Here is a 111,611-nt window from a genome sequence, read left to right on the forward strand (position 1 = left end):
GTAGCTCAAGGCAATAACGAGAAGGTTTTCCCTGGCGGGGTATTTTCGTCAGGCTATGATTGGCAATTTGAAAGGCGGCAATATGCAAATGAATTTGGTGATGGGTGCGGCGGTAAACGGGGACCGCGCATCGCAGGCATGTGATGACGTTTGCTCTGAACCGGTAGGGGACAAATCGAAGATGACTCAAGATGCACTGTTTGAACGCTTCAGTGCACGCTTGAAGGCGCAGGTTGGTCCTGAAGTTTACGCAAGCTGGTTTGCGCGGCTTAAACTTCATTCGGTTTCCAAGAGTGTCGTTCGTTTCACAGTTCCAACGACGTTTTTGAAGTCCTGGATCAACAACCGTTATATTGATCTGATCACCAGCCTTGTGCAGAGTGAGGATCCTGAGGTTCTGAAGGTCGAGATTCTCGTCCGTTCGGCAACCCGTACAAATGTTCGCGTTCCGCAGACTGCTGAACGCGCCGAACCGGCAACAGAGACCATGGCACCGGTCGCTGCCCGCAGCAAAACTGCAGCAGCCCAGCCGATTGGTATGTCTGTACCAGCAGCCGCAAGCCAGGCTCAGCCTGCACGCCAGACATCGGGTGGACCGCTGTTCGGTTCGCCGCTCGACAGCCGTTTTACCTTTGATACCTTCGTTGAAGGTTCTTCCAACCGTGTTGCGCTGGCGGCGGCCAAGACGATTGCTGAAGCTGGTGCAGGTGCTGTGCGCTTCAACCCGCTGTTTATCCATGCAGGTGTTGGTTTGGGCAAAACCCACCTTCTTCAGGCCATTGCCAATGCTGCAATCGATAGCCCGCGCAATTCGCGCGTGGTCTACCTGACAGCTGAATATTTCATGTGGCGTTTCGCGACCGCGATCCGCGACAACGATGCCCTGACCCTTAAGGATACACTGCGTAACATCGACCTTCTGGTCATCGATGACATGCAGTTCCTGCAGGGCAAGATGATCCAACACGAGTTCTGCCATCTGCTGAATATGTTGCTTGATAGTGCAAAGCAGGTTGTTGTGGCCGCTGACCGTGCTCCATGGGAACTGGAATCGCTCGATCCGCGTGTTCGTTCGCGTCTTCAGGGCGGTATGGCCGTCGAAATCGAAGGCCCCGACTACGACATGCGTTATGAAATGCTGAACCGTCGTCTCGGCACTGCCAGACAGGATGATCCGGCTCTGGAAATTCCCGAGGAAATTCTCACCCATGTTGCGCGCAGCGTAACGGCAAGTGGTCGTGAACTGGAAGGTGCTTTCAACCAGCTCATTTTCCGTCGTTCATTCGAGCCATTATTGTCGGTTGAACGCGTCGACGAGCTTCTGTCGCATCTGGTAGGGGCCGGGGAAGCAAAGCGGGTTCGTATCGAAGACATCCAGCGTATTGTGGCCCGTCATTATAACGTGTCTCGACAGGAGCTTGTCTCGAACCGTCGCACACGCGTTATCGTCAAACCACGTCAGGTCGCCATGTACCTGTCAAAAATGCTGACCCCGCGTTCCTTTCCGGAAATCGGACGTCGTTTTGGTGGCCGCGATCACACCACTGTTCTGCATGCCGTGCGCAAGATCGAGGAACTGATTGGCGCAGATACCAAGCTCGGCCATGAGGTTGAACTTCTAAAGCGTTTGATCAACGAGAATAACGCCTGATTTTTCCAGTCCATATTTTCAAGAGAAGCGGTCTTCGGGCCGCTTTTCTTTTTTCTGATGAAGGGATGTGTTAAGGCCCTTCATTTTGTGAGTGCTGCTCACAGTTCGGTGTACAGGACAACACCGTCCGTTCAGTTTGACGGAACACGCGCACCGTGTTGCCTTCGTCAATCGACACCAGAATGCGTTCATCGACAATGGCGTTGCCGTCGGCATCCAGAAGCACAAGATTGGTTGTCCCATAGCTGCGGCCAGTCAGCACAATTGTATGCGCGTCTGAAACCGTCGCGTCCGCCACCTTGGCGTTTCCGACAATCACTTTGCTGACGGGACGATCCAGCCGCAGAACCCGCGCATGGTTCATGGACACCCGCAGCATGTCGTCGTCAGACGTGGCAATGCCAGCCATTGGCAACAGGATTGCCATGGCAGCAATTGTGATTTTTGCCAGCGAACGGAGTGCCATTGCCATCAAATGCCTTTTTTACGCCGGAACAATGTTTCGTATTCGAGAGATAATGCTCAGGTTTGGTTAATGGAGCGTTAAGGCGAAAGTCGGTTTAACCATTTCAATATGGGTCACGTTAAACAATGCTGTCGGCATTCTGGACGCCTGCGTTTCATTGTGGTGCGAGGGCGAATCTCGAAATGAAGCATATCCGAGGTTGATTGCCGGTACGAATACTGATGAAATTGTGTAATTTTCAGAATAGAGTCGGTTTTTCAACGTATTGAGTAAGTTATTTACCATCCCAAAATTAGAAGTGCGTTCACACTTTGTTAAGGCGATTTCTTAAGGGGATGGCAATCGCTTCTGTGTAGGTTTTGTCCAACCGAACAACGGAAACAGTTGTCGGTGTGCTGAACAACAAACAACAGACCAGGAGAGTTTCCATGACCAAGATTTTCGCACGTTTCGTCAAGGACGAATCCGGCGCAACCGCTATCGAATACGGCCTGATTGCAGCGCTGATTTCCGTCGCGCTCATCACCGGTGCAACTACCCTCGGCAACAAGTTGAACACAACGTTCCAGGCTATCTCCACAAAGATGGATGCTGCCGTTACTAGCTCTAAGTAATTAGGCTTTTGCTCTTGTGCAAACCGTCCCGCTTTATGTTGGGACGGTTTTATCATTCATACGTGTTCTATCTGGATTGAATGATCAAACTCTAAAAACAAATGGGAGTGCGGCATGATTATCGCGGCGATTTTTTTGATCTTGCCTCTGTGTCTCACTCTTGCGGCAATCACTGATCTTTTCACCATGACCATTCCCAACCGGGTCTCCATGATCCTGCTTGGTGCCTTCCTGGTAATTGCGCCCTTTACAGGCATGGCATGGTCGACCATTGGCATGAGCCTGCTGGCCGGGTTTGCCGTTTTTTCAGTGTGCTTCTGCCTGTTTGCGATGAATGTTATGGGTGGAGGCGATGCGAAACTCTTGACGGCTGCTGCAGTGTGGTTTGGATTTGATCAATCACTTTTTCTGTTTCTAACAGCTGTCGGTTATGCAGGTGGTGTTTTGACACTGCTGATCCTGCTGATGCGTTCGCAGGCGGTGACATTGCTTGCAACTGGGTTACCAATTCCCAATTCCCTTCTAACAGCTAAAAAGGTGCCATATGGCATCGCTATCGGTGCCGCTGGCCTGATCACCTATGCGGAAGCCCCGATCGTGAAAGCTGCAATCGCCAGCCTTTCCTGAGACTATCCGCCGGTAAAAAGACCGTTTATGGTAATATTTATCGGAAATCTTTTATTAACCACAAATGTAAGTGGTGCGTTAACCATAATTATACGAATTGCGGGTCATCCTAAAAGGCGAATTTAAAGCCTCAGGATTGGTCATGAAACCTGCACGCATCATCATTCTGTCCGTCGCAGTCATTGCTGCCGGTCTCGCCGGGATGATTGCAATGAACCTCGCCGGCACTCCACAGGTCGTGGAGAAGGCGGAAGCAATCATACAGAAAGAGCCGACAGTCAATGTGCTCGTTTCGTCGGTCAACTTGCCGGTTGGAAGCCGCTTGAATCCTGATTCCGTGCGTTGGGTGCCCTGGCCGCAAGGCAGCGTCGTTGAAGGATATGTGACGCAGGACAATCGCCCGGAAGCTCTGACCGAGTTGACCGGCGCTATAGTGCGTTTGCCGATGTTTGAAGGCGAACCAGTCCGCCCGGAAAAAGTCGTCGATTCCAGCAGCCGTATTATGTCGGCTTTGCTGCCCTCTGGAAAGCGCGCTGTTGCAACCGAAATATCCGTTGCCACCGGCGCCGGCGGCTTTGTCCTGCCCAATGACCGGGTGGATGTCATCATGGTTCGCAAGGGCGATGAAGGCTCTTTCCAGACGGAAAATGTTCTCAACAACGTGCGGGTTCTGGCAATCGACCAGCAAATCCGTGAGGGCGAAGATGGTGTGTCATCCGTTGTCGGTGCAACCGCGACGCTGGAACTGACACCGGATCAGGCCCGCATCATTACTGTTGCGCAGCAGATGGCTGATCGGCTGACCCTGTCGCTGCGTTCCGTATCAGACGCCCAAGAAAGTGACACTGTTTCCGCGGATTACCTGCTGAGCGGCGGCACTGGCCAACCTGAAATTCAGGTCATTAAATCCGGCTCGATCGTCAAGAACGGCCAACAGCAAGGTGCATCACAATGAGCGGGAGAGGTAACGTGAGAAACATCAAACGGACACTCCGTTCCTCCGTCACGGCAAGCCTGGCATTCTGCCTGGCTTTTTCCGGTATTCCGGGTGACTTTACACCTCGCGGCTTCCAGCAAGCTGAAGCGCAAGCCGCGTCTGAAAGCATCATTCGTATTACCGAAAGTGGCAAGGGCACACGTAAGCGTCTGAAACTTGGCCTGAACAAGGCGCTGGTTGTCGACCTGCCACAGGATGCGCATGATATTCTCGTTGCAGATCCAAGCATGGCAGACGCTGTCACACGCACATCCCGGCGCATCTACCTGTTTGGCAAATCTGTCGGCCAGACAAACATCTTCATTTTCGGTGCCCATGGTGAGGAAATCGTCAGCCTCGATCTCGAGGTCGAGCGTGACATCAATGGTCTTGAAGCGAATCTGCGTCGCTTCATCACCGATTCCGATATCAAGGTTGAGATCGTTTCGGACAACATTGTTCTGACGGGCACAGTGCGGACACCACAGGATTCAGCACGTGCGGTTCAACTCGCTGAAGCCTTCCTCAAAGGCGGTGAAGCTACCACCCGCAACGTAACATTGACAGGCGGCGATAATGGTGGCGACGCGGCAATTTTCGCCGAGCAGCGCCAGACATCACAGATCGTTAATATGCTGACGATTGAAGGTGAGGATCAGGTCACGCTGAAGGTTACGGTGGCCGAGGTCAGCAGGCAGGTCCTCAAGCAACTTGGTTTCAGTGGTTCTATTGGCAGCACGAGCAGTGGCAATGGCTTCTCATTTGCAAATCCGGCCAATCTGGGCGCTGCCGTCAATCCATCCTCCGGTTTGATCACCGGCTCGATCGGATCCGGCTCAATGCGTTTTTCCTCCTACATCAATGCCATGGAGCAGGCTGGTGTCATGCGGACATTGGCAGAACCGAGCCTGACCGCTATTTCGGGAGAACAGGCAAAGTTCTATGTTGGCGGTGAATTCCGCATGCAGGGTACTCAGGAAATTACCACTGAGGAAAATGGAGTAACCGGCGCTGAACGTCCAGTTCTGACCCGCCAGACAAACACGGTTGATTACGGCATCGAACTGAACTTCCGCCCGGTTGTTCTGTCGCCTGGTCGTATCAGCCTCAAGATTGAGACCAACGTTTCCGAACCGACCTATGAAGGTAGCGTCGTCACCGGCAGCACTATGCGCAGCACGCCAGGCGCGACCTATATGTCCATTCGCAAACGTGAGGCGTCAACCACTGTAGAGCTACCGTCAGGTGGTTCGATTGTGATTGCCGGTCTGGTGCAGGATAACATTCGCCAGGCCATGTCCGGTCTGCCTGGTATCTCCAAGGTGCCGATTTTCGGCACGCTTTTCCGGAGCAAGGACTTCATCCGCAACGAAACGGAACTGGTCATCATTGCCACGCCGTATCTCGTTCGCCCGGTGGCGCGTAATCAGATTGCTCGCCCGGATGATAACTTTAACCCGGAAAACGATGCCGCCATGTATTTCATGAACCGCGTCAACAAGGTGTACGGCCGCAAGGAGAAGGCTCCTGCCGCACCGTACCAGGGCACTGTTGGGTTTATCTATAAATGACGATGGAGCTTCAGATGAAACCGTATGCCGCTGCTCCCGGCACGAGGGGGGCCACCATGCTGGCAACACAGACAACAGTTTACGCTTCGCCGCTTCGCAGGGTATCCTTTGCGCTTGCTGTGACTGCGATGGCCGGCTTGCTGCAGGCCTGTGGCACGCGGGATGGCATGAACACTGGCGCTATCCCGGACGATTACCGTACACGCCACCCAATCACGCTGAATGAAGCAGAACACACGATCGATATTCCGGTCTCTTCAGGGGACAGCCGTTTGACCACGCCGGCGGCCGATAATATCAGGGGGTTCGTTTCTAGCTACAAGGGAACGTCGACCGGTATCGTGCAGATACAATTGCCATCTGGCTCGCCCAATGCGGCAGCCGCGTCACGCATGGGCAAGCAGATCCGCACGATCTTGACGGGTTCTGGTGTCCCTGCCGGCAAGATCGTTGAAACAGTGTACGCTGCTGGCCCACAGGGTGATGCAGCGCCAATTCGTCTCAGCTATGTCGCGGTGACGGCCATGACAGGGCAGTGCGGCGAGTGGCCCGAAGATCTGACCAGTAACACCTCCAAAAATCGCAACTGGCATAATTTCGGTTGCGCGACGCAAAATAACCTCGCGGCCCAGATCGCCAATCCGATGGACCTTGTAGCCCCCCGTGGCATGACGCCAATTGATGCTGAACGCCGGTCTGTTGTCATTGATGGGTACCGCAACGGAGATAATACCGCCTCCGCTGACTAATGCAGGCCGGTACTCCATTTCCTGACAGGTGAAACATGAGCGCGATAGAATACGAGATCAAAGGCAGTGGTGACGACGAAGTGAACTTCGACGACCTGCACAAGCCTTCCGACATGGATAATCTGCGGCCCTTGCCGCGGATTTCCATCCATAGCTTTTGCGAAAGCGAAGTTATGCTGCGCGTCATGGAGCGTCTGGGCAGTGACCGGCGTATGGGTAAAGTCAGCCTGCGTATTACCAATGGTGATATTGCAGCCGCTGCAGGCATGTTTTCATCGTCACCGACACCCAACCTGATCATTCTCGAAACGAAATGTGATCCATCAAAGCTGATGGATGAGTTGTCCCCGCTGGCCGAAGTCTGTGATCCCTCCACGCGTGTCGTCATTGTTGGTCATTACAATGACATCTCACTCTACCGGGACCTTATCCGCAACGGCATTTCCGAATATCTCGTTGCTCCGGTCAAGATGTCGGATCTCCTCTCGTCTATTTCAGCCATCTTTGTCGATCCAGAGGCTGAACCTTTGGGACGCAATATCGCCTTCATCGGAGCGAAGGGTGGGGTTGGATCGTCGACCATTGCGCATAACTGCGCCTTTGGCATCTCAAACCTGTTTTCGACAGAAACCATTCTTGCTGATTTTGACCTTCCATTCGGGACTGCCAATATCGACTTCGATCAGGATCCTGCGCAAGGCATTGCCGAAGCCGTGTTTTCGCCGGAACGTTTGGATGAGATGTTTCTCGATCGCCTTCTGACGAAATGTTCCGAACATCTTTCGCTGCTGGCAGCGCCGTCAATGCTTGATCGTGCCTATGATTTTGATCGCGCTGCATTCCAGCCGGTGATGGAACTGCTGCAGCGAACCGCGCCTGTCGCGGTATTGGATATTCCACATGGCTGGTGTGAGTGGACACGCAGCGTTCTAGCAGAGGCAGACGAGGTGGTGATCACCGCCGTTCCTGACCTTGCCAACCTGCGCAACACCAAGAACATGCTGGATTCCCTGAAAAAAATGCGCCCGAACGACAAGCCGCCACATCTGGTCCTCAACCAGGTCGGCATGGCGAAACGCCCGGAGATTGCGCCCGCCGATTTCTTCGAGCCGCTGGAAATCTCTCCGATTGCCATCATTCCATTTGATGTCCAGTTGTTTGGCAATGCGGCCAATAGCGGTCGTATGATCAGCGAGATTGATGCGAAATCACCTGTTGCGGAGACATTTTCGCAGATTGCCCACCTCGTGACCGGGCGTGCGAGCGCCAAGAAGGCCAAGAAACCGGGGCTGGGTAAGATTATGGAATTGCTGAAGCGGAAATAAACCGCTGCTCGATGAAACTGGAAAACTGGCATGTTTGGAAAACGCGGAAACGAAGACGCTGGAAGGGGTATTGGCATCGGGCAGGTGAGTGCGCCTGCGCCAATTCTTGCGCCTGTCATGCCGAAACCCGAAAAAATCGAAACGCTCGAGCCGGTAATCTCCCGTCAGCAGGTTCCGACGCCACCACTCCAGGCGAATTCTCAACCGCCTCAGCGCAAAAAAATGGCGCGCACCGAAGAGTACTATAAGACCAAAGGGCAGGTGTTCTCCGCCCTTATCGACACGATCGATCTTTCGCAGCTTTCCAAGCTGGATAATGAAAGCGCCCGCGACGAAATTCGCGATATCGTCAACGATATCATCACCATCAAAAATTTCGCCATGTCGATTTCCGAGCAGGAAGAATTGCTTGAGGATATCTGCAACGACGTTCTCGGTTATGGTCCACTGGAGCCCCTTCTGGCACGTGATGATATCGCCGATATCATGGTCAACGGTTCCGGTCAGACATTTATCGAAGTGGATGGTAAAACCATTGAATCGGAAGTGCGCTTCCGCGATAACACGCAGCTTCTCTCCATTTGCCAGCGTATCGTGAGCCAGGTTGGCCGTCGCGTCGATGAAGCAAGCCCGATATGCGATGCCCGTCTGCCTGACGGTTCGCGTGTCAACGTTATTGCTCCGCCTCTGGCGATTGATGGACCCGCGCTCACCATCCGTAAGTTCAAGAAGGACAAGCTGACGCTTGACCAACTGGTGCGGTTTGGTGCGATCACCCCAGAAGGTGCCGCAGTTTTGCAGATCATCGGTCGGGTGCGCTGTAACGTGGTTATATCAGGTGGTACGGGTTCGGGTAAAACGACACTGCTCAACTGCCTGACCAGCTACATCGACAAACATGAGCGGGTGATCACTTGCGAGGATACCGCGGAACTGCAATTGCAGCAGCCGCATGTGGTGCGATTGGAAACCCGTCCACCAAACATTGAAGGCGAAGGCGAGATCACCATGCGTGACCTGGTCAAGAACTGCCTTCGTATGCGCCCAGAACGTATCATCGTCGGCGAAGTGCGCGGACCAGAGGTTTTCGACCTGTTGCAGGCGATGAACACCGGTCATGACGGTTCCATGGGAACGATCCACTCCAACTCACCACGAGAGTGCCTCAGCCGTATGGAATCGATGATTGCCATGGGCGGATTTACTTTACCTGCCAAAACAGTGCGTGAAATCATCGCTGGCTCCGTTGATATTGTCATTCAGGCGACCCGCCTCCGGGATGGTTCGCGCCGTATCACCCACATCACCGAAGTGATTGGCATGGAAGGCGATGTGATCATCACCCAGGATCTCGTGCGCTACGAAATCGAAGGCGAAGATGCGCAAGGCAAGCTGATTGGTCGCCATGTCTCGACCGGCATCGGCAAGCCGCATTTCTGGGATCGTGCGCGCTACTATAACGAGGAACGCCGTTTGGCGGCGGCCCTTGATGAGATGGAAAAGAAATCGCAATAGGATTTGAGCGATAAATGGCTGGAAATGGGCTAACGATATTTATGCTTGTTGCGCTGGTCGGCATCTCTGCCGCCGCCCTTGCCTATGCGTTTCTTTTCCAGCGCATCGAGGTTGAAAACAAGACCGCAACCCGTGTTAACCGCGTCAAATCGGCCGAAACGGACCGCGTTAAAATCAAGGCTGCCCGTGATAGGGTTCAGGAACTGAGCAAACGGAGAAAATCCGTTCAGGACAACCTGAAGGACCTCGAAAAGCGACAGCAGGAAAAAACCAAAAAGAACCGTGATGTCACCCTGAAGGGCAAGATCACGCAGGCCGGCTTAACCATCACCATTGGCAAATTTTACATGCTGAGCGCTGTGCTGGGTCTGGTTATCTTTTTGCTGACTCTTATCTCGGGCTTGCCGTTTTTGATTGTTCTGGCCATTTCTTTCGTCGGCGGCCTAGGGTTGCCGCGCTGGATATTGGGTTTTCTTGTCGGACGCCGGCAACGCAAGTTTCTGGATGAATTTCCAAACTCGCTTGATGTGATGTGCCGATCCATCAAATCCGGTCTGCCGCTGAATGACGCTGTTCGTTTGATTGCTGCCGATGGACAGGAACCGGTGAAAACCGAGTTCCAGCGCATCCTTGATGCGCAGCAAGTTGGGCTGAGTATTCCCGAAGCGGCGACCCGCATGATGCTGACCATGCCACTTTCCGAAGTGAATTTTTTTTCCACGGTCATCACCATTCAGGCGCAGGCCGGTGGTAACCTCTCAGAGGCGCTGTCCAACCTTGCAAAGGTGCTGCGTGAGCGTAAAAAAATGAAAGCTAAGGTCAGTGCGTTGTCGATGGAAGCAAAAGCCTCCGCTGTCATCATTGGCGCTTTGCCGTTCATTGTGGCCTTTCTCGTCTACATGACCTCGCCCGACTACATCATGCACCTGTTTACCGATCCTCGAGGTCACATCATCCTCGGGGTGTCTGGTGTTTGGATGTCAATTGGCATCCTTGTGATGCGCAACATGATCAATTTCGATATTTGAGGGTGGCAGCGCATGTCTGAGGAACTCGCAAAAAGCCTGACCAATCCGACGATGATCATCGCGCTGCTTGTTGCGCTGGCCGTATTTGCAACGCTCTACACGCTTGTCATTCCCTATTTTGAAAAGGGTGATCTCAACAAGCGCATGAAGGCTGTGTCCACGGAACGCGATCAGATCCGCAGCCGTGAACGTGAGCGCATGCAAGCGGAGCTAAGCAACAAGGGCTCACTACGCACCTCCAACAACAAGTCAGCGCGCAAGATCGTGGAACGCTTCAACCTTCGCGAAGCCCTTGTTGATGAAAACACCATGAACAAGCTGCGGGCGGCAGGTTATCGCTCACAGAATGCGCTCAACACGTTCCTTGCTGCCCGTTTTATTCTGCCATTCGTATTTCTGGTCCTTGCTATCCTCTGGGTTTTTGGACTTGGGAACTTGGCCGAGAAGGCCATGCCGATACGTATTCTGGTGGTGATCGTTGTGGCGTATATCGGTTTCTATGCGCCAAACATCTACATCTCCAACCAAATGAAAAAGCGTCAGCATTCCATCAAACGTGCTTGGCCAGACGCACTCGATCTGATGTTGATCTGCGTTGAATCTGGTATTTCTATGGAAGCAGCCATGCGGCGCGTGGCGGAAGAAATGGCAGACCAGTCACCGGAACTTGCGGAAGAAATGGTGCTGACAACGGCTGAATTGTCGTTTCTTCAGGATCGCCGCACTGCGCTTGAAAACCTTGGCATCCGTACACAGCTCGATATCGTCAAGAGCGTTACGCAAGCCCTAATTCAGGCAGAACGCTATGGTACGCCGCTGGCGCAGGCACTGCGTGTCTTGGCACAGGAAGGTCGAGACGAGCGTATGAACGAGGCAGAAAAAAAGGCTGCCGCCTTGCCGCCAAAGCTCACCGTGCCGATGATCTTGTTTTTTCTGCCAGTGCTTATCGCGGTTATTCTCGGGCCTGCAGGCATTCAGGTCGCCGATCGCTTCTAATTGGTTTTACCGATCAGGCACTGCAATTCAATTGCGTGAGAGTGGCGGTTCGTTTGCGTGTTCCATAGTGCGCTATAGTATTTTTCCATTGTTATTGTTTGATTTTTTGCGTCGTCTTATGCAGCTGTCGGCGCCTTCCAGCCATTTTCCAAAACCTTAAAAACAGAACAAAGTCGCTCAACCTCGGCCTTGACAGATTGCCAATGCGGCATAATGCTAAGATGTCAGACCAATTAATAGGTCGTCGGGAAGAAAGAGTGAAGCTGAAACAGGAGAGGCCGCCAATCGCGCCACTGCCACCGATCGATCGTGTGGCACAGGTTACCAGTGCATTGTCGGACTATATTGATAGAGCCAGCCTCAAGACAGGTGACCGTTTACCTGCCGAACGCGAGCTGATGGCAGCTCTCGCGGTTGGCCGCTCGACCATCCGCGAAATGATCCGGCATTTTCAGGCGCTCGGCGTGATGGAGACCCGTAAAGGCAGCGGTACCTATCTGTTAAAGCCCGTCACCACCGCGACGATTCATATGCCGCTATCCCTTGAGACGGTAAATCTGCGCGACATCCTGCTGCAGACGCTCGAAGTGCGGCGCGGCATAGAGGTCGAAGCCAGCATGGTAGCAGCCCGCCGTCGTACCGCTGAAGATGTCGTCAATATCGAACAAAAACTTAATGAAATGGAGCGGGTGCATATCGAAAAAGGCACCTCCGGTCGCCAGGACCTCGAGTTTCATCTTGCCATCTATGATGCCACCCACAACCCGCTTTTCCGCCAGTTGCTGGAACAGATGCGAGAGGCTTTCGAGCAGTTTTGGGATCAGCCATTTGACCGCCCGGACTTTGCAAGGCGCTCATTCCCATTCCATCGCACGCTATTTAACGCCATCGCCGCCCAGGATACCGAGGCGGCACGGCGCGAAACACTCAAGATTCTCGACATCGTCGAGGAAGATATCAAGGAAATGTCCAAATGAATGATGTAGCCGGCACGTTCGATCTTGCATCACAGATCGTGGCCCATGACGAAACAAATGCTTTTGAAGCCGTTGTGCCGCCGATCGTGCAGACGTCGCTGTTCACCTTCTCCAGCTATGACGAGATGGTCTCGACCTATCGCGGTGAAAAATCCCGTCCGGTCTATACCCGTGGTCTGAACCCGACGGTCCGGGCCTTTGAGGAAATGCTGGCCAAGCTGGAAGGTGCGGAAGACGCTATCGGGTTCGCCAGCGGCATGTCGGCCATTTCATCGACGGTCCTGTCATTCGTAGAGCCAGGCGACCGCATTGTTGCTGTGCGTCACGTCTACCCGGACGCATTCCGTCTGTTTGGCACGTTGCTGAAGCGCATGAAGGTTGAGGTCACCTATGTGGATGGCCGCGACGAAGAGGCCGTTGCCAAGGCTCTCCCCGGTGCAAAGCTGTTCTACATGGAAAGCCCGACAAGCTGGGTCATGGAAGCACATGATGTTGGCGCACTGGCAGCAATCGCCCGCAAACACGGCATCATCAGCGTCATCGACAACAGCTGGGCCAGCCCGATCTTCCAGCAGCCATTGAAGTTGGGTGTCGATATCGTCTTGCATTCGGCCTCCAAATATCTGGGTGGTCACAGCGACGTGGTTGCCGGCGTTGTTGCCGGTTCGAAGGAGCTGATTGGCCGCATTCGTGGAGAAGCCTACCCTTATCTCGGCGGCAAGCTGTCGCCATTTGATGCATGGTTGTTGATCCGCGGTATGCGCACGCTGCCAATTCGTATGAAGGCGCATGAGCAATCGGCTTTGGCGATTGCCCGTAAGCTTCAGGAACTCGATGTTGTGGAAACCGTCTGCCATCCGGCATTGGCCAATCGCCTGCCTACCGGTCTTAACGGCACGTCGGGCCTGTTTTCATTCATTTTCCGGGAAGGCGTGAATGTGCGCGCTTTTGCGGATCAGCTTAAATTTTTCAAGCTCGGCGTCAGCTGGGGCGGTCACGAAAGCCTGATCGTTCCCGGTGAGGTGGTGCTGGAACAAAAAGCGCAGCCAAATTCGGCTCAGACCTTCGGCATCAGCGCGCGTTCGGTGCGTCTGCATGTCGGTCTTGAGGGGACGGATGCGCTTTGGGGAGATCTGGAAGCGGCCATCGCTGCTGCTACCTGATGGAGTAACGACAACCAACGAAACCCAACAATAGGGGGAACTGGAATGATGAAGAAGCTGCTGACCGCTGCGGTTTTTGCCTCGATGATGGCAGGCACGGCACTTGCGGACACGACATTGAAGCTGGTGGAGGTTATTACCAGCCCAGAACGTACCGAAACCTTGAAGTCTATCGTTGCCAAGTTTGAGGCAGCGAACCCTGGCACCAAGGTTGAGATCATTTCGCTTCCTTGGGGGGAGGCATTCCAGAAATTCGCGACCATGGTATCGGCCGGTGAAGTCCCTGACGTCATCGAAATGCCGGATACATGGCTGTCGCTTTATGCCAACAATGGCATGCTCGAAAGCCTTGAGCCTTATCTCGCTAAGTGGGAGCACACACCGGGTCTGACTGCACGCGCGCTGGAACTTGGCCGCGATGTGAAGGACACGGCTTACATGTTGCCATACGGCTTCTATCTGCGCGCCATGTTCTACAACAAAAAGCTTCTGTCGGAAGCTGGCGTGACCGAGCCGCCAAAGACCATGGACGAGTTTACAGAGGCCTCGAAAAAGATTTCAGCTCTGCCCGGTAAATACGGTTATTGCCTTCGTGGTGGTCCCGGTGGCCTGAACGGCTGGATCATGTTCGGCGCCTCCATGGCCGGCTCCAACAAGTTCTTCGATGAAGACGGCACCTCGACCATGAACAGCGAAGGCTGGGTCAAGGGTCTGACTTGGCTGATCGATCTCTACAAGAACGGTTATGCACCGAAGGACAGCGTCAATTGGGGCTTCAACGAAATCGTTGCCGGCTTCTATACCGGCACTTGCGCTTTTCTTGACCAGGACCCGGATGCCCTCATTGCGATCGCTGAGCGCATGAAGTCGGAAGACTACGGCATCATGACCATGCCAAAGGGTCCTAACGGCAAGACCTTCCCGACAATCGGTTTTGCCGGTTGGTCGATGATGGCGTCGTCCAAGGACAAGGATCTTTCCTGGAAGCTGATTGAGACGCTCGAAGGCCCAGAAGGCAACATCGAGTGGAACAAGAAGACAGGCGCTCTTCCGGTTCACAAGTCGGCTGAAAAAGATCCGTTCTACGAAAGCGAGCAGTTCAAGGGCTGGTTTGCTGAGCTGGAAGACAAGAACGCCGTTCCGACAACCATGCCGACCTACCTCGAAGAATTTGCGTTCTTCAAGGATTCGCTGGTTATCAAGACCTCGCAGGAAGCTCTCTTGGGTGACATCACCCCGGAAGATCTGGCCAACCAGTGGGCCGACTACCTGACGAAGGCGCAGCAGAAGCACCTCGCCAAGAAGTAATACAAAGTGCGGTGTGGGACTTCATGTCCTGCACCGCAACTCGCTGGCCGGAATGTTCTGCGCCAGCCCAAGAAAATAGCGGCAGTGCAGTGCGCCTGCCAAAAGGCCAGAACAGGATTGCCTTCATGAATAACACTGCCCTTCCGCACACGCGGCGCCAGGACAGACGACCGTTTCTGCAGCGGCTGGCGCATAAGAGTGAGCCCTGGCTCTACAGCGCGCCATCGCTCATCCTGATTGCCGCCGTCATGCTGGTGCCGCTGGCGCTCGGCCTGTCCTATGCGTTTCGGGACGTGCAGCTTCTCAACCCGTTTTCCGGTGGCTTTATCGGTATTGAACACTTCAAAACGCTGTCGCAGGATCAGGCCTTTTACCGAGCGTTGAAAAACACGCTGTGGTGGACTGGCGCCTCGGTGTTTCTGCAGTTCTTGTTCGGCCTTATTCTGGCTTTGCTGTTGGACAAACCCTTTTATGGCCGTGGTCTTGTACAGGCGCTGGTGTTTTTGCCTTGGGCGGTACCGACATTTTTGGCCGGCCTCAACTGGGCATGGCTGTTCAATCCTTTGATTGGTCCATTGCCGCACTGGCTATATGCTCTCGGCATTCTGGATGCGCCAAACAACATCCTCTCCGATCCTCAACTTGCCATGTGGGGACCGATCGTTGCCAATATCTGGTGGGGAATACCATTTTTTGCCATCACGCTTCTGGCGGCCTTACAGGCTATCCCGCGTGATATTTATGAAGCCGCCGAAATTGATGGCGCAGGTCCTGTACAGCGCTTCATGTCGATTACCCTGCCGTTTCTGGCACCGACCATTGCCATCACAGTGCTGCTCAGAACCGTGTGGATTTCCAACTTCGCAGATCTCATCATTGTCATGACCAATGGTGGCCCGGCAGACCGCACGCAGATCGTTGCCAGCTATATCTTCACGCAAGCCTTCAAGCGGCTGGATTTTGGTTACGCCTCGGCGATTGCGCTGGTGTTGTTGGTGCTGCTCCTGGCCTATTCGATGCTGATTATCCTGTTGCGCCAATCACTGCTGAAGAAGGATTGACCCCATGAGAGCCAGTAAAGTTATCTCCATCGGCGCTCATCGTATTGCGATCCTGCTTTATGTCATCGTTGCGCTGTTCCCGTTGTTCTGGTTGTTGAAGGTGTCGGTCACGCCAAATGACCTGCTCTACAGCGAAGGCGTGCGCATGTGGCCATCGCGCATGACATTCGACCATTTCAGCTTCGTTATCGCCCACAGCGCTTTTCCGGTGTTTTTCAAAAACAGCCTGATTGTCGCCGGTTCCACCGCCGTTGTCGTGACAATTCTGGCATCGCTGTCCGGTTACGCGCTGTCGCGTTTCGACTTCAAGGCCAAATACTGGATCGTCGGCCTGATGTTGCTGACGCAGATGTTTCCACTCGTCATGCTGGTTGCGCCGATCTTCAAGATGTTGTCGCCAATTGGTCTGACCAACAGTCTGACCGGACTTGTTGTGGTCTACACCGCCTTCAACGTGCCGTTTGCAACTTTCCTGATGCAGTCCTTCTTCGACGGAATTCCGAAGGATCTGGAAGAGGCGGCGACGATTGATGGCGCCAGCCGTTTTGTTGCTTTCCGGCAGATCATTCTGCCCCTGACGCTTCCCGGCGTGGCGGCAACGCTTGGCTTCGTGTTTACCGCAGCGTGGAGTGAACTTCTGTTCGCCCTGATGCTGATCTCCGGCAATGACGCGGCGACATTCCCGGTCGGCCTTCTAACCTTCGTTTCAAAATTTTCGGTGGACTTCGGACAGATGATGGCAGCGGGCGTTCTTGCGCTTATTCCTGCCTGCGTCTTCTTCCTGCTGATCCAGCGTTACCTTGTTCAAGGCCTCACCGCCGGTGCGGTGAAAGGCTAGGAGCTCTATTATGGCATCTATTGATATTCAAAATGTTCGCAAAACCTATGGCAACTATCCGGTGCTGCATGGGGTCGATCTGGAAATTCAGGACGGGGAATTTATCGTTCTCGTCGGTCCGTCCGGCTGCGGCAAGTCCACTCTGCTGCGCATGATTGCTGGCCTGGAAGACATTTCGTCCGGCGATATCCGCATTGAGGGAAACCGGGTCAACGACGTCGCGCCGAAGAACCGGGACATCGCCATGGTGTTTCAGTCCTACGCGCTTTATCCACATATGTCGGTTGCCGACAATATGAGCTACAGCCTGCGGCTTCGCAAAACGGCCAAGGAAAAGATTGCCTCTGCCGTAAGCGGTGCGGCGTCTAAGCTTGGGCTTGAACCTTTCCTGGAACGACGGCCAAAAGCCCTGTCCGGTGGCCAGCGCCAGCGCGTTGCCATGGGACGTGCCATTGTGCGGCAGCCCAAGGCGTTTCTGTTTGACGAGCCGCTTTCCAACCTCGATGCTCGCCTTCGTGAGCAGATGCGCGCTGAAATCAAGAAAATGCATGCCGACCTCAAGGCCACATCGATCTATGTGACCCACGATCAGATCGAGGCGATGACACTGGCCGATCGTATCGTTGCCATGAATGTCGGCGTGGTGCAGCAGGTTGGTACGCCGCTTGAACTTTACGATACTCCGGCCAACCTGTTCGTTGCCGGCTTTATCGGTTCTCCCGGCATGAACTTCCTGACAGGAACCTATGTCGCCAAGGATGGCACCCATGGTGTGCGCCTTGCCGATGACATGGTGATGAAACTGGCAAAGTCGGTGAAGCTGGAAGAGGGGACATCCGTGACCCTTGGCATTCGGCCCGAACACGTCACAATGGTCGAAACCGGTGGCATTGAGGCCAATGTGGATCTGATCGAACCAACTGGCTTTGGCATCATCATCCATCTATCGCTGCACGGTCTGCCGTTCAAAATCTTTACGCTGGATCGCGCTGCCCTGTCGGCTGGTCCAAAAGTCCGGGTCGATTTCCCGGGCCAGCATCTGCATGTATTCGACAAGGATGGTGTTCGCGCCATCAGCCTCGACGCTTGAAACAAAAAGGGCTTCCCGTTCATTGATCGGGAAGCCCTTGATCTCGGCGATTGATGGATTTCTTATCAGCCGGGAACACGCTCCATTGCCGCATGCCAGTGGCGTTTGTAATCACCAACTTCCAGCCTTCCTGCAACAATTTCTCGACTGTCTTGTGCGATGGGTGATGGTCCCGTTAGCAGGGCTGCGCCAGCGCTGGTGCCCGTAGAGCCCCCAATAGCAATAACATCCGTATTGGCAAAACTGGAGAGCGCCTTGAGGTAAAGGGTGTTTTTCGCAAAAGGTCCTTCAACAAGGATTGGTCCCTTGCGACCAATCAGGCTCAGGCTGACGTCTGTCATTAGCGCGAGATAAAGCGCTGCCGCTGCATGCCGCTCAGCATTGGTCGCATCGTCATCGGCAATCCACCGGGCATCCTCATTCGGAAACGGACCAGACCCTTTGACCACACTTGGCAACAACATCATGCCACGTGTCAGGACTGCGGGTAACGCGGATTCAATCTCTACGGCCGATACGGTGCCGAACTGCTGGCTCAGCATTTCATATTCACGGCCGCCCATGAAACGTGATGACGGAACGGGGCGGGCATAGGCATCGACATTGGTCAAAGTATCGCGTGTTGGGTCCAGTTGATCGAGTGTCCCGCCAATTGCAAAATTCACGACCCATGTGCCGGTGGAAACGACAGAGAAATTGCCCTGCCGTTTTAAAAGATGCGGTAGCAATGAAGCGTTGGAATCGTGAATGCCGCAATAAACCGGTATGTCTGACGACAGGCCAATCTCAGAAGCAATCTTTGGTTTGACCGGTCCCAGAACATCAAAAGCGGAACGGACCGGCGCCATCAGCGAGCGAATGTCCAGCGTATCGACGAGGGATGAAAAGGTGTTGGCACCCGGGTTCCACAAGTCCGTATGGCAACCAAGCGAGGTCACTTCAGTGGCCAAAACGCCGGTCAGACGTGCCGCCCAATATTGTGCGTAGGTGACAATGCTGCGAACCGGTGCAAACGCCTCGGGAAAAGCGGTTTTCTGATAGTGGATCTGCGCACCGAGATTAAGCCCGATGGACTGCGGTGGAGAACCGGTCTCCGAGAAGGCTGGGCGCAGGCGGGCATAATCCTGCCGGATCTCCGCCGGATATTCATGTTCATAATCCAGAACAGGCATCTCCAGATCGCCCTTGTCGTCCAGCAAAGCAGCCGAAGCACCATGGGTGGTAATCGATATGGCATCGAAGCCAGGTTTAATGGCGAATGTCTTGAGGCTTGCTAGGATGAATTGCCAGAGCGCATCAATGTCGTAATGCGGATAAAGTCCGCTTTTGATGACCGTATTGGGCCGGCGTTCAACCGTAATTTCGGCACCACTCGCCGTATCAAGGACAACCACTTTGGCGTTGGTCTTGCCGATATCGATAACGGCGACGTGGCGGAATGGAGTAGCATTGGTCATTTCAGATGAAACACCGTCACAAGATCGGTCGCGATGGGTGAATTATCAGGATTGCTTTCCATGAGATCGGCCATATGGGCCCACCACTTCTTCATCACAGGATGATCGGGCAGCGCCGCCATGCCGTGATTTTTCGGGCGGGTCAGCACACCAAACAAGATATTGGTCTCGTGATCGAGATGGATGGAATAGTCGCTTACCCCCGCCTCCCGAAGAAGCGTCACCAGTTCGGGCCAAATCTCGTCATGGCGTTTTTTGTATTCCGCTTCCATTCCGGGAAACAGCTTCATTTTGAAAGCGTGTTTTTCAAGCTCTGACATTGGTTACCTCATGGTCCGAAAGCGGCGAACGATGATCGGAAGGGCAATGGTGCTGATCAAAAGCAAACCAACGAAGATCGACATGACAATGCCAGGCACGTTCAAAAGCCCAAGCCCGAATGTCACAAGGCCCATCACGAAGGCCGCAATAACGACGCCGCCGATCGTGCCGGAGCCGCCGAGAATGGAAACACCGCCAAGCACCACCATTGTGACCACTTCCAGCTCCCAACCTTGCGCGATCGAAGGGCGGGTGGAGCCGAGGCGGGATGTCAGACATACGGCAGCAATGCCACTCATCGATCCGGTCAACAGAAACAGGATGAATTTCACGCGCTCGACCGGGATGCCGGAAAAGCGGGCGGCGAAGGGGTTGGTGCCGATGACGAAGACCTGGCGACCGAAATTCGTGGCGTGCAGAAGGATGGCGAAAATGACAGCCATCACGATGAACAAAACGAATTCGAAGGAAATCACCCAGAACACGTAACCCTGTCCGAAATAGGCGAAATCTGCCGGGTATTTGCCATAGGCCTGGTCACCCAACACCATGTAGGAAATACCACGAAACAGGCTCATCGTGCCGATGGTGACAACGATGGAAGGCAGTTTCAGTCCGGCTACCAGAAAGCCGTTGAAGGCGCCACAGAGAAAGCCCGTGCCAATGCCAATGGCAACCAGGCCCGGCGTGCCGACGCCCATTTGCACTGCATAACCCATGGCTGTGGAGGCGAGTGCAATGATGGCGGCAACCGAAAGATCGATCTCACCTGCAATGATCAATAACGCCATCGCAAAGGCAATCATCGCCTTTTCGGTGAAGTTGAAGGTGGCGTCCGACAGGTTCCAGGCATCAAGGAAATAGGGCGATGCAAAGGAGTTGGCGATGAAGATCAGGATCGCCACACCCAGCAGCAGTACTTCCCAGCTGGCCATGATGCGCTTGAAAGGTGTGCCGAGCTTGTCCGGGATAACGCGAGCAGGTGTGTTTTCTGTTTGCGAGACACTCATGCCGCAGCCTCCTTAGCTGTATCTTTTGCGGCCTGGTCCCGCAGGATAATGCGGCCCTTCTTGGCTTCGGCGCGGGCATTGAAAACAACCGCAAGGACAATAACGATGCCGGAAATCGCCATTTGGGCGAAAGGAGAAATGCCAATCACCGGCAGGGCATTTTTGATGACGCCAAGAAACAAGGCACCAAGGACCGCGCCGGCCACCGACCCAATACCCCCGGCAATCGAAATGCCGCCAATCACGTTCGCGGCGACGCTGTCGAGTTCAAAACCGGCGGCGATATCGACATAAGCGACGGCATAACGCGAAACCCAGAGATAACCGGCGAGGCCAGCCAGCGCGCCGGATAACACGAAGGCCAGGAACCGCGTCCGCCCGACATCGATACCGGCGTAGATTGCGGCGTTGGGGTTGCCGCCCGATGCATAGGCAGAGCGGCCAAATGACGTGCGTGTCAGAACCAGCCAGGCTCCGGCGATAATAAACACCGCAATCCAGGACAGGACCGGAACACCAAGGATCGGCAGGCGCGGAATATTGAGGAAACTCGGTGACATCTGGTGCGCATTGACCCAGCCACCACCCGACAGCACAAAGGCCATGCCGCGATAGATGGTGAGTGTACCCAGTGTCACAACGATCGGTGGAATGCGCAGCGCCCAGACGAGAAAGCCGTTGATACCGCCAAGACACGCGCCAATACCAACAGCCATGGCAATGAGCAGCGGCAATGGTACACCGGGAAAGGCGGCATTGGTCATCGCCACGGCCATGCCGGTAAAGGCAAGGTTTGCGGCGACGGACAGATCGATCGATTTCGTCAGGATCACGCCCATCTGGCCAAGCGCCAGAATGATGAGAATGGACGTGTCGTTAAAGATATTGACGAGATTGGCCGGTTTTTCAAAACCGGGAGCGCGCATCGAAAAGCCAATGATCATCAGGATGATGATCCCGGCCAGCAAGATTTCGCGGTTTTTAAGAAGTCGCTGCATCGTCAATTTCCTAGATATTGCCAGTTGCGGCGCGCACCAGCGCTTCCGGCGAAAATTCGGCACGCTCGAACATGCCGGCCATCAGACCTTCACGCATCACCAGCGCACGATCGGACATGCCAAGAATTTCCGGCAGTTCCGATGAGATCATGATGATGGACAGACCTTCTGCGGCCAGTTCGCTGATGAAGCCGTGCACGGCGGCCTTGGAGCCGATATCGATACCCTTGGTCGGTTCATCGAGAATGATCACCTTGGGCTGTGTTGCCAGCCATTTGCCGATAACAACCTTCTGCTGGTTGCCGCCGGACAGCGTGCCAACCGGAACTGAAAGCGCCGCGGCACGCAGATCAAGTCGCGTGGCATATTTGCGCGCCAGCGCGAACTCGTTGGCAGCTGCCAGAAAACCCTTGCGGGACGTGCGCGCCAAAGAAGGCAGTGACATGTTCTGGTAGATCGGCATGTCAAGCGCCAAGCCGTGACGCCCACGTTCCTCTGGAACATAAACGATGCCAGCACCAATCGCGTCGCCGGGAGAATGGATCTGGATATCCTGGCCGTTGAGCGACAAGGTGCCGGCCGCTGGTCTGGTGATACCAAACAGCGATTGACAGAGTTCAGAACGTCCTGCACCGATCAAACCGTAAAGGCCGAGAATTTCACCCATGCGCAGATCGAAGGAAATGTCGCGAAACTCGGTCGCGTGGCAGTAGTTTGTGACCGACAGCACAGTGGCGCCAATATTGACGGCCTGTTTCGGGAACGCATCCTTGACGTCACGACCTACCATCAGGCGAACGATGTTTTCCTGTGGTGTGTCGGCAAGCTGGCCAGCACCTACCATTTTACCGTCGCGGAACACCGCATAATTTTCCGCAATTTCATACACTTCATCAAACTTGTGGCTGATGAACAGGATGGCTTTGCCTTGCCTTTTCAGGTTTTCAACGATGCGAAACAGATCGTCAATTTCCTTACGCGAAAGCGCGGCGGTCGGCTCATCCATGATGACGATGCGTGCTTCGACCGAAAGTGCGCGGGCAATCGCCACCAGATGGCGCTGGGCAATGGACAGGTCTTTCAACCGGATCGAAGGGTCGATGGTGCTCTCAAGCTTTTCGAGCAAAACACGCGCACGGTTGTTGATGGTTTTCCAGTCGATCAGGCCAAAACGGCCTTTCGGTGCGTGCCCGAGAAAGATGTTTTCGCCAACGGAAAGTTCGTCAAACAGCACGGTTTCCTGATGGATGGCTGTGACGCCCATATCGATGGCATCCTGCGCACTTTGAAATTGCACGGGCTGACCGTCGAGCAGGATTTCGCCTTCATTAGGCCGGTAAATGCCGGTCAGAATTTTCACCAGCGTCGATTTTCCAGCGCCGTTCTCACCGATCAAGGCGGTGACCTTGCCGGGATAAAGTGCGATATTGACGCCATCCAGCGCTTTTACGCCGGGAAATATCTGGCTGATGCCGCGCATCTCCAGAATGGGCGATTGGCTGGCGGAAGCCAACATGTCTGGTGCAGTGGGTTCAGCCATATTTTCAATTGCCATGGTCATTGTCACGAATCCGGGTGCTCATGATTGAGCAGAAAGCGCACCTCACACCCGACGTCACTCTTCAGGCTGGATCCGGGGATCCAACCGCGTTGACGAAGTCGATCCATCTCAGATGGCGATGACGTTGAGTATGCAGTTGCGGTCTAAGATCCCGACGGCTTTCGCCGCCGGGATATGCTGTCGCAGATTAGAAAATCTTCGAGAACTCATCGATGTTTGAAGAGTTGTAAATGAACGGTTCCGACATTGCGGCTTCGCTATTTTCGCCAACCTTGATCTTACCCATGCGGCCGGCTTCGATTTCCGAGCCCGGCTTGCCGTCTGCGTCACCCTTGACGAGGTGATAGGCAATCTGTGTTGCGGAGTAACCGAGGTCGATCGGGTTCCAGATCGCAAATTCCTTGGTGGCGCCAGACTTGATCGCGCCGGCCATTTCGGACGGAAGGCCAAGGCCGGTCACGTAAACCTGGCCGATCTTGCCGGCATCCTTGACAGCCTGCGAGGCTGCGAGAACGCCAACGGTGGTTGGTGCCACGATAACCTTCACATTTGGCTGCGAGGTCAACAGGCCCTGTGCTTCACGGTAGCTCTTGTCGGCAAGGTCATCGCCATAAACCGTTGTGACGAGGTTGAGGCCCGGGAAGTCACCCAGCTGCTTCTTCATTTCCTCGATCCAGATATTCTGGTTCGTGGATGTGGTGGTGGCGGACAGAATGGCGAAGTCGCCCTTGCCACCTTCAAGGTGGGCTGCTGCCAGCTGCAGGCACATCTTGCCAATCAGCGAGTTAGACGATGGGTTGAGCTGAAGGATACGACCTTCCGGTGCGACGCCACTGTCCCAGGAGATAACCTTGATACCGCGCTGTGCAGCTTTCTTCAGGGCTGGAACGACAGCGTCCGGGTCGTTTGCAGAGATCGCGATGGCGTCAACGCCCTGTGCGATCAGTGAATTGATCACTTCGATCTGGCCTTCTGCCGTGGTCGAGGTTGGGCCGGTATAGATGATTTCAACGCCGCCAAGTTCCTTGGCCGCTTCCTGTGCACCCTTGTTGGCAGCTTCAAAGAAGCCGTTGCCGAGCGATTTAACGACCAGCGCGATCTTCATGTCGGCAGCCTGTGCCGTCGTGCTCAAACCGGCTCCGATGCCGGCGACGCCCATGGCGACACCCAGCATCAAAGCGCGGGACAATGTTCTACGTGTAAGTTTCATGCCTTTTCCTCCCAGTTGAAAACTTGAACCCTCCCGTCAGCGCTCCTCAAGCAACCGACGTGGAACCTCTTTTATCGGGCGGCACATCGGCCACCGCGCTCGCCGATGCACCGGCGACAATCAATTTTATGCCGGCATCCTCCACCATGCGCGCCGCGTCGTCGGGCACGCCTTCGTCGGTAATGATGGTGGAGACATTTTCCAGCGGACAGAGAATGAGACTGGAGCGTTTGCGGAACTTGCTGGAATCGATCATCACGATCAATTCTTCCGCCTGCCGCATCAGCTTCTGTTCACTTTGAATAACCAGCGCGTCCGATTCCATGATGCCGAGTGCGCCAACACCCTGTGCACCGATGAAGATACGGCGTGCGTAAAAATTGCGGATTGCATCATTGTCAAACGGCGAAAGGATCAGGCTCTGGTCGCGGTAGATCGCGCCGCCGGGAACGCTGACATTGCATTTGGAATGTTTGACGAGATGTTCAGCGATCGCAAATGAATTGGTCATGACCTGAAGGCGACGCGCCGACATGTAATGCACCATCTGGAACGTCGTTGTACCGCCATTGATGATGATTGCATCGCCATCGTCGCACAAATCGACAGCTTTGCGCGCAATTGCGCGTTTTTTATCGATGTTGACTGATTCGGAAACGCGGAACGGTCGCGCGGCCAGATTTCCCAACTGTGGCGGGTGAACAGCTTCGGCTCCACCGCGCACTCGGCGCAACTTACCCTGCACATGAAGGGACGCAATATCCCTACGGATCGTTGCTTCGGAAGCATCCGTCAGTTCGGCAATATCCTGCACCGTCACCACAGGCTTTTCCTGTATGGCGCTCAAGATAATGCGATGGCGTTCGCTTTCGTGCATTGGGGTCCTCCTGATTGGCAATTATTCGCAAACTCTTTACGTTGTCAATCAAGATCGATCAAATTAATCAATGGTGCGTCGCACAATGAAAAATTATGATCGTTTTTGATTGACATTGCGGTTTTGATTGCGCGATATCTGCACCCAACGGGAGGCGGACCGTGTTTGGTTCGCGAACGAAACACTAGGGAGGAAGACATGACGGGCCAAACCCGCCTTCTCGAAAATCGCTGGGATGATGCTTACGCCGCAAAACTCGATGAGCCCGGCAAGCTTCTGTACCGCTCCAACCTGTTGGGCGGTGACAAGCGTATTACCAATTATGGCGGCGGCAATACGTCCGCCAAAGTGCTGGAAACCGATCCGCTAACCGGCGAAAAAGTCCGTGTCATGTGGGTGAAGGGATCCGGCGGTGACGTCGGTACCATCAAGCTCGATGGTTTTGCCACCCTTTACATGGACAAACTTGAAGCGTTGAAAGGCATCTACAAGGGCGTGGAAGACGAAGACCGCATGGTCGGCTTCCTGCCGCATTGCACGTTCAACCTCAATCCGCGTGCCGCCTCCATCGACACGCCTTTGCATGGTTTTGTGCCGTTCGATCATGTTGATCACATGCATCCCGACGCCATCATTGCCATTGCCGCAGCGAAGAACTCCAAAGAACTGACACAGCAGATTTTTGGTGCGGACATTGGCTGGCTTCCATGGCGCCGTCCTGGCTTCCAGCTTGGTCTCGACCTTGAAGCTTTCGTCAAGGCAAACCCGAATGCAAAGGGCGTTGTGCTGGAAAGCCACGGCCTGTTCACCTGGGATAACGATGCCAAGACGTGCTATGAGCTGACTCTGGCCATCATCAACAAGGCCATTGAATGGTTTGCTGCCCAGACAGAAGGCAAGACAATCTTTGGTGGGGCAGTTGCAAAAAGCCTGGCCGTTGAAGAACGTCGCGCCATTGCCGCCCGTCTTATGCCGGAAATCCGTGGCCGTATCGGCCGTGATGAGCGCAAGCTCGGTCATTTCGATGATCAGGATGCTGTTCTCGAATTCGTCAATTCGCAAAGCCTCAAGCCACTCGGCGCCTTGGGCACATCCTGCCCGGATCACTTCCTGCGCACCAAAATTCGCCCGCTCATTCTGGATCTCGATACGTCAAATCCTGACGTCGATGGTCTTCTGGCCGGTCTGGACAAGGCACTGGAAGACTACCGCGCCGATTACACGCGTTATTACGAGACCTGCAAACACGACAATTCACCCAAAATGCGTGACCCGAACCCAGTCATTTTCCTGATTCCGGGCGTCGGCATGTTCTCCTTTGCCAAGGACAAGGCAACGGCGCGTATCGCCGGTGAATTCTACGTCAACGCCATCAATGTGATGCGCGGCGCTTCGACAGTTTCCGAATATCAGGGACTACCGGAGCAGGAAGCATTCGATATCGAATACTGGCTGCTGGAAGAAGCAAAACTTCAGCGCATGCCAAAACCAAAAAGCCTTGCCGGCAAGGTGGCCTTCGTCACCGGCGGTGCGGGTGGTATCGGCCGTGCCACCGCAGAGCGTCTGGCAGGTGAAGGTGCCTGCGTTGTGCTGGCGGATATTGATGAGACAGCTCTTGCGAGTGCAAAGAGTGATTTTGAAAAGCGCTTTGGCGCAGATACCGTGCGCAGTGTCAAACTTGACGTGACCAAGGAAGACGGCGTAATTGCGTCGTTTATCGAAGCCAGTGTTGAATTTGGTGGCGTCGATATTCTGGTGTCCAATGCCGGTATTGCCTCATCCGCACCGGTTGAAGAAACCACGCTTGCCATGTGGAGCAAGAATATCGACATCCTGGCGACCGGTTATTTCCTCGTGTCGCGGGAAGCGTTCAAACTGTTCCGTCGGCAGAATATCGGTGGCAACATCGTATTCGTGGCCTCCAAAAACGGTCTTGCCTCGTCGCCAAACGCCTCTGCCTATTGCACGGCCAAGGCTGCTGAGATCCATCTGGCGCGTTGCCTTGCACTTGAGGGTGCAGATGCCGGCATTCGCGTTAACACCGTTAATCCGGATGCGGTTCTGCGTGGGTCAAAAATCTGGAACGGCGAATGGCGTGAACAGCGTGCGGCTTCCTCCAAGATCGAGGTCACGGATCTGGAAGAACATTACCGCAAGCGCTCGATGCTGAAGCTGAATGTGTTCCCGGAAGATATTGCGGAAGCGATTTACTTCCTGGCTTCGGATGCTTCGGCAAAATCGACCGGCAATATCATCAATGTCGATGCCGGAAATGCACAAAGCTTCACCCGCTAGTACGAAACGCTTTCACCCTCGGTCCCTTAAGGCCGGGGGTGATGTCGCTACTTTCGAAGGATAACCCAGATGGCATGGATAATGCCGGGCACATATCCACATAGCGTGAGAAGAATATTCAGCCAGAAATGCAAGCCAATGCCGACCTGCAAGAACACGCCGACCGGCGGCAGGATGATGGCGAGAAGAATGCGAATAACGTCCACGATTAAACCTTTGGTTTTTTCAAATATCCGGACTGTTGAAACGCGATTGACGGCTATTGGTTCAATAGGCCGGGGAGGAAAAGATGACAGATACGAAAATTGCTGCTGATGTGATCGAGGCGGAAAATGCCAAACACGCTGCGGCATTGAAGGACGATTATGCAGCCCTTGGTGCCCAGCTGGCACGCCGTGGTGTTGATATCGAAAACGTCACGAAAAAGGTGTCGGAGTTTTTTGTCGCCGTCCCTTCCTGGGGTGTTGGCACCGGCGGCACCCGTTTTGCCCGTTTTCCGGGACACGGTGAACCACGCGGCATTTTCGACAAGTTGGATGACTGCTCGGTGATCAATGAACTGACCCGTGCTACGCCGAATGTCTCGCTGCATATTCCGTGGGACAAGGAAGACCCAAAGCGCCTCAAAGCTCACGCTGATGCATTGGGTCTTGGTTTCGATGCCATGAATTCGAATACTTTCTCGGATGCGCCGGATCAGGCCCACTCCTACAAATACGGCTCGCTCAGCCACACCGATGCGGCGACCCGCCAGCAGGCCGTCGATCACAACATCGAATGTATCGAAATCGGCAACGCGCTAGGCTCCAAGGCGCTGACAGTCTGGGTTGGTGATGGCTCGAACTTCCCCGGCCAGAGCAATTTTACCAAGAGTTTCGAGCGCTATCTCAGCGGTATGGCGGATATCTACAAGGCGCTGCCGGATGACTGGCGCATCTTCTCCGAGCACAAGATGTATGAGCCGGCCTTCTATTCCACCGTCGTGCAGGACTGGGGTACCAACTACCTCATCGCCAACACGCTCGGCGAAAAAGCCTATTGCCTTGTGGACCTTGGTCACCATGCGCCCAACACCAATATCGAGATGATTGTCGCCCGACTTATCCAGTTCGGTAAACTCGGCGGCTTCCATTTCAACGACAGCAAATACGGTGACGACGATCTTGATGCGGGCTCCATTGAGCCGTACCGTCTGTTCCTGGTGTTCAATGAATTGGTGGATGCAGACTATCGCGGCGTGAAGGGTTTCCACCCCGCTCACATGATCGACCAGTCGCACAACGTCACGGACCCCATTGAAAGCCTGATTTCCAGCGCCAACGAAATTCGTCGCGCCTATGCACAGGCATTGCTGGTCGACCGCAAGGCATTGGAAGGGTATCAGCAGGACAATGATGCGCTGATGGCATCTGATGCATTGAAGCGTGCTTATCGCACTGATGTCGAGCCGATCCTGGCGGAAGCCCGCCGCCGTGCCGGTGGTGCGATTGATCCGGTTTCGACCTATCGTGCCAGTGGTTACCGCGCAAAAATTGCCGCTGAACGGCCGGCCTCCAAGGCCGGAAGCGGTGGCATTATCTAAAAATAACAGACTATGATTTGACCCAAGGCAGTCTCTAACGGATTGCCTTGGGGCTATCAGCGCTCGTTACGTCGCCATTTCATCAGCGCGGATTACCCGGCATCCACGATGCTCCAAGCCAGTGAGCGTGGCTTTTTCGCCTTTGGCCGTGGCGATAATCCCATCGATATTCTTGAGTTCGGTGATCTCGAAGGCGGAGACTGCGCCAATTTTCTCGGATGAGGCGAGGATATAGGCGGCGCCAGATATCGAGATAATGAACCGTTTGACCTCCGCCTCCTCGCTGTCGCCCGTCGTGATGCCCTGATCCGGGTGCAAGCCGGTGGCGCCAATAAAACAGATGTCGGGGCGATAACGCGACAACCACGCCAGTGTGGCCGCGCCGACTGTCACCACGGAATGTCGGAAAAGCCTGCCACCAACAATCTCTACGGTGATGTTGTCATGGTTCATCAGTTCCAGCGCCACATTCAGGCTGTGCGTGATGATTGTCGCCCGCAAATCCGGTGCAAGGTTCCGGGCAATCTGCAGGGCGGTTGTGCCGCCATCCAGAAACACCAGTTGGCCCGGTTCGATCATCCTTGCCGCATGTCTGCCAATTTCTGCCTTCTCATCATTGGCAATTGTCACACGATTTGCAAAAGGCGCGACCGCTGGAGAAAGTGGCACCGCGCCGCCATGCACGCGTTTTAATTGCCCATCTTTTGCAAGTTCGCGCAAATCTCTGCGGATCGTGTCCTCGGACACGCCCATCGCCTTACTTGCATCCGTTGCAACCACGCTACCTGTCTGCGCCAGCAGACGCAGCAAATGGGCTTTTCTCTCTTGTACCAGCATTCAATTCAATCCTTGACTCTGCACGAGTTTGCACGAAAATACACGAATTGCAAAGAGGTGACGTTATGAGTGACAGTATTTTTCAACCGATATCAGAACGCGTTCTGGCGAATGATTGGGGGCGATTGACCAAATATGAATATCAACTTCGGCTGAGGGACGGCAGTTGGCAACGCCAGCAACGGGAAGCCTATGACCGTGGCAATGGCGCAACCTGCCTGTTGTACAATCCGGCAACGGGTTCTGTTTTGCTGACCCGCCAGTTTCGCCTGCCTGTTTTTCTGAATGGCGGTTTGGAGACGCTGATCGAAGCGCCTGCTGGCCTGCTTGAGGGAGCCGAACCGGCCGTGCGAATGCGCGAAGAATTGATCGAGGAGACCGGTTATGACGTGTCGGCGCTCACCCACCTGTTTGATGTCTATATGAGCCCCGGCTCTGTAACAGAATATCTGGCGTTTTTTATCGGCGAATATTCAGAAAAGCAGAAAGTCGGTGATGGTGGCGGATCCGCAGACGAGGGCGAAGACATCGATGTCATGCAAGTGAGCTTGTCGAACGCCATGACGATGATTTCCAGCGGTGAAATCCGCGATGCCAAGACAATCATTCTGTTGCAGTATCTGGCGATCCGTCTTCTGCAGGAAGAGCGTGCCGCCTGAGGAAGGGTTGGCTTCGCCGCTTATATGCGGGCAACGTAGACAACAAAAAAGGCCGCATTAGCGGCCTTTTCGGTGACTTGGATATTTGATCAGGCCCGGCGACGTTCGCTGACAGGCTGGTAAGCCATCTTTGCGTGGAACTTGCAGTAAGGCGAAGAATCCTGGGAGTCGCAACCACAGAAGTGGAAGTCTTCCGCCATTGGATCGCCAACTGGCCACTTGCAGGTGCGTTCGGTCAATTCCGTCAGGCTAAGGCGACGCGAAATTGGAACAACAACGTTGCTGGCTGGTGCAAACTCGAGAACTTCACCGCTTTCGACTTCAATCTCTTCCTTGATGAGATTGGCGCCGGAAGCCCGCGTTACCGTGCGGGTAACAACGCGCGAAGCGTAGTTCGGAGCGCGCGGAGCAGATGTCGTGCGCTTGGTTTGGGTGCGGGCGGAGGTTGCTGTGCCGCCAGCCTTTGCGCGGCCCGGCAGGCTAAGGCGGTGAACCTTGCCAATAACAGCGTTACGACTTACGCCGCCGAGCTGAGTGGCAATCTGGCTCGCACTCAGTCCTTCGGACCACAGTTTCTTGAGTTTTTCGACGCGTTCGTCTGTCCAGTTCATGCCGCTCTCCGCTGTTCGCGTGTTGTAGGCAGAATCCGTCACCCTTGCCGCGGCAAGCCGCGAACACGCCCTAACAGGTATTTTGTGGTGACTAGTTCCGCCGCTTGCAGTCTAGTAATTGCCTATTAACCTAGTGTGAGGCTGACTCCGTGACAAGAGTCGAGGGAATCATCGCGAATCGATTTTCCGGTTTTCCCCAACTTGCTGCGAAAATGCGGCAGTCCTGAAGCATGGCCAAAAGAATTATCTGCGGTTGAACGGGATCTAAAAATACCGGAAAGTACCGGAAAACGCTGACTTTTGTTGACAGCGCAGGGTGAAGTGATGATAGTGCCGGTGCCGCCGCAAGGCGGCATTTTTGATTTTCAGGCGTTGGATAACCTGCCGCGCCGCTTGACAAACGATTTTAAGCGCAAGATGCGCGAAGGAGTGATACTGCCATGGCCGAAGCCGCGCCATTGTTCGATACTTTTTCCAGAGCCCCGCTTCGGTTCGAGCGAGGCGAGGGCGTATGGCTCATTACGGAGAGTGGCGAGCGATATCTCGATTTCGCGGCGGGCGTTGCAGTAAACTCGCTCGGCCATGCCCATCCTCATCTGGTGGAAGCCATCAAGGCGCAGGCAGAAAAGGTCTGGCACCTTTCCAACCTGTATGAAATTCCCGGCCAGGAAAAGCTTGCCAAGCGCCTGACCGATGCCACATTCGCCGACAAGGCATTCTTCACCAACTCCGGTGCTGAAGCGCTGGAATGCGCCATCAAAACGGCGCGCCGTTACCACTATTCCAAGGGGCATCCGGAAAAATTCCGTATCGTGACTTTTGAAGGCGCGTTCCATGGCCGTACGCTGGCCACTATCGCAGCCGGTGGACAGGCAAAATATCTCGAAGGTTTTGGCCCGAAGGTCGAAGGGTTCGATCAGGTGCCGTTTGGCGATCTTGAAGCCTTGAAGGCAGTGATCACATCGGAAACCGCAGCCCTGCTGATCGAGCCGGTGCAGGGTGAAGGCGGCATTCGTATCGTTCCACCAGAATTCATGCGCACGCTGCGTGATCTGTGTGATGAGCATGGCCTTCTGCTGATCCTTGATGAGGTCCAGACTGGCGTTGGTCGTACGGGCAAACTTTTCGGTTACGAATGGACCGGTGTCACGCCTGATATCATGGCGGTTGCCAAGGGTATCGGTGGTGGCTTCCCGCTCGGCGCCTGCCTGGCAACGGCAGAGGCTGCCTCCGGCATGACCGCTGGTACACATGGCACGACCTATGGCGGCAATCCGCTTGCCATGGCTGTCGGCAACGCCGTGTTGGATATTGTTCTGGCTGATGGTTTCCTGGATCATGTCCGCGACATCACGCTGATATTCCGCCAGGGGTTGGCATCCTTGCAGGACCGTTTCCCAGATGTCATCGAAGAAATTCGCGGCGAAGGGCTTCTTCTCGGCATCAAGCCGAAAATGCCATCCTCGGAACTCTTGCAGGCCATGCGCACGGAACATGTTCTGGGCGTGCCGGCTGGCGACAACGTCATCCGTCTTCTTCCTCCACTGGTCGTGACGGCAGATGAGGCAAGAGAAGGGCTGCGTCGTATCGAAAACGCAGCAATCGCACTTTCGGCATCACTAAAGGCAAAAAGCGCCTGAATGGGTAAGAAGCAGGCGGCCCGGGGCAGCTTGCGGAAATAGGGTAAAAAGAATGGCATCTCAAAAGCATTTTCTGGATCTTTCGGCTGTTTCAAGCGGCGATCTGCGCTCAATTCTCGATGACGCACGAGCACGCAAAGGTGCAACGAAAGCCGGTACGGCTGACAAGCCGCTGGACGGTAAAATGCTGGCGATGATTTTCGAAAAGCCGTCCACGCGCACCCGCGTGTCGTTTGATGTCGGCATGCGCCAGCTCGGCGGCGAAACCCTGTTCCTGTCCGGCACGGAAATGCAGCTCGGCCGCGCTGAAACCATTGGCGATACCGCCAAGGTTCTGTCGCGTTACGTTGACGCCATCATGATCCGTACCACAGATCATAACCGTCTGCTGGAGCTGGCCGAGCACGCAACCGTGCCTGTCATCAATGGCCTGACAGACGACACCCACCCTTGCCAGATTATGGCGGATATCCTGACGTTCGAAGAACATCGTGGTCCGGTCAAAGGAAAAACTATCGCCTGGACTGGCGATGGCAACAACGTTCTGCATTCGCTGGTCGAAGGTTCGGCCCGTTTTGGTTACCGCATGAACATGGCGGTGCCGATGGGCTCCGAGCCGCATGACAAGTTCCTGAACTGGGCGCGCAACAATGGTGGCGACATCATGCTGTGCCATGACGCAGAGCGTGCTGTTGCAGATGCCGATTGTGTGGTGACCGATACATGGGTGTCGATGAACCAGGAACACAAGGCACGTGGTCACAACATCTTCCAACCTTACCAGGTCAATGGCGCGTTGATGCAAAAGGCCAACAAGGAAGCACTGTTCATGCACTGCCTGCCGGCTCACCGTGGTGAAGAAGTGACCGACGAGGTTATCGACGGACCGCAGTCCGTTGTGTTTGACGAGGCGGAAAACCGCCTGCATGCGCAGAAGTCCATCATTGCATGGTGCATGGGTCTTGTCTGATCACAAGGCCTGAAAGGGTCTTGATCTTTTATTGCTGACTTCCCATCTGGGTGTCTTCGAAGCGCGCAAGCTTGGCCATCTCGGCAGGACTTGCGCGTTTTACTGCATGGTTTCTCAAACTCAGTGTGGTTTTGCGGCAAAACATGCAGCTTTGAAAAGGTTCAACAGCGCTCTCAATGCGGCTTTGTTAAAAAGCACGGCTCTGTCGTAACCTTTCCAGATGCAGCATTTTCACTCTGAAAATGCAAAAAACAACCAATTGAGCGTTTCACCGGCCGGTTTTGGCGGGAAACGTGTATGCCACGGGTGGTTTCACTTTGCGTGCCCCTGTGCAAAAACACAATGACGTCACGCGTGTCCTGTAAGTGGAGCGGGTGCTGCAAGGAGTATTTGGTATGGCAGATGTAACCGTAGAATTGGACGATCTGAAATTTGCGGGTGACGATAACGTGCTGCCGTTTCAGATTGAAGGACTGGATGTGCGCGGCCGTGCTGTGCAGGTTGGCCCTCTGCTGAACACCATTCTGCAGCGTCATGACTACCCGCCAGTTGTTGCGCGCCTGTTGGCCGAAGCAACGGTGCTGACCGCGCTGATTGGTACGTCGTTGAAATTTTCGGGCAAGTTGACCCTGCAGACCAAGGGCGACGGTCCGGTTGATCTGCTGGTTGCGGATTTCACCGCCCCTGAAAGCATGCGCGCCTATGCCCGCTTCGATCAGGAACGGCTGGATGCTGCCCTTGCCGAAGGAAAAACTAGCCCGGCGGAACTGCTGGGCACGGGTATTCTTGCCTTTACCATCGATCAGGGCATGGGCATGCAACCCTATCAGGGTATTGTGCCGATGGATGGATCGTCATTGGAAGAAATTGCTGGCACCTATTTCCGTCAGTCGGAACAATTGCCAACCCGCATCCGTCTGGGCGTTGCCGAGTTCTTCGATCGTGATGAAGACGGCAAGCCGCGGCACGGCTGGCGCGCTGGCGGCGTGCTGGCGCAGTTTCTGCCACAGGCGCCGGAACGTCTGCGCCAAAAGGATCTGCACGGTGGAGATGGCGATGAAGGCGATTTCGAAACCGATTATGATGACGCATGGACGGAAGCGGCAACACTTCTGGAAACTGTCGATACCGACGAATTGACCGATCCGCAGGTGCCTGTTGAGCGCTTGCTGTTCCGACTGTTCCATGAACGTGGTGTACGGATCTACGATCCACAGCCGGTATTTGACCGTTGCAATTGCTCGCGCGACAAGATCAAGGGCGTATTGTCCGGCTTTACCGCAGAGGAAATCCGCGACAGTGAAGAAAACGGCATGGTTTCGGTAACTTGCGAGTTCTGCTCGACAACCTACCGCTATGAAACCAGCGAGTTCGACGTTCTGGCAACTGCCAAGAACTGATCTGGCGGATGGTCGACAAGCACCACACTATCAAAGGCGGGCGTGACGAAAGTTGCGCCCGTTTTTATTTAGTTAAGGACGCGGGTCAAGCCGGGCGTATCCAGCGAGAAGGCTGGAATGGCGACATCGAAAACTTCACCGTCATCGGTTTCCATCTGGTAGTGGCCAAACATCATGCCTGAAGGCGTATCGAGCGGGCAACCGGAGGAATACTCATAGGTTTCACCGGGTTGCAGGTGTGGAACTTCGCCAACCACCCCAGGGCCGGAAACTTCGTCGACCTGACCGTTCTGGTCGGTAATGTGCCAATAACGGTGGGTCAGGCGCACGGCTGCATGGGAGTTATTGGCAATGACAATCTTGTAGCCCCAGACGTAGCGACTATCGTCCGGATCCGACTGTTCTTCAAGATAATAAGGGTCGACAGCAACTTCGATCCCATTTGTCGTTGCACGATACATACGCGCTACCTTTAATGATCTGCTTTATTCTACACTATAACATCCGGTATTCGTCAAGAATTGACATAAAACAGGCGGTACCGAACGCTGACAATGTCGGATAGTAGATTAAATGCTGAAATAGAAGGTAAATTTAGGGCGAAGTAAAAAGCCGTGCTTGATGGAGAGCACGGCTTCGTTTGGTATCAGGCCGAGACCTTGGACAGCGCCTGGGCGAAGTCATCAACCAGATCGTCAGTGTCTTCAATGCCGCAGGACAGACGCAGCGTACCGCTGGCAATGCCCATTTCGACACGGGCTTCATCCGTCAGGTTTTTGTGGGTGGTGGTGCCAGGGTGGGTGATCAGGCTCTTCGCATCGCCGAGATTGTTGGAAATCTTCACGATATCAAGGGCGTTCTGCAGCGCGAAAGCTGCTTCTTTGCCACCCTTCAGCTCAAAAGCCACCATGGTCGACCCGCCGGTCATCTGGCGGGCAATGATATCTGCCTGCGGGTGGTCCTTGCGGCCCGGGTAGATAACCTTTGCAACCTGCTTCTGTTCAGCAAGGAAGTCGGCTATGCGGGTAGCATTGGCGGTCTGTTGCTTGACGCGCAGTGCCAATGTTTCCAGTCCCTTCATCATCGTCCATGCATTGAACGGCGACAGGGCAGGGCCGGTATGACGGTAATATTCCTGGAACTCTTCTTCGATCCATTTCTTGTCGGAAAGCACGACACCGCCAAGGCAGCGGCCCTGACCATCAATGTGCTTGGTCGCGGAGTAGACGACGATGTGTGCACCCAATTCCAGCGGCTTCTGGAAAAGCGGCGTGGCGAAAACGTTGTCGACAACCACCTTTGCGCCAATCTGGTTGGCCAGCTTGGCAACACCGGCAATATCAACCACTTCCAGTGTCGGGTTGGTCGGGCTTTCCAGGAAGAAAAGACGGGTGTTGGGGCGGATGGCGCCTTCCCAGTTGGCAAGGTCACGACCGTCGATCAGCGTGCATTCGATGCCGTATTTTGGAGCCAGCGTCTCAACAACCCAGCGGCAGGAGCCGAACAGGGCGCGGGCGGCAACGATATGGTCGCCAGCCTTCAACTGGCACAGGATGGCGGAGGCAACAGCAGCCATGCCCGATGCGGTGGCGCGTGCTTCTTCGGCGCCTTCCAGCAGGCACATGCGTTTTTCGAACATGTCATTGGTAGGGCTGGCGTAACGGGCGTAAATAAAGCCTTCCGTCTCACCCTTGAAGCGAGCCTCGGCGGCTTCTGAATTTTCGTAGACAAAACCCTGTGTCAGGTAGAGTGCTTCTGATGTTTCGCCGAACTGCGAACGCAGGCTTCCGCCGTGAACGAGTTTCGTTGCCGGGCGCCAGTTATTGCTCATGTCCATCACCTTCAAACAAAAAAACCGGCCGCAAAAGCAGACCGGTTTCGAACACCCGGTCTTTTTAGCCACTTATTTAACGTGGCTGCAAGCCGACCGGCCAAATCACCACGGGATAAAATTGGCATACGCCCGTTAACGGCTTGCGTCAATGCCGGTGTTTTGGTTTTGTCGGTTGGAAAAGCAACAGGTGAGTATCATGAAAAGAACGACCGGTATTTTAACGGATGGAGCCATCCGCGGCCTGTTCGAAAGCGGCAATTTGAAAAGCGAGGCAGCACTGGATGCCGACCAGGTTCAGCCTGCCAGCCTTGATCTGCGGCTTGGTGCAATCGCGTATCGTGTGCGTGCCAGCTTCATGCCGGGTCCTGATTGCACAGTCATGTCCAAACTCGAGCGCCTGCGGTTGCACGCTATTGACCTCAGTGACGGTGCCGTTCTGGAAACCGGCTGTGTCTACATCGTGCCCTTGATGGAAACGGTTGATCTGCCCGCCGGAATGTCCGCGTCTGCCAATCCGAAAAGCTCGACTGGCCGCCTGGATATCTTTACCCGGGTCATCACAGATAGCGCGCAGGAGTTCGACAAAATCCCGGCTGGCTACAAGGGCCCGCTTTACCTCGAAATCAGCCCGCGCACGTTCCCGATTGTTGTGCGCCGTGGCTCGCGCCTGTCGCAAATCCGTTTCCGCATCGGCCATGCGCTGCTCAATGAAGCCGAACTTCTGTCACTGCACGCGGCTGAAACATTGGTTGCCAGTGAAACCCCGAACGTATCCGGCGGCGGCATTGCGCTGTCGATCGATCTAGAAGGTTTTGGCGAGGACCGTCTGATCGGTTATCGCGGCAAACATCACACCTCGGTGGTAGATGTCGACATCAAGGCGCAGCATGATGTGTTTGATTTCTGGGAGCCTCTTTATAACCGTGGCCGCTCCGAACTGATCCTTGATCCCGACGAGTTTTACATTCTCGTGTCCAGAGAGGCCGTGCATGTGCCACCGCTTTACGCGGCGGAAATGACACCTTTCGATCCGCTGGTCGGTGAATTCCGTGTGCACTATGCCGGTTTCTTCGATCCCGGTTTTGGCCATGTCAGCGCTGGCGGCGCAGGCAGCCGTGCTGTTCTGGAAGTGCGCAGCCACGAAGTGCCCTTCATTCTGGAACATGGCCAGATTGTCGGGCGGTTGGTCTATGAACACATGTTGGAAAAACCGCAGGGCCTTTATGGTACCAGCGCAGGTTCCAACTATCAGGCGCAGGGCCTCAAGCTTTCCAAACATTTCCGGATGTGATGGGGCCGCAGCCCACCCAAGACTGACCGCGGCTTGACAGCCGCGGTGATCTGTTGAATCTCTTTATCCATTGCGGGTGTAGCTCAATGGTAGAGCAGCAGCTTCCCAAGCTGAATACGAGGGTTCGATTCCCTTCACCCGCTCCAGTAATTTCAGTAATTCACGATCATCTGTGGTTTGCCTTCAATTTTGAAGCTTGGTTTGGTGCCAAGCAAGGCTGCCGTCCGTGCAATGATTTCCTTGGTCATCGGTGCCGCAGTGGACGCGGCAGTTCGTCCGCCATTGACGCCGGTTTTGGGCGCGTCAACGATGGTCAACACAACGTAACGCGGGTCATCCATTGGAAAGCCGGCGACGAATGCGTTGAAATTGATGTCCTTGGCGTAACGACCATTGATGACCTTGTCGGCGGTGCCAGTTTTGCCACCGACATTAAAACCTTCAACCTGGGCTGCGCGGCCTGAACCTTTCAGGCCGTTCCATGTGTAGAGATAACGCATATCCGCACTGGTTTTTTCCTTGATAACGGCGCGCGAGACGATGGCTGCGTCTTCAATGGTGCGGGGCAGGAAGGTTGGGCTGATCAGGTTTCCACCATTGATCAGCGCGGCTGCGGCGACGGCGGTCTGCAAAGGCGTCGTTGCAATGCCATGACCGAAGGAGATCGTCACCGAGTTGATCTTTTTCCATGTCCTTGGCTGGGTCGGCGTGGCCACACCAGGCATTTCGGTGTCCATCTTGGACAGAAGACCAAGCCGCGTCAGGAACTCCTGATGGCCTTCAATGCCAACGCGATCGGCGATATCCGCCGTGCCGATATTGGAGGAATACTGGAAGATTTCCGGGATCGAAAGCGGGCGGTATTTGCCCTTGAAGTCGCGGATCGTGAAGCCACCCATGCGGATCGGACGGGAGGCATCAATAACGGTATTCAGATTTATCTTTTCGGCGTCGAGGCCCATGGCCAGCGTGAAACTCTTGAAGGTGGAGCCCATCTCGAATGTGGCGTTGCTCATTCGGTTGAACCACCCCTTTTCATATTCCTTGTCGACACTGCCATCGGCAAGTGTGCGGGAGGGCTGATTGGGGTCGTAATCCGGTACCGATGCCATGGCGATCACTTCGCCCGTATCGACATCGAGAATAACTGCGCCTGCCGCCTCGGCCTGATAATCGACCATGGCTTTTGCGGCGATTTCCCGCACCATATTCTGCACGCGCAGGTCAATGGAAAGCCGGACGGGTTCAAGACGGGTGTCGGAGGTCAAGCCGACGGATCTGAGATCGGCATAACCTTGCTGGTCGATGTAGCGTTCCATTCCCGCCAGACCGAGATTGTCGATGTTGACGTGGCCGACAATATGCGAGGCAACCGGGCCGCCGGGGTAAAAACGCCGTTTCTCCGGACGAAAACCAATACCGGGGATGCCGAGCGCCAGAATATCTGATTGTTGTTTCGGTGTAAGTTGACGCCGTAACCACTGAAACGCGCTTCCCGATTGCAGCCTTCTGTGGGTGTCCTTCCAGTCGAGATTGGGTAGAACCGTTGCCAGCTTTTCCACGACCTCGTTAGCGTCGATGATTTTCCGCGGTTCGGCATAGAGGGAAACTGTGTTGATGTCGGTTGCAAGCAACTCGCCATTGCGATCAAGAATGTCGGGCCGTGAGGCCATGGCGTGGGCGTTGACCGAAATTGCACCGGTAACGGAGGGGTCGGCCATGCCATATTGGACGAGGCGCGCACCGATCGTCACATACATGACGGCAAAAGCGGCAATCAAAAGAGTAAGCCGTTGCCGGGCCTGTCGTGTTCGACGCGCTCCGCTGCCGGAGATGGTTCCCCCCGGCGCCTTGCCTTTCACTTCCACGCGGAAGTGAGCGCGGCTTCTAAGCCGGACAATAAAACCAATCATTCGGCCGAAACCCACATTCGTTCAATACGGTGACACCTGGATGGCTCATCACCCGCTGAATGGAAGTGTGTCTGTAAAATGGCTGAAAGCCAACGAAAGTGGCGTTTGTTTTAAAGACGCCATTAAATTTATATTAATATACATCTAAAGTTTCCGAGAGGCGGTTAACGTTTGATTGTCCTTCGGCCGGAAGCATTAAACGTGAAACCGCCACTGGGTGTTAAATCGTCAGGCGATGCCCTTGCCGCCCGTCACACCATAAACCTCACCATTGATGAAGCTTGCTTCCTGTGATGCGAGAAGGACATAAACGGGGGCAAGTTCCACCGGTTGACCGGGGCGACCAAAATCGCTGTTCTCACCAAAATGCCGAACCTTCTCGTCAGGCTGGCCACCGCTCGGTTGCAGCACCGTCCAGAAGGGGCCGGGCGCCACCACATTGGCACGCACACCCTTTTCAATCAGCTGTTTTGACAGCGCCTTTGTGTAGGCCACAATACCGGCTTTGGTCGTGGCGTAATCAAGCAGGATGGGGGAGGGCTCATAGGCCTGAACAGATGCGGTGGTAATCACTGAAGAACCCGGCTGCAGATGTGGGACAGCCGCTTGGGCAATCCAATGCAACGCATAAAGATTGGTCTTCATGGTCTGGTCGAAATCGTCAGTGGAGAGCTCGCTTAGGTTCTCTCGGTATTGCTGTCTGGCAGCGTTGATGACGAGGATATCCAAACCGCCGAGGTCACTGACCGCTTTTTCAACCATCTCGCGGCACCAAGTTTCATTTTTGATGTCTCCCGGCAAGGCAACACCGATGCGTCCCTCAGCCTCAATCAGTTCGATCACAGTCTCAGCGTCTGGCTCTTCGTCTTCGAGATAAGAAATGGCGACATCAGCACCTTCGCGGGCAAATGCGATTGCGACGGCGCGACCGATACCGGAATCACCGCCGGTAATCAGAGCCTTGCGTCCTGCGAGTTTGCCCGAGCCTTTGTAACTTTCTTCGCCGTGGTCAGGAGAGGGAACCATATTCTGCACTAGGCCAGGCATAGGTTGTGGCTGCGCATCGAAGGGCGGCGCGGGATATTGCTTGCGTGGATCCTGAATGGTGCGGCGGTCATTCATGTGTGCTCTCCCTGATACGGTTGCTTAAACGGCAAATGGAGCGCCACCGGTGGGAAGCGCTCCATCTAGCTGCATGGATTTTAGCGGAGGGTCTGATATCGGCGCTGTTCCGCTGCGATTTCGTCGTGGCTATAAGGGTCACGCGTGTCGTCAAAACGGCTCCAGCCGTCTTGTTCATAAGTGCGTCGACGTTCAACCGGATCAACCAGGTTTGAGCGTTTGAGAATTGCCGAGGCTTCATCAACCCTTGCCTCGTCTACCTTCGCAACAACGATGCTACCGCCGCGACGTACACCTTCAGCATAAACATGGGCATGTTCCTCAGGCACACCGGCGCTGACCAGCGAACCGATAATACCGCCAGCTGCGCCACCTGCTACAGCGCCAGCAACAGCGCCTGCCGCCGTCGCAGCGAGCCAACCTGCAGCCACCACCGGTCCGACGCCGGGAATAGCCATCACACCAAGGCCGGTCAGCAAACCAACGCCGCCACCGGCGACCGCGCCCACGCCTGCGCCGGTTCCGGCACCTTCAGCGGCTTTGGTTTCAGATGTCCCGTCTTTGGTTGTGCCGTCATGCGCAACGATGCTGATGTCTTTCGATGGAATACCTGCTGCCTCCAGCGCAGTCACTGCGTTGCGCGCGTCATCACGAGTGTCAAAAAGTCCGGTTACTGTACGCATTGATGTTTCCTCCAAATTTTTTTGAATTTTACTGAGTGACAATATTGCCCTGATAGTCGAGGCCAACATCGGCTTCAGCACCGTCCTTGGTGGCCTTGGCGCGCCAGATACCCTGTGAATCAAGCGTCAAACCCGTCACCGCAGTATAACCCGCAGCCTCGATGCGCTCTTTGGCTTGCGCTTCTGTGAAGCTGTTTTCACCAGCAACAGGTGCTGTCGGGTTGGTGCTATCCGGTGTGGTAACCGCAGGGGTTTCTCCCGACTGCGTAGGGGCCGGCTGCTGCGCAAAGGCTACCGTAGACAATAGAGTAACCGCTCCGGCGATAACCAGATTTTTCATTTTTCGATCCTTTCGAGCTGTAGTGTGGATTAAACCTTTGAGATGGCAGATAGTTCCGTCGAATGCTCTTTTGTCATCTAACGGACAAAGAATATGGTGTTAGACACAGCTTAGAAAATCCCGCAGCAGAACTTCGTCCTTGCGCATATGGGCGGTGCGTTTGGCCGCTGATCGAGTCAGCTTTAGAAGTTTGGTACGCGTCGTCTCATCGCTTGCCAGAGCCAGCACCGCTGGGTGGATGTAACTTTTCCTGCAGATTGCAGGGGTGTTGCACAGTTCCAGCGATGCTGCATGGCACATGGCCTTGAGGGTCAGTGGTTGGCTGGTAGCGAGACACCGCAACGCGTAGCTGAACGCTGCCAGCGTCCCTCCCCAGGTTCGGAAAGTTTTGGCAGAAATGCTCTGGCCGGCAATACCTGCCAGATATCCGTTTAACTGGCTGGAATCGACGGGATGAATTTTATTGTCGGCATCCTGCCATACAAAAAGCTGCTTGCCGGGCAGATCAGCAATCTCTTCGAGTATTTTCTGCAGGCGTGGCTGTTTCAGCGTCCGTTGCACCTTGGTGCCACCCTTTGCCTTAAATTTGAGGTCGATGGTGTTTCCAAATTTCACATGACGTTTCAGCAGCGTTGTCGCGCCGTATGTGCCATTGTCGCGCAGGTAAGATTTGTTGCCGACCCGCAGAAATGTGGCGTCAAGCAACAGCACTATGGCTGCCAATGTCACGGTTTCTGGGCTTTTACTGCGCTCGATATCGGAAATTGACCGCCGCCGGATCGCTGGCAGGCACTGTGAAAATTCCAGGAGCTGGTCGTACTTCCGTTCACCCCGCAAAGTCTGCCAATCCGGGTGATAACGATATTGCTTGCGGCCTCTCGCATCCAGTCCGGTCGCCTGCAAGTGACCGTTCTCTTTCATGCAAATCCAGACATCCTTGTAGGCTGGCGGAATGCCAAGGCTCTTGATGCGCTGGATGATGGTGGTGTCCCTGACCGGTTCTCGATCAGGAAATCTGTAATGAAAACCTCTACCCGACCGAAGCCTAGTAATGCCCGGCTCCTTGTCTTGGACATATATCAAACCACTTTTCTTCAACTCACGCGTTACAAGCGTATCCATCTGGGCACCGGCAAGGAGTTAATTTGTTTGGCTTGGCTTGATATTGTCGACCCGCACTATGCCATCGATAATACCACGTTCGATTCCGGCTATTGCCGGACCATCATCTACCACGCTGTAAAGCTTTTCGTTGCGGTACATGCTGGCGTTGACAGTTGTGACATCTTCTGCCGGCGCAGCATCGATTTCCAGAAAATCCAGCTCTCTGTCCGCAGCGACAATTCGCGCATCGCCAGCAGACACTGCGCAAACGACAAGTTCATCATGTGTTGTCGCATCAAGCCAGTTAGGATCATCGTTGGCAGCCGTTGGAATAAGCCGGTAAATACGAAGATTTTGGCCATCAATAACATTCGATACCGGGGCGTCGACTTGCGAGGTCAGGTCACTTTTGACGGGTTTTTCCAACTTGGGGTCATCCATTGAGTTTACCTCCGTACATATTGGTCACAACGATGTATCGTTCTTCCCGGTTCCGTGCCCTTAAGCGCTACCCGCTCAGCCGTGTGTTTCACCCTCTCCCGCAAAAGCGATGGAACGATAATCAATGCAACTTGTTCAAGGCCATAGGACCCAGATCGATGGGTTGAGTTTTTGAAGGAGTTTCACATGGCAAATAAACCCAAACCTGCGGTTTTTAGCGCCCGCGAAGCCCGACAAGGGTGGCGGGGAAGTCCCGTTCTTGTGGTGTTGATTGTCAGCCTTATTCTGGTTGCAGCAGTCTGGCTTGCTGCAGAAATCTGGGGCAGCGTCAACGAACCAAACATACCAAACCCGCCAAGCGCCTCTGCGCCTGCTGACAATAACAATCCAGGTGCCAGTAGCGGCGCGGGTTTCAGTGACAATCCACCCGAAGGCAGCAGACCAGCAACGGAAGGTACCGACCGTCAGCCCGTCCCATGACGGGCTGCCATGGAACTGAACACCTGCGGTAGGCAAACCTCAATCGAGTTTGAACAGCGCGGCATCCGGGTCGCTGGTGCCGTTAATGTATGCCGCGACAAGTTCTGCAGCAATCTGGCTGAATGTGATACCATTTCCGCCAAACCCCATCACGCTATAGACATTCTGCATAGCCGGTACGGAGCCGATCAACGGCAAACCGGTTGTGGTTGAGCCGAATGCAGCAGCCCATTGATAGTCTATCGGCCCGATATCAAGGCCTAGCAGCTTGTTGACCTTGCGCCGGATGGTTTGGGCTTTCCTGTGCAATTTTGCCTCGGCCTGATAGGCATTGGAGTTGTTTTCGTCTTCACCGCCAACAATCAGACGTCCGGCTTCATCCGTCCTGAGATATAGATAGGGGTCAGAGGCCTCCCACAAAATATGTTTGTGCAACCAATCCGGGAGGGACAAACCGGCTTTACTGGAAATTGCCCATGTCGAGATGATCTCGTGTTTTTTGTTGGCAACGTTTTCCAGAAATTCGTAGCCGGTGCAGAACACGACATGCTGTGTGCTGATAAGCTTTCCTTCTGCGGTTGCCATGACCACGTCATCACCGAGACTTTTGAGGTCTGTAATTTCAACCCCACTGACGATTTCCGCCCCCTGTTTAGCGGCGTAGCGCAACAAGCCCGCCGTTAACTGGCCGGGATTTGCCGATGCCGATACGTCGCTCAAGATGGCACCACTGCGATCAAGCCCAAAGTGGCTTTGGAGATCGGCCTTGTCGATGAACGTCGCTTCAATGCCAGCCTTCAGGCGCGCATCCACTTCCGTTTGCAGGCCGCGCGCACCCGATTCATTGCCTGCTATATAAAGCGCTGGCTTGCGTTGCATCGCGCAAGAAATCTCCAGCGATCGGACGATATCTTCAAGTTTCAACACAGCCTTGGCGGAGCGTTGCCAGGCGCGATTGGCATTGTCCTCGCCAATCATGCCTTGCAGTTTGTGAAGAGGCACATCAATTTCATGCTGAATCATTGCGGTGCTGGCGATGCTGCTGCCACGAACCGGCTTACGCTTATCGACAATCAGAACCGATTTTCCAGGCTTCGCCAGCGCCTGGGCCACCAAGGCGCCGCTGATGCCCGCACCAATGATGACAATGTCATAATGGCTTTTACCAATAAAGCTTTTGCTGCGCACGGAAATGCGCGGGCTGTCGATCCACAGTGGTCGTGAATCCCTCAGATCCCGCTCTTTTGTAAGTTTGGCTTTTTTCATGACATTCTTTCGGCGGGGAAATCATGGTTGGGTGTAACCCATGACAGTGAGATTGAACTCGCCGGAGGCGGGGTCTTTTTTAAAAAACAGGATGCCTGTTTCATGGGATTCAGAAGCGACATAATCGAATGTGACATCAGAGCTTTCAGGACTGTCAGGGGAGACAAGGTCGCCACGCACATGCACTTCTGCAGCCGTTGAAAGCGAGGTGTTGTGAATGTCGAATGTGACGCGATAATTGTCGTGTTCCGCCTGTACCGATAGTACCGAAATCTCGAACTGCGCGGCCTGATCCTCGTAGCGGTAGATGTCCCAGCCGAGCCAGACAAAGAGGGTAACAACCAGAAACGTACAAACGCCGCCCACCAGCCACTCAAGCCAATGGGGATCTGCGGTTTCCGTGTGTTTGCTTCCAACGGATTTTGTCATGATTGCTCACAGAATAAGACGGGCGGCCGCAGCACCGATCGAGGCGGGAAAGCCAAGAATGACGGCCGCGGTCAGTATTTGAGAGAGTGAAGTGTGGTCCAGTCGCTCGAAGGTCCACAGCGCATAGATGCTGACAGCAAGCGCAATGACATAGCCGGGCATGGTGAAACGAATGAAAGAGTGCCACCACTGGCTTCCATCAGGCAAGCCGTGCGATCCCTTGAAATGCAGGGCATAGACGAAACCATGCATCAGCGTGATTGAGATTAGCACGATACAGGCGGTGTGAAATGGTGTGATCTTGTAGGCAATTAGGATCATCTCGTCCGTTGGTGCGACGTTCAGATTTAGGAACAGGGCGCCGACCATCATCATGAAAAGCTCATGCAGATAACCGGTCTCGCCTTCGCCGTTATTCTGTTCTTTTTCTTCTGAATGCGCACCCAGCTGGCTGCGTCCCAACAATGCGCCGATACTGGCGGGGACCGATTGCAATGCCACTTTAGCAACAATGGTACTTGTGGTCAGCTGGTCGTTGAGGACGCCCAGGAGCAGCAAGATTCCGGCACTGACTGCGATGCCCAGCCCATAAGCGGTGAGCGCATCACGGATAGCCTGATGCCATGAAGAGGTTTTTTCAAAGCCAATGCGGCGCCCAAGCATAATCAGCAAAGGCAGGTTGAGAAGGCAAAGCAGCAGCAATCGCGTGCGATTGACGTAAAGGCCCAGGAACCACATTTCCATGGTCATCAGCATCGGCAGGGCAAATAGTAGGGCACCTGCCAAACCGCGGGCCAGACCTGTCAGGAAATGTTCTGTTTCGTTACCCCCGGACTGACCGGATGCTGCCGCTGCCATGTATCGCCTCCAGCGTTCTGCAAGCGATAACGTGTGGTAACGAACCTTGTTCCCGCCTCAGGCGGATGTGTCGATCAGCGCGATGCCAAATTCCGGACGGTAGGTGCGTCTAAGCTGGGCGGGGGTTTCCTTGACAATCACTTCCAGCGTCGGGCGGACGTACCCCTTCACGAAATGGCCCCCGCGCGTGTGCCCATCGGAGAACCCTAAAACTGCATGCAGGTGCGGATTGGGTTTGCCCCTTTCATCCAGAGTGATGTCGCCCATCAGGCTCAGTACCTCACTTTGATCATCGATTGGAATGTCATCGTAGGTTTGTGAAGCAAGGTCGAAAAACGCTAATGTGGCTTTTTCAAATGCGCCAATCGCCGTCACCGACGCGGCGTTGATGTCGTGTTGAATGGCAAAATCCTTGATAATGCCAAATGCTTCTTCGCCGGGTTCGATCACGAGCATAAAAATGCGATCGCTGTCGTTGGATAGCAGCTTGCTCTGCATCGGTTCTTCTCCCTTATTATGTCGGGCTGCCATCTTCATGGCTCAAAAAAAAAGACCGCCAGCATAACTGGCGGCCCGTTATGGATTGCTGCCTCAAGCGGCGCGGCGCGGGTGGCGCCCTTCCTCAATTTCTTCAACAATCTTGTCGACAAATGCCTCAAGATCATCAGGTGAGCGTGACGTAATGATGCCCTGATCAACAACCACCTTCTCATCCATCCAGATGCCACCAGCATTCTGAACATCAGTCTTGATGGAGCCATAGGACGTGACCTTTCGTCCGCTGATGGCGTCGGCTTCAATAAGCAGCCATGGAGCATGGCAGATCGCCGCGACCACCTTGCCGGATTCAGTGAATTCACGAACCACACGCATGGCATTTGCATCTGCGCGCAGCTTGTCCGGGTTGATCTGACCGCCCGGAAGCACCAGAGCATCGAAGTCACGGATAAAGACGTCCTCAGCTGGAAGATCGACATCAACAGTGTCTCCCCAATCAGCCTTGTCCCAGCTTTTAATCTTTCCTGATTTGATGGAAGCGATTTTTACATTCGCGCCACGACGCTGCAATTCCTCGTAAGGGACGCGCAATTCCGAACGTTCGTAGCCGTCAGTCGCCAAAATTACGATGTTAGCGTTAGTAATTTCAGTCATGTTTTCGTCCTTTCGGTTGCATCGGTGTTTCCGTCAGCGTTGATTGACGGCAGAAAAAATTCGACATCTTCGCGAGTTGCCTGATCCAGACTTTCAATATGCTCCTGCCAGAATTCAGCAGCTTTGCTTGGCTCTTCCTTGTACTGGCGAATGAATGTCTTGTTGTCGTCGATCATCACTTGTCGAGTGCCGCCGAGGTTCAGGTACTGTTCGGCAAGAGTGTGTGTCTCAGTCTTTTCCATATGCGTGTCCTCACGTAACAGGATGGAAAATGTCTTCGGGCGAAGCGCACCGGACGGGTAAGAAGCTCGTCTGCCTTTTCGTTGGCCATCAGGAGAAAACGAAAAAATCCTGATGTTCTTCAGCGCCGTCACGTTCGTTTGACACGGCGCGCTTCTGTTAAGTGAACGTGACAGACCGGGCATTGTTCCCCTGAAAATAGGGTTGTGGTCGCAGCCAGTGATCACGGCGGAAATATCAACTTCATCAGCTTGAAAAATTGGATGCCTGTTGTCTTGCGTTCACCAAGTATTGTTCACGTCGTGACTTGGTGGCCCAACCATCCGGGAACAAAAAAGCCTCAGCCTTCGTTTGTTTTGCAACGAAGAGAGGGAAATTCCCATGTTTAGAGTGGAAAAATTCGCTTCTGTGTTTGCTTTCAGCCTTGGCCTGCTGGGCGTTGTTACGATGCCTGCCCATGCTTTCAGTATCATCGCTCCTGCAGAGCAGAATCAGGCGGCTGACGGCAATACAGCCAAACGCCATTATCCTTTGGCAGCCTTTGCCGGAGAAGGCGCTTCGAATTCTGGCCAAGATAACTTCCTGCTATCAGCGGAGGAAGTGCAGCATGTGCAATGGTGCGCCAAACGCTACATGTCTTATCATCCGGTGGATAACACCTATCAGGACAAATCAGGCAAGCGTCTGGAATGTCAGTCACCCCATTGATTGGCGCCAAATCAGGCCTTAAGCGCATAACGGCCTGACTGTGTCTTTGCCTCATTGATTTCGTCATCAAGCGCGCTCAGGCGCATCATGTGCGACGTGATGTGGAGAGCGATAGCATTTCTGTCATCGATGGAAAAGCGCCTCCACCGTTCCAGCCCGGTTATCACCTCGATCAGGTCTTCGCGTTCTTTTTCAAGTTTTGCAATGTTGCAGATCATGGTTGCCGCCCTTTCTGTCTGGGGCGCTAACGTGCTGCATAAGCAAAAGTTCAAATAAGTAAAATTTAAGGTAAATTTTATCTTTATGGGAAGAGGAAGGCGCCGTGCATGGTCTGCACGGCGCCTTTCAATTACGCGGCGGCTTTTTGTGCTGCATAAGGGTCAAACCGCCCATAAAAGGTTTCTCCCTTGGCGGCCATGTCCAGCAACAACGGTGTTGGTGTGAAGCGTGGGCCGTAAGTCTGTCTAAGCTTGTCAGCCAGTTCCACGAAGGTCTTCACACCCATGCCGTCAATGTAGGACAGCGCGCCACCCGTATACGGCGCAAAACCAAAGCCGAGAATAGAGCCGACATCAGCCTCGCGTGGATCGGTCACAATGCCTTCTTCCACCGTTCGTGCAGCTTCCAGTGCAATGGTCACTAGGAAGCGAGACTTTAGAACGTCCATGTCCACATCGTCTGGCTTCTTTTGCGGGTAGAGGTTTTTAAGGCCCGGCCACAGAGACTTCTTTGCAGGCTTCGGTGGGTAGTCATAAAAGCCCTTGGCGTTCTTGCGGCCAAAACGCTCTTCGTCTTCCACCAGCTTTTTCACCAGTGCCATCTGGCGTGGATCGACAGCTTTGTCCCCGAGATCTGCAACCGTTGCCTTGAGAATCTTATAGGAAAGATCAATGGCAACTTCGTCGTTCAACGCCAATGGGCCAACCGGCATGCCCGCAAATTTCGCAGCATTTTCGATCATTGCCGCCGGAACACCCTCGATCAGCATCTCATAGCTTTCGGCCATGTAACGCAATACGCAACGATTGACGAAGAAACCACGCGTGTCGTTGACGACGATCGGGGTCTTCTTGATTTTCGCCACGTAATCCAGTGCCACAGCCAGAGCCTTGTCACCGGTTTCCTTACCCAGAATGACTTCGGTCAGCATCATCTTCTCAACCGGTGAGAAGAAGTGAATGCCGATAAAATCGGTTGGGCGTTTGGAGTTCTTCGCCAGTCCGCTGATTGGCAAGGTTGAGGTATTGGAGGCAAAAATTGCGCCTTCCGACAGCACGGCTTCCACCTGGTCTATGACCGCTTTCTTGACATCGCGATCTTCGAATACCGCTTCGATAACAAGGTTTGCGGTTTTGAGCGTCGCGTAGTCGGCGCTTGGCGTGATGCGGGCGAGAATGGCAGCGCCTTCATCCTGCGTCATGCGGCCCTTGCCGACGCTGTCCTTGACCAGACCTTCGCAGGTTGCTTTGCCCTTGGCTGCGGCTTCGTCGTCCCGGTCGATCAGGGTGACATCAAGGCCGGAAACGGCGGTGACATAAGCAATGGATGCGCCCATGAAACCGGCGCCAACTACGCCGACATGTTTCAGATCACTCTTCGGCTGGCCGACCGGGCGGCGTGCGCCTTTGCCCAGTTCCTGCATCGAGATGAACAGCGAGCGGATCATCGCGAAGGCTTCCTTCGAGCGAAGGATTTCGGTGAAATAACGCTGCTCAACCTTCAGTGCGGTATCAAACGGCAATTGCAGGCCTTCGTAAACGCATTTGAGAATGGCAAGGGCTGCCGGGTAGTTGCCAGCACTTTCACGGCGCAGAATAGCCGGTGCCGCAGGCCATAGCTGGGCTGCCGCTGGTGTCCAGATGCCGCCGCCGGGCGCCTTGAAGCCCTTTTCGTCCCACGGGGCAACCGGTTTCAGACCATCCTTGATCATTTGTTTGGCGGCAGAAATCAGTTGATCCGGCTCGACGACCTGATGAACGAGGTTCATCGCCTTGGCACGCTGGGCGGTCAACGACTGCCCTGTTGTCATCATCTGGAGGGCCGATTGTGCATCGGTCAGGCGTGGTACGCGCTGTGTGCCGCCAGCACCGGGGAAAATGCCAACCTTGACCTCAGGCAGTGCCAGCTTGACGCTTTTGGCATTAGAGGCAACCCGGCCATGGCAGGCGAGCGAAAGCTCCAGCGCGCCACCCATGCACGTGCCGTTGATGGCCGATACCCATGGTTTGCCGTTGGTTTCCACCTTGCGGTACAGCCAGTTCATCTTGCCGACGAGATCGAACAGCTTTTGTGCGGCCTCATCCGGGTTCTTCTGCTTTTCCTCATGGTAAAAGGAAAACATCGATTTGATCATTGAGAGGTCAGCGCCGCCGGAAAATGTGCTTTTGCCTGACGTGAAGACCACGCCTTTGACGGCAGCATCAGCCACGGTTGCATCGACGATGGCGTCGAGTTCCTGCAGAACCTCTGCAGTAAAGACATTCATGGATTTTTCAGGCATGTCCCATGTTACGAGGGCAATGCCGTCAGCGTCAGTTTCGACGGTAAAATTTGTATAGCTCATCGGTTTCCTCCCGAAATCAAACGCGCTCAATGACCGTTGCCGTACCCATGCCAGCACCGATGCAGAGCGTGACCAGTGCTGTGTTGAGATCACGGCGTTCCAGTTCGTCCAGAACCGTACCGAGGATCATTGCACCGGTGGCGCCAAGTGGATGGCCCATGGCAATCGCGCCGCCATTGACGTTCATCTTGTCACGGCTGATGTCGAAGGCCTGGCAATAACGCAGCACCACGGCTGCAAAGGCTTCGTTCAATTCAAACAGGTCGATGTCGGAGAGCAACATACCGGTTTTCTTGAGAAGTTTCTCGGTAACATCCACCGGGCCGGTCAGCATCAGGGCTGGATCAGAGCCAATATTGGCAAAGGCCTTGATGCGGGCGCGTGGTTTCAGACCCATGGACTGGCCACCGGCCTTGGAGCCAACCAGAATGGCGGCGGCGCCGTCAACGATGCCGGAGGAATTACCTGCGTGGTGAACGTAGTTGATACGCTCGACCTCCGGATGCGCCATGATGCCAACAGCTTCAAACCCACCCATTTCGCCCGGCATCTGGAACGATGCGTTGAGCGAGGCAAGTGCCTGCATGTCGGTACCCGGACGCATATGTTCGTCACGGTCAAGAATGGTGATGCCATTCTGGTCTTTGACCGGAACAACCGAATTCTTGAAGTAGCCGTTCTCCCAGGCATGGGCAGCACGCTTCTGGCTTTCCACGGCATAAGCATCCACGTCATCGCGGGAAAAGCCGTATTTCGTGGCAATCAGGTCAGCGGAAACACCCTGCGGCATGAAGAATGCAGGGAAATTGACTGATGGATCCATGTACCAGGCTCCGCCAGACATGCCCATGCCAACGCGCGACATGCTTTCTACGCCGCCTGCAATAACGATATCGTCAGAGCCAGCGGCAACCTTGCCGGCGGCAAAATTGACGGCGTCCAGACCCGAGGCGCAAAAGCGCGAGATCTGCATGCCCGGTGCTTTGGTCGAATAACCCGCCTCGAAAGCGGCGGCCTTCGGGATCACCGCACCGGCATCCATGACAGGATCGACGCAACCCATGATGATGTCGTCAACGGTTGACGTATCCAGTCCGTTACGATCGCGGATTGCTTCCAATGTCTTGGCAGCAAGACGAACGGATGGCACTTCATGCAAACTGCCGTCCTTCTTGCCGCGTCCGCGCGGCGTGCGGACATGATCGTAAATATAAACCTCGGTCATTCTCTATCTCCCTGTGACGCATGGAGCGTCTTCGAAATCTTGGAGGGGCAAAGAGGGGCGTTTGCCCCTCAGAATGCCTCGGCAGCCAGTTCCATCATCGTGTCGGCACCCGTCTCGATGCGGGTCTTGCGCAGAACGGTTTCGGGCATAATACGCTCCATGAAGAACTTTGCCGTCACGAGTTTCGTCTTGAGATAGTCCACGTCCGATGCACTGCCGGATGACAAAGCGCTCTGCGCTGCCTTGGCCATGCGGGCATGCATATAACCTAGGACTACAAGGCCGAAGAGGTGCATGTAGTCGGTCGAACCGGCGCCGGCATTGTCAGGTTTTGCCATGGCGTTCTGCATGAACCACATGGTTGCCGCCTGCAGATCGTTCAAGCCCTTTTTCAGACCCTTGGTGTAGGTAACCAGCGCCTCATCCGCGCGGTTGTCCTCGCAGAAATCGCCAATTTCCTTAAAGAGCGCCATGACAGCACGTCCGCCATTCAGGCCCAGCTTGCGGCCGACCAGATCCAGCGCCTGAATGCCATTGGCACCTTCATAGATCATGGTGATGCGCGCATCACGCACATACTGGCTCATGCCGTGTTCTTCGATGTAGCCGTGGCCGCCAAACACCTGCTGTGCCATCACCGCATGGTCAAAGCCCTTGTCGGTCAGCACACCCTTGAGGATTGGCGTTACCAGTCCAAGCAGGTCGTCCGCCGCCTGGCGCTCTTTTTCGTCCGTAGAGCGATGGGCGATATCCGACTGCAACGCGGTCCATAGAAGGAACGCGCGACCAGCCTCGTTATAGGCCTTGATCGTCATCAGCGTGCGGCGCACATCCGGATGCACGATAATCGGATCAGCTTTTTTGTCCGGGGCCTTCGCGCCAGACAATGAACGACCCTGAATACGTTCGCGGGCATATTCGACGGCGTTCTGATAGGCAATTTCGCCGACCGAAAGACCCTGCAGGCCAACGCCGAGGCGGGCTTCGTTCATCATCACGAACATGGCCGAGAGGCCCTTGTTCTCTGCGCCAAGCAGATAACCGGTCGCATCGTCATAGTTCATGACGCAGGTCGAGTTGCCGTGAATGCCCATCTTGTGCTCGATGGCTCCGCAGACCACACCGTTGCGGGCACCCTGTGTTCCGTCGTCATTCACCAGGAATTTCGGCACGATGAACAGGGAAATACCCTTGGTGCCTTCAGGCGCGCCTTCGATGCGGGCGATCACCAGATGCACGATGTTGTCGGTCATGGAGTGTTCACCAGCCGAGATGAAAATCTTCTGGCCGGAAATCTTGTAAGTGCCATCGCCCTGCGGAACCGCCTTGGTGCGCAGCAGACCGAGGTCAGTGCCGCAATGGGGCTCGGTCAAGTTCATGGTGCCGGACCACGTGCCTTCCACCATTTTGGGCAGGTAGGTCTGCTTCTGCTCGTCGGTGCCATGCACGAGGATTGCGGCAATCGCACCCTGCGTCAGACCGGGATACATCATCAGCGACAGGTTGGCAGACGACATATATTCACCGATGGCGGCATGCATGGTGTAAGGCAGGCCTTGCCCGCCAAATTCCTGGGGAACGGCAAGACCGATCCACCCGCCGGCGCAATAGGCATCGTAAGCCTGTTTGAAACCGTCCGGTACGGAAACGGATCCATCGTCTGCGCGTTTGCAGCCTTGGCTGTCGCCGGGCAGGTTAAGCGGGAAAAGCTGTTCTTCCGCCAGTTTGGCCGCTTCACCGGCAATCGCCTCGATCATATCGGGAGTGGCGTCTTCAAAACCGGGAACATTATTGTAGCGCTCCAAACCGAGCACATCGTTGAGAATGAAAAGCGTATCTTTAACAGGGGCCTTGTAAACAGGCATTACCGATGTTCCTCCGCATCGTTCAAGCACGTATGAGAGCATAGTTGCAAATTTTGACGTTTGCGTAAACGTCAAAATGCTCAGGTGGGTAAATTTATCGGGAGCAAGGAGCGGTTATTGGCGTTGGAAAAGCGAGAATCCATAATTTTTTAAGGGAATTAAAGGAAAAGTTAAAAAATACCGACGTCGGTTAACCACTTCTTTACCACGTTTCGTAAATTGTTCGAAACGTGGTGTCTGTTCGCGTTGTCTGCTCGTTTACCTCAAACGTGCATCGCAACGAGTCGGGATTGGGGTGGCCCATTCTCGATGACAATGCAGATCGACGCTATGGCGGACCAATGCCAACCATCGCGAAGTGAGCAGGAACATGAACGGATCGAGACCAAATCGGTATAGCGATGGCAGATCGTCCCTTGATGCCTTGAGCCGGACCATTGAGGGGCTGGAAGCTCGCATCGAGGGCCTCATGGGTCAGCCTCCGCAGGAACCACAGCCTCAGCGCAGGCCAGAGCCGGTAGAACGCCACGTTCAGCCGCCGCTTGCTGCTCGGCCGGAGCGTTTTGATCCAATCAACGAGATTCGCCAGCGCCAGCGTGCCCTCAATGCAGCGACGAGACCGCCACGGCAGGAAGATCGCCAGGAACGTCTCGAGCGGCAAGAACGCCCAGCGCCCCGCCAGCCGGAGCGCGCCCCATTTGTGCCCGCGCCGCGCCCACCTTTAGCGCGCTCGACTGCTACACCGCCCGCAGACGCTCCTCAGCGCGCCTATCAGTCTTACGAGCCGCGGCCGCCTCAGCCGCCAGTCGTTTCCCAGCCCAACGATACCGCCATGCGTGATATCGCGCAGGCGCTTGTCAGCCTGCGCCAGGAACTGAAGCAAGATCTTTCAGAAGGCATTGCGCGCGAAGTGCAGGGCCTGCGCTCGGAAATCCGCAGCATCAAATCAATCGCTGAAGACAATCAGTTTGTCGGTGATATCCGCTCCGACATCGACCGTTTGGCTGCCAGCATCGATCAACTCGGTGGCAGTGCTTCGCCGAATGCTTATGGCTTGCGCGAGGAGTTCGATGATCTGCGCGCTCTGATGGATCAGCTTGCGCGGCAGGACACCGTCAGCCGCATTGAAGATCACTGGGAGAACGTTGAGGAGAACCTCAGCAAGTTCGACACATCTGCACTGCAAGAAGAGATCGTTTCGCTGGCCTACCGGCTGGATGACATCAAGGGCCACCTTGGTGCGATGAGCGATAGCCCTGCGGTTCGCATTTTGGAAGAAAAGCTGATCACCATCGCAGAAGCTGTGGAACATCTTGGCAAGCATATGCAGCCTTCCGGTGGCGCAATTACGGAGCAATTCTCCAATCTTGACCAGCGCCTTGATGAAATCAGCCGTGCGATTGCCGCAACCAGCTCGCGCAATGCCGCGCCGGCTCTGGATACATCGCTGTTCCAGCGTCTTGAAGGCCGCCTGAACGGTTTGGCTGTGCAGATTGATGAGCTGAGCAATGCCTCCGCTCGCAGCAATCCGGCAGACGAACTTGCCGGTCGCATGGAAGCACTGACCCTTCGGATCGAAGAACTGGCAACCGAGCGCAATGCCGTCCATCTGGATGAGCGGCTCGATCAGCTTTCGCTGATGATGGAACGTGCTCAAAAACCGGTTGCCCAGCCGGAGCTGACAGGTTTTCTGACCGACATTTCGCGTAAGATCGAAGCGCTGGATCATGGCACGTTCAATGATGCCCTGGCCTCGCGTCTCGATGATCTGGCACGCCGTATCGAGGATCTCGACTACCGTCAGGCACAACAGCAGCAACAGCCGGTTGCCGCCTTTGATGATGGTGCTTTCCTGCGGTTGGAAGAACGGCTGGTCGATATCGCCGCCCGCCTTGACGAAACCTCGTCGTCATCACCGACCGATTACAACGCATTGCAAAATCTGGAAGACCAGATTGCCAACCTGTCCTCGCTGATCAGCCAGCCGGTGCAGCATGAGCCGTTTGTAATGCCTGCGGAACTTGATGCCCGCATGGCTGCAATCGAAGATTATATGGCTTCCAACGATGAGTATATCATCGAGGCGGCACGTCAGGCGGCAGAAGCCGTGGTGGATGCCTATTCCCGCAAGGGTTTGTCGGGCAATGTCCAGCAGACCGACATGACGATGCTGAACGACCTGGCCAGCGATCTGCGCAATCTGGAAAACCTCAGCCGTTCGTCGGAAGAGCGTACTCATCGCACATTCGAAGCGCTGCATGAAACCCTCGTGCAGATTGCCGGTCGTCTCGACAGCTTCGACAACCGCTCTTTCTCGGAAACAAATTTCGCAGCAGCCCAGCAATCCTGGCAGCAGGAACCGGTCGAAAACCGCCCGGCACGCGAACCCGTTGCCGAAATGGCATCCGGCAGCCTTTTTGCCTATGCCGGTGAAGAAGAGGCTGCACCTGCAAAGCCGCTGTTCAACAGCGCAGCCATTGAGCGCCAGCTGTCGGAAGAGGCGGCCCAGCAACTGGAAACCGCGGCAGAAGCCCTGATCATTCCGGAAGCGCGTCCGTCTGCCGATGTCGCGATCGCTGACAAGCCAGCCGCTCCGGTCAAGGAAAAGCGTGGTCTGCTGGCAAGCCTGACAAGCCGTTTCAAGTCCGAGGCATCGCGCACAACAGCATCCGAGCCACAGCAGCGCACCCAGATCAATCCTGCCCCATCGCTGGATCCGATCGACGTTCTGCCTGCCGGTCAGGAAAACGAGCTGCTTGAGCCAGGCTCTGGCGTACCGGACGTCAAGAAAATCCTTGAACGTGTCCGTGCCAGCCAGAATGCACAGCGCGACACGGCTAAACCTGCCGGTCCTGAAGTTAGCAAGGCAGACTTCATCGCTGCTGCCCGCCGCGCCGCGCAGGCCGCTGCACAGGAAACCATGCCTGAAAAGGCATCTGGTGCTGTCAACAAAGATGTCGCAGGTCAGGAAGGCAAAGCTTCCGCATTTGCACGTTACCGCCGCCCCATCCTGATGGGTATCGGTGCGATCCTGCTGGTGATGATGGCTCTGCCGCTGGTCAAGTCGGCTATCGAAGGTGAGCCTGCATCGCAGGTTATCGAGCAGGCTCCAACCCAGGCCCCAACACAGGCCCCGGGTGAAAACTCTGCGATCACACCTCCTGCTGCTCCGGAGGTTGCACATGAGCCGGTGACCATTCCGTCCGACCTGCTGTTGGAAACCGACAAGGCCGTTGAACAGGACGCGGCAATGACCGCCAATCAGCAGCCGAATGCCATAGATGAAAGAACCATCGGTGGTGCACCGCTGCCTGAAGCTGAAACGACAGCCCAGCCGCCGCAGGAAACATTGCGGGCACCGGTCGATGCCGTTGTCGCTGACAAGATTGCCATTCCGTCTGAAATTCAGCCGGCTTCTCTGTCTGAGGCCGCTGCTTCCGGCAATGCAGCTGCACTGTTCGAAGTTGGCGCACGTTACACCGAAGGACGTGGCGTTGCTGAGAATGCCGGCGAAGCTGCGAAATGGTACAAACTTGCTGCAGACCGCGGTCTCGCGCCCGCTCAGTACCGCCTTGGCAACATGCTGGAAAAAGGAAACGGCGTTTCGCGCGACCTGAATGAAGCCAGCGCCTACTACGCCAAGGCTGCAGAGCAGGGCAATGCCGGTGCCATGCATAATCTGGCGGTGCTTCTGGCCTCTGATGCGATTGGCCAGCCAAATTACGTGCAGGCGGCAAACTGGTTCCAGAAGGCGTCTGAACTTGGTGTTCACGACAGCCAGTTCAACCTTGCCATTCTCTATGCACGTGGCAGCGGTGTCAGTCAGAACATTGAAGAATCCTACAAGTGGTTTGCTATCGCCGCCAATGGCGGAGACAATGACGCAGCCCAGAAGCGCGATGAAGTTGCAAAGGCCATGCAGCCTGCACAGCTTGAAAGCGCCCGCGCCAAGGTTGCCGCCTGGAAGCCGACACCACTTAACGAAGACACCAATGCCGTCAACATGCCGGATGAGTGGGCTGGCATGGAAGGTGTAAAAACCTCCACGGTCGACATGACCAAGGCAATCCGCAACATTCAGGCCATTCTGAACAAGAACGGTTTTGATGCGGGAACTGCCGACGGGCAGATGGGCAAAAAGACGGTTGCCGCCATCAAGGCATTCCAGCAGTCCATTGGACAGGAACCTGACGGCCGCATTTCCGATAACCTGGTTAAGGCCCTGCTGGAGCGCAACGCGTAAACGCTCCGGCAGCAAAGTTTCCAAATTATCAACGCAATTCCGGTAGATGAATTGACTTGCCTGCCCCCGGCAGGCATGACAGTTCAGGATATGCGGTAAAGCCGCGTTCCTTGACTGCCGGAATGCTAAGATCAGGCAAACACTCCAAACGACCGCTTTGCCTTCCAGCCTTGAACCACCCTGCTTGAGGTCCGACCGTGACTGTTTATCTGCCGATTGCGGAACTGTCGGTGAATATTTTCATCATTCTGGGCATGGGCGCCGCTGTTGGATTTCTGTCCGGCATGTTTGGTGTAGGTGGCGGGTTCCTGATCACTCCACTGCTGATTTTCTACAATATTCCCCCCGTTGTTGCGGTTGCGACCGGTGCTAATCAGGTTGTCGCATCGTCGATTTCCGGCTCGATATCGCATTTCCGGCGCGGAACGCTGGACGTGAAGCTGGGCAGCATATTGCTTATCGGCGGTATTGGCGGGGCAACGGCCGGTATCTGGTTGTTCTCGTTGCTGCGCCGGGCCGGCCAGCTCGATCTGATCATTTCGCTGCTTTACGTGATTTTTCTCGGAACCGTCGGCGGTTTGATGCTGATGGAAAGCATTGTGGCGCTTCGCCGCGCTGCCCGCAATGAGCAAGTCACGTTGAAAAGACCGGGGCATCATAACTGGGTACACCGCCTGCCGTTTAAAATGCGGTTCAAGAAATCCAAGATCTATCTCAGCATCATTCCGCTGATTGGCCTTGGTTTCTTTATCGGCGTCCTGACCTCGGTCATGGGTGTCGGCGGCGGTTTCATCATGGTTCCTGCCATGATCTACCTGCTGCGAATCCCGACCAACGTCGTTGTCGGAACCTCGCTGTTCCAGATCATTTTCGTGACGGCCTATACGACGATCGTGCAGGCTGCGACCAACTATTCCGTCGATATCGTTCTGGCCTTCATCCTGATGATTGCCGGTGTAGTCGGCGCCCAATATGGTGTACGCGTTGGCCAGAAGTTGCGCGGCGAACAGCTGCGCGCCCTTCTTGCGCTTCTTGTTCTGGCTGTTGGTGTACGTCTTGCCATCGCGCTGGTCGTCCGGCCAGAGGACCTGTTCTCAGTTGCCGTGGGAGGGGTGGGCTTTTGATCCGAAAACTTCTCCACGCGCTGTTTGCCACTATGATACTGGGTGGTTCCGCATGGGCACAAACACCGCCACAGATCCCGGCTTTGACGACATCACCTTACGGCCAACCACAGACGGTGCGTGAGACTATCGAGATTGGTGCTTCGACGACGGAAATCGCCATCACCTCGGATTTCCGTGGTGCCGATTTTACGATGTTCGGTGCGCTCAACAATCCCGACCAACTGCTGCTGGCCATTGGCCAATATGATGTCATCGTCACACTGGCAGGCCCGCTGGACCTGGCGACGGTGCGCAAGAAAGAACGTGTCTTTGGCATCTGGGTCAACACCAGCTCTATCAGCTTTGAGCCGCTGCCGGAATCCTATGCGCTTGCCAGCACACGCGATGTCAATTCCATTGCCAGCCCCGAAGTGCTCAACGATATCGGTCTTGGTGTAAACCACCTGCCTCTGGTAACGGCCGGCTACGCGGGCGAGCCTGACAATATCGGAGAGTTCCGTCAGGCCTATCGTCGCCTCAAACTGTCCGATGGTATTTATCGCAATGATGAAACCGGCGTGCGTCTGGAGCGTACCGGCCTGTTCTGGGCAACTTTGCGCCTGCCAGCCAACGTACCGAATGGCGTACATACGGCTCGTGCCTATCTGTTCAAAAGCGGTGACTTCATTGCGCAACGAGAACTGCGCCTGCGTGTCGTTAAAACTGGCATCGAACAGGCCATTACCGATGCTGCCCATCAAACACCACTTGCTTACGGCATGTTGTGTGTTCTGATCGCCGTCATTACCGGCTGGAGCGCCAGCATCCTGTTCCGCAAGGACTGATGTGTTCCCTGTGATATCTGCTTGATTGCTTGATACGGATCAATCTGCCAATTGCCGTGCAGGTGCATGATGTCCCTATCAGCGCACAGGCGTAGGTCTATTCTGGTGGCGCTGTTTTTCAAGCGTTTTGGCAGCTCGGCAACCTGATGGGCCCCTGCTGCAAAAGGGGAAATGCCATGTTCAAGCACATTCTCATTCCAACCGACGGATCACCCTTGGCGCAGATCGCTATCGATAGCGGTTTTGCGCTGGCAAAGGATGCCGGAGCCAAGGTCACGGTCATCACGGTTGCCGAACCGTTCCACATCGTCACGGCCGATGCGGATAACATTGCCATCATCACCGAACAGGAAGAAACGCATATTTGTGATGAGGCCGAGCACGTATTGAAAGACACGCAGGCGAGGGCCAAAACGCTGGGACTGGAGTGCGACGCGCTGTTTGCCCGCGCCACCAAGGCGCATGAAGCTATTATCGAGGCTGCAAACCAGATTGGCTGCGATCTGATTGCCATGGCCTCTCATGGTCGCAAGGGCGTCCGTGCCATGGTTCTGGGCAGCGTCACCTCGAAGGTGCTGAGCAACTCCAACATTCCGGTTCTGGTCTACCGACAGTAATTGGCGGGTCAGCCGATCAGATTGTCGAAACGCACGGAATAGATACGGTCGCGGCCCAACATGTGGGCAACGAGATGCGTCCGGTTAAAAAGCCCGTTCATGGCCGCGTGCCGGAGGTCCAGCCCGCCGGTGGTCACGCCGAAGGCCGGCATCACAAGACGTGTGCCATCGGTGGCAAAACAGGCGCGGCGTACCGACTTTTCACGTCGCCTGACCACGGCTGCCGGATGCAGATGTCCGGCGATTTCGCCATTGGCTTGGCCTGGTTTCGGTTCATGTCTGAAGACAAGGCCGGAGCAATGTAGTTCATCGACCGAGTTCCCAGGCAATCCAACCGCGCCGTCAGGGTCATGGTTACCATTGACCCACAGCCAGTCACGACCTTTCGCCATATCTTTGATGGATTGGCGAAACAGCGGGGGCAGCAGGGCAGAGCCTTTCCGGTCGTGGAAATTATCGCCAAGGGTGACCACCGTCTTGGGAGCGTAACGGTCGATGAGGATTTGCAACAGTCGCAGTGTCGCTAGTGTGTCGTAAGGTGGGTGCAGCTGACCACAACGCGCAAAGGCAGCGCCTTTTTCCAGATGCAGGTCCGAGACAACAAGCATGCCATGTTGGGGGATAACCAATCCGCCAAGCGGATCGCACAGCACAGCAACATCATGCACACCAATTTCGGCGCACTGGCTTGGTGTCTGTGCAGTCACATCGCGGTAGCTGGCAATACGGTTCATGCTGTTGCGTTATTCCTTCATGGCTTCGCGAATAAGGTCTTCTGCCGCTTCCTCAAGCACCGTTTCATGGGCTTCGCCAGCCACGTGCTCGCGTCCTATTTCCAGCATCACCGGCACGGCCAGCGGCGAAACCCGCTCAAGCGCCCGGTGGGTTATATGGCTTCTGATTCGCTTCAGCATATCTCCAAGTCTGCCGATATCCAAAAGTCCGGAGGCTGCATCAATGCGTGTTGCCTCCATCAGAATGTGGTCGGGCTCATGGCTGCGTAGCACGTCATAGATCAGATCGGTTGATACAGTGACTTGTCGTCCGGTCTTTTCCTTGCCTGGATGCCGCCTTTCGATCAACCCTGAAATCACGGCACAGTTGCGAAATGTCCGCTTCAGCAAAAAGGATTCGTTGAGCCACGCTTCTAGATCGTCGCCCAGCATATCCTCGTCAAGAAGCTCATTGAGGGAGAGACGATCGTTGGCCAGCATCCGGCCCATGTCCTCCATGCCCCATATGGCAAGCGAATAATCTGTCGCCACGAAACCAAGTGGCTTGGCACCGGCACGTTCCAGTCGACGGGTCAGCAACATGCCAAGTGTCTGGTGCGCCAGCCTGCCTTCAAACGGATAACAGATAAGGTAAAAGCGTTTGCGATGTTCGAAGGTTTCAACAAGCAGCTCATTGCGCGCCGGAATGAGCGATCTTTCTTTTTGGATTTCCAGCCAGTCGCGCACCTGATCGGGCAGTTGCGACCAGCGGGCAGGGTCTGCCAGCATGGAACGGACCTGATCGGCAAGATAGGTCGATAGCGGGAATTTTCCCCCTGCATAGGACGGAATTTTCGGGTCCATGGAAGAGGCTTGCGAGGCAAGACATTCATTTTCACGGATACCCTCGAAACGCAGCACCTTGCCGGAGAACACGAATGTATCGCCCTGAACGAGCTGTTCCAGAAAATACTCCTCGACCTTGCCCAGTGACATTCCGCCGCGGCCAAGCGTGCCACGGTCATTACGTTTGACCATCCGCACATTCAGTTCTGCCGCTTCGATGATGGTCCCGAGGTTCATGCGGTATTGCTGCGCGACCTGCGGATTGGAGACCCGCCACAAGCCATCCTTCGTCTTGCGAATGCGGGCGTATCGCTCGTAGGTGCGTAGTGCGTAGCCACCGGTCGCGACAAAGTCGAGAACCCGATCATATGTACCGCGTGCCAGTGGCGCGTAGGGATAGGCACTGGTCACTTCCTTAAACAGCATGTCGGCATCAAAAGGCGCGGCACAGGCCATGCCCAGAATGTGCTGCGCCAGCACGTCGAGCGTACCGGCACTGACCGGTGGCGTGTCCTGCGCACCAATGTAATTCGCATCGAGTGCCGCCTGACACTCCATCACCTCGAAACGATTGGCCGGAACCAGGATTGCCTTGCTCGGCTCGTCCATGCGGTGATTGGATCGGCCGATGCGCTGCGCCAGACGGCTTGCTCCTTTCGGAGCACCGACATGGACGACCAGATCAACATCACCCCAGTCAATGCCAAGGTCCAATGTCGAGGTGGCGACAACGGCACGCAACCGGTTTTCTGACATTGCCGCTTCCACCCTGCGGCGTTGTCCGGCATCCAGCGAGCCGTGATGCAGGGCAATCGGCAGATTGTCGTCATTGATGCTCCAGAGTTCCTGGAAAATCCGTTCGGCCTGTGAGCGTGTGTTGACGAAGATCAGCGTTGTCTGATGCTGTTTCAGGATCTCATAGAGTTCCGGCATTGCATATTGTGCCGAGTGGCCGGACCAGGGAATGCGCTCCTGCGCATGTAATATTGCGATATCTGGTTTCGCGCCACCGGACACGGTTATGACACCGGCAGGACCGGTATCGCAATGGTGGGGTGCCAGCCATTGCCGCAGCTCCATCGGTTCGGCAACCGTCGCTGACAGACCGATTGTACGCATGCCCGGCGCGTGTTTGCGTAGCCGCGCTAGACCAAGCGACAACAGATGCCCGCGCTTGGATGTAACGAGTGAATGCAACTCATCCAGCACGACAAATTTCAGGTCTTTGAAGAACCTTTCCGCTTCGCGGTTGGCCATCAGAAGCGCGACCTGTTCAGGGGTGGTCAGCAGGATATCGGGCGGGTTCAGTTTTTGTCGCTGCCGCTTGCCCTGCGGGGTGTCGCCGGTGCGAGTTTCAACGGTAATGGGAAGCCCCATTTCCGAAACCGGCTTCATAAGGTTGCGTTCGATATCGACGGCCAGCGCCTTGAGCGGCGATATGTAGAGAGTGTGCACACCCCGAAAAGCTTCGCCTGGCAGCTTGTGAGACTTCTGCCGCTGCGTAAGGTCGGTGAGAGAGGCGAGAAAACCGCCAAGCGTTTTACCGGCGCCGGTCGGAGCGATCAGCAGCATATTCTCGCCACCACGCGCCCGTGCCATCAATTCAAGCTGATGAGGGCGTGGTTGCCAGCCTTTATCCTTAAACCAGCCTCTGAAAACATCCGGAAGTGTCGTGGTTTGTGCCTTGCTGTTCAATCACTCGCGCCTTGCAGGTATTGCCGCAACCCGCAGCCAATGTGCGGAACATGCTCAATATGTGGGCTGCAGGGCCACGTAAAACAACGGTAATCTTGGCGCAGTCTGGAAATTACGGTTGTTCGTCATCCAGACTGTTGCGCACTTCGGTATTCTGCTCGGTGCGGTCACGGTAAAGCGCTGCACGGCCAAGCAACATCAGCGAGACAGGTGTGGTCACCGTCATGAAGATACCGATGAAAATCTCGTGAAAGGCAAATCGTCCTTCAGACACCGAAAAATAGATGATTGATGCCATGACAATGCCACCCGTTCCCCAGCTTGTGCCAAGGGTCGGCGCATGTAGCCGCTCATAAAAACTGTTGAGTTGGGCAAAGCCGATAGTGCCGATCAGCGCAAGGCTGGAGCCAAGCAGGATGAAAAAGGCAACGGCGATGGCTGCCCACAGCGGAAACTCACCATATTCGCTCATTCGATCACCTCACCACGCATCAGGAACTTCGAAAGGGCAACAGTCGACACAAAACCAAGGATGGCGATCACCAGTGCAGCTTCGAAATAAAGGACGTTGCCGGTGCGAATTGCAAAGGTCAGCAGCAGTAGCATTGCGCAGACATATAACGTGTCGAGGCCAAGCACGCGGTCCTGTGCGCGGGGCCCGCGTGCAATACGCGAAACCGATATTCCCATTGCGATGGCCAGAAACAGTTGCGCAAGGCTGATTGACCAGAACAGAATGATTGAACTCATTCGAATATCTCCATCAGCAGTTTTTCATAACGGTTTTTGATAAGGGCGGTCCATGCCGTCTCGTCGACATTGTCGAGCACGTGCAAGAGCAACGTTCCCTGACTGGAGTTGTATTCCAGCCAGGCACTGCCCGGTGTGCTGGTCAAAATGATTGCGAGCGTCGCAAGTCCCATCGGATGTTTCAGCTCAAGTTGAATGTTCAAGAAGCCGGAACGACGATTTTTTTCCTTCTTGAACAATATAATCTGCGCAACTGATATGTTCGAGCGAACAATATCGAAAAGCACGATCAGGATGAGCTTGGGCAGTAGATACCAGCGACGAAACGTCGGTTTGACCGGTCGCAACGCCGCCATCGCCATGGAGGCGATCATGGCGACGATGCTTCCCAGAATAAGGTGGCCAAGCGAAAACGTGTTCAGCACCAGCCAGAAGATCACAAGCGAAACCGTCAGCAGCGGATAAGGAAAGATACGCGCAATCATGGGCGTGCCTCCTCGGCTGGACTGGTCGCCCGTGGTGCGGAAATAACACCCTGAATGTAGGATTCCGGCAGGTCGAGAATGCGGGCCGTTTCTTCCATGTAGCGCATAACAGGACCGGCCTGAATGGTCATCAGCAGTGTCAGGCCGAGCAATGCCATCACAGGTGCAATTTCGATCACCAGCACGCGTGGAACGGTGCCTTCAATCGAGGCCCAGAAGGTTCTGATGCCTGCACGGGTCATCGAGATCAGGGCCGCAAAACCGGAAAACACGATCAGGAACACGATCCACCACGACAGTGCCGGGATGCTGTCATTTGCGCCAAGCCCCGAAGGGTTGAGAATGGCGGAAAGGATCGAGAACTTGGCGATGAATCCGGAGAGCGGTGGCAGACCCGCCAGAAGAATACCGCAGGCGGCAAAGCACGTGCCGAGAACCGCCATGGTTCCAGGCATCGTCACCCCCATTTCGGCGTCTTCCTCTTCATCCTCCGCGTCACCATAGGCTTCCATGGTCACGGCAAGAACGTTCGCGCCCGCATCCTGTCCGCGTTCCACCAATTCAATTAGCATGAAGAATGCGCTGATCGTTAGCGTCGAGCTGACCAGATAGAACAGGGCTCCTGCGGCGACCGTCGCATTGCCCGTGCCCATGGCTGCCAGCAGCGTGCCGGACGAGACAAGAACCGAAAAACCGGCAAGCCTGCCAAGTGCCTGCGAGGCAAGCACACCAATGGCGCCAAACACAATTGTGGCTATACCGCCATACAACAGCGCATCATGACCGAAACCTGCTGATTCTCCGGCTGTTGAGCCAAACAGCAGGAAGGACAGGCGGGCGATCACGTAGATGCCGACTTTGCTCATGATGGCAAAGATACCGCCGACCGGTGCCGATGCCGCGCTGTAGGTTGAGGGCAGCCAGAAGTTCAGAGGCCACATACCGGCCTTGACCAGAAACGCCACGCCAAGAACGGCGGCACCCGTTTCAAGCAACATGCGCTGGTCGGGCTGTAGGGTAGGAATACGCTGAGCCAGATCGCCCATGTTCAGCGTGCCGGTCACGCCGTAGATCATGCTGACGCCGATCAGGAAGCAAAGCGCGCTGACAAGGTTGATGGCGATGTAATGTAGACCGGCCTTGACGCGAAGCTGGCCGGAGCCGTGCAGCAACAGGCCATAGGACGCTGCCAGCATCACCTCGAAGAACACGAAGAGATTGAACAGGTCACCTGTCAGGAATGCACCATTAATACCCATCAGCATCAGGTGGAATAGTGAGTGAAAATGTGCACCTGACTTGTGCCACTTCGCCAGCGAATAAATCAGTGCCGGAATGGCCAGAAGCGATGTCAAGAGTAACATCATCGCGGAAAGTCTGTCAGCCACCAGCACAATGCCGAAAGGTGCCGGCCAGTTACCGAGCAGGTAAACGCCGGTTGAAACGACAGCCGCCACTTCCGTGTTGACGGTCGAATTGACCTGCTGGAACAATGTGATGGTGATCAAAAGCAAGACACAGCAGGACACCAGACTGATCATCGCTTTGGCAAAACGCTGACGCTCATCAAAGAACAGCAGCAGAGCACCGGTTAAAAGCGGCAGCATAATAGGTGCGATGACGATATGCGAAGGGAAGGAGTTCATTTCGACTGCTCCCTTCCGTCAACGTGGTCTGTGCCGGTCAGGCCTCTTGCGGCAAGCAGAACGACGAGGAAAAGCGCCGTGGTCGCAAAACCGATGACGATAGCTGTCAGAACCAGTGCCTGTGGTACGGGATCGGTCAGGGTTGAGATATCAACCCCATCCACCAGTACCGGCGGCGCATTGCTTTTGATGCCTCCGACACCGAAGATGAACAGGTTCACCGCATAGGACAACAACGACAGGCCAATAATGACCTGATAGGTACGCGGACGCAGGATGAGCCAGATGCCAGAGCCTGTGATGACGCCGATGCCGATTGAGAGAATGAGTTCCATTTACGCGCCCTCCGCTTTCGTGTCCGCAGATTTGACGCGGTAGTTACGCAGCGACTGGTGGGCAATCGCGATGAGCATCAGCACCGTAGCGCCAACGACGAGAGAGAACACGCCCAGATCGAACATCAATGCGGTGGCAAGCGGGATCTTGCCGATATAAGGCAGCTCCAGATATTGCGAGTAAGATGTCAGGAACGGATATCCGAGATACCATGATCCCATGCCGGTCATGGCAGCAACGATCAGACCAAAACCCATCCAACGCAGTGGCAGAATACGGATGCGGTCTTCTGCCCAGCGTGTGCCACCGGCCAGATATTGCAGCAGGAAGGCAATCGCCATAGTGATGCCTGCCGAGAAACCGCCACCTGGAAGATCATGCCCGCGCATGAACAGGTAGACAGCGAAGGTAATGATTACCGGGAACATCCACTGCATGATAACTGATGGAACAAGCAAGTAGTCCCGCGCGGTATCGCCAGCCGAACGTTCCGGCCGGGCGGCATCGAAGGCGTTTTGTATCTTCTGCTGTTCGGTTTTACCGATACTCTCGCTGGCTGGACGGAAACGACGCAGCAGCGCAAACACGGTTAGCGCCACAATGGCAAGAACCGCAATTTCACCCATCGTATCAAAGCCGCGGAAATCGACGAGGATAACGTTGACGACGTTACGGCCGCCGCCTTCCGAATAGGCACGCTCAAGGAAATAATTGGCAATTGTATTTGGCACAGGCAGCGTCATCACGGCGTAGGCAACAACAGACATCGCAATTCCGCACGAAACGGCCACCAGAAAGTCGCGGGCGCGGCGAAGCTGGGCCGGCAATTCTGTGCTGTTGTCCACCTTTTCTTCGCGCTTTGGCAGCCAGCGCATGCCAAGCAGGATGAGGACCGTGGTGACAATTTCAACGAGAAGCTGGGTGATCGCCAGATCCGGCGCCGACAGCCATACGAAGGTAAGGCATGTCACCAGGCCGGTCACACCAAGCATGATGAGCGCAGCGAGACGGTGATATTTCGCCTGCCAGGCAGCACCAAGTGCGGCGACCATTCCGATCAGCCACAAGATAACAAATACCGGATCAAAAGAGGTGACGCGTGGCAAGGTCAGTGCGAAATCAGACATTATCAGCGGCGAGATACCAGCCACCAGTGCAAACAGCACCAGCAGGCGCAATTGCGGCTGAAGGCGGCGTGTGCCGAGAGTGCTTTCCAGCCAGCGTGCCCATTTCCAGGAAACGGTAACGATAATACGCTCGAAAATACGCTGGCCGCGCAGGTGACGGAAGACCGGCGGACCATCATCACATTTGGCAAGATAACCGTTCAGCAGCACGTAAAGCAGCACACCACTGGCCAGTGCAATCAAGCTCATAATGAGCGGCAGATTGAAACCGTGCCAGATCGAAAGGCTGTAATAAGGGGTTTCCGGACCAAGCACCGACAGAACTGCAGAATGCAGGTAAGGGCCGATAGAAAGACCAGGAACGATCCCAACCACAAGGCAGGCAAACACCAGAAACTCGATCGGGAAACGCATCCAGCGCGGTGGCTCATGTGGCTTCGGGTTTGGCAGGCCGGTTGGCGCAGGTCCAAAGAACACCGTGTGAATGAAGCGCAAAGAATAGGTGACGCTGAAGGCGCCAGCAATTGTCGCGACATAGGGCAGGGCCTTGTCGAGAATGGAATCCGCGTGGGTTTCCACCGCCTCGGCAAAGAACATTTCCTTGGAAATAAAGCCATTAAGCAGCGGAACACCAGCCATGGCGGCACTTGCCGCCATAGCCAGAGTGGCCGTCGCCGGCAGATAGGTATAAAGGCCGCTCAGCTTGCGCATGTCGCGAGTGCCGGTTTCATGGTCGATGATACCTGCGGCCATGAACAGCGACGCCTTGAAGGTCGCGTGGTTCATCATGTGGAAGATCGCAGCTACGGCGGCAAGCGGACTTCCAAGACTGAGCAGGGTTGTGATCAGGCCTAGATGGCTGATTGTCGAATAGGCGAGCAGACCTTTGAGGTCCTGCTGGAACATCGCGAAGTAGGCGCCCAGCAGCAGGGTGGAGATACCCGCAAAACCAACCAGCCAGAACCATTCCGGAGTGCCGGACAGAACCGGCCACAATCGCACGAGAAGGAACACGCCGGCCTTCACCATGGTTGCCGAGTGCAGGTAGGCCGACACAGGTGTCGGCGCAGCCATGGCGTTCGGCAGCCAGAAGTGGAACGGGAACTGCGCACTCTTGGTCAGCGCACCAATCAGGATCAGCACCAGTGCCGGCACATAAAGCGAATGCGACTGCACAACGGAGGCGGATTTCAGGATAACGTCGAGATCGTAACTTCCGACAATATGGCCAAGAACAAGCAGACCGGCCAGCAGGCAGAAACCACCGATGCCCGTGACGGTCAGCGCCATACGCGCACCATCGCGAGCGGCTGCATTGTGGTGCCAGTAACCGATTAGCAGGAAGGAGAAGATACTGGTCAGTTCCCAGAAGATCGACAACAGGATGACGTTGCCTGAAACGACGACACCGAGCATTGCACCCATGAACAGCAGCAGGAAGGCGAAGAAACGCGGGATCGGATCTTCGGTCGACATATAATACCGTGCATAGAGCACAACCAGCAGGCCGATGCCGGTGATAAGCACGCAGAACATCCACGCAAATCCATCAAGTCGCAGCGTGAAGTTCAGGCCAAGTTGCGGCAGCCATTCGGCGTCGTAACGCAGAACGGCACCACCGGCGACGGTCGGGTACAGGAACAGGCTGATCAGCAGTCCACAAAGGGCGACTGCGCCTGCCACCGATGCTGGACCTGCTGCCGCACTCGTTCGAAGCATCATCCCGGTGACGATGCTGCCGATGAAGGGCAAGGAAATCAGCAGTGGCAGAAGGTATTCAGGATTCATAGGCGGCGGTCATTCATCAAGCGGGTTTCAGGGGCAAATGGTGTCTCTGAACCGAGGGCTCTCTTCAAACCGCAACCTCGCTGAATGCGAACCAGTAGAAAAGTATGCCTTACGGTTATGAGGCTCCGGAAGGGGGACCGCGCGGAACCCTGACAACTGAATAAGGTGATTCAGGAATGCCCTGCGCGTAACGACCCGTCGGGTTTTTTTTACCGGCTTTGACAAGGCTGTCTATGACAGCCGTTTGTAAACCCTCTATGCCGGAATTGCTTTTTCGCAAATCACACGGTGTATCAAACCGGTTGAGTGCTGCGCAGGTCGACGTTCCGTCATCGGTAAAGGCCTTACGCGCTAATTCTTGTGGCTGCAGCCGCTCAAGGCGGTAAGGCTTTATCGGGGAGCCTTGGCTAAGCCCGACGTGAGCACTGATAAGAACGAACAGGCAGGTGGTTGCAAGAACGATGAACCCGTAAGGATGGCGCAGGGCTGTTTGGCTTTTCCCCATCCATGGCAAGGTTACATCTCCTTTATTCGTTCGATCCGCGCCGCTCGTAATATCCCGTTGATTTTGTTTTAGGGTAAGGGCGGACGCCTTGTCCAGCACATAGGGACAAGAAATGCGCTGTCTTTTCAGAAAAAATCGCAATTTTGAATGTGGTTATGAGGCCAATAGGTCAAAGTCGAAACAAATTTTACCGTTTGACGCGGCGGTTATTGTTTCTTAACCTTCGAGCAAGGAATTAACCATAAAGATTACCAGTATTCACGGCGAAAAGGGAGTTTTCCAACTCCTCCTAGGCATGAAGCCGCTCTGCCGTACCGGGACTGATCCGGTATCTCGTTTCAAATTTATAGCAGTTTTGAGTGTCGGCTTGGGAAACCCATTTGGTTTCGCTTGGCCGGATGCCGCCAAAACTGACTGCAAACAGGCAAATATACCGGAACGTGGGCCGGTATAAGGATTTGGGGTCGTCTCTTGGGGCATGAACTGCCGTCAGATCAGTCGCGTAAGACGCAGGGCAGCAGCCTTGGCGGACGTTTGCGCTTTGCTGGGCTCGACCAAGAGCAGTGTGAGCTGTTGCGGCGTAACCGCATGACACTTGAGCCCCTGGCTCGTGGCGGCCTGCGCGATCTGATGCTGCGCTTCCAGTCGCTGCCGGACTGTTCTCCGTCATTCGAAAGTGAACACCAGCTTGACCGGCTGCACGATCTGCAAACTGCCCATTGGGGTGTGCTGACCGATGCCCGTTTTGATGCGCTTTATGCAGAGCGTGTGAAGGTTCTGTCCGACAGTGAAACGCGCATGGGTCTCGACCCGCGCTGGAACGTTGCAAGCCACGCCGTGGTGCTGGAGCATCTTCTGGTCGGCCTGATCCAGCAGGGCATGCCGCGTTCGATTTTTCCGGGTTCTCGCAAACGGGTCAACGAACTTGCAGATTTGGTGAAAGCCGTCGTCCGTTTGGTCATGACAGATACGGAAATTGCGGTTTCTCTGCGCTTTAATGAGCAGCGCATCAACCACCAGAAAGAACTGGCACGCTTGCGCAATGAAGAGCAGGCCCGCACCGTCACCATTCTCGAAGGAACATTGCGGGCGATTGCCGATGGCAACCTGTCGGCACGTGTTGCCGATGACGATCTGCCGGAAGCCTACGGCGAGCTTGTGAAGCTGTTTAACTTTGCGCTTGATCGCATTGAAGGCGCTGTTGCGGCGGTAAACAGAAATGCTGACGAGGCCCATGCGCTGAGCAATGACTTCATTCAGGAAGGCAAGGCGCTTTCCGGCAATGCATCGCGGCAAACCGAACGTCTTCAGGATGCCGTCTCAATCATTGAAAATATTCTCTCGGCTTTCAGACATGGCGCTGAAAAGATGGATACCGCTGAAAAGGCAGTGTCTTCAGCAAAACTGTCGGCGCAGGAAAGTGGCCAGGCGGTGGGCGAAGCCATCAATGCCATGTCTGACATTGAAAAGTCCGCCGAACAGATTGGCAAGATTATCGGCACTATCGACGAGATTGCCTTCCAGACCAACCTGCTTGCGCTTAATGCCGGCATTGAAGCGGCACGCGCTGGCGACAGTGGCCGTGGCTTTGCGGTGGTCGCGCAGGAAGTTCGCGCCCTCGCGCAACGTTCCGCCGATGCGGCACGTGAAATTAAAACTCTGGTGAGCGAGACGAAAACGCAAGTCGATTCCGGCGTGAAAACGGTCAACCGCACCCAGAATGCCATCGAAGGTGTTGTCCGTCAGGTCTCTGACGTCAGCGGCATGATTACCGACATGACAACCATGACTAGCGACAATGTCGGTCACCTGAAATCAGCGGCCAGCGAAATCAATGCTTTGGGTTCCGAAGCCAGCGCGAGTGCGCAGCGCACCGTCAATGTCGCGGCAAAAGCCGATGACCTTCACACGGTTATTCTGGAGCTAGGCCGCACGGTTCGCGAATTCCACATTTCGCACCAGAATTACCATCAGGCTGCACCGGTTGCCGCTCCGGAAACTCAACCAGAGCCGGTCGTGAGCAGCCCGAGATATTTCCAAGAACAGATACAGCAATTCAGACGGCAAGGAGTGAATTGATGGCAGGCAGAAAAAGCACGCAGGCAACATTGCAGTTGAGCGCGGTGCTGGACCTCAACGAAGCGTCAGTACTGCGCGGTAAATTGATGGAGTTGCGCGGCTCTGCGCTTGCCATTGATGCATCGGCAGTCGAGCGGGTTGGCGTTCAATGTGTTCAGGTGCTGATGGCCGGCATCAAGACATGGGAAACCGACGGCAAGGCAATCACATTCGCGAAAGCATCGGATGCTTTTGCAAAAACGCTCCAATTGATCGGCGTCAACATAGATCATCTGCTCCCGAAGGAGATACGGCAATGAAGAAAAAAGTGCTGACGGTGGATGATTCCCGCACGATCCGCAACATGCTGCTGGTAACGCTCAATAATGCCGGTTTCGAGACCGTGCAGGCTGAAGACGGCGTTGAGGGCCTTGAAGTTCTCGAGCAGAGCAATCCGGATGTTATCGTTACTGACATCAACATGCCGCGCCTTGATGGCTTCGGCTTTATTGAAGGTGTGCGCCGGAACGAAAAGTTCCGTGCAGTACCGATCCTGGTGCTGACAACCGAAAGTGATGCGGAAAAGAAGAACCGTGCGCGGCAGGCCGGAGCGACCGGCTGGATCGTCAAGCCCTTCGATCCTGCCAAACTTATTGATGCCATTGAACGTGTAACTGCCTGATACGGGATTTTTCACAATGGATATGAACGAAATCAAAGAAATCTTCTTCCAGGAATGCGAGGAACAGCTCGCCGAACTGGAATCAGGTCTTTTGAAGCTGAACGACGGCGATCGTGATCCCGAGACAGTCAATGCCGTTTTCCGAGCCGTTCATTCCATCAAGGGTGGCGCAGGCGCGTTTGGTCTGGACGATCTGGTTGCCTTCGCCCACGTGTTCGAAACCACGCTCGATTGCGTGCGTTCGAACAAGCTTGAACCCAATCAGGACGTCTTGAAGGTCATGCTGAAGTCGGCAGACGTTCTGGCCGATTTGACCAACGCAGCGCGCGATGGTGGTCAGGTTGAGGCAACCCGCACCCGTGGTTTGGTTAAAGAACTTGAAGCACTTGCGAATGGTGAAATGCCAAGCGCGTCCAGTGCGCCGGAAGCTACTGCGCCAAAAGTCGCAGATGCACCCGCACCAACCGATGAAAGCGGTTTCCAGCCCGTCGCATTCTCCTTCAGTGATTTTGAAGACGATATCACGCCGCTCATGGAGCCGTCGGTATACAATGTAGTGTTCAAGCCAAAGGCATCGCTCTACTCCAAGGGCAATGAGGCCGCTTTGCTGTTGCGCGACCTTTCGCGTCTTGGCGAAATGGGCATCAACTGCGACATGTCCACGCTGCCATCGCTGGAAGATATCGATCCTGAAGCAGCCTATTTTTCCTGGACTATCACCGTAAAGACGGACAAGAGCGCGGAAGACGTTCGCAGCGTGTTCGAGTTCGCAGAGTGGGATTGTGATCTCGAAATCACGTCGCCGGAGCCGGAAGCCACGGCTGAAGAACTGCCAATGGTGCCTGTTCCTTTCGACCTTTCTATCCTGGATGAAGAGGTTATCGAAGAGCCTGCGGTACTGTCTGCTGCTGACGATGCTGTTTCAACCGCTGGTGCTGCAAGCGACGTCTTGAGAAAAGTCTCTGCCGCCGTTGAAAAGAAAGAAGTTGTCAAGGAAGCGGCTGCTCCTGCCAACGCTGCTGCTGCTGCAAATGCCAGTGCTGGCCAGACAATCCGCGTTGACCTTGATCGCGTTGACCGCCTCATCAACCTGGTTGGCGAGCTGGTCATCAATCAGGCGATGTTGTCGCAGAGCGTGATCGAGAACGATACGACCGGCACCTCAGCTGTCAACATGGGGCTGGAAGAACTTCAGCAACTGACCCGCGAAATTCAGGATAGCGTTATGGCTATCCGCGCGCAGCCGGTTAAGCCTGTGTTCCAGCGCATGTCGCGTATCGTCCGCGAAGTTGCCGACATGATCGGCAAACAAATCCGTCTTATTACCGAAGGTGAAAACACCGAAGTGGACAAGACGGTTATCGACAAGCTAGCCGAGCCGCTGACCCACATGATCCGCAATGCCGTCGACCACGGTATTGAAACACCGGAAAAACGCGAAGCTGCCGGAAAGAACCCTGAGGGCACAGTCAAGCTGTCTGCAAAGCACCGTTCTGGCCGCATTCTCATTGAATTGCAGGACGATGGCGCCGGTATCAACCGCGAGCGCGTACGCCAGAAGGCCATCGACAACGATCTGATTGCCGCTGACGCAAACCTGTCGGATGAAGAGATCGACAACCTGATCTTCATGCCGGGCTTCTCCACCGCCGACAAGATTTCCGATATTTCGGGTCGTGGTGTGGGCATGGACGTTGTCAAGCGCTCCATTCAGGCGCTTGGCGGTCGTATCAGCATCACCTCGCGTCCGGGTCTTGGTTCTACCTTTACCATGAGCCTTCCGCTGACACTGGCCGTGCTCGACGGCATGGTGGTCACGGTTGCCGGGCAGACGCTCGTTGTACCTTTGACGGCGATTGTCGAAACACTACAGCCGGAAGCGCAGAGCATCCATTCGTTCGGTGCCAACCAGCGTCTGATCTCGATCCGCAACAGCTTCTGCCCACTGGTGGATGTTGGTCGTATCCTCAACTTCCGCGCAACCCAGGCAAACCCGGTCGAAGGTGTTGCTCTCTTGGTGGAATCTGAAGGTGGCGGCCAGCGCGCCCTGATGGTCGATGCGATCCAGGGCCAGCGCCAGGTGGTTATCAAGTCGCTTGAGGCAAACTACACCCACGTTCCGGGCATTGCTGCTGCAACCATTCTCGGTGACGGTCGCGTTGCTCTTATTCTCGACGTCGATGCCGTAGTTGGCGCATCGCGTGGCCAGTCCCTGAAGCAAGAGATGTCTCTTGCTGCAACCGGTTGAAAGCGGTGATGAATGACGTCGCTCAAGTTGAACGATCAACGACAGTCGCCTGATGAAGTGCTTGCCAGCGGAGAATATCCGCTGACAAGGCGCGATCTGACGGATATTGCGGCGATGATTTACGCCGATGCAGGGATTTATCTCAACGATTCTAAAGCGTCGCTTGTCTATTCTCGCCTGTCGAAGCATATCCGCAATCTTGGCTTGAGTGGGTTCAAGGAATATTGCGCGCTTGTCGCCTCTCCAGAGGGGGCGCAGCCGCGTCGTGAAATGCTGTCGCATCTGACGACCAATTTCACGCGTTTTTTCCGTGAAAACCATCACTTTGATCACCTGCGTGACGAAGTGCTGCCAGGCCTGATCAACCGTGCGAAAGCCGGTGGACGCGTTCGTATATGGTCGGCTGCCTGCTCCGACGGGCAGGAGCCTTATTCGATTGCGCTGACCGTCCTGGCGATGTTCCCCAATGTCACGGATTACGACTTCAAGATCCTGGCAACCGATATCGACCCGAAGATTCTCGCATTGGCGCGCGCTGGTGTTTACGATGAAACGGCGCTTGAGACGGTCTCTGCATCCATGCGCAAGCAGTGGTTTGCCGAGGTTGATGCTGGTGGTCGTAAAAAGTACCAGATCAGCGACAAGGTAAAACGTCTGATCACCTTTAACGAGCTTAATTTGATGACGCAGTGGCCCTTCAAGGGAAATTTCGACATCATATTCTGCCGCAACGTCGTGATCTATTTTGATGAGCCAACCCAGATGAAAATCTGGAACCGTTTTGCCGGTCTGTTTCCTGAGGGCGGACATCTTTACATCGGTCATTCCGAGCGCGTGTCTGGCGACGCAAAAAACGTGTTCGATAATATCGGCATCACCACCTACCGCTACATCGGAAAGGGGAGGAAATAATGGGTGCTCCAGCCAGAGTTCTCGTTGTCGATGATTCTCCGACCATGCGCGGACTGATTACGGCTGTCTTGAAGGCTGACCCGGACGTTCAGGTTGTGGGTCAGGCTGGCGATGCCATGGAAGCACGTGCTGCAATCAAGCAACTTAATCCTGATGTTGTGACACTTGATATCGAGATGCCAGATATGAATGGCCTCGAATTCCTCGAAAAGATCATGCGCCTGAGACCGATGCCGGTGATCATGGTATCGACGCTGACGCATCACGGTGCAAATGCATCTCTGACCGCACTGGAAATCGGTGCTTTTGATTGTGTGGGCAAACCAGCACCTGGCGATCGCAATCCGTTTGGCGATCTTGCCGAAAAGGTGAAGGCTGCCGCACGGTCTCAACTTGTCAGCTATCGCACCGCGCCTGCACCGGTTGCCGAGCGGCCAGCACCACCCAAGGCCATGTCCGTGAATGATTATCGCGGTGGTCGCAAGATCGTGGCGATCGGCTCTTCGACGGGCGGTGTGGAAGCTCTCATTACTGTCTTGCAGAAATTTCCGGCCAATTGCCCGCCGACAGTTATCACCCAACATATGCCGCCGACCTTTACCAAGAGCTTTGCGGAACGGCTTAACCGCCTGTGTGCACCGGTCGTGGAAGAGGCAACCGACGGCGCGCGATTGCAGATTGGTAAAATTTACCTAGCGCCCGGTGGGGAGCGGCATTTGCAAGTTGTCAATCACTCTGCGCCAAGTTGCAGGTTGTTGGAGCGGGAGCCGGTAAACGGTCACCGCCCATCGGTCGATGTGCTTTTTGATTCTGTTGCCGAACTGGCAGGCCGAAATGCAGTAGGGGTCATCCTTACCGGCATGGGGCGTGATGGTGCGGCAGGCCTTTTGAAAATGAGGCATGCTGGCGCGCGCACCGTCGGACAGAATGAAAAGACATGTGTCGTATATGGAATGCCAAGAGTGGCCTACGAACTGGGTGCCGTCGAGCAACAGCTGCCGTTAACCGCGATTGGCGAGGAAATTTTGAAGTTAACTGCTGCCCGGAAAGAAGGTTCTGAATAATGTCTATCGCAGAGAAAATCAAAGTTCTGATCGTTGATGATCAGGTAACCAGCCGACTGTTGCTGAGTGACGCGCTGACCCAGCTTGGTTTCAAGCAGATCACGTCCGCCGGTGACGGTGAGCAGGGCATGAAGATTATGGAGCAGCAACCTCACCACCTGGTCATCTCCGACTTCAATATGCCGAAGATGGACGGTCTGGGTTTCCTGCAGGCTGTGCGCACCAACCCGAACACCAAGAAGGCTGCCTTCATCATTCTGACGGCGCAGGGTGACCGCGCGCTGGTACAGAAGGCTGCACAACTCGGTGCCAACAACGTGCTGGCCAAGCCTTTCTCCATCGAAAAAATGAAGGCTGCTATCGAAGCCGTATTCGGATCGCTTAAATGATGGAAGCTGCAGCCAAGCGCGTGCATATCATTCAAGGAGAATACAAGGTCATCAAGGATCCCGATGTGGTTCTGACGACGATCCTGGGTTCGTGCGTGGCTGCGTGTATGAGAGATCCTGTCGCCGGTGTAGGCGGCATGAACCACTTCCTTTTGCCGGGTACGGGGGGAGTGAGCGGCGGGGATGCCACCCGTTACGGTGTCCATCTTATGGAGTTGCTGATCAACGGCCTGCTCAAGCAGGGTGCGCGCAGGGACAGGCTTGAAGCCAAGATCTTTGGCGGCGCAAAAACCATTGCCAGCTTCTCCAATGTCGGTGAGCAGAACGCATTGTTTGCCATGCAGTTTCTGAAGGATGAAGGCATACCGGTGATCAGTTCCTCAACGGGCGGGGATCATGGTCGCAAGGTTGAGTACTGGCCTGTTTCCGGACGGGCCCGCCAACATCCGCTTACCGGTGCGGAAGCGCAAAAAACCGTCGCTTTGGAAGCCCGGCCGCAGCCGGCGCCCAAGCCGGTGGCCAACGATATCGAGTTTTTCTAGTAACGGGGTTTTTTATGTATATTGCCGAGCATTCACGGGTGGCACCATTGGAAGAAGCTCTGCCCGATGTCTTGATGCGCGTTGTGAGTGAACTTCATGACGTTGCCTATCTGATTGAGCGTATCGAACCCCAATTGCTTGAAATGGCCGATGGCGCCATCTCCGAAGATGGTCTGAAACTGCTGCAGGGCATTGACCTTGCAGTCCAGAAAACCCGTGGCCTGGCGGAATTTATCGACACGATTACCGGTACCATTCCAACCGAGTGGGTGATTGACGTCACCACAGCGCTCAGCCTGGTGAAGCTTGCCGAAATGCAAAAGGCGCTGGGCACCGGCTTACGTCACGGCCATTCGCAGCCGCTGGACAAGGTTTCCGGAGACGTCGACCTGTTCTGATCCGGCGGGTGTGAAAGCCCCAATAGCATCAATTTGACAAACCGCACTGCGCGAAACGCTCGCGCAAGCTTCGTCTTCTAGGTTGCCACTAGGACTATTCGGTCTATGACTCCATGAATGACGGTGCGGAACAGAATGAATCTGTTAAATCAAGTCCCTCAGGTCTTAAGAAATATTGCAGCGCTAGGCCAAACGCGCTTGTTGCTCCTTGGTGGCGTTGGTATCGTCTCCATGGTCTTGGTCATTGCGGCGGCTGTTTACGTTAATAAGCCAGCTTACGAAACACTTTATGTCGGCCTCGAAAATGCCGACCTGAACAAGATCAGCCTTGCGCTTGCCGAATCCAACTTCCAGTTTGAAGTCGGCTCCGACGGCACAAGCATCCACGTGCCGGTTGGCATGACCAGCCGCGCACGCGTACTGCTTGCCGAACGCGGTTTGCCAAACAGCGCCAATGCCGGTTATGAGCTTTTCGACAATGTCGGTTCGCTTGGTCTTACCTCCTTCATGCAGGAAGTAACCCGCGTTCGCGTTCTTGAAGGCGAAATCAGCCGCTCCATCCAGCAAATCAACGGCATCACTGCGGCACGCGTTCACATCGTTATGCCCGATGTGGGTAACTTCCGCCGTGGCGAACAGAAGCCGACGGCTTCCGTTATGATCCGGGCCAGCGCGACAGCAGGTCGCAAGGCTGCGGCTTCTATTCGCCACCTCGTCGCATCGGCAGTGCCTGGACTTGAGGTTGATGATGTCACCATCCTCGACTCGACCGGTCAGCTTCTGGCCTCCGGCGACGATGCTGCCAACGGCGCAATGAGCCGTTCGCTGACACTTGTGCAGTCCGTACAGCAGGAAATTGAAACCAACATTGACAAGGCGCTCGCACCGTTCCTTGGCATGGACAACTTCCGCTCCAGCGTGACTGCACAGCTGAACACCGACAGCCAGCAAATTCAGGAAACCGTCTACGATCCTGAATCACGTGTCGAGCGTTCGGTCAGAACGATCAAGGAAGCACAGAAGTCTCAGGAACGTACCCCTGACACGGCAGCCACGGTTGAACAGAACGTTCCGCAGGCGGCCCCACAAGGTGGTAGCGGTGGTCCTGAATCGTCTGACGAATCCGACAAGAAGGAAGAGCAGACCAACTACGAAATTAACAGCAAGACAATTGCCACGGTTCGTAACAGCTATCAGGTCGAAAAAATCTCCGTCGCTGTCGTGGTCAACAAGGACCGTATCGCCCGTATGGTTGGTGAACCGGTCGACCAAGCCAAGATCGACGCCTATCTCGCCGAGATGCAGAAGATCGTTACCTCTGCGGCGGGCATCTCCTCTGACCGTGGCGACAATGTAACGCTGACCGCCATGACCTTCTTGGAAAGCCAGCTTCTTGATGAAGCACCAAGCGGCCCAAGTTTTATGGAAGTCCTGACACGCAACTCTGCAGGTATCATCAACTCCTTCGCCTTCATCGCTGTGGCTTTCCTCATCGTGTGGCTTGGAATTCGCCCGGTTGTCCGCTCTGTCATGGGCAATGGTTCGGCAAACGCGGAATTGGCACAGGATGCAGCCGGCCTCGAACTGCCAGACTTCTCGCCAGCAATGGGCGGCGGTGGTGGTGGTCTCATGGAAGGCTTTGGTGCAGACTTCGGCTTCGACAGCGCAGACGACCTGCTGTCTGGCGAAGATCCCAACGGCGGCTTCAACCGCCGGGTACGAGAAGGGCCAGAACGTCGCCTGTCGCGTATGGTGGAGATCAGCGAAGAAAGAGCTGCCAAGATCCTCCGCAAATGGGCCATCGAAAAGGCCGCTTGATAACAAGGCCGGGTTTTTCCCGGCCTTTTTCCATTCCGGCATTGTTTCGATAATTGACAACTGTCAGCCGCGGTTATGCCGGACATTAATGATAGGAGCGAAGGAACTTTTTCGATGGGATGCGCTTTATCCCCATCAACGAATCGTCTGACGCCAGCCACGCTTACGCAGGGCAGACTTCAAAATCGCCTGAAAAATGTGAGGATGTCTCGGTTTCCGGCGGTATTCCAGAAGATCACAAACCAGATCTGTGCCATGACATGAAACACCAATGCCAGATTGGTACAGTATTCATGGTCTGTTCCATGTCGCCCGGTGAAAGGAGTGGAAATGCCAAATTCTGATAGTGGTATTTCCTTGACCGTCTCCTAGAATGAGGTGATTCGTAGGCTGAAATTTGAAAATGCTTTTGGGCGGCTCAGAGGTGATACCAATGCGTGCACCTCCGGCCGGTCTGGCCTTCCTAAAGGAAACTCATCAGTTGAAGGCAGATGTGGATATTCGCAGACTGACGGTAAAACCGCTGAACCCAGCGGTGCAACCTTCATCGCGGGTACAAGTCATCAGCTGGATGGGCGAGATAGCCGGAACGGGGGACATGTCCGGTTCTCTTGATGTGTTGGCCACCTATGCGGGCGCTTCATATTATATGCTGGCCCGCGAGGATATGTTTCAGGAGAATGGTCTAAGCTTCGTCATCACATCCAACTGGCCATTTGATCTCGTCAAGAAGATTGGTGGTACGCTTGCTGCCAGCCAAGCGCGCGTGAGTGAGATGGAAAAGTGCCTCTCGCTCCTTCAGCCGCAACTGCATATCCTGCCCGATGAGGGATGCATCCCCAAAGGTACGGACCGACAGTATTGCGCAATGACGTTCTGCGTCGGCAACATACGCTTTGCACTTCTGCTGATGTTCCCAGAAGGTACAGTGCCTTCCATGGAGCGTTTGCGTGAAGTCGGCTTGTTGTGCGGCTATAGCGCCAGCTTCGGTATTGGCTATGATCTCAAGGTCGAGCGTGACATTGATCTGACCGAGCGCGAACTTGAATGCCTCTATTGGATTGCCGAAGGCAAGACCAGTGACGAAATGGCGACTATTCTTGGAATTTCGCGTAATACAATCAACAACTACATTACTAGCGTCATGCGTAAAACCGCGACGAAAACCCGCTCCGAAGCAATCGCTTACGCGGTTCGTAACAATCTTGTTTGATGGTTGATTGATGGCTTATTCGAGAGACACCACCACGGATGAGCAAGGCGGAGTACAGATTGTCCGCGTCAGCCGCACGTCCAATCGATCAGATCTTTTTCCAATGTTGATTGGTATGCAGAAGGAAATGGGGGCAAGAAATTTTGCCGTCTTCCGTGCTGCGATTTCAAGCTTTCCCAACAAGCGCAAGCTTGTGTGTGAACTCGAGAACTGGGGAATGGGCGCAGCCGAGCAGACCAATGCGCTGGTTTCGGCACTCGGCGCCACACTTCTGGAGCATATTGACGGCTCGCTGCTGCCACTGATCTGGTCTACCGATCAGGGCAAGGGCATTTCCATAACACCTGAAATGGTGCCGATGTTGAAGCAGGCCGACAATACCGATCTGCCCTATGCAGGTGTGGCCCTGCCGATCAAACTCGGCAACATCGGTAATGGTCTGGTTGTCTTCTGCGGCACGGCTCTCGAGCTCGACTGCGGCACGACCATTGATCACCACCTGAAGTGCTGTCAGGTGATGATTGATCTTCTGGCGCTGGATGAGCGCCGCTCGACTCCGACAGAAGCCTTAAGCGAGCGCGAAATTGCCTGCTTGCAATTGGCAGGTGATGGCAAGATCAGTGAAGAAATTGCCGTTAAGCTTGGCCTGTCCGTTCACACGGTCAACGCCTATCTTGGCTCAGCGACAATCAAGCTTGATTCCGTCAATCGAATTCAAGCAATCGCCAAAGCAATTCGCATGGGCTACATTCATTAATTGTAGTATTATCTGCGTTTTGAAGTATTGCTGAATATTAGAAATTGATATTTGTCACCTAATCAAGTCGCCTTGAATATTAGCGGATTAGTTATTTTTTGAAATTTTTTCAATTTTAACGATTTCCCCTTACGATGCTTCAATCGTAAAAAATTGGGGAACTCCGAGATGAAGAAGCTCCTTTCTGCACCCGTCGCAGTGCAAATCATTGCTTTGACAGCCTGCCTCGTTCTTTTGGGTATCGCGGCCATCGGTGTCTCGACTTATGTCAGTCTCGAAGAAGACGTCATGGAGACGGCGGAGATCCAGACGAACAGTGCAGCCCGCGCCATGGCGGTTCTCTATGAGCTGAAGGTTGGTGGTGCCACGTTGAACATCGATAATGGAAACCTTGTCAGTGTTGATCGTGCAAGCATTGGTACATTGCGTGATACGGATCTGGTGGATCGCACGGCACTGATCATCGGTGGCGTTTCCACAGTGTTCCAGAAGCAGGGCGAAGATTTCGTCCGCATGTCTACAAATGTTAAGAAGGAAAACGGCGAGCGTGCCATCGGCACCAAGCTGGCAACCGACAGCCAAGCCTATGCAAAAATCAGCAAGGGTGAAGTCTACATTGGCAAGGCGACCCTGTTTGGCAGCGAATACATGACCGGCTACATCCCGGTAAAATCCAAGTCGGGCGCGCCTGTCGGCATCCTGTTTGTCGGTATTCCAATGCAAGTATTCTTCGATCATCTGGCTGGGCTTCAGTCTATGATCCTGTTTTCCAGCGCGCTTGTCATGGGCGCCGTGGGCCTGTTGGGTTACTTCGTCATCCGTCGTGCACTGCGTCCCCTCGGTGTGCTCACTGGTGCCGTCAATTCGCTTTCGAGCGGCAATCTCGATACTGTCATCCCCTATGCAGATCGATCCAATGAGTTTGGCAATATTGCCAAAGCACTGGAAGTGTTCCGCACCAACGCGCATGAGAAGTTGGTTATCGAAGGTCGCAGTGAGGCAGACCGGATTGCCGCTGATGAGGAACGCGCCCGCAACGATGATGAAAAGCGCACACTCGATCGGCAGATCGAATTTGCGGTGACCGAACTTGCGTCTGGTCTGGCACGCCTGTCACAGGGTGACCTGACCCGCACACTTGACAAGCCATTCTCTGGCCGTCTTGATCAGCTGCGCATGGACTTCAACACGTCGCTCGCTCATTTGAAAAACGTCTTGCAGCAAATCCGCGAACGTACGCTGACCATTCAGCATAATGGCGACGAAATGCTGCAATCTTCAAACGATCTTTCACGTCGCACGGAATCGCAGGCCGCGTCTTTGGAACAGACCGCAGCCGCTGTCGAAGAAATCACCATCACGGTCAAATCGTCGGCTGAGCGCGCCCGTGAAGCCAATCAGGCTGTCAACCGCACCCGCCAGAGTGCCGATAGTTCCGGCACGGTGGTGAGCAATGCCGTCGCCGCTATGGGCCGTATCGAAGACGCTTCCAAGAAGATCGAGCAGATCATCGAAGTCATCGACGATATCGCATTCCAGACGAATCTGTTGGCGTTGAATGCCGGTATTGAGGCAGCACGCGCGGGCGAGGCTGGCAAAGGTTTTGCGGTCGTGGCGCAGGAAGTGCGCGAACTGGCACAGCGTTCCGCCGATGCGGCGCGTGAAATCAAGGGTCTCATCAACCAATCCAGCAATGAAGTTGAGACCGGCGCATTGCTGGTGCAGCAGGCTGGTGAAGTTCTGTCTGAAATCAGCGGTCAGATCGTGGATGTCAGCAAACATGTTGAAACCATCGCAACCGCTGCGCAGGACCAGTCATCTGCCCTGCATGAGGTCAACAGTTCCGTCAACCAGATGGACCAGATGACCCAGCAGAACGCGGCCATGGCGGAAGAATCCAGTGCTGCAAGCCAGATGCTGGCCAATGAGGTGCAGGAGCTTCTGGCCCTTGTGCAGCAGTTCCGCATCGAACAGGCATCACAATCCTACGCCGGTGAGCACTTTGCACGGGTAGCCTGATCCACTCGAAGAAATCGCCAAAATGACAAATGCCCCGCACGTAATTGCGGGGCATTTGTCATTGGCAGGGTATTTCCAGGACCTTATTCTGCTGCTGCACGAATACGCGCTGAAAGCTGCGTCATGTAAGCGCGCAGCACCGCAGGCCGCACCGGCTTGTGCTGAATGGTGATGTTGTGTTTTTCGGCCTCGTTGCGCACCTCTGGCGTGCGATCGGCCGTGATCAATAGCGCGGGGATGTCCGCCTTATAGAGTGCGCGTAAAAGCAGGATGGCACCAACACCACTGCCATCGCCGAGATGATAATCGGCGATAATCAGGTCTGGCGGCTGTGGTGATGTCACGGGCAACAGATCAAGCGCGGCAATCGCATCGGCCTGTAGCACCTCGCAGCCCCAGCCGCTGATCAGCAGCGCCATGCCCTCAAGGATTTTCGGCTCATTGTCGATGCACAGCACCCGCAAACCGGCCAGCGGTTCGTGCATGCCCCCGGCATTGCCGGTTGGTAGCGCTGTGACGCTGATATTTTCGGACTTGTCACGAGGGAGGCTGATACGGAAGGTCGTGCCTTTACTGAGCGTCGAAGAAAGCTGCACAGGGTGGTTCAGAACACGAGAAATGCGATCCACGATAGAAAGCCCCAACCCGAGCCCAGTTGCCGTTCTGGCGCCTTCCTCAAGGCGCGCAAACTCTTTAAAGACAGTGCGGAACTTGGAGGCTGGAATGCCGATGCCGGAATCCATCACCTGCAGCACAACATTCTTCCCGTCACGGCGCACACCGACAAGTACTTTGCCCGACAGCGTATATTTGATGGCGTTAGAGACAAGGTTTTGCACCAAGCGACGCAACAGGTTCGGGTCGGAGCGCACGGAAAGCGAGGTCGGCATGACAACCAGCTTCAGATTTTTTTCGCGGGCAATCGGTGCGAAGTCCGTTTCGATCCGCCGCAGCAGATCATTAAGTGGCACAGACGCAAAGCGGGGCTTCATCGCGCCGGTATCAAGGCGGGAAATGTCGAGAACTGCGCCGAGGATCGATTCCACGGATTCGAGCGATGAATCGATGTTCTGCACCAGTGTGCTGTCATCGGACGTGCCTAGCCGCTCAACCAGTGCCGAAGAATAAAGCCGCGCGGCGTTGAGTGGTTGCAGAATGTCGTGGCCAGCTGCCGCAAAAAACCGCGTCTTGCCGATATTGGCTTCATCGGCAAGGGCGCGTGCTTCGGCGAGTTCACAATTCACCCGCGTCAACTCGCTGGTGCGCTCCGCCACCCTCTGTTCGAGTGTCTCATTGGCCTGCTGCAAGGCGCGGTCGACAGCCACCCGTTCTGTAATATCGGTGAAGGTCGCAACAATGCCGGTGTCCGGCATCGCGTTGGAGCGCACTTCAATGATGCGCCGGCTCTGCGACAGGACTATCGCGAATGGCATGTCGAGCGTCAGGAAGTTGCCGATGAGTTGGTCGGAATCCCGCGACGTTACATCACCTCGTTCCTGCAACATGGCGACAATGTCGGAAAGCGGCAGACCGACACGGCCAAACTGTTCCGGCAGGTCAAGCAGGGTTCTGAAACGCCTGTTCCAGATGGTCAGTTGGTGCGAGCTGTCAAAAACCGCAATGCCCTGATCCATCTGTGCAAGAGCGGTTTGCAGCATGTCCTGATTATACTGCAGCGCTTCGCTTGCTTGATCGAGCAACCAGGCCGTATCGGCATTGGTATCTTCCGCCTTTTGCAGGATCAATGACAACACGAGCCGTGCCGATGACGAGCCGATGGCGCTTCCGAGCAACTGTTCGGAGAAATGGATAAGGGCCATATCGGCCGGCTGATCGTCATCCAACTTTCGCCCGGCGGTTTTTTCATAGGTGGCCAGTGAACGCTGCATGCGCTCTTCGCCGAGATAACGGGCCACTGCACTTTTAAGGTCGCCAACACTGACCCGTGTTTTCCAGCCACGTGTCGCAAACTGCGATCGGGAGTGACGTTTGACGAAAATGCCGGATTGGATGCGCTCCACCGGCCGTGGATTGCGCGACAGGGAGCCCAGGATAAAGGCTAGACTGTTGACGATCAGGCTAAGGATAACCGAGTTGACAAGCGGATCATGGTTTTCCGGATTGAACAGCGACAGGCCAGGGAAAACGAAACCGAGAATGCTTGCCGCAACCCGTGAATAGTCGGGTCCGCCAAGGCTTGGCAAAAACAGCAGGTAGGCCCAGACTAGAAAACCTGACACCAGACCGGCAATGGCGCCGCGCGCATTCGCTCTGCGCCACAACAGGCCACCAAATAGCGACGGCGCCATCTGCGCGATAGCTGCAAAGGCGAGAAGGCCGATCGACGCAAGACCGGTGGTGCTGTCGGCAGCGCGGTAATAGGCATATCCTAACAGTAGCACGGCAAAAATCGCCGTGCGGCGGATGTTCAGCAGGGTTTTGGCAAAATCGGCGCGGTGCGTCGTGCGGCTCATCAGCTTGTGGCGAAGGAAAATCGGCATCACGATATCGTTGGAAATCATGATGGAAAGTGCGACCGAAGCTACGATGACCATGGCGGTGGCCGCAGAAAACCCACCGATGAACGTGATCAGCGTGACAACAGGCATTTGTCCCGTCAGCGGCAGTTGCAGCACATACAGGTCTGCCTCGCCAGTATTGCCGAGTGTGATCACGCCCGCCATGGCGATGGGTAGCACAAACACATTGATGGCGACGAGGTAGAGCGGCAGCAGAAAGCCTGCCATGCGCAGTTCTTCGCTGGTACGGTTTTCGACAACGGTGACATGAAACTGGCGCGGCAGCATGATGATCGCAAAGGATGACAGCATGGTCAGCACGATCCAGCGGCTGATCGGCGTCTGATAGGTCAGCGCTGCCATGGCCTGCTCGTTTTGCCGGGTCAGTTCCCAAAGCTGCACAGGACCGTCAAACAGGAAAAATATCACGTAGATGCCGGCCGTGCAGATCGCCAAAAGCTTGACGAGCGACTCCATCGAGATGGCCAGAATAAGCCCGTCCTGATGTTCGGTCGCATCGGTATGGCGCGTGCCGAAAATCACAGCAAAACCCGCCATCAACACGGTGACGATAAAAGCAAGGTCAAGGAAATAGAGATTGCCGCTGCCAATGCCATAATCTGATGGGTTCACCATGGCGGCAACGGAGTTGGAAACTGCCTTCAGCTGCAGTGCGATATAGGGAATAGCTCCGATCAGCGAGATCAACGCGACGATGATCGAGACGGCTGAGTTCTTGCCATAGCGCGCTGCGATAAAGTCGGCGACTGATGTCAGTTTCTCGGCCTTAGCCAGCTGGATGATACGCCTGATAACTGGCATGCCGATGGTGAAGGCAAGCACCGGACCGATATAGATGGCCAGAAATTCCAACCCGTGTGTTGCTGCAAGTCCAACACCACCGAAATACGTCCAGGACGTGCAATAAATCGCCAGGCTAAGCGCATAGACGATCGGGCGGCCGCGTTTGGAAACACTTGTCCTGCGGCTGTTGCGGTCACCAAGACTGGCGACAACAAACAACAGCAGAATATAGGCAAATGCCGCAACTAAGATAAGCCAACCGGGAAGCACATGTCCTCCATCGCCCGGCAAAAATGACAGGCTTTCATGATCCTCCGAGGCAAACCATAGGACAAATGCGCAGGGTTGGAAATTACTCTTTGGTCGTCAATGGTTTGGCGTTGGCCAGATAATCACGCGCATAGATAGAGAAGCATTTAAACTTTGGTTTAGCATGTTATTATGAAGCAGTCTGGCGTTCGTTGGACTGATCTAACTGGGGACATCTTGAATGCTCAATGAATTTAAAACCTTTATCGCCAGAGGCAACGTCATGGACCTTGCTGTCGGCGTTATCATCGGCGCGGCTTTCAACAAGATCGTTGAATCCGTCGTCAATGACCTCGTCATGCCAATTGTCGGTGCGATCTTCGGTGGCTTTGATTTCTCGAACTACTTCTTGCCACTTAGCTCAAATGTGACAGCAGTATCGCTGGCAGCTGCGCGTGAGCAGGGTGCGGTTTTCGCATATGGCAGCTTCCTTACCGTCGCTATCAATTTCCTGATCCTTGCCTGGATCATCTTCCTGATGGTCAAGGGTGTAAACAAGATCCGCGCCAGTGTGGAACGTAAGGAAGCAGCGCAAGAAGCTGTACCGGCACCACCACCGGAAGACATCAAGCTGCTGTCGGAAATCCGCGATCTTCTCAAGACGCGCTGATCTTTTTCAGCCTAGGCGTCCATCGATTTTTGAACCGGCCAGTTGCAGGGCTGGCCGGTTCTCGACCCATCACAAAATGCGATATGATCTTCACGTAATTTCCATGGAAGAGGGCAGGGTGATTGCGTAATAAAGGACAAACGGAGTGTGTCCTTTATGTCTTTATTGAATAGCTTGAGTGCCAGATCTCTCGCCGCGCCTGCCAGCGGTATCATTGAAATCGTCAAATATGCCCGTGGCCGCGAAGGCCTGTTGCCTTTGTGGACTGGCGAAGGCGACCTGCCGACACCTGATTTCATCAGCAACGCCACCGTAGCAGCATTAAATGCCGGTGAAACCTTCTACACCTGGCAGCGCGGTATTCCGGAATTGCGCGATGCGCTTTCGCGTTATTACCAGCGCCACTTCTCCGTTTCCTTGCCGCAGGACAGTTTTCTGGTCACCGGTTCGGGCATGCAGGCCATCGCGCTTGCCGTGCAGGCTCTGACATCACCGGGTGATGAGATGATCTACCTCTCACCGACATGGCCGAATATCGTCGCTGCCATCGGTGTTGCTGGCGCGAGTGCCGTTGGCGTCGGCATTGATTTTGCCGATGGCAAGTGGTCGCTGGACATCGAGAAAATTGCAGACGCCATCACGCCCAAAACCCGAGCGCTGTTCATCAACACGCCATCCAACCCGACGGGATGGGTCGCCACCCATCAAGACCTCACCAATATTCTGGCGCTGGCCAGAAAACATGGCCTGTGGATCATTGCTGACGAAATTTATGCCCAATATTATTATGGCGAGGGTCGCGCTCCATCGTTTTTTGATGTGATGGACGAAGGTGATCGCATTGTTTTCGCCAATTCCTTCTCCAAGAACTGGTCGATGACCGGATGGCGTGTTGGCTGGGTGGTGGCACCACCAGAGATCGGCCAAGTGATTGAGAACCTCATCCAATATTCTACGTCGGGTGTGGCACAATTCATGCAGCGTGGTGCGGTAGTCGCATTGGATGAGGGCGATGACTTTGTACGGCAAAACTATGAGCGTGCACGGTTATCACGCGATATTCTCTGCGACGCATTAATTGCTACCAACCGGGTAGAAACGCTGAAGCCGGACGGTGCCCTCTATGCATTCCTGAAAATTGACGGTGTCACCAACAGCCGTGAAGCGGCGTTTGATATCGTCGATAAAACAGGTGTCGGCCTTGCTCCGGGAACCGCGTTTGGCAAGGGTGGAGAACTGTTCCTGCGCGCCTGCTTCCTGCGCAATCCTGACCACATTCGCGACGCCGCAGACCGCCTGTCGTCCTATATTTTGAGCCGATAGGAGATCGGATAAAATTTTATCGGTTTTGAAAACGGCTTGTAAGTAACGTTTTTTGAATTACTTGCCGTTTTCTGCCGGTGCACCCGTAGCGTAATGAATAGTGAACAGTTGAATGGTTTTGTGCTTCCAACAAAAAGAAACAGGGAAGTACATAAATGTCTGTTCTGGTTACGGGTGGGGCTGGTTATATCGGCAGCCATATGGTCTGGGCACTGCTGGATGCAGGCGAAGACGTTATCGTTCTGGATCGTCTTTCGACCGGCTTTCGCTGGGTTGTCGCACCGCAGGCTCGTTTTTATCTGGGCGATGTCGGCGATGGCGAACTGCTGAACCAGATCTTCTCTGAAAATGACATCGATACGGTCATGCATTTTGCAGGATCGGTGATTGTACCGGATTCTATTTCCAGCCCGCTAGACTATTATGAGAACAACACCAGCAAAACCGGAAAGTTGGTGTCCGCGGCGCTGGCGCATGGCGTGAAGAACATCGTTTATTCTTCGACGGCTGCTGTCTACGGCAACCAGCATGCAAATGGGCCGGTCGCAGAAACCGCCATTTTGAGCCCTGAAAACCCTTATGGGCTTTCCAAGCTGATGTCGGAAATCATGCTGCGCGATGCCGCTGCCGCCCATGATCTGCGTTATGTGGCGCTGCGTTACTTCAACGTGGCGGGCGCTGACATTCAGGGACGTACAGGCCTGTCGGCCGAAGGTGCGACACACCTTATCAAGGTTGCCTGTGAGGCAGCAACCGGCAGACGTGACCATGTCGACGTTTATGGTGTCGACTATGACACGCATGACGGTACGGGTGTGCGTGACTATATTCATGTCAACGATCTGGTCGATGCACATATCCGCGCTCTGGAATATCTGCGCGCCGGTGGCCAGCCCCTGGTTGCCAATAGCGGGTATGGCCACGGTTATTCGGTCATGGACGTTATTTCTGCGGTCCAGCAGGAATACGGCCGCACGATCAAGGTGAATTATTGCCAGCGTCGTCCAGGTGATGTGGCCAGCATGATGGCTGATTCAACCGTTGCCAAAACTGAACTCGGTTGGCAGCCGCGTTACGATGACCTGAACCTGATCATCCGCACAGCGCTGGCGTGGGAGGAAACCTTGGAAGATCAGCGTGCAGGCGATCTGGACAGAATTCAGCGCAAGCTGGCGGTCGCCGGCTATCGCTAAACCGACCGAAACAGCCGGGCTGTAAATGTCAGCCTGGTGCCGCCTTGTGGGCGGGTTGATGCCGGAAAGGCATGTCCCGTTCTGGTGCCGCAGCGACGAGCCATTGCGCCGTATCAAAAAAGTTGCGGGTGCGTTTCAACTCGGCCGTCCGGTCGGTTGGCACAATCAGAATATTGTAGCGGTCCTGATTGCTGAATTCGCGTTTGATTGAAACGCGCATGCCGAAATGGTCGGTATCATAGTCTTCTGCGGGAATGGTCTGGGGCAGGTCCGTCCAGCGCAATTGCTGGGCAGCAAGCGTCAAAGCCTTGTCCAGCTGCTCACGCATGCGTTTGCCGTCGTCAGTCGCAGGGCTGGCAATTTTCATGCGCAGTGACGTCACCCGTCCGTCAGCCGCACCCTTTATGTCCAGAAAAAACGAGGCAAAGTCGGTGGTGCCATCGGTTGCCTCATGCATTTCTTCCGCAAGGCATTCGAAGGTATTGGCGTCATAGGGGCTGGCCTGCCAGCCGCTACCGGCAATGATAAAACCGCTCCGCGCAAAGACATCGCACAGGCTCTGGCCGGGAACACGGAACTGGCGCACAAAAGCCGAAGGCAGATCGTTGAGTGTGTGCAGCAGCAACCGCACGGGCACTGGCGGCAGCTGGGAGACCTGTGGTCGCTCTGTCTTTTGATCCGGCGCAACTTCCACTGAAGGTTTTGGGTGCAGCCAGTCAATATGGAAGTAGTCGAGCAGGGCGCGCAGGTGCCGTTTGTCATTGGCCAACAGTAACGGCGTGCCAATCGCGGCACAGGCCAATGCAACGGAAATCAGGATTGGAAGCGTTCGGCTTTTTCGTTTGAGAGGATGATTATCCATCCGAACTGCCCCCGGAAACGCTTTGTCTTATTCGTCACCCTGACGTTCGGCGGAGGCTTTGCTTTCATCCTCTGCCACCGGAATGGCATAGGAGCCCTTAAGCCAGCGTGAGAGGTCAAGAGACCGGCAGCGATCCGAACAGAAAGGATAATTATCCCGCGTAGATGGATGCCCGCATTCCGGGCACGGCTGCGTTTTGCGCAAGGGCGTTACATTTCCTGTCGTCGTCATCCGTCTCAGCCTTCCGCCCAGCCGGATACGACATCAAAGCCTTCTCCAGCCAGTAATGTTGCTGTTTCATAAAGTGGCAGTCCCACGACATTGGAATAGGAACCGGTCAATTTTTGGACGAAACAGCCAGCAATGCCCTGAATGCCGTAGGCACCGGCTTTGCCGCGCCATTGACCCGAGGCAATGTAATTGTCGATTTCACTGCTGGAAAGGCGCTTGAAACGCACCTTTGTTTCAGCAATTTTCTGCCGGATCTTGCCGCCGGGCGTCACCAGGCAGATGCCGGTATAAACCCAGTGGCTGCGTCCGGAAAGAAGATGCAGTGCAGCTGATGCTTCCTCGACATATTCCGCCTTGCCGACAATGCGACGGCCAACGGCGACAACAGTGTCCGAGCCAAGCACATAGGCATCGCTCCAGCTCAACTCACCCTTGACGGCAGCATAAGCGGCTTGTGCCTTCTGAAGAGACAGGCGGCGGCACAGGGTTCTGGGATGCTCAAGACGTACTGGTGTTTCATCAATGTCCATCGGCATCAAACGCGCAGGCTTGATTCCGATCTGGTTAAGAAGATCCAGCCGGCGCGGAGAGCCGGAAGCCAGTATCAGCTTTTGAGTGAGTGCCGTCATGAATGCCCCAGCCGCTTCTCGAGTGTCGTGCGCTTGCGGCGCTCAACCCTGTTTTATCGGCGCAACGCTGTTTCCGAAAATCGCTTCATATGTCCGGATCGATGCGCCAGCCTTGTCGTCTTACTTGAAGCGGTATGTAATACGGCCCTTGGTCAGGTCGTATGGTGTCATTTCAACCAGAACCTTGTCGCCAGCCAGAACGCGAATACGGTTCTTGCGCATGCGACCAGCGGTGTGGGCAATGATCTCATGTTCGTTTTCCAGCTTCACGCGAAAGGTCGCATTAGGCAGGAGTTCGGTGACGACACCCGGAAATTCGAGGACTTCTTCTTTTGTCATGTGGAGGTTTTCTTTCTGTTCTATCTATACCGGACAGATAAGTCCGGGAAAATTGGGCGGAAACTACACAATCGCCACCCATTTGTGAACCTTGCAGTTCACGAAATCTTCAATTGTTTCAAACCGTCTCTGAGAACGGTTTTCCACGGGTGGGTAATCGCTCTGTAATCATGCGTGTCAGGTAATCCCGCACGTCACGATATGCATCGAGAATCTGCTCGCGTGTGCCGGTTACGACGGTCGGATCCATGGTCGGCCAGTAGACCACATCGAGCGAATTGGAGCGGGTCAATTCCAGCGCGGAGTGATGGGCTTCCGGTGTTAATGTAATGATAAGATCGAAAAAATCATCCTCGATTTCTTCAAGTGTTCTCGGTTTGTGTTTGCCAAGCGTCAGACCCACCTCATCTAGCACCGCATCGACGAAGGGATCGCGCTCGCCTGAGCGTACACCGGCCGATTGAATATAGATGCCCGGCACAATCAGCTGTTTGGCAATGACCTCGGCCATGGGGGAGCGGATGGAATTCATACCGCACATAAATAGAATGGCGCGCGGTGCTTTGGGCTCTGTGTGGCTGACTGAAGGATCGCTCATCGCCCGACCTAGCCCCGCCAGTAGAGAACGCAGACAAGGGTGAACAGGCGACGTGCCGTATCGAAATCAACTTTTATCTTGCCGGACAGGCGGTCCATCAGGGTTTGTGAGCCGTCATTGTGGATACCGCGCCGCCCCATGTCGATCGCTTCGATCTGGCTCGGTGTCGCAGACCGAATGGCTTCATAATAGCTTTCGCAGATCATGAAGTAGTCTTTGATGATCCGGCGAAACGGCGTCAGCGAAAGAATATGTGTTGCCACATCCTTGTCGTCTTCGCTTTTGATGGAAAAGACTAGTTTGGCCTCCACCAGCGAAATATACAGCCGGTAAGGGCCGCCAGCATGGCCAAGCGGCTCAAAGCTGTTTTCCTCGATCAGGTCAAATATGGCAACGGCGCGTTCATGCTCGACATCTGGCGTAGAGCGGCCAATGCTCTCATCCAGAATAACGTCACAAAGCCTGAAAGCGCCTGTGGCCATTCATCACCCTTCAGGATTGAGGCGTATGGCAACTGACTTGGCATGCGCATCCAATCCCTCGGAATGGGCGAGGGTGATGGCAGCAGGTGCCAGCTGTCGCAATTGTTCAGCGCCAAGCCGCAGAATAGAGGTGCGCTTGACGAAGTCGAGAACCGATAGGCCGGACGAAAAACGTGCCGAGCGCGCGGTCGGCAGAACGTGGTTCGAACCACCGACATAATCGCCGATCACTTCAGGCGTATGGCGACCAACAAAGATCGCTCCGGCGTTTCTGACCTTACTGATCAGGGCGTCCGGATCTTCCACGGCAAGTTCCAAATGTTCGGCGGCAATGCGGTTTGCCAGCGGAATGGAGGCTGCCAGATTCGGAACGATGATGATGGCGCCAAAATCGGCCCAGCTTGCTGTTGCCGTTTCTGCACGCGACAACAATTTCAACTGGCGCTCGACAGCCGCCTCCACCGCATGACCGAGTTCCGCGTCGTCGGTAATCAGAATGGATTGCGCACCACGGTCATGTTCGGCTTGCGCCAGCAGGTCGGCGGCCAGCCAGTCCGGGTTGTTGTCCTTGTCAGCAATAACAAGAACCTCGGAGGGACCTGCAATCATGTCGATGCCGACCGTGCCGAATACCTGGCGCTTGGCAGCAGCAACATAGGCGTTGCCAGGGCCAACGATCTTGGCAACTGGGGCAATGCTTTCAGTGCCGTAGGCAAGGGCCGCCACGGCCTGGGCACCGCCAATGCGGTAGATTTCTTCAACGCCCGCAATATGCGCTGCAGCGAGAACGGCGGGATTGATGCTGCCGCCATTGGCCGGCACAACCATGACGATGCGCTCTACGCCGGCCACCTTGGCCGGAACGGCGTTCATCAGCACCGAGCTTGGATAACTTGCCGTACCGCCGGGCACGTAAAGGCCAACCGCTTCGATGGCTGTCCAGCGGGACCCAAGACCAACGCCGATATCGTCTTCGTAGATATCATCTTTTGGCATCTGGCGGGCATGGTGTTTTTCAATGCGTTTTGCAGCCAGCTTCAAGGCATCGACAACGGCCGGATCGACCAGATCGACTGCAGCGGCAATTTCCTGCTTGGTGACGCGCATCGGCACCTTGGAGAAGTCGAGCCCATCAAACCGCAGCGAATATTCCGCCAGCGCCGCATCACCCCGTTTCCTGACATCATCGATGATGGCATGGACGGTTGCGTTCACATCTTCGGAAACTTCTCGTTTGGTTGTCAGGAAATCCGCAAAAGTCTTTTCAAACGTCTCGGATGTCAGCTCCAGCCAGATTGCCACGTCGTATAACCCTCTCAAGCCCCGCCACATCGATTGGCGGGGTATTGCATATCGCAGTAAGTGTATAGCGATTTCAGGGCTGTGGCATAGATCGAAACGGATGTTTTGTGCAACATCGGGAGTGTTATTCGCCCAGATGTTACTCGTCTACGTGCTGGGGCTTTGATGCCGTTTCCCAGGAACCGCTGGCATCAGCCAGTTGCGCTTCGATGCACTCCACATCAAGCGCGATTGCACCGCCACCGGACAGCGTCAACTCGATCGTGCCATCCGGACCATCTCCCTTTGCGGTGAAACGAATGGCCAGCAGCGAATGAACCTGATCCTTGTTGCTGCGATCGATGTCGTGAGATCGCACGGCTTGAACGCGTTTTAAAACGAGAACAGCGCGGCTGCGCTCAAAAGGCCTGTTTTTAACGGTCGCCGTTTCCCACACAAAGCGGTTGACCGAAAGCGCAAACTGGCCCCGCTTAGCGTCATAGGATGCATCCACCAACTTGAAGACACTGTCTTGCATATGGGTCGAGATAACCGCGAGATCCTCGCCGTCGAGTGCCAGAAGTTTAAGATCAGCCATTGTTCTATTCCTTGTGGCATAGCGGCGCCGTGCTGCGCCGCATCTGTTTGAGCGCACATCCTGCCGAGCCCAGTGCTGCCGCACTGGTGGCTCGGTGTAAACAGGAAATGCTTTATCAAGGAGATAGGAAATCAGGCGGCGTTGCGCAACGGGGGAATGAAGCTGCGCAACACATGCTTTGCCGAAAATACGGCCTGTTATTAATCGCTGATGCGCTCGACAAGCGCGCCGCAACGGGTCAGCTTTTCTTCAAGCCGCTCGAAACCACGGTCAAGGTGGTAGACGCGGGAAACGATTGTCTCACCTTCGGCTGCGAGACCGGCAATGACCAGCGAAACAGAGGCGCGAAGGTCTGTTGCCATGACCGGTGCGCCACGCAGGCGCTCGGTGCCCTCAATGCGGGCCGTCTGGCCGGAGAGGGTGATCTTTGCGCCAAGCCGCGCCAGTTCCTGCACATGCATGAACCGATTTTCGAAAATGGTTTCCGTCACGTGGGCTACGCCCTGCGAACGGGTCATCAGCGCCATGAACTGTGCCTGCAGGTCGGTCGGAAAACCGGGGAATGGCTCGGTGACGATATCGACCGGCTGAATGCCATTGCCGTTGCGCACCACACGCAGACCGCTTTCGGTCTCGGTAATGGTGGCGCCAGAGCGGCGAATGGTCTCAAGGGCTGTGTCCAGCAGGGCAGCAGTGGTGCCTTCCAGCACAACGTCACCGCCGGTCATGGCCACAGCCATGGCATAAGTGCCGGTTTCAATGCGGTCTGGCAGCACGCGGTGGCGCGCACCGGAAAGCGACGTCACGCCTTCGATGGTGATGGTAGATGTGCCAGCACCTTCAATCTTTGCACCCATGGCGGTCAGGCACTTGGCGAGATCAACAACTTCCGGCTCCTTGGCCGCGTTGTGAATAACTGTCGTACCCTTGGCGAGTGTGGCCGCCATCAGCATGACATGCGTGGCACCGACCGAAACCTTCGGGAAAGTGTAGCTGTTGCCAACTAGACCACCCTTGGGGGCAGTGGCAGTGATGTAGCCGCCATCGATTTCCATCGTTGCACCGAGCGCTTCCAGGCCGTCAATGAACAGATCGACCGGGCGTGTGCCGATGGCGCAGCCGCCAGGCAGCGAAACGCGCGCTCTGCCTTCACGGGCGAGCAACGGGCCAATAACCCAGAAGCTGGCGCGCATCTTGGAAACCAGTTCGTAAGGTGCTGTCGTGTCAACAACGGTGCGGCAGGTGAAGTGAACGGTACGCGAGTAGGATTCACCTTGGCTTTCGCGGCGACCGTTGACGGAAATATCAACGCCATGGTTGCCGAGAATGCGGATCAACTGCTCCACGTCGGCCAGGTGCGGCACATTCTCAAGTGTCAGTGTATCACTGGTAAGCAGCGAGGCGATCATTAACGGCAGGGCAGCATTCTTGGCACCCGAAATCGGGATAATGCCGTTAAGTTTGTTGCCGCCGGTTACTTTGATGCGATCCATACGTCCCTACGGGCTTTGCGCCCGCCTTTCTCGTGCCTTTGTGAAGGATTGGTGTCCTTAGACGAAATCCTGCAGCGTTGCAATTTTGGCAGTCAGATTTCTTGTCAGCACGATTCGTCCGTTTTTGCGGCAGGCAAACCGATTGTTTCATCTTCTGCACCGGAACGTCGTGCCCGGGCCTGATGTTTGCGCCGTTGCAGGTTCTCACGCAGCTTTTGTGCCGCCCGCGCCCTGCGCTGCTCCTCACGTTCTTTCACCTGATCTTTGCGGTCGCCCTTTTTCGCAATTTTTTGCTCAAGGGTATCTGCTGTGTCATCAGCGGCGGAGGAAATGGGCTCGAGCCCTTGTTTTGTGGTGTCTTCAGTCATGTTTCGACATTATCGGAAAAATCCTCAAATCCATAGAGCCGGCTATTTTTTGCACCACTATGTGAATAACTATCAAATTGCTGCTTGCGCTCGGGAAAAACCTATGGCAATAGGCGCCACGCTTGAAGTGTCGAGACCAAGTCAGACACCAGATGCTGCTATAGCTCAGGGGTAGAGCACTCCCTTGGTAAGGGAGAGGCCGAGAGTTCAAATCTCTCTAGCAGCACCATTTACCTCCTTAAAATAACTTATGATTTTCGGTTTAACCGAAATTCGGTTTATTGCGTTAAATCACGCGTTTTTGCGTTCGCTGAGAGAGGCGCAGTCGCCCCTCACGTCAAAGCTAATCTTTTCAGTATGTGGAAAAGTTTTATTGGCCCGGAAGAATACGCACCGAATAAATATTGATCGGCAAGCCGTTGCCATCGACATCGCTGTTGATCAGCAACTGGCCGGGAGAGTTCGGCACCAGTGACCGTTCAAACGTCGCGCGGAACAGCAGGTCAGCCTTTTCAGGTGTTGCCGTGAAACGGTGGCGCGAGCAATCACCCAGGCTTGAGAAATCACAGCTGATGGCTACCTGCGTCTGGCGATCGGTCGAGGATTGCAGCGTCACCGCAATTGTAGAGGATTTGCCAGCCATTTCCTGCAGTACACTGACAGGCACTTCAATGCTGATGTTGCCCTGTTCCGACGGCGTTCTGGACGTAATGCGGCTGGCTACGCCTGCGGCCGTGGCAATCTGCTCGATGCTGGCGTTGGAACCGGCCTTCATGCCCTGTCCGCGCTTGTCGGCATGGTAGATTTCGACCCAGTCGTCAGAAAAACCACGTGCCGGATCAAAAGCAGGCGTAGGGGCGTTGCCTTGAAAATCTTCCGATTCGACCTGCGCTGGTGGGTTCGGCACGCTGGTGTCGCGCTCCGCTTCGCTGAGCAGCAGCCCGGAGGAATACACCCACCATGCCCCCATGCCGATAAAGGCAAGAGTAACGGAGGTCAGCAGAAGGCGAGCGAAAAAGCCGCGTCGTTTTCTGGGGCGGACTGCACGTTCTGGCTTGAAGGCCAGCGAGCCGCCTTCCGACGGCGCTGTGCGCTGTTGTGCTGGTTCAGCTGCGTAAACATCACGAGATGGCGCTTCAGGCTGCGGATAGTGCCTGTCGTGATCATCAAGGCTAGGTGCCTCGTCATACTCATCCACCGGAGCGGAGCGCATTTCTGGCTGAACGGATTCCGTGAAGGTTGGCGCGGTTTTCTGAGCGGAGACGGCTGGCGCGACGGCAGGGGCAGCCGGTGATGGGGGCCTGACCATATGGGACTCGATCTTGTCGAGCAGCCTGTCGCGTTCCTGGGTTTCTATCTCGCGGATCAGTGTTTCCAAACGGTGTCGTTGCTGGGCAATGACCTCTGGGTCATTTATGCCTTGCTTACGCATGCCCGCTTCGAGGGCCTGACGTGATGACTGGTAAATGCGCGCGCGAACCTCAGGATTTGCCCGGTCCGATTTCTCAAGCGCATTGCGAATTGCCGTTTCCAGTCCGCTCACAAAGGGTCCTTTTTTGACGTCACAGTTGATTCTTTTGCAATCGCTACCGTCAGATTTTGGCAATCACAAGCTTCAAGCTAATCAAATGCATCATTGATCCTTGGAAAACAAGCACTCTGGCCTTTGGATGGTCGCGCAAAACACTTAAGCCATCAATGATTTTGACTTGTGTGGCACGTTCACTCTTATATTATTGACGTGTGCGTAAACGTAAGTTGGAGGAAACGAATGCTGCCAGAAGTGCTGAAAAACAATGTGAGGCTGCCTGTCGTGGCATCGCCGCTGTTCATTATTTCGCACCCGCAGTTGACGCTGGCGCAATGCAAGACCGGTGTCATTGGCGCGTTTCCCGCTTTGAATGCCCGCCCGGAAAGCCAGCTGGATGAGTGGCTGGCCCAGCTGACAGAAGAACTCGCTGCACATAACGCGGCGCATCCCGAACGGCCGGCTGCGCCATTTGCCGTGAACCAGATTGTGCATACCTCCAACAAGCGCCTTGAGCATGACCTTATGCTTTGCGTGAAATATCAGGTGCCGGTGGTGATTTCTTCACTGGGCGCGGTTCCAGAGGTTAATGCCGCCATTCATTCTTATGGTGGCATTGTCCTGCATGACATTATCAACAATCGCCACGCGCAGTCTGCCATTCGCAAGGGCGCAGATGGCCTGATTGCCGTGGCAACCGGCGCGGGCGGCCACGCCGGCACATTGTCGCCCTTTGCATTGGTTCAGGAAATACGTAGCTGGTTTGATGGCCCACTATTGCTGGCCGGTGCGATTGCCACAGGCGGCGGAATTCTGGCAGCGCAGGCCATGGGTGCTGATATGGCCTATATCGGCACGCCATTCATCGCCACAGAAGAGGCCCGCGCCACAGACGCTTACAAGCAGGCGCTGGTCGAGGCGCGTGCCGGTGATATTGTCTACTCGAACTATTTTACCGGCATTCACGGTAACTATCTGAAATCGTCGATCACGGCAGCCGGGCTTGATCCAGACAATCTGCCCTCCGCCGATCCCTCCAAGATGGATTTCGGCGCTGCCGTCACCGGCGCCAAGGCTTGGAAAGACATTTGGGGTGCTGGGCAAGGCGTTGGTTCCATTGATGGTGTGGGCAGAGTTGCCGCGCTTGTTGACCGGCTGGAGGCTGAATACCACGAGGCACGTCAGCGCCTGGTACTATGAAATCTTGCCGCTTCGACGGGGTTTATGGTGCTCGAAAAATGCACTCGGAATGTGCCGCCAACATTGACTGAGGCATGCTGCCGACTGGCAAATTTGACGTTGCGCAAATGGGGCTTTGCGTCGCTCAAATTGGCGGTGGCATGGCAATGGAAAATTGACCTGCGGTTATTTCAGCACTTGAAATCCACCGTCATTATCTGTATCAGCCCCCGCATGATGTTTATCCGTTCACGGATAACGAAAGTGCCGCTTTAGCTCAGTTGGTAGAGCACGTCATTCGTAATGACGGGGTCACGTGTTCGAGTCACGTAAGCGGCACCATTTTCAACAACAAATCTCATATATTTCAACATCATATGTCAATTTAATTGGGTTTTATCCACCTTTCTGTCCACCCTTATTGCGTCGGTAGGTCATCGATCACAAAGCCGTGAAGAAGGATTTGCGCCGAAGTTTACAGGGCGAAAATCGTAAGATTTGTGTAACCCCACGTGTGTCATCTTCCGGCTACGCGTTGCGCCGATCTGGAGGGATGGATTTTGGTCGCTCGATATCTCTTTGCTGATGAGGCCGGCTGTTTTACCTTCAATAGAAACCAGAACGTCAGCAGATACTTCATTATCTGTACCGTGACGACGAATGACCTGACGGTTGGGGAAGCGCTTCATCAGTTGCGGCATGCCCTCGTTTGGGAAAAAGCAGAACTTGGCGATTTCTTCCATGCCACAGAGGACAAGCAGGCTGTACGAAACCGCGTTTTTGAAACTATCTTGAAGCATAATTTCGAGGTGCAAGCGACAATTTGCGAAAAAGCGAAGGCGCAGCCCCAGGTTCGTGCGGATAAAGCTCGCTTTTACAAGTATCCTTGGTTTTATCACCTCCGGCACGGTATTGCGCCTCACCTCACGAAAGATGCTGAGTTGTTGGTAACAACGGCGTCGATAGGTACAAAAAAGAGCGACTTACTTTCACCAATGGCTTAGACGACGTTTTGTCTCAGACAGTGCAGGGTGCTAAGTGGGTAGTAGATTTTAGACCTTCTCAAGCGGACGCTTCCCTCCAGTTGGCAGATTATTGTGCTTGGGCGATCCAAAGAAAATGGGAGCGAGGCGATTTAATGTCTTACGATCTGATCAAAGACAGAATTACCTACGAATTTGAGCTGTGGAAGTATGGGAAAACGCTGTACTACTGAGGTGGTGCAGCCCGCCATATCGGCAATCTTGGCTATCTACTGAAAGTCCCAGGGGCCTTTATCACCAAGCAAGGGCTGCCAGCGTCAGCATAGGCGGTTTCATCTTTTGGTCAACACTCTTAGGGAGAGCCGTCATGAAACTTGTGATTTTTAACAAAAAAGTCCACCCCTTAACATAGGCCCCGCCTCCTTCCGCATGCTCACTGGCTTCTGTTTTCTCTCTGTATTATGAGAGAGCACTTATCTTTTTACGGCTTCCGAAAATTGAAGCCGTTTTATCTAGGTCAGACCCTCCTGCCTACTTCTGGCTTTTGTCTCTGTCGGAGCGTTCCGTTTCTTAGCAGTTGAAAAGAGCGTTTGCGTCATTTTCGGTGGCACACTTGGAACGCGCGCAGCGCCTGCTTGTTGACTGTATTATCAGTTTCGCGGCCGCTTTTTCAGCGGTCCGAGGCACCCTGTTTTTTCGGTGTATTAACAGGGAAGTATCGCTCTTCATGCTTCTTCGGATTTTTGGGTTTCTCGACGCGTGGCGCTATCTCAACATTCGCTAACAGCGCGACGTGCGCTCCCACGCCGTTAGCCACGTCCACCGCTGGTTGGGTCGGTCAGCGGATTGTTTCCACTGTATTGATTGTAGATCTCGAACCATGCAATCTACGCTAATAGTTGAGTTACTATCTGGGGGCACAAGTGAGCGAAGATCCACAAAAGATTGTAGGCGGCGTGAAATGTCGCATGCGATACGTTCCGGCCAAGAACGGTAAACCCGCATATCTGTTTTTCTGGCGGGCGCTGCCTCACTGGAGACGCGTCTCAGCTCGAGAGGTCAACGTCATAAGTGACCTCAAGAATGTTTTCCGAGATGAGCTAGCCGATGCTTATCGCGCAAATCCCAGCCCTTGCGCGAAGGTCTAGCACCGCGCATTCGTGAGCATCGGCATACGTTAACCTTGGGGGTAGGAATTGAACGACGTAATTAACGAGCTCTATTCTGCTGACCGACGTGGGTATTACCAAACTGGAATGCTCAACCTAAGCATGCATAACCATCGACAAGACTTGGCGTTTACTCCATCTCAAACTAACGATTACACAACTGAACAGGTTGAACATCAGCTTCTCGAGATGTTTCCTGAAGGGTTATCACTTCACGGCTGGGAATTCGCGCTTTGCTATCCGGGCATTCAGTTGAATGACGGTCGCGTCACAATTGAATCCAGTTGCGCCATCGAAATGCTATTTGAGTTCATAAGGCGAGCGAGTTTTCCAGACCGCCCATCGCGCTTTCAGTCATTCTTCGCATTCGACAGCATTGAAAATGTCAGAGAATTCGCCAAGGCTTTTCCCATTTATGAGATGAAGCCAAAAAGCGCTTTCAAGTGTGACCAAAATTGGCTGCGGATACCCCAAGCAGCGCTGGCTTTCTACTACGGCCACCAATATTGGTCAGGAGCAGCGACATCCAACCCGAAATGGGAATATCTGTTGGAACCGCCGGTCGAAACAATACCAGTAGGCGATATCTAACTGTAAACTCCTGTTGATTGGTAGCTGCAGCGCTAGGCAGGGGCACCGACTCTGCGCCAATGCCCCTGCCTAGCGCTGTTGCTTCCCCGCTTGCTGTGACTGGTTAATTACGAAGCTAGAGGAAGTCATAGATGGTGGATAAAATTACAAAGCTTGATGCAGCGCGCCGACAGTTGCTGGCCGCGATACATCTGCATTGGTACTGCAACGAACCGATCGCTGTTTATTCTCTCGCCAGCAACGTATGGGAAATATGCGACACACTAACCAAACTGGCAAGCATTACATCGACCGTTGACCGCATCAGCGCCGATCAGAACATTACCCACTTAGACGTCAAAAAACTGATCAATGCGCCTCGTAACTTCATCAAGCATGCCGACCGAGATCCGGGGGCTGAGATTGATGATATTACCCATTTGGACTGCGATGCGGTTGTCATGACTGCGTGTCTCGACTACATGAGCATCTCTCGACGTAGCCCAGCTATAACAGGGTTATACGTTTTCTGGTTCGCCGCAATAAACCCTCAGTTGCTTGCCGGATTCTGCTCGAAACCTGCAAAACATTATTTCCCTGGGTTAAATAAAGCTGACAGAAACACACAAATTCAGGTGGCTCGCGATGAAGCAAAAAAGCCCCTATCTCCAGAGTTACTGGACAGCTACCTAAATGAAATGTCGGATGCGTGGAGATGGAAAAGCTTTCGTGATGCGCATGGCTGACCCTAGCCCTGATACAACCCAACTCTGTTTGCGGCTCTCCCGCCCTTGCTCGGTGAGGGTAGGTGTGGAGCCGGTAATGATAGCGCCTTTGATGAATGTTCTGTGGTGCATGGTTCAACCCTTTGGGCGATAGGCAAGCGCGCAGTGCGCGGCGCAATATGGTTTGCCTTGGATGGCCGGTGAGCCGCAGAATAAATGCGGCTCGTGTGGTTCGGGAGAGGTGAGGGGAAAGCGGCAGTCTCTGCTTTTCAGCAGATGAAGCGGCCGAGCCTGCAGGTGGGTTTCAGTCATCTTGCGCCTTTGGCTGATATAGCCCGATGACGGCGCCCACGAATTTGCTTTCGAGATGTTCGAAGGTTAGAGGCCCTTCAGACCATCCCCCACACCATTGCGGCACCATGCCCTTGCGCTTTGCCTCTTCGGCACCGGCAAGCCAGCGTTCGAACTCATCGTGCGAAGTCGTGCGCATCGATCCAACATGCCAACGTGGTTCATCGTCAGTCTTTTGATTAGGGACCGCGCTGTGCCGCGCTTGGCAAACGTTTCGCCGCCCGCCGATCCATTCAATCAGATAGATATCACCCACACGCGGGGTTCGGTCTTCGGTGTCGACAACCACCACCTCGCCCGGTTCTATGAATGGCAGGCTATCCCGGTCGGTTACTTCGAAGGCAATGCAATGCGGTGGCAGGGTGCGGTAGACATTCAACGTGTTGTGCTGCCGGGGCCGGCTATTTAGGGCGCTCATGTGCGCGCTCCTGCTGGTCCACGATCAAGCTTGTTCACCTCATCGCGAATGAGCTTGAGACTATCGATGGCATAGCAAAGGACATAGCCAACTGACGCAATATCAGCGTCTTCAAGCAGGCCTGGCTCTGCGTTCGCGTGAAGTGCCAGACGTGCGGTGCGAAGCAAATCCATTGCGAAATCGTATTCATCAATGGCTTGGTTGCCGTGGTACTGTTTGGCGAGCGAAGCGGGCATCTTGCGCATAGCTTCGCCGTTGGCCGGAATCGTCTTCGGCATGATGTGTCTCCTGATTGAGGTTAGATGCTTGGCCGTATGCTGATGACCTGATGAACAAACCGGGCCATTTCACCCATTATGCCATCGCTGCCCTTGAACACTTCGAGGTAGCCAAAAGCGTCCATCGCATTGGCCTTGATAAAAAGGCCCGTCATCCCAACTGCCGGTATTTTCGATATTTCGCTACACGCGGTATTGAGGCCGTCTTTTGCGAGAACTACCCGTCTCCGCGCTTGGTCCACTCCGGCCTTCTGTCGAAGCGCGTTTGTGTGAGCCTCGTACTCTTCCGCCAACACCAGCTTTGCGCGATAACGGGCCAGCATTTCAGCACGCTCTTTCCGCTGGCGCTCAACCGCCTTTGGCGTCCGTCCCCTTGGTGAGCGGTTTTCCCACCGTGTAATAGTTTCTTTCAGCTCATCCGGGGGCGTTACGCTGAAGCAGGTTCTTGGCGTTTTTTCCCGTTGGCGCTTATCGAAACGCTGCGTCAGGCCGCTTGTATCGCGATACAGATATTGACCAATAATGTTGCGCTCTGCCGTGTCGCCCCAAACTCCACCGCCAATATGGGCGTTTGAGCCTCCAAGCAGTTCTTCAGGGGCAAGTGGCCACAGGTGGCGCCATTCGTCAGCGATCCATTCAAGGGCGTCTTCTGCTGCGCGTAGTTCGGCCTGAGCATCAAGCAGTCTGGCATGTGCCGCTAGCAGGTCTGGATTTTCTGCGATAGCGGTGGCCTGCGCGGCGTCTGTCTGAATGGCTGAAGCCGCCACAGAGGCACCGGCAGAAACTGGCAGTGAGGCAATGGCTGCACCGCCAAGGAATGAGCGACGACTGGTTTTCATATTGAACCCTCCTTAAACTTAGCCGCCATGGCGGCGTCGTCGTCATCAAGCTTGGCCGCGATGCCTGCGGAAAGGTCGCGGGCGATCCAAAGCAGGCTACTGATGCGCCGGTCTTCCTTCTCGTTAGCTGCGCGCTGAAAGTGAATTTCACACATCACGTCCAACAGGTCGCTGAGGTTGTCGAGAGCGGCGTTTACTTCTTCGATCTGGTACTTGGGGGCACGTTTGGTCATGCGGACACTCCTCCGGTCAGTGCGCCGTGATGGCGGCGATTTCAGCAGTGATGGCGGCGCGGTGTGCAGAAGCGCGGTAGCGCAGCGGCAGATAGTCGGTTTGGGCGAGCGCTGTGCGCAGAGCGTTGAGGCGGTCACCTTTCGGCGTGCCGTCCAGCTTCGCGACTTCTGCGGCTTCAACAGCTCTTTCACGGGCCTGCTTTGCAACGCGCCAAGCAGTCTTGAGGCAAGCAGAGAATGAGGCGTCAACAATGCCGCGCTCGATCTGCCAAGAGGCGTACTGGCGACGAATGCGGCGGTAGCGCTCCCAAGCATCCAGCATGATTGCTGCCAGGTCGAATTTCGGCATGCCTTCGGCGGTGGCCTGAACTGTAGTGTTCGGCATTAGGTTAACTCCGATGGATAACGATTAACGTTAACATCAACATAAATCGTTACTCATTTACTTGTCAAACGATTTTCGTTATCCTTAACGAAATTAATTATCGGAGAACCTGAATGATGACACCTGCTCAATGCCGCGCAGCCCGCGCACTTGTCGAAATGTCGCAAGACGAACTAGCCACTGCCGCAAAGGTGGGAAACTCAACCGTCCGAAACTTTGAGGCTGGCCGGTCGGTGCCTGTTGCTAACAATCTCGACGCTATTACCAGAGCCTTAAAAAGCGCTGGAGTGATTTTTCTTGATGACGGTGAAACAAGAGAAGGTGGCCCGGGCGTTCGCCTTGCGAAGAAAGATGATTGATGCCTCCAGTCTTTGACCCGCGCGACAAGAGCCGAACGGCGGGCGGCAAGACCTACAACATGGTCAAAAAGAATACCCAGCCTCCTGCAGATCAAGGCGGGTGGATGGCTTTAACTCGAGAGCTGCTGGAGGCAGCAGCCTATCGATCGCTTTCCGTGAACGGCCGCAAGGCTTTGGACCGGTTGATAATCGAGCACATCTCACATGGTCGCACTGAGAACGGCAAGCTCATCGTGACCCATGACCAGTTTTATGCTTACGGCGTAACGTTCAGCAACATTGCTGATGCGCTTGATGAATTGGCATACAAAAAGCTTGTGAAGATGACAAAGGGGCGGGCGGGCAACGGCACTGCGCACCCGACTGTTTTCACGCTGACCTTTGATGGAACACGTGACGGTGCGCCAGCAACCAACGAGTGGAGGCGTTTCACGATGGCCGAAGCCCGCTTGTGGTCGGAAGTCGTCAGAAAGCAACTAGCAGACGCGCGCTCAAAACCAGGCAGAAAGAAAAAAAGCCCGCTACGGGATTCCGTAGTCCCCCCGCTACGTGTTCCCGTAGTCCGTCGCCAAAATGGGGAGTGAGGGTTGAGAAATTATCTCATGTTTTCAATAACCCAACCGACTACGGGTTTACGTAGTGCTATATATATTCTGGTGAGGGAGCGAAGCGCATGAGCAACGAAGCTGACAACCTACCGCTTTTCATTTGGAAGCAGCCAGAATGCAGGCTGATACCGTTTCCCATGGTCAACCGGATTGGCCGCATCCGTGATACTGCAGCCAAGATGCTCGATAAACCCACGGAAAAGAGCGCGGAACATTATCGTCGCCAGGTTGATGATGCCATGACTGTCCAATTAACAAAAATCGGACTCTCGGCGGAAAAAGTTGAGTTTGAAAAAATTACATTTTGGAACGCGGTCAACGCTGAGATCGAGCGTAGATTGCACTGATTTCAATTCAGCTTGTTAAGACTTGGATCGTTTTCAAACATTGGGCGTTTAACCGCCCGATCCATGGAGGTTTAAAATGCTAGCAAATATCTCCAAAGTAGGGGTTTGGCTGCTATTTGTTTTCAGCGTTTTCCACCTTTCTCTGGCATTCCTGATGTCGAATGGCTTTTTGAACACATACGAAAGCGCGCAGGTTCTGCAGGCATTCGATGCAGCAGACTATTCGAAGTTTTCTCGCCTTGGCACGGTATCGCTTATTGCCACGGCCTGCTTAGCTGCGGTTGCGAGGTTTTACGATGCTCGAAGCAAGTTGACAGAAACTAGCCCGGTCGAGAAGGAAACTCTCATTCACAGCAATGTGGCCGCGGCTGAAACAGAAGCCAACGAGCGGCCCCCCGTCATATGACCACGCAAATTTGGAAGGAACTTTTTTTAGGGCTGGACGTTACGAGAGCGGACGCGCTTCCCCCTCGTCCGTTTGTCGGCGCAATCTACAAACCCTCCCAACGGAGGGTTTCTTTTTGCTAACCCGCCATACAACACATTACCTGTAATTATCATGGGTTGGAATGCGACTGCATGTTTGGCAAATCAGATATTATGAAATATCCGTCTCGCGTGACGTATTTGGTGGAAAAGGTTCACCTGAAAGTTGCTGCCGTCCTACTTTTACTGGCAGGTCCTGCGATAGCGATACTGGTTGCCGTCCAGCTTTGGGCCGGTGCAATCAGTGCAAAAGGCGGGAGCGTGACAATAGAAAATGACCCAGTCACCTTTTACATGCTCAATGGGATGCTTGCATCGGTCGGATGTTTTGCGCTTATGGTGAGCGGACTGACTGCGCGACATCTCCTAAGCAGGGTGCGGGAGAAACCTGATGTCTGAGACGTGATTCGCATGTGCGGGCCGCTCTCGATGGTGAGAACGGCCCGCTAGACAATCGACCATCCGCAACGGCACGCGTTGCAACAGTTGCGTCGGCATCCCTCAATCCGAGGCTGCCATTATACGTCTCGCAGAGCGAATGCCTATAAACTCGACGTGTTCAAGACACCGATGTACTTTCGGTCTATTCCGCTCGTAATTTCGCGCCCCGACTCTATGCTTCTGATTGACGTCTATCCCCTTATTGCGCCGCCCTCCCAAATTCTGAGTGATATACACCGCCTTTCACGAGAAGCGCCCAGACAACCCGGGCTAGGTAGTTGGCAACTGCAATTGCGGCAACTTTGAAAGGTCGCCTGGCACGCAACTTCACAACCCATCTTCCCAACGGGCTACTGTCTTTGGCCATCCTAGTTACGCCGGCAGCTCCCAGATAGAGCATGTAGCGAACGGTATGATTTCCCATCTTGGAGATTTGCCCTAGAACCGCGCGGCCGCCGCTCGAATAACTTCTTGGCGTTAAGCCAAGCCACGCGGCAAAGTGCCTTGCCGTCGAGAAGCGGTGAATATCCGGTACAGACGCTAAAATACACATCGCGATTTTGGGTCCGATGCCCGGGATGGTGACGAGTCGTTTTGCATCCTCATCATTACGAGCCCGCTGATCGATTTCATCGTCCAGCTTTTCGATTATATCACTCAGGCGTTGTATTTGGTCCACAAGGTCTACGAGGGCATGCCTGACCGAACTCGGCAAAGACATATTGTCGCCGTTTTGGGCGTAGGCTATCAAGGTTTTCACGTGACGGAAGCCGCCTTTCGCTATCACACCGTTCTCAGCAAGGTGGCTCCGCAGTGCGTTTGCCAATTGGGTGCGTTGAGAAACGAAGACCGCGCGGGTTCGGAACACAACGATGGAGGCTTGCTGCTCTGCAGTCTTTATTGGCACAAAGCGCATCGTAGGCCGGGTCAGCGCCTCGTTGATAGCTTCGGCATCGTTGGCGTCTGTTTTCCCTCGCTTCACAAACGGCTTGACGTAACTGGTGTGTATCAAGCGTACCTCATGCCCTAACTCTGATATCTGTCTCGCCCAAAACTGGCTTGAGGCGCACGACTCGATACCGACCAAGCAAGGTTGAAGGTCATTGAAGAATGCCAACACATCTTGGCGCTTTAGCTGCTTATTAAAAACCGGCAGCCCGTTTACATCTGCTCCATAAACCTGGAACACATTTTTTGCGATATCGAGACCGATTGTAGCCACAGCAGTCATAGCCAACTCTCCAAGAACCGGTAATCTAACCCAGAAATAGGCTTGGAGCGTATCAGCTTGATGAAAGCCCTCGATCTATGCCGAAGAGGTACGTAGGTGTATGTGGACCCCTGGACGCCTACACTGGAGACACACAGATTGAT

Annotated in this window: 111 protein-coding genes, 3 tRNA genes and 1 riboswitch; of the genes, 56 read left to right on the forward strand and 58 right to left on the reverse strand. The window is 54.8% G+C overall.

Going from position 1 to position 111,611, the window contains the following annotated elements:
• Positions 1-82 precede the first annotated feature (82 nt).
• Complete coding sequence (dnaA, locus tag ACZ5FM_RS00005; protein ID WP_192486759.1) at positions 83-1,651, forward strand: chromosomal replication initiator protein DnaA; 1,569 nt, start codon at positions 83-85, stop codon at positions 1,649-1,651.
• Between the two features lie 70 nt (positions 1,652-1,721).
• Here the strand turns inward: dnaA and ACZ5FM_RS00010 are convergent, their stop codons facing one another.
• On the reverse strand, positions 1,722-2,078 hold the full coding sequence (locus ACZ5FM_RS00010) for a pilus assembly protein N-terminal domain-containing protein (RefSeq protein ID WP_405049446.1): 357 nt from the start codon (positions 2,076-2,078) through the stop codon (positions 1,722-1,724).
• Between the two features lie 467 nt (positions 2,079-2,545).
• Here ACZ5FM_RS00010 and ACZ5FM_RS00015 point away from each other — a divergent pair, with 467 nt between their 5' ends.
• The 15 genes from ACZ5FM_RS00015 to ACZ5FM_RS00085 all read left to right on the forward strand — a co-directional run bounded on the left by ACZ5FM_RS00015 (position 2,546) and on the right by ACZ5FM_RS00085 (position 17,955).
• On the forward strand, positions 2,546-2,731 hold the full coding sequence (locus ACZ5FM_RS00015) for a Flp family type IVb pilin (RefSeq protein ID WP_464039365.1): 186 nt from the start codon (positions 2,546-2,548) through the stop codon (positions 2,729-2,731).
• Between the two features lie 114 nt (positions 2,732-2,845).
• Positions 2,846-3,358, forward strand: a complete 513-nt coding sequence (locus ACZ5FM_RS00020) for an A24 family peptidase (RefSeq protein ID WP_464039366.1) — start codon at positions 2,846-2,848, stop codon at positions 3,356-3,358.
• 142 nt (positions 3,359-3,500) lie between these two features.
• On the forward strand, positions 3,501-4,313 hold the full coding sequence (gene cpaB / locus ACZ5FM_RS00025; protein WP_464039367.1) for a Flp pilus assembly protein CpaB: 813 nt from the start codon (positions 3,501-3,503) through the stop codon (positions 4,311-4,313).
• A complete protein-coding gene (locus tag ACZ5FM_RS00030) occupies positions 4,310-5,905 on the forward strand; it encodes a type II and III secretion system protein family protein (RefSeq protein WP_464039368.1) in 1,596 nt (531 codons plus the stop codon). The genes cpaB and ACZ5FM_RS00030 overlap by 4 nt, the downstream gene beginning before the upstream one ends.
• A 14-nt stretch (positions 5,906-5,919) precedes the next feature.
• Positions 5,920-6,654 carry a CpaD family pilus assembly protein gene (locus tag ACZ5FM_RS00035; protein ID WP_464039369.1) on the forward strand — a complete coding sequence of 245 codons (735 nt, stop codon included), beginning with the start codon at positions 5,920-5,922 and terminating at the stop codon, positions 6,652-6,654.
• A 35-nt stretch (positions 6,655-6,689) separates the two neighbouring features.
• Positions 6,690-7,979 carry an AAA family ATPase gene (locus ACZ5FM_RS00040; protein WP_250983391.1) on the forward strand — a complete coding sequence of 430 codons (1,290 nt, stop codon included), beginning with the start codon at positions 6,690-6,692 and terminating at the stop codon, positions 7,977-7,979.
• A 30-nt stretch (positions 7,980-8,009) separates the two neighbouring features.
• The gene (locus tag ACZ5FM_RS00045; RefSeq protein WP_464039370.1) at positions 8,010-9,494 is read left to right on the forward strand and encodes a CpaF family protein; all 1,485 of its coding nucleotides are present in this window, start codon (positions 8,010-8,012) and stop codon (positions 9,492-9,494) included.
• 14 nt (positions 9,495-9,508) lie between these two features.
• Complete coding sequence (locus tag ACZ5FM_RS00050) at positions 9,509-10,522, forward strand: type II secretion system F family protein (RefSeq protein WP_464039371.1); 1,014 nt, start codon at positions 9,509-9,511, stop codon at positions 10,520-10,522.
• A gap of 12 nt (positions 10,523-10,534) precedes the next feature.
• On the forward strand, positions 10,535-11,518 hold the full coding sequence (locus ACZ5FM_RS00055; RefSeq protein ID WP_464039372.1) for a type II secretion system F family protein: 984 nt from the start codon (positions 10,535-10,537) through the stop codon (positions 11,516-11,518).
• 221 nt (positions 11,519-11,739) lie between these two features.
• Positions 11,740-12,495 carry a FadR/GntR family transcriptional regulator gene (locus tag ACZ5FM_RS00060; protein WP_464039373.1) on the forward strand — a complete coding sequence of 252 codons (756 nt, stop codon included), beginning with the start codon at positions 11,740-11,742 and terminating at the stop codon, positions 12,493-12,495.
• Positions 12,492-13,658 (forward strand): PLP-dependent transferase, encoded by a 1,167-nt coding sequence (locus tag ACZ5FM_RS00065; RefSeq protein WP_250983395.1) that lies wholly within the window; start codon positions 12,492-12,494, stop codon positions 13,656-13,658. Before ACZ5FM_RS00060 ends, ACZ5FM_RS00065 begins: the two co-directional genes overlap by 4 nt.
• Before the next feature lie 48 nt (positions 13,659-13,706).
• A complete protein-coding gene (locus ACZ5FM_RS00070) occupies positions 13,707-14,966 on the forward strand; it encodes an ABC transporter substrate-binding protein (RefSeq protein ID WP_464040500.1) in 1,260 nt (419 codons plus the stop codon).
• Positions 14,967-15,091: 125 nt separating this feature from the next.
• Positions 15,092-16,027 (forward strand): carbohydrate ABC transporter permease, encoded by a 936-nt coding sequence (locus tag ACZ5FM_RS00075; RefSeq protein ID WP_192486770.1) that lies wholly within the window; start codon positions 15,092-15,094, stop codon positions 16,025-16,027.
• Between the two features lie 4 nt (positions 16,028-16,031).
• The gene (locus tag ACZ5FM_RS00080) at positions 16,032-16,865 is read left to right on the forward strand and encodes a carbohydrate ABC transporter permease (protein ID WP_464039374.1); all 834 of its coding nucleotides are present in this window, start codon (positions 16,032-16,034) and stop codon (positions 16,863-16,865) included.
• Positions 16,866-16,875: 10 nt separating this feature from the next.
• Positions 16,876-17,955 carry an ABC transporter ATP-binding protein gene (locus ACZ5FM_RS00085; RefSeq protein ID WP_464039375.1) on the forward strand — a complete coding sequence of 360 codons (1,080 nt, stop codon included), beginning with the start codon at positions 16,876-16,878 and terminating at the stop codon, positions 17,953-17,955.
• A 65-nt stretch (positions 17,956-18,020) separates the two neighbouring features.
• Here ACZ5FM_RS00085 and ACZ5FM_RS00090 read toward each other — a convergent pair whose 3' ends face one another.
• The 7 genes from ACZ5FM_RS00090 to ACZ5FM_RS00120 form a co-directional block, all read right to left on the reverse strand.
• Positions 18,021-19,412: an FGGY-family carbohydrate kinase gene (locus tag ACZ5FM_RS00090; protein WP_464039376.1), complete on the reverse strand. Its 1,392-nt coding sequence runs from the start codon at positions 19,410-19,412 to the stop codon at positions 18,021-18,023.
• Positions 19,409-19,732, reverse strand: coding sequence for an L-rhamnose mutarotase (gene rhaM / locus ACZ5FM_RS00095; RefSeq protein ID WP_464039377.1), 324 nt, complete (start codon positions 19,730-19,732; stop codon positions 19,409-19,411). The genes ACZ5FM_RS00090 and rhaM overlap by 4 nt, the downstream gene beginning before the upstream one ends.
• Positions 19,733-19,735: 3 nt before the next feature.
• Entirely contained in the window at positions 19,736-20,743 is a 1,008-nt protein-coding gene (locus ACZ5FM_RS00100) for an ABC transporter permease (RefSeq protein WP_464039378.1), read from the reverse strand.
• Complete coding sequence (locus ACZ5FM_RS00105) at positions 20,740-21,741, reverse strand: ABC transporter permease (protein ID WP_250983400.1); 1,002 nt, start codon at positions 21,739-21,741, stop codon at positions 20,740-20,742. Before ACZ5FM_RS00105 ends, ACZ5FM_RS00100 begins: the two co-directional genes overlap by 4 nt.
• Positions 21,742-21,751: 10 nt before the next feature.
• Entirely contained in the window at positions 21,752-23,281 is a 1,530-nt protein-coding gene (locus ACZ5FM_RS00110) for a sugar ABC transporter ATP-binding protein (protein ID WP_464040501.1), read from the reverse strand.
• Positions 23,282-23,489: 208 nt separating this feature from the next.
• A complete protein-coding gene (rhaS, locus tag ACZ5FM_RS00115; protein WP_312946446.1) occupies positions 23,490-24,512 on the reverse strand; it encodes a rhamnose ABC transporter substrate-binding protein in 1,023 nt (340 codons plus the stop codon).
• A 46-nt stretch (positions 24,513-24,558) separates the two neighbouring features.
• Positions 24,559-25,389 carry a DeoR/GlpR family DNA-binding transcription regulator gene (locus tag ACZ5FM_RS00120; RefSeq protein ID WP_192486778.1) on the reverse strand — a complete coding sequence of 277 codons (831 nt, stop codon included), beginning with the start codon at positions 25,387-25,389 and terminating at the stop codon, positions 24,559-24,561.
• A gap of 198 nt (positions 25,390-25,587) precedes the next feature.
• Here ACZ5FM_RS00120 and ACZ5FM_RS00125 point away from each other — a divergent pair, with 198 nt between their 5' ends.
• On the forward strand, positions 25,588-27,684 hold the full coding sequence (locus ACZ5FM_RS00125; protein ID WP_464039379.1) for a bifunctional rhamnulose-1-phosphate aldolase/short-chain dehydrogenase: 2,097 nt from the start codon (positions 25,588-25,590) through the stop codon (positions 27,682-27,684).
• 47 nt (positions 27,685-27,731) lie between these two features.
• Here ACZ5FM_RS00125 and ACZ5FM_RS00130 read toward each other — a convergent pair whose 3' ends face one another.
• On the reverse strand, positions 27,732-27,890 hold the full coding sequence (locus ACZ5FM_RS00130) for a YqaE/Pmp3 family membrane protein (protein WP_148146741.1): 159 nt from the start codon (positions 27,888-27,890) through the stop codon (positions 27,732-27,734).
• Between the two features lie 83 nt (positions 27,891-27,973).
• Here ACZ5FM_RS00130 and rhaI point away from each other — a divergent pair, with 83 nt between their 5' ends.
• Positions 27,974-29,266 (forward strand): L-rhamnose catabolism isomerase, encoded by a 1,293-nt coding sequence (gene rhaI, locus ACZ5FM_RS00135; RefSeq protein ID WP_464039380.1) that lies wholly within the window; start codon positions 27,974-27,976, stop codon positions 29,264-29,266.
• 66 nt (positions 29,267-29,332) lie between these two features.
• Here the strand turns inward: rhaI and ACZ5FM_RS00140 are convergent, their stop codons facing one another.
• Positions 29,333-30,103, reverse strand: a complete 771-nt coding sequence (locus tag ACZ5FM_RS00140; RefSeq protein WP_464039381.1) for a DeoR/GlpR family DNA-binding transcription regulator — start codon at positions 30,101-30,103, stop codon at positions 29,333-29,335.
• A 65-nt stretch (positions 30,104-30,168) separates the two neighbouring features.
• Between ACZ5FM_RS00140 and ACZ5FM_RS00145 the strand changes: the two genes are divergently transcribed.
• Positions 30,169-30,762, forward strand: coding sequence for an NUDIX domain-containing protein (locus ACZ5FM_RS00145; protein ID WP_464039382.1), 594 nt, complete (start codon positions 30,169-30,171; stop codon positions 30,760-30,762).
• A gap of 89 nt (positions 30,763-30,851) precedes the next feature.
• On the opposite strand, the gene ACZ5FM_RS00150 is transcribed toward ACZ5FM_RS00145, so the two are convergent.
• Entirely contained in the window at positions 30,852-31,373 is a 522-nt protein-coding gene (locus tag ACZ5FM_RS00150) for a GcrA family cell cycle regulator (RefSeq protein ID WP_192486783.1), read from the reverse strand.
• Between the two features lie 440 nt (positions 31,374-31,813).
• On the opposite strand from ACZ5FM_RS00150, the gene ACZ5FM_RS00155 reads away from it, so the two are divergent.
• From ACZ5FM_RS00155 to ACZ5FM_RS00165, 3 genes are all read left to right on the forward strand, one after another.
• Entirely contained in the window at positions 31,814-33,013 is a 1,200-nt protein-coding gene (locus tag ACZ5FM_RS00155; RefSeq protein WP_464039383.1) for an acetylornithine transaminase, read from the forward strand.
• Positions 33,014-33,065: 52 nt separating this feature from the next.
• Positions 33,066-33,983 (forward strand): ornithine carbamoyltransferase, encoded by a 918-nt coding sequence (gene argF, locus ACZ5FM_RS00160; RefSeq protein ID WP_464039384.1) that lies wholly within the window; start codon positions 33,066-33,068, stop codon positions 33,981-33,983.
• Positions 33,984-34,378: 395 nt separating this feature from the next.
• Positions 34,379-35,383: an Hsp33 family molecular chaperone gene (locus ACZ5FM_RS00165; protein WP_464039385.1), complete on the forward strand. Its 1,005-nt coding sequence runs from the start codon at positions 34,379-34,381 to the stop codon at positions 35,381-35,383.
• A 68-nt stretch (positions 35,384-35,451) separates the two neighbouring features.
• Here ACZ5FM_RS00165 and apaG read toward each other — a convergent pair whose 3' ends face one another.
• Together apaG and ACZ5FM_RS00175 are read right to left on the reverse strand one after the other, a co-directional pair.
• Positions 35,452-35,844 carry a Co2+/Mg2+ efflux protein ApaG gene (apaG, locus tag ACZ5FM_RS00170; RefSeq protein WP_192486787.1) on the reverse strand — a complete coding sequence of 131 codons (393 nt, stop codon included), beginning with the start codon at positions 35,842-35,844 and terminating at the stop codon, positions 35,452-35,454.
• A gap of 185 nt (positions 35,845-36,029) precedes the next feature.
• The gene (locus tag ACZ5FM_RS00175) at positions 36,030-37,214 is read right to left on the reverse strand and encodes an O-succinylhomoserine sulfhydrylase (RefSeq protein WP_250983407.1); all 1,185 of its coding nucleotides are present in this window, start codon (positions 37,212-37,214) and stop codon (positions 36,030-36,032) included.
• A gap of 43 nt (positions 37,215-37,257) precedes the next feature.
• Positions 37,258-37,336: riboswitch (SAM riboswitch) on the reverse strand.
• A 77-nt stretch (positions 37,337-37,413) separates the two neighbouring features.
• Here ACZ5FM_RS00175 and ACZ5FM_RS00180 point away from each other — a divergent pair.
• Together ACZ5FM_RS00180 and ACZ5FM_RS00185 are read left to right on the forward strand one after the other, a co-directional pair.
• Positions 37,414-38,508, forward strand: coding sequence for a 2'-deoxycytidine 5'-triphosphate deaminase (locus ACZ5FM_RS00180; protein WP_250983408.1), 1,095 nt, complete (start codon positions 37,414-37,416; stop codon positions 38,506-38,508).
• Between the two features lie 72 nt (positions 38,509-38,580).
• Positions 38,581-38,654 (forward strand) — tRNA-Gly (locus ACZ5FM_RS00185).
• 6 nt (positions 38,655-38,660) lie between these two features.
• On the opposite strand, the gene ACZ5FM_RS00190 is transcribed toward ACZ5FM_RS00185, so the two are convergent.
• The 6 genes from ACZ5FM_RS00190 to ACZ5FM_RS00215 form a co-directional block, all read right to left on the reverse strand.
• On the reverse strand, positions 38,661-40,421 hold the full coding sequence (locus ACZ5FM_RS00190) for a peptidoglycan D,D-transpeptidase FtsI family protein (RefSeq protein WP_464039386.1): 1,761 nt from the start codon (positions 40,419-40,421) through the stop codon (positions 38,661-38,663).
• Between the two features lie 228 nt (positions 40,422-40,649).
• A complete protein-coding gene (locus tag ACZ5FM_RS00195) occupies positions 40,650-41,543 on the reverse strand; it encodes an SDR family oxidoreductase (RefSeq protein ID WP_464039387.1) in 894 nt (297 codons plus the stop codon).
• Between the two features lie 80 nt (positions 41,544-41,623).
• On the reverse strand, positions 41,624-42,226 hold the full coding sequence (locus tag ACZ5FM_RS00200; protein ID WP_464039388.1) for a general stress protein: 603 nt from the start codon (positions 42,224-42,226) through the stop codon (positions 41,624-41,626).
• 28 nt (positions 42,227-42,254) lie between these two features.
• Positions 42,255-42,566, reverse strand: coding sequence for a PepSY domain-containing protein (locus ACZ5FM_RS00205; RefSeq protein WP_192486793.1), 312 nt, complete (start codon positions 42,564-42,566; stop codon positions 42,255-42,257).
• A gap of 99 nt (positions 42,567-42,665) precedes the next feature.
• Entirely contained in the window at positions 42,666-43,688 is a 1,023-nt protein-coding gene (locus tag ACZ5FM_RS00210) for a DNA topoisomerase IB (RefSeq protein WP_275640448.1), read from the reverse strand.
• Between the two features lie 18 nt (positions 43,689-43,706).
• A complete protein-coding gene (locus ACZ5FM_RS00215; protein ID WP_464039389.1) occupies positions 43,707-44,111 on the reverse strand; it encodes a hypothetical protein in 405 nt (134 codons plus the stop codon).
• Positions 44,112-44,297: 186 nt separating this feature from the next.
• Between ACZ5FM_RS00215 and ACZ5FM_RS00220 the strand changes: the two genes are divergently transcribed.
• Entirely contained in the window at positions 44,298-44,591 is a 294-nt protein-coding gene (locus tag ACZ5FM_RS00220) for a hypothetical protein (protein ID WP_250983414.1), read from the forward strand.
• Positions 44,592-44,630: 39 nt separating this feature from the next.
• On the opposite strand, the gene ACZ5FM_RS00225 is transcribed toward ACZ5FM_RS00220, so the two are convergent.
• From ACZ5FM_RS00225 to ACZ5FM_RS00250, 6 genes are all read right to left on the reverse strand, one after another.
• Positions 44,631-45,857, reverse strand: coding sequence for an NAD(P)/FAD-dependent oxidoreductase (locus ACZ5FM_RS00225; RefSeq protein ID WP_464039390.1), 1,227 nt, complete (start codon positions 45,855-45,857; stop codon positions 44,631-44,633).
• Between the two features lie 21 nt (positions 45,858-45,878).
• A complete protein-coding gene (locus ACZ5FM_RS00230; protein WP_312946416.1) occupies positions 45,879-46,286 on the reverse strand; it encodes a TIGR02588 family protein in 408 nt (135 codons plus the stop codon).
• Positions 46,287-46,292: 6 nt separating this feature from the next.
• Positions 46,293-47,144: a TIGR02587 family membrane protein gene (locus tag ACZ5FM_RS00235; protein WP_464039391.1), complete on the reverse strand. Its 852-nt coding sequence runs from the start codon at positions 47,142-47,144 to the stop codon at positions 46,293-46,295.
• A 57-nt stretch (positions 47,145-47,201) separates the two neighbouring features.
• A complete protein-coding gene (locus ACZ5FM_RS00240) occupies positions 47,202-47,642 on the reverse strand; it encodes a PPC domain-containing DNA-binding protein (RefSeq protein ID WP_259147763.1) in 441 nt (146 codons plus the stop codon).
• 93 nt (positions 47,643-47,735) lie between these two features.
• A complete protein-coding gene (locus ACZ5FM_RS00245) occupies positions 47,736-48,296 on the reverse strand; it encodes a DJ-1/PfpI/YhbO family deglycase/protease (RefSeq protein WP_464039392.1) in 561 nt (186 codons plus the stop codon).
• Positions 48,293-48,538, reverse strand: coding sequence for a hypothetical protein (locus tag ACZ5FM_RS00250; RefSeq protein WP_464039393.1), 246 nt, complete (start codon positions 48,536-48,538; stop codon positions 48,293-48,295). The genes ACZ5FM_RS00245 and ACZ5FM_RS00250 overlap by 4 nt, the downstream gene beginning before the upstream one ends.
• Before the next feature lie 379 nt (positions 48,539-48,917).
• Between ACZ5FM_RS00250 and ACZ5FM_RS00255 the strand changes: the two genes are divergently transcribed.
• The gene (locus ACZ5FM_RS00255) at positions 48,918-49,244 is read left to right on the forward strand and encodes a BA14K family protein (protein ID WP_464039394.1); all 327 of its coding nucleotides are present in this window, start codon (positions 48,918-48,920) and stop codon (positions 49,242-49,244) included.
• Positions 49,245-49,255: 11 nt separating this feature from the next.
• Here ACZ5FM_RS00255 and ACZ5FM_RS00260 read toward each other — a convergent pair whose 3' ends face one another.
• The 4 genes from ACZ5FM_RS00260 to ACZ5FM_RS00275 all read right to left on the reverse strand — a co-directional run bounded on the left by ACZ5FM_RS00260 (position 49,256) and on the right by ACZ5FM_RS00275 (position 54,897).
• A complete protein-coding gene (locus ACZ5FM_RS00260) occupies positions 49,256-49,462 on the reverse strand; it encodes a hypothetical protein (RefSeq protein WP_192486802.1) in 207 nt (68 codons plus the stop codon).
• A gap of 131 nt (positions 49,463-49,593) precedes the next feature.
• Positions 49,594-51,807 carry an FAD-dependent oxidoreductase gene (locus tag ACZ5FM_RS00265; protein ID WP_464039395.1) on the reverse strand — a complete coding sequence of 738 codons (2,214 nt, stop codon included), beginning with the start codon at positions 51,805-51,807 and terminating at the stop codon, positions 49,594-49,596.
• Positions 51,808-51,823: 16 nt separating this feature from the next.
• Entirely contained in the window at positions 51,824-53,032 is a 1,209-nt protein-coding gene (locus ACZ5FM_RS00270; RefSeq protein WP_464039396.1) for an acetyl-CoA C-acetyltransferase, read from the reverse strand.
• 68 nt (positions 53,033-53,100) lie between these two features.
• On the reverse strand, positions 53,101-54,897 hold the full coding sequence (locus tag ACZ5FM_RS00275) for an acyl-CoA dehydrogenase C-terminal domain-containing protein (RefSeq protein ID WP_464039397.1): 1,797 nt from the start codon (positions 54,895-54,897) through the stop codon (positions 53,101-53,103).
• A gap of 370 nt (positions 54,898-55,267) precedes the next feature.
• On the opposite strand from ACZ5FM_RS00275, the gene ACZ5FM_RS00280 reads away from it, so the two are divergent.
• From ACZ5FM_RS00280 to ACZ5FM_RS00295, 4 genes are all read left to right on the forward strand, one after another.
• Positions 55,268-59,140 carry a peptidoglycan-binding protein gene (locus tag ACZ5FM_RS00280; RefSeq protein WP_464039398.1) on the forward strand — a complete coding sequence of 1,291 codons (3,873 nt, stop codon included), beginning with the start codon at positions 55,268-55,270 and terminating at the stop codon, positions 59,138-59,140.
• A 197-nt stretch (positions 59,141-59,337) separates the two neighbouring features.
• Positions 59,338-60,264 carry a sulfite exporter TauE/SafE family protein gene (locus ACZ5FM_RS00285; RefSeq protein WP_192486807.1) on the forward strand — a complete coding sequence of 309 codons (927 nt, stop codon included), beginning with the start codon at positions 59,338-59,340 and terminating at the stop codon, positions 60,262-60,264.
• Between the two features lie 32 nt (positions 60,265-60,296).
• Positions 60,297-61,091 (forward strand): TIGR02186 family protein, encoded by a 795-nt coding sequence (locus tag ACZ5FM_RS00290; protein ID WP_464040502.1) that lies wholly within the window; start codon positions 60,297-60,299, stop codon positions 61,089-61,091.
• A 176-nt stretch (positions 61,092-61,267) separates the two neighbouring features.
• Positions 61,268-61,708, forward strand: a complete 441-nt coding sequence (locus ACZ5FM_RS00295; protein ID WP_464039399.1) for a universal stress protein — start codon at positions 61,268-61,270, stop codon at positions 61,706-61,708.
• 8 nt (positions 61,709-61,716) lie between these two features.
• Here the strand turns inward: ACZ5FM_RS00295 and pdeM are convergent, their stop codons facing one another.
• The 9 genes from pdeM to ACZ5FM_RS00340 form a co-directional block, all read right to left on the reverse strand.
• Positions 61,717-62,442, reverse strand: a complete 726-nt coding sequence (gene pdeM, locus ACZ5FM_RS00300; protein ID WP_464039400.1) for a ligase-associated DNA damage response endonuclease PdeM — start codon at positions 62,440-62,442, stop codon at positions 61,717-61,719.
• Between the two features lie 9 nt (positions 62,443-62,451).
• Positions 62,452-64,962, reverse strand: a complete 2,511-nt coding sequence (locus ACZ5FM_RS00305) for a ligase-associated DNA damage response DEXH box helicase (protein WP_464039401.1) — start codon at positions 64,960-64,962, stop codon at positions 62,452-62,454.
• Between the two features lie 112 nt (positions 64,963-65,074).
• On the reverse strand, positions 65,075-65,434 hold the full coding sequence (mnhG, locus tag ACZ5FM_RS00310) for a monovalent cation/H(+) antiporter subunit G (protein ID WP_192486811.1): 360 nt from the start codon (positions 65,432-65,434) through the stop codon (positions 65,075-65,077).
• On the reverse strand, positions 65,431-65,712 hold the full coding sequence (locus ACZ5FM_RS00315) for a K+/H+ antiporter subunit F (RefSeq protein WP_192486812.1): 282 nt from the start codon (positions 65,710-65,712) through the stop codon (positions 65,431-65,433). The genes mnhG and ACZ5FM_RS00315 overlap by 4 nt, the downstream gene beginning before the upstream one ends.
• Positions 65,709-66,197: a Na+/H+ antiporter subunit E gene (locus ACZ5FM_RS00320; protein WP_250983428.1), complete on the reverse strand. Its 489-nt coding sequence runs from the start codon at positions 66,195-66,197 to the stop codon at positions 65,709-65,711. The genes ACZ5FM_RS00315 and ACZ5FM_RS00320 overlap by 4 nt, the downstream gene beginning before the upstream one ends.
• Positions 66,194-67,843, reverse strand: coding sequence for a monovalent cation/H+ antiporter subunit D (locus ACZ5FM_RS00325; protein WP_192486814.1), 1,650 nt, complete (start codon positions 67,841-67,843; stop codon positions 66,194-66,196). Before ACZ5FM_RS00325 ends, ACZ5FM_RS00320 begins: the two co-directional genes overlap by 4 nt.
• Positions 67,840-68,178, reverse strand: coding sequence for a Na+/H+ antiporter subunit C (locus ACZ5FM_RS00330; RefSeq protein ID WP_192486815.1), 339 nt, complete (start codon positions 68,176-68,178; stop codon positions 67,840-67,842). Before ACZ5FM_RS00330 ends, ACZ5FM_RS00325 begins: the two co-directional genes overlap by 4 nt.
• A complete protein-coding gene (locus tag ACZ5FM_RS00335) occupies positions 68,179-71,094 on the reverse strand; it encodes a monovalent cation/H+ antiporter subunit A (RefSeq protein ID WP_259147748.1) in 2,916 nt (971 codons plus the stop codon).
• A gap of 115 nt (positions 71,095-71,209) precedes the next feature.
• Positions 71,210-71,740: a hypothetical protein gene (locus tag ACZ5FM_RS00340; RefSeq protein WP_464039402.1), complete on the reverse strand. Its 531-nt coding sequence runs from the start codon at positions 71,738-71,740 to the stop codon at positions 71,210-71,212.
• Between the two features lie 330 nt (positions 71,741-72,070).
• On the opposite strand from ACZ5FM_RS00340, the gene ACZ5FM_RS00345 reads away from it, so the two are divergent.
• The 13 genes from ACZ5FM_RS00345 to ACZ5FM_RS00405 all read left to right on the forward strand — a co-directional run bounded on the left by ACZ5FM_RS00345 (position 72,071) and on the right by ACZ5FM_RS00405 (position 85,699).
• The gene (locus ACZ5FM_RS00345) at positions 72,071-73,678 is read left to right on the forward strand and encodes a methyl-accepting chemotaxis protein (protein ID WP_464039403.1); all 1,608 of its coding nucleotides are present in this window, start codon (positions 72,071-72,073) and stop codon (positions 73,676-73,678) included.
• Entirely contained in the window at positions 73,678-73,977 is a 300-nt protein-coding gene (locus ACZ5FM_RS00350; RefSeq protein ID WP_192486818.1) for an STAS domain-containing protein, read from the forward strand. The genes ACZ5FM_RS00345 and ACZ5FM_RS00350 overlap by 1 nt, the downstream gene beginning before the upstream one ends.
• Positions 73,974-74,339: a chemotaxis response regulator CheY1 gene (cheY1, locus tag ACZ5FM_RS00355; protein WP_250983432.1), complete on the forward strand. Its 366-nt coding sequence runs from the start codon at positions 73,974-73,976 to the stop codon at positions 74,337-74,339. Before ACZ5FM_RS00350 ends, cheY1 begins: the two co-directional genes overlap by 4 nt.
• A 16-nt stretch (positions 74,340-74,355) precedes the next feature.
• A complete protein-coding gene (locus ACZ5FM_RS00360; RefSeq protein WP_464039404.1) occupies positions 74,356-76,587 on the forward strand; it encodes a chemotaxis protein CheA in 2,232 nt (743 codons plus the stop codon).
• Positions 76,588-76,599: 12 nt separating this feature from the next.
• Entirely contained in the window at positions 76,600-77,499 is a 900-nt protein-coding gene (gene cheR / locus ACZ5FM_RS00365; RefSeq protein WP_464039405.1) for a protein-glutamate O-methyltransferase CheR, read from the forward strand.
• Positions 77,499-78,563 carry a protein-glutamate O-methylesterase CheB gene (cheB, locus tag ACZ5FM_RS00370; RefSeq protein ID WP_192486822.1) on the forward strand — a complete coding sequence of 355 codons (1,065 nt, stop codon included), beginning with the start codon at positions 77,499-77,501 and terminating at the stop codon, positions 78,561-78,563. Before cheR ends, cheB begins: the two co-directional genes overlap by 1 nt.
• On the forward strand, positions 78,563-78,952 hold the full coding sequence (locus ACZ5FM_RS00375) for a response regulator (RefSeq protein ID WP_192486823.1): 390 nt from the start codon (positions 78,563-78,565) through the stop codon (positions 78,950-78,952). Before cheB ends, ACZ5FM_RS00375 begins: the two co-directional genes overlap by 1 nt.
• Positions 78,949-79,494: a chemoreceptor glutamine deamidase CheD gene (gene cheD / locus ACZ5FM_RS00380; protein ID WP_192486824.1), complete on the forward strand. Its 546-nt coding sequence runs from the start codon at positions 78,949-78,951 to the stop codon at positions 79,492-79,494. The genes ACZ5FM_RS00375 and cheD overlap by 4 nt, the downstream gene beginning before the upstream one ends.
• 14 nt (positions 79,495-79,508) lie before the next feature.
• Positions 79,509-79,892 (forward strand): chemotaxis protein CheT, encoded by a 384-nt coding sequence (cheT, locus tag ACZ5FM_RS00385; RefSeq protein ID WP_192486825.1) that lies wholly within the window; start codon positions 79,509-79,511, stop codon positions 79,890-79,892.
• A gap of 135 nt (positions 79,893-80,027) precedes the next feature.
• Positions 80,028-81,710: a flagellar basal-body MS-ring/collar protein FliF gene (gene fliF, locus ACZ5FM_RS00390; RefSeq protein ID WP_464039406.1), complete on the forward strand. Its 1,683-nt coding sequence runs from the start codon at positions 80,028-80,030 to the stop codon at positions 81,708-81,710.
• A 433-nt stretch (positions 81,711-82,143) separates the two neighbouring features.
• On the forward strand, positions 82,144-82,923 hold the full coding sequence (gene visN / locus ACZ5FM_RS00395) for a transcriptional regulator VisN (RefSeq protein WP_405049437.1): 780 nt from the start codon (positions 82,144-82,146) through the stop codon (positions 82,921-82,923).
• Between the two features lie 10 nt (positions 82,924-82,933).
• Positions 82,934-83,680: a transcriptional regulator VisR gene (gene visR, locus ACZ5FM_RS00400; RefSeq protein ID WP_464039407.1), complete on the forward strand. Its 747-nt coding sequence runs from the start codon at positions 82,934-82,936 to the stop codon at positions 83,678-83,680.
• Between the two features lie 168 nt (positions 83,681-83,848).
• Complete coding sequence (locus tag ACZ5FM_RS00405) at positions 83,849-85,699, forward strand: methyl-accepting chemotaxis protein (protein ID WP_464039408.1); 1,851 nt, start codon at positions 83,849-83,851, stop codon at positions 85,697-85,699.
• Between the two features lie 83 nt (positions 85,700-85,782).
• On the opposite strand, the gene ACZ5FM_RS00410 is transcribed toward ACZ5FM_RS00405, so the two are convergent.
• Positions 85,783-89,292 (reverse strand): PAS domain-containing hybrid sensor histidine kinase/response regulator, encoded by a 3,510-nt coding sequence (locus ACZ5FM_RS00410; RefSeq protein ID WP_464039409.1) that lies wholly within the window; start codon positions 89,290-89,292, stop codon positions 85,783-85,785.
• A gap of 220 nt (positions 89,293-89,512) precedes the next feature.
• On the opposite strand from ACZ5FM_RS00410, the gene mscL reads away from it, so the two are divergent.
• The 3 genes from mscL (at position 89,513) to galE (ending at position 92,457) form a co-directional block, all read left to right on the forward strand.
• Positions 89,513-89,941, forward strand: coding sequence for a large conductance mechanosensitive channel protein MscL (gene mscL, locus ACZ5FM_RS00415; RefSeq protein WP_250983438.1), 429 nt, complete (start codon positions 89,513-89,515; stop codon positions 89,939-89,941).
• A 156-nt stretch (positions 89,942-90,097) separates the two neighbouring features.
• Positions 90,098-91,264: a pyridoxal phosphate-dependent aminotransferase gene (locus tag ACZ5FM_RS00420; RefSeq protein WP_259147739.1), complete on the forward strand. Its 1,167-nt coding sequence runs from the start codon at positions 90,098-90,100 to the stop codon at positions 91,262-91,264.
• 155 nt (positions 91,265-91,419) lie between these two features.
• Entirely contained in the window at positions 91,420-92,457 is a 1,038-nt protein-coding gene (gene galE, locus ACZ5FM_RS00425; protein WP_464039410.1) for a UDP-glucose 4-epimerase GalE, read from the forward strand.
• 28 nt (positions 92,458-92,485) lie between these two features.
• On the opposite strand, the gene ACZ5FM_RS00430 is transcribed toward galE, so the two are convergent.
• The 10 genes from ACZ5FM_RS00430 to ACZ5FM_RS00475 all read right to left on the reverse strand — a co-directional run bounded on the left by ACZ5FM_RS00430 (position 92,486) and on the right by ACZ5FM_RS00475 (position 99,338).
• Positions 92,486-93,319, reverse strand: coding sequence for a DUF6030 family protein (locus tag ACZ5FM_RS00430; RefSeq protein WP_464039411.1), 834 nt, complete (start codon positions 93,317-93,319; stop codon positions 92,486-92,488).
• A gap of 27 nt (positions 93,320-93,346) precedes the next feature.
• A complete protein-coding gene (gene yacG / locus ACZ5FM_RS00435; protein ID WP_259147736.1) occupies positions 93,347-93,550 on the reverse strand; it encodes a DNA gyrase inhibitor YacG in 204 nt (67 codons plus the stop codon).
• Between the two features lie 5 nt (positions 93,551-93,555).
• Positions 93,556-94,179, reverse strand: a complete 624-nt coding sequence (locus ACZ5FM_RS00440) for a Maf-like protein (protein WP_250983443.1) — start codon at positions 94,177-94,179, stop codon at positions 93,556-93,558.
• Positions 94,180-94,299: 120 nt separating this feature from the next.
• Positions 94,300-94,518, reverse strand: coding sequence for a translation initiation factor IF-1 (gene infA / locus ACZ5FM_RS00445; RefSeq protein ID WP_027673809.1), 219 nt, complete (start codon positions 94,516-94,518; stop codon positions 94,300-94,302).
• A 118-nt stretch (positions 94,519-94,636) separates the two neighbouring features.
• A complete protein-coding gene (locus ACZ5FM_RS00450; protein WP_192486837.1) occupies positions 94,637-95,116 on the reverse strand; it encodes an arsenate-mycothiol transferase ArsC in 480 nt (159 codons plus the stop codon).
• 8 nt (positions 95,117-95,124) lie between these two features.
• Positions 95,125-95,598 carry a UPF0262 family protein gene (locus ACZ5FM_RS00455; protein WP_259147728.1) on the reverse strand — a complete coding sequence of 158 codons (474 nt, stop codon included), beginning with the start codon at positions 95,596-95,598 and terminating at the stop codon, positions 95,125-95,127.
• Positions 95,599-95,601: 3 nt separating this feature from the next.
• Positions 95,602-96,900: a histidinol dehydrogenase gene (gene hisD / locus ACZ5FM_RS00460; RefSeq protein ID WP_464039412.1), complete on the reverse strand. Its 1,299-nt coding sequence runs from the start codon at positions 96,898-96,900 to the stop codon at positions 95,602-95,604.
• Positions 96,901-97,039: 139 nt separating this feature from the next.
• Positions 97,040-97,477 carry a DUF2948 family protein gene (locus tag ACZ5FM_RS00465; protein WP_312946355.1) on the reverse strand — a complete coding sequence of 146 codons (438 nt, stop codon included), beginning with the start codon at positions 97,475-97,477 and terminating at the stop codon, positions 97,040-97,042.
• A gap of 200 nt (positions 97,478-97,677) precedes the next feature.
• A complete protein-coding gene (gene murA / locus ACZ5FM_RS00470) occupies positions 97,678-98,970 on the reverse strand; it encodes a UDP-N-acetylglucosamine 1-carboxyvinyltransferase (RefSeq protein WP_192486840.1) in 1,293 nt (430 codons plus the stop codon).
• 104 nt (positions 98,971-99,074) lie between these two features.
• A complete protein-coding gene (locus ACZ5FM_RS00475; RefSeq protein WP_250983446.1) occupies positions 99,075-99,338 on the reverse strand; it encodes a hypothetical protein in 264 nt (87 codons plus the stop codon).
• A 154-nt stretch (positions 99,339-99,492) separates the two neighbouring features.
• Here ACZ5FM_RS00475 and ACZ5FM_RS00480 point away from each other — a divergent pair.
• Positions 99,493-99,567: transfer RNA gene (locus ACZ5FM_RS00480), tRNA-Thr, on the forward strand.
• Between the two features lie 141 nt (positions 99,568-99,708).
• Here the strand turns inward: ACZ5FM_RS00480 and ACZ5FM_RS00485 are convergent.
• Positions 99,709-100,881, reverse strand: coding sequence for a hypothetical protein (locus tag ACZ5FM_RS00485; RefSeq protein ID WP_464039413.1), 1,173 nt, complete (start codon positions 100,879-100,881; stop codon positions 99,709-99,711).
• A 228-nt stretch (positions 100,882-101,109) separates the two neighbouring features.
• On the opposite strand from ACZ5FM_RS00485, the gene ACZ5FM_RS00490 reads away from it, so the two are divergent.
• Together ACZ5FM_RS00490 and ACZ5FM_RS00495 are read left to right on the forward strand one after the other, a co-directional pair.
• Positions 101,110-102,066, forward strand: a complete 957-nt coding sequence (locus ACZ5FM_RS00490) for an NAD(P)H-dependent flavin oxidoreductase (RefSeq protein ID WP_464039414.1) — start codon at positions 101,110-101,112, stop codon at positions 102,064-102,066.
• Positions 102,067-102,311: 245 nt separating this feature from the next.
• Positions 102,312-102,387: transfer RNA gene (locus tag ACZ5FM_RS00495), tRNA-Thr, on the forward strand.
• A gap of 92 nt (positions 102,388-102,479) precedes the next feature.
• Here the strand turns inward: ACZ5FM_RS00495 and ACZ5FM_RS00500 are convergent.
• Positions 102,480-102,953 carry a hypothetical protein gene (locus tag ACZ5FM_RS00500; protein WP_464039415.1) on the reverse strand — a complete coding sequence of 158 codons (474 nt, stop codon included), beginning with the start codon at positions 102,951-102,953 and terminating at the stop codon, positions 102,480-102,482.
• Positions 102,954-104,224: 1,271 nt separating this feature from the next.
• Here ACZ5FM_RS00500 and ACZ5FM_RS00505 point away from each other — a divergent pair.
• Both ACZ5FM_RS00505 and ACZ5FM_RS00510 read left to right on the forward strand, forming a co-directional pair.
• A complete protein-coding gene (locus tag ACZ5FM_RS00505) occupies positions 104,225-104,788 on the forward strand; it encodes a hypothetical protein (RefSeq protein WP_464039416.1) in 564 nt (187 codons plus the stop codon).
• 131 nt (positions 104,789-104,919) lie between these two features.
• Positions 104,920-105,513, forward strand: a complete 594-nt coding sequence (locus tag ACZ5FM_RS00510; RefSeq protein WP_464039417.1) for a hypothetical protein — start codon at positions 104,920-104,922, stop codon at positions 105,511-105,513.
• A 114-nt stretch (positions 105,514-105,627) separates the two neighbouring features.
• Here the strand turns inward: ACZ5FM_RS00510 and ACZ5FM_RS00515 are convergent, their stop codons facing one another.
• Genes ACZ5FM_RS00515 through ACZ5FM_RS00540 form a run of 6 tightly spaced genes read right to left on the reverse strand, consistent with a single transcriptional unit; the run spans position 105,628 to position 107,996 of the window.
• Positions 105,628-105,804, reverse strand: a complete 177-nt coding sequence (locus tag ACZ5FM_RS00515; RefSeq protein ID WP_464039418.1) for a GcrA family cell cycle regulator — start codon at positions 105,802-105,804, stop codon at positions 105,628-105,630.
• A complete protein-coding gene (locus tag ACZ5FM_RS00520) occupies positions 105,797-106,261 on the reverse strand; it encodes a S24 family peptidase (protein ID WP_464039419.1) in 465 nt (154 codons plus the stop codon). Before ACZ5FM_RS00520 ends, ACZ5FM_RS00515 begins: the two co-directional genes overlap by 8 nt.
• Positions 106,258-106,539: a hypothetical protein gene (locus ACZ5FM_RS00525; protein WP_464039420.1), complete on the reverse strand. Its 282-nt coding sequence runs from the start codon at positions 106,537-106,539 to the stop codon at positions 106,258-106,260. The genes ACZ5FM_RS00520 and ACZ5FM_RS00525 overlap by 4 nt, the downstream gene beginning before the upstream one ends.
• Positions 106,540-106,559: 20 nt before the next feature.
• Positions 106,560-107,378, reverse strand: a complete 819-nt coding sequence (locus ACZ5FM_RS00530) for a hypothetical protein (RefSeq protein WP_464039421.1) — start codon at positions 107,376-107,378, stop codon at positions 106,560-106,562.
• Positions 107,375-107,611: a hypothetical protein gene (locus tag ACZ5FM_RS00535; RefSeq protein WP_464039422.1), complete on the reverse strand. Its 237-nt coding sequence runs from the start codon at positions 107,609-107,611 to the stop codon at positions 107,375-107,377. The genes ACZ5FM_RS00530 and ACZ5FM_RS00535 overlap by 4 nt, the downstream gene beginning before the upstream one ends.
• A 16-nt stretch (positions 107,612-107,627) precedes the next feature.
• Positions 107,628-107,996, reverse strand: coding sequence for a hypothetical protein (locus tag ACZ5FM_RS00540; protein WP_464039423.1), 369 nt, complete (start codon positions 107,994-107,996; stop codon positions 107,628-107,630).
• Positions 107,997-108,109: 113 nt separating this feature from the next.
• Between ACZ5FM_RS00540 and ACZ5FM_RS00545 the strand changes: the two genes are divergently transcribed.
• From ACZ5FM_RS00545 to ACZ5FM_RS00565, 5 genes are all read left to right on the forward strand, one after another.
• Positions 108,110-108,355 (forward strand): helix-turn-helix domain-containing protein, encoded by a 246-nt coding sequence (locus tag ACZ5FM_RS00545; RefSeq protein ID WP_464039424.1) that lies wholly within the window; start codon positions 108,110-108,112, stop codon positions 108,353-108,355.
• Positions 108,355-108,939 (forward strand): hypothetical protein, encoded by a 585-nt coding sequence (locus ACZ5FM_RS00550; protein ID WP_464040503.1) that lies wholly within the window; start codon positions 108,355-108,357, stop codon positions 108,937-108,939. Before ACZ5FM_RS00545 ends, ACZ5FM_RS00550 begins: the two co-directional genes overlap by 1 nt.
• Positions 108,940-109,028: 89 nt before the next feature.
• Entirely contained in the window at positions 109,029-109,310 is a 282-nt protein-coding gene (locus ACZ5FM_RS00555) for a DUF6074 family protein (protein WP_464039425.1), read from the forward strand.
• 76 nt (positions 109,311-109,386) lie between these two features.
• Positions 109,387-109,716, forward strand: a complete 330-nt coding sequence (locus ACZ5FM_RS00560; RefSeq protein ID WP_464039426.1) for a hypothetical protein — start codon at positions 109,387-109,389, stop codon at positions 109,714-109,716.
• A 173-nt stretch (positions 109,717-109,889) separates the two neighbouring features.
• Positions 109,890-110,195, forward strand: coding sequence for a hypothetical protein (locus ACZ5FM_RS00565; RefSeq protein WP_464039427.1), 306 nt, complete (start codon positions 109,890-109,892; stop codon positions 110,193-110,195).
• 241 nt (positions 110,196-110,436) lie between these two features.
• Here ACZ5FM_RS00565 and ACZ5FM_RS00570 read toward each other — a convergent pair whose 3' ends face one another.
• A complete protein-coding gene (locus ACZ5FM_RS00570; RefSeq protein ID WP_464039428.1) occupies positions 110,437-111,468 on the reverse strand; it encodes an IS110 family RNA-guided transposase in 1,032 nt (343 codons plus the stop codon).
• Positions 111,469-111,611 lie beyond the last annotated feature (143 nt).

The organism is Agrobacterium sp. 5Ca50, from assembly GCF_055381905.1.

Excerpts from the sequence above, each read along its gene's own strand:
- dnaA (WP_192486759.1), top strand. The coding sequence starts at position 83 with ATGCAAATGAATTTGGTGATGGGTGCGGCGGTAAACGGGGACCGCGCA.
- ACZ5FM_RS00010 (WP_405049446.1), bottom strand. The coding sequence starts at position 2,078 with ATGGCAATCCTGTTGCCAATGGCTGGCATTGCCACGTCTGACGACGAC.
- ACZ5FM_RS00015 (WP_464039365.1), top strand. The coding sequence starts at position 2,546 with ATGACCAAGATTTTCGCACGTTTCGTCAAGGACGAATCCGGCGCAACC.
- ACZ5FM_RS00020 (WP_464039366.1), top strand. The coding sequence starts at position 2,846 with ATGATTATCGCGGCGATTTTTTTGATCTTGCCTCTGTGTCTCACTCTT.
- cpaB (WP_464039367.1), top strand. The coding sequence starts at position 3,501 with ATGAAACCTGCACGCATCATCATTCTGTCCGTCGCAGTCATTGCTGCC.
- ACZ5FM_RS00030 (WP_464039368.1), top strand. The coding sequence starts at position 4,310 with ATGAGCGGGAGAGGTAACGTGAGAAACATCAAACGGACACTCCGTTCC.
- ACZ5FM_RS00035 (WP_464039369.1), top strand. The coding sequence starts at position 5,920 with ATGAAACCGTATGCCGCTGCTCCCGGCACGAGGGGGGCCACCATGCTG.
- ACZ5FM_RS00040 (WP_250983391.1), top strand. The coding sequence starts at position 6,690 with ATGAGCGCGATAGAATACGAGATCAAAGGCAGTGGTGACGACGAAGTG.
- ACZ5FM_RS00045 (WP_464039370.1), top strand. The coding sequence starts at position 8,010 with ATGTTTGGAAAACGCGGAAACGAAGACGCTGGAAGGGGTATTGGCATC.
- ACZ5FM_RS00050 (WP_464039371.1), top strand. The coding sequence starts at position 9,509 with ATGGCTGGAAATGGGCTAACGATATTTATGCTTGTTGCGCTGGTCGGC.
- ACZ5FM_RS00055 (WP_464039372.1), top strand. The coding sequence starts at position 10,535 with ATGTCTGAGGAACTCGCAAAAAGCCTGACCAATCCGACGATGATCATC.
- ACZ5FM_RS00060 (WP_464039373.1), top strand. The coding sequence starts at position 11,740 with ATGTCAGACCAATTAATAGGTCGTCGGGAAGAAAGAGTGAAGCTGAAA.
- ACZ5FM_RS00065 (WP_250983395.1), top strand. The coding sequence starts at position 12,492 with ATGAATGATGTAGCCGGCACGTTCGATCTTGCATCACAGATCGTGGCC.
- ACZ5FM_RS00070 (WP_464040500.1), top strand. The coding sequence starts at position 13,707 with ATGAAGAAGCTGCTGACCGCTGCGGTTTTTGCCTCGATGATGGCAGGC.
- ACZ5FM_RS00075 (WP_192486770.1), top strand. The coding sequence starts at position 15,092 with ATGAATAACACTGCCCTTCCGCACACGCGGCGCCAGGACAGACGACCG.
- ACZ5FM_RS00080 (WP_464039374.1), top strand. The coding sequence starts at position 16,032 with ATGAGAGCCAGTAAAGTTATCTCCATCGGCGCTCATCGTATTGCGATC.
- ACZ5FM_RS00085 (WP_464039375.1), top strand. The coding sequence starts at position 16,876 with ATGGCATCTATTGATATTCAAAATGTTCGCAAAACCTATGGCAACTAT.
- ACZ5FM_RS00090 (WP_464039376.1), bottom strand. The coding sequence starts at position 19,412 with ATGACCAATGCTACTCCATTCCGCCACGTCGCCGTTATCGATATCGGC.
- rhaM (WP_464039377.1), bottom strand. The coding sequence starts at position 19,732 with ATGTCAGAGCTTGAAAAACACGCTTTCAAAATGAAGCTGTTTCCCGGA.
- ACZ5FM_RS00100 (WP_464039378.1), bottom strand. The coding sequence starts at position 20,743 with ATGAGTGTCTCGCAAACAGAAAACACACCTGCTCGCGTTATCCCGGAC.
- ACZ5FM_RS00105 (WP_250983400.1), bottom strand. The coding sequence starts at position 21,741 with ATGCAGCGACTTCTTAAAAACCGCGAAATCTTGCTGGCCGGGATCATC.
- ACZ5FM_RS00110 (WP_464040501.1), bottom strand. The coding sequence starts at position 23,281 with ATGGCTGAACCCACTGCACCAGACATGTTGGCTTCCGCCAGCCAATCG.
- rhaS (WP_312946446.1), bottom strand. The coding sequence starts at position 24,512 with ATGAAACTTACACGTAGAACATTGTCCCGCGCTTTGATGCTGGGTGTC.
- ACZ5FM_RS00120 (WP_192486778.1), bottom strand. The coding sequence starts at position 25,389 with ATGCACGAAAGCGAACGCCATCGCATTATCTTGAGCGCCATACAGGAA.
- ACZ5FM_RS00125 (WP_464039379.1), top strand. The coding sequence starts at position 25,588 with ATGACGGGCCAAACCCGCCTTCTCGAAAATCGCTGGGATGATGCTTAC.
- rhaI (WP_464039380.1), top strand. The coding sequence starts at position 27,974 with ATGACAGATACGAAAATTGCTGCTGATGTGATCGAGGCGGAAAATGCC.
- ACZ5FM_RS00140 (WP_464039381.1), bottom strand. The coding sequence starts at position 30,103 with ATGCTGGTACAAGAGAGAAAAGCCCATTTGCTGCGTCTGCTGGCGCAG.
- ACZ5FM_RS00145 (WP_464039382.1), top strand. The coding sequence starts at position 30,169 with ATGAGTGACAGTATTTTTCAACCGATATCAGAACGCGTTCTGGCGAAT.
- ACZ5FM_RS00150 (WP_192486783.1), bottom strand. The coding sequence starts at position 31,373 with ATGAACTGGACAGACGAACGCGTCGAAAAACTCAAGAAACTGTGGTCC.
- ACZ5FM_RS00155 (WP_464039383.1), top strand. The coding sequence starts at position 31,814 with ATGGCCGAAGCCGCGCCATTGTTCGATACTTTTTCCAGAGCCCCGCTT.
- argF (WP_464039384.1), top strand. The coding sequence starts at position 33,066 with ATGGCATCTCAAAAGCATTTTCTGGATCTTTCGGCTGTTTCAAGCGGC.
- ACZ5FM_RS00165 (WP_464039385.1), top strand. The coding sequence starts at position 34,379 with ATGGCAGATGTAACCGTAGAATTGGACGATCTGAAATTTGCGGGTGAC.
- apaG (WP_192486787.1), bottom strand. The coding sequence starts at position 35,844 with ATGTATCGTGCAACGACAAATGGGATCGAAGTTGCTGTCGACCCTTAT.
- ACZ5FM_RS00175 (WP_250983407.1), bottom strand. The coding sequence starts at position 37,214 with ATGAGCAATAACTGGCGCCCGGCAACGAAACTCGTTCACGGCGGAAGC.
- ACZ5FM_RS00180 (WP_250983408.1), top strand. The coding sequence starts at position 37,414 with ATGAAAAGAACGACCGGTATTTTAACGGATGGAGCCATCCGCGGCCTG.
- ACZ5FM_RS00190 (WP_464039386.1), bottom strand. The coding sequence starts at position 40,421 with ATGATTGGTTTTATTGTCCGGCTTAGAAGCCGCGCTCACTTCCGCGTG.
- ACZ5FM_RS00195 (WP_464039387.1), bottom strand. The coding sequence starts at position 41,543 with ATGAATGACCGCCGCACCATTCAGGATCCACGCAAGCAATATCCCGCG.
- ACZ5FM_RS00200 (WP_464039388.1), bottom strand. The coding sequence starts at position 42,226 with ATGCGTACAGTAACCGGACTTTTTGACACTCGTGATGACGCGCGCAAC.
- ACZ5FM_RS00205 (WP_192486793.1), bottom strand. The coding sequence starts at position 42,566 with ATGAAAAATCTGGTTATCGCCGGAGCGGTTACTCTATTGTCTACGGTA.
- ACZ5FM_RS00210 (WP_275640448.1), bottom strand. The coding sequence starts at position 43,688 with ATGGATACGCTTGTAACGCGTGAGTTGAAGAAAAGTGGTTTGATATAT.
- ACZ5FM_RS00215 (WP_464039389.1), bottom strand. The coding sequence starts at position 44,111 with ATGGATGACCCCAAGTTGGAAAAACCCGTCAAAAGTGACCTGACCTCG.
- ACZ5FM_RS00220 (WP_250983414.1), top strand. The coding sequence starts at position 44,298 with ATGGCAAATAAACCCAAACCTGCGGTTTTTAGCGCCCGCGAAGCCCGA.
- ACZ5FM_RS00225 (WP_464039390.1), bottom strand. The coding sequence starts at position 45,857 with ATGAAAAAAGCCAAACTTACAAAAGAGCGGGATCTGAGGGATTCACGA.
- ACZ5FM_RS00230 (WP_312946416.1), bottom strand. The coding sequence starts at position 46,286 with ATGACAAAATCCGTTGGAAGCAAACACACGGAAACCGCAGATCCCCAT.
- ACZ5FM_RS00235 (WP_464039391.1), bottom strand. The coding sequence starts at position 47,144 with ATGGCAGCGGCAGCATCCGGTCAGTCCGGGGGTAACGAAACAGAACAT.
- ACZ5FM_RS00240 (WP_259147763.1), bottom strand. The coding sequence starts at position 47,642 with ATGCAGAGCAAGCTGCTATCCAACGACAGCGATCGCATTTTTATGCTC.
- ACZ5FM_RS00245 (WP_464039392.1), bottom strand. The coding sequence starts at position 48,296 with ATGACTGAAATTACTAACGCTAACATCGTAATTTTGGCGACTGACGGC.
- ACZ5FM_RS00250 (WP_464039393.1), bottom strand. The coding sequence starts at position 48,538 with ATGGAAAAGACTGAGACACACACTCTTGCCGAACAGTACCTGAACCTC.
- ACZ5FM_RS00255 (WP_464039394.1), top strand. The coding sequence starts at position 48,918 with ATGTTTAGAGTGGAAAAATTCGCTTCTGTGTTTGCTTTCAGCCTTGGC.
- ACZ5FM_RS00260 (WP_192486802.1), bottom strand. The coding sequence starts at position 49,462 with ATGATCTGCAACATTGCAAAACTTGAAAAAGAACGCGAAGACCTGATC.
- ACZ5FM_RS00265 (WP_464039395.1), bottom strand. The coding sequence starts at position 51,807 with ATGAGCTATACAAATTTTACCGTCGAAACTGACGCTGACGGCATTGCC.
- ACZ5FM_RS00270 (WP_464039396.1), bottom strand. The coding sequence starts at position 53,032 with ATGACCGAGGTTTATATTTACGATCATGTCCGCACGCCGCGCGGACGC.
- ACZ5FM_RS00275 (WP_464039397.1), bottom strand. The coding sequence starts at position 54,897 with ATGCCTGTTTACAAGGCCCCTGTTAAAGATACGCTTTTCATTCTCAAC.
- ACZ5FM_RS00280 (WP_464039398.1), top strand. The coding sequence starts at position 55,268 with ATGAACGGATCGAGACCAAATCGGTATAGCGATGGCAGATCGTCCCTT.
- ACZ5FM_RS00290 (WP_464040502.1), top strand. The coding sequence starts at position 60,297 with ATGATACTGGGTGGTTCCGCATGGGCACAAACACCGCCACAGATCCCG.
- ACZ5FM_RS00295 (WP_464039399.1), top strand. The coding sequence starts at position 61,268 with ATGTTCAAGCACATTCTCATTCCAACCGACGGATCACCCTTGGCGCAG.
- pdeM (WP_464039400.1), bottom strand. The coding sequence starts at position 62,442 with ATGAACCGTATTGCCAGCTACCGCGATGTGACTGCACAGACACCAAGC.
- mnhG (WP_192486811.1), bottom strand. The coding sequence starts at position 65,434 with ATGAGCGAATATGGTGAGTTTCCGCTGTGGGCAGCCATCGCCGTTGCC.
- ACZ5FM_RS00315 (WP_192486812.1), bottom strand. The coding sequence starts at position 65,712 with ATGAGTTCAATCATTCTGTTCTGGTCAATCAGCCTTGCGCAACTGTTT.
- ACZ5FM_RS00320 (WP_250983428.1), bottom strand. The coding sequence starts at position 66,197 with ATGATTGCGCGTATCTTTCCTTATCCGCTGCTGACGGTTTCGCTTGTG.
- ACZ5FM_RS00325 (WP_192486814.1), bottom strand. The coding sequence starts at position 67,843 with ATGAACTCCTTCCCTTCGCATATCGTCATCGCACCTATTATGCTGCCG.
- ACZ5FM_RS00330 (WP_192486815.1), bottom strand. The coding sequence starts at position 68,178 with ATGGAACTCATTCTCTCAATCGGCATCGGCGTCATCACAGGCTCTGGC.
- ACZ5FM_RS00335 (WP_259147748.1), bottom strand. The coding sequence starts at position 71,094 with ATGAATCCTGAATACCTTCTGCCACTGCTGATTTCCTTGCCCTTCATC.
- ACZ5FM_RS00350 (WP_192486818.1), top strand. The coding sequence starts at position 73,678 with ATGGCAGGCAGAAAAAGCACGCAGGCAACATTGCAGTTGAGCGCGGTG.
- cheY1 (WP_250983432.1), top strand. The coding sequence starts at position 73,974 with ATGAAGAAAAAAGTGCTGACGGTGGATGATTCCCGCACGATCCGCAAC.
- ACZ5FM_RS00360 (WP_464039404.1), top strand. The coding sequence starts at position 74,356 with ATGGATATGAACGAAATCAAAGAAATCTTCTTCCAGGAATGCGAGGAA.
- cheR (WP_464039405.1), top strand. The coding sequence starts at position 76,600 with ATGACGTCGCTCAAGTTGAACGATCAACGACAGTCGCCTGATGAAGTG.
- cheB (WP_192486822.1), top strand. The coding sequence starts at position 77,499 with ATGGGTGCTCCAGCCAGAGTTCTCGTTGTCGATGATTCTCCGACCATG.
- ACZ5FM_RS00375 (WP_192486823.1), top strand. The coding sequence starts at position 78,563 with ATGTCTATCGCAGAGAAAATCAAAGTTCTGATCGTTGATGATCAGGTA.
- cheD (WP_192486824.1), top strand. The coding sequence starts at position 78,949 with ATGATGGAAGCTGCAGCCAAGCGCGTGCATATCATTCAAGGAGAATAC.
- cheT (WP_192486825.1), top strand. The coding sequence starts at position 79,509 with ATGTATATTGCCGAGCATTCACGGGTGGCACCATTGGAAGAAGCTCTG.
- fliF (WP_464039406.1), top strand. The coding sequence starts at position 80,028 with ATGAATCTGTTAAATCAAGTCCCTCAGGTCTTAAGAAATATTGCAGCG.
- visN (WP_405049437.1), top strand. The coding sequence starts at position 82,144 with ATGCGTGCACCTCCGGCCGGTCTGGCCTTCCTAAAGGAAACTCATCAG.
- visR (WP_464039407.1), top strand. The coding sequence starts at position 82,934 with ATGGCTTATTCGAGAGACACCACCACGGATGAGCAAGGCGGAGTACAG.
- ACZ5FM_RS00405 (WP_464039408.1), top strand. The coding sequence starts at position 83,849 with ATGAAGAAGCTCCTTTCTGCACCCGTCGCAGTGCAAATCATTGCTTTG.
- mscL (WP_250983438.1), top strand. The coding sequence starts at position 89,513 with ATGCTCAATGAATTTAAAACCTTTATCGCCAGAGGCAACGTCATGGAC.
- ACZ5FM_RS00420 (WP_259147739.1), top strand. The coding sequence starts at position 90,098 with ATGTCTTTATTGAATAGCTTGAGTGCCAGATCTCTCGCCGCGCCTGCC.
- galE (WP_464039410.1), top strand. The coding sequence starts at position 91,420 with ATGTCTGTTCTGGTTACGGGTGGGGCTGGTTATATCGGCAGCCATATG.
- ACZ5FM_RS00430 (WP_464039411.1), bottom strand. The coding sequence starts at position 93,319 with ATGGATAATCATCCTCTCAAACGAAAAAGCCGAACGCTTCCAATCCTG.
- yacG (WP_259147736.1), bottom strand. The coding sequence starts at position 93,550 with ATGACGACGACAGGAAATGTAACGCCCTTGCGCAAAACGCAGCCGTGC.
- ACZ5FM_RS00440 (WP_250983443.1), bottom strand. The coding sequence starts at position 94,179 with ATGACGGCACTCACTCAAAAGCTGATACTGGCTTCCGGCTCTCCGCGC.
- infA (WP_027673809.1), bottom strand. The coding sequence starts at position 94,518 with ATGACAAAAGAAGAAGTCCTCGAATTTCCGGGTGTCGTCACCGAACTC.
- ACZ5FM_RS00450 (WP_192486837.1), bottom strand. The coding sequence starts at position 95,116 with ATGAGCGATCCTTCAGTCAGCCACACAGAGCCCAAAGCACCGCGCGCC.
- ACZ5FM_RS00455 (WP_259147728.1), bottom strand. The coding sequence starts at position 95,598 with ATGGCCACAGGCGCTTTCAGGCTTTGTGACGTTATTCTGGATGAGAGC.
- ACZ5FM_RS00465 (WP_312946355.1), bottom strand. The coding sequence starts at position 97,477 with ATGGCTGATCTTAAACTTCTGGCACTCGACGGCGAGGATCTCGCGGTT.
- murA (WP_192486840.1), bottom strand. The coding sequence starts at position 98,970 with ATGGATCGCATCAAAGTAACCGGCGGCAACAAACTTAACGGCATTATC.
- ACZ5FM_RS00475 (WP_250983446.1), bottom strand. The coding sequence starts at position 99,338 with ATGACTGAAGACACCACAAAACAAGGGCTCGAGCCCATTTCCTCCGCC.
- ACZ5FM_RS00490 (WP_464039414.1), top strand. The coding sequence starts at position 101,110 with ATGCTGCCAGAAGTGCTGAAAAACAATGTGAGGCTGCCTGTCGTGGCA.
- ACZ5FM_RS00510 (WP_464039417.1), top strand. The coding sequence starts at position 104,920 with ATGGTGGATAAAATTACAAAGCTTGATGCAGCGCGCCGACAGTTGCTG.
- ACZ5FM_RS00515 (WP_464039418.1), bottom strand. The coding sequence starts at position 105,804 with ATGACTGAAACCCACCTGCAGGCTCGGCCGCTTCATCTGCTGAAAAGC.
- ACZ5FM_RS00520 (WP_464039419.1), bottom strand. The coding sequence starts at position 106,261 with ATGAGCGCCCTAAATAGCCGGCCCCGGCAGCACAACACGTTGAATGTC.
- ACZ5FM_RS00525 (WP_464039420.1), bottom strand. The coding sequence starts at position 106,539 with ATGCCGAAGACGATTCCGGCCAACGGCGAAGCTATGCGCAAGATGCCC.
- ACZ5FM_RS00530 (WP_464039421.1), bottom strand. The coding sequence starts at position 107,378 with ATGAAAACCAGTCGTCGCTCATTCCTTGGCGGTGCAGCCATTGCCTCA.
- ACZ5FM_RS00535 (WP_464039422.1), bottom strand. The coding sequence starts at position 107,611 with ATGACCAAACGTGCCCCCAAGTACCAGATCGAAGAAGTAAACGCCGCT.
- ACZ5FM_RS00540 (WP_464039423.1), bottom strand. The coding sequence starts at position 107,996 with ATGCCGAACACTACAGTTCAGGCCACCGCCGAAGGCATGCCGAAATTC.
- ACZ5FM_RS00545 (WP_464039424.1), top strand. The coding sequence starts at position 108,110 with ATGATGACACCTGCTCAATGCCGCGCAGCCCGCGCACTTGTCGAAATG.
- ACZ5FM_RS00550 (WP_464040503.1), top strand. The coding sequence starts at position 108,355 with ATGCCTCCAGTCTTTGACCCGCGCGACAAGAGCCGAACGGCGGGCGGC.
- ACZ5FM_RS00555 (WP_464039425.1), top strand. The coding sequence starts at position 109,029 with ATGAGCAACGAAGCTGACAACCTACCGCTTTTCATTTGGAAGCAGCCA.
- ACZ5FM_RS00560 (WP_464039426.1), top strand. The coding sequence starts at position 109,387 with ATGCTAGCAAATATCTCCAAAGTAGGGGTTTGGCTGCTATTTGTTTTC.
- ACZ5FM_RS00565 (WP_464039427.1), top strand. The coding sequence starts at position 109,890 with ATGTTTGGCAAATCAGATATTATGAAATATCCGTCTCGCGTGACGTAT.
- ACZ5FM_RS00570 (WP_464039428.1), bottom strand. The coding sequence starts at position 111,468 with ATGACTGCTGTGGCTACAATCGGTCTCGATATCGCAAAAAATGTGTTC.